The organism is Eudoraea adriatica DSM 19308 (assembly GCF_000382125.1).
Taxonomy (GTDB): Bacteria; Bacteroidota; Bacteroidia; order Flavobacteriales; family Flavobacteriaceae; genus Eudoraea; species Eudoraea adriatica.
Map to the genome: position 1 here is coordinate 576,715 of NZ_KB907547.1, position 115,343 is coordinate 692,057.

General features: G+C 39.8%; 112 protein-coding genes (1 of these 112 running past the window's edge). 75 read left to right on the forward strand and 37 right to left on the reverse strand.

The window, feature by feature from the left end; all coding sequences use genetic code 11:
* On the reverse strand, positions 1 to 134 hold the start of the coding sequence (locus tag G504_RS0106240) for a glucoamylase family protein (RefSeq protein ID WP_051089565.1). The gene continues 1,243 nt to the left of window position 1, outside the view; the window shows 134 of its 1,377 coding nt (coding positions 1-134); the start codon lies at positions 132 to 134; its stop codon lies beyond the left edge, outside the window.
* Positions 135 to 297: 163 nt separating this feature from the next.
* Between G504_RS0106240 and G504_RS0106245 the strand changes: the two genes are divergently transcribed.
* Positions 298 to 633, forward strand: coding sequence for a tellurite resistance TerB family protein (locus G504_RS0106245; protein ID WP_019669294.1), 336 nt, complete (start codon positions 298 to 300; stop codon positions 631 to 633).
* Positions 634 to 761: 128 nt separating this feature from the next.
* Here G504_RS0106245 and G504_RS0106255 read toward each other — a convergent pair whose 3' ends face one another.
* Entirely contained in the window at positions 762 to 1,265 is a 504-nt protein-coding gene (locus G504_RS0106255; protein WP_019669296.1) for a nuclear transport factor 2 family protein, read from the reverse strand.
* A gap of 390 nt (positions 1,266 to 1,655) precedes the next feature.
* Between G504_RS0106255 and G504_RS0106260 the strand changes: the two genes are divergently transcribed.
* A complete protein-coding gene (locus tag G504_RS0106260) occupies positions 1,656 to 1,880 on the forward strand; it encodes a hypothetical protein (RefSeq protein ID WP_019669298.1) in 225 nt (74 codons plus the stop codon).
* A 77-nt stretch (positions 1,881 to 1,957) separates the two neighbouring features.
* Here G504_RS0106260 and G504_RS0106265 read toward each other — a convergent pair whose 3' ends face one another.
* Entirely contained in the window at positions 1,958 to 3,271 is a 1,314-nt protein-coding gene (locus tag G504_RS0106265; protein ID WP_019669299.1) for a DUF418 domain-containing protein, read from the reverse strand.
* Positions 3,272 to 3,390: 119 nt separating this feature from the next.
* On the reverse strand, positions 3,391 to 4,452 hold the full coding sequence (locus G504_RS0106270) for a hypothetical protein (protein WP_040443814.1): 1,062 nt from the start codon (positions 4,450 to 4,452) through the stop codon (positions 3,391 to 3,393).
* 191 nt (positions 4,453 to 4,643) lie between these two features.
* Between G504_RS0106270 and G504_RS0106275 the strand changes: the two genes are divergently transcribed.
* Together G504_RS0106275 and G504_RS0106285 are read left to right on the forward strand one after the other, a co-directional pair.
* Positions 4,644 to 5,978, forward strand: coding sequence for a YfcC family protein (locus G504_RS0106275; protein WP_026348428.1), 1,335 nt, complete (start codon positions 4,644 to 4,646; stop codon positions 5,976 to 5,978).
* Between the two features lie 207 nt (positions 5,979 to 6,185).
* The gene (locus G504_RS0106285; protein WP_019669302.1) at positions 6,186 to 9,446 is read left to right on the forward strand and encodes a S41 family peptidase; all 3,261 of its coding nucleotides are present in this window, start codon (positions 6,186 to 6,188) and stop codon (positions 9,444 to 9,446) included.
* A 30-nt stretch (positions 9,447 to 9,476) separates the two neighbouring features.
* On the opposite strand, the gene G504_RS0106290 is transcribed toward G504_RS0106285, so the two are convergent.
* The 6 genes from G504_RS0106290 to G504_RS0106320 all read right to left on the reverse strand — a co-directional run bounded on the left by G504_RS0106290 (position 9,477) and on the right by G504_RS0106320 (position 14,756).
* Positions 9,477 to 11,645 (reverse strand): peptidase domain-containing ABC transporter, encoded by a 2,169-nt coding sequence (locus G504_RS0106290; RefSeq protein WP_019669303.1) that lies wholly within the window; start codon positions 11,643 to 11,645, stop codon positions 9,477 to 9,479.
* A gap of 377 nt (positions 11,646 to 12,022) precedes the next feature.
* Positions 12,023 to 12,700: a CPBP family glutamic-type intramembrane protease gene (locus G504_RS0106300; RefSeq protein WP_205619657.1), complete on the reverse strand. Its 678-nt coding sequence runs from the start codon at positions 12,698 to 12,700 to the stop codon at positions 12,023 to 12,025.
* A 242-nt stretch (positions 12,701 to 12,942) separates the two neighbouring features.
* Complete coding sequence (locus G504_RS19615; RefSeq protein WP_019669306.1) at positions 12,943 to 13,101, reverse strand: hypothetical protein; 159 nt, start codon at positions 13,099 to 13,101, stop codon at positions 12,943 to 12,945.
* A gap of 37 nt (positions 13,102 to 13,138) precedes the next feature.
* Positions 13,139 to 13,297 carry a hypothetical protein gene (locus G504_RS19620; RefSeq protein ID WP_019669307.1) on the reverse strand — a complete coding sequence of 53 codons (159 nt, stop codon included), beginning with the start codon at positions 13,295 to 13,297 and terminating at the stop codon, positions 13,139 to 13,141.
* A gap of 21 nt (positions 13,298 to 13,318) precedes the next feature.
* Entirely contained in the window at positions 13,319 to 13,477 is a 159-nt protein-coding gene (locus G504_RS19625) for a hypothetical protein (protein WP_019669308.1), read from the reverse strand.
* 109 nt (positions 13,478 to 13,586) lie between these two features.
* Entirely contained in the window at positions 13,587 to 14,756 is a 1,170-nt protein-coding gene (locus tag G504_RS0106320) for an HlyD family secretion protein (RefSeq protein WP_019669309.1), read from the reverse strand.
* Positions 14,757 to 15,368: 612 nt separating this feature from the next.
* Between G504_RS0106320 and G504_RS19125 the strand changes: the two genes are divergently transcribed.
* The 9 genes from G504_RS19125 to G504_RS0106365 all read left to right on the forward strand — a co-directional run bounded on the left by G504_RS19125 (position 15,369) and on the right by G504_RS0106365 (position 24,029).
* Complete coding sequence (locus G504_RS19125) at positions 15,369 to 16,127, forward strand: hypothetical protein (RefSeq protein WP_019669310.1); 759 nt, start codon at positions 15,369 to 15,371, stop codon at positions 16,125 to 16,127.
* A gap of 115 nt (positions 16,128 to 16,242) precedes the next feature.
* On the forward strand, positions 16,243 to 17,412 hold the full coding sequence (locus tag G504_RS0106330) for an MFS transporter (RefSeq protein ID WP_026348429.1): 1,170 nt from the start codon (positions 16,243 to 16,245) through the stop codon (positions 17,410 to 17,412).
* A gap of 65 nt (positions 17,413 to 17,477) precedes the next feature.
* Positions 17,478 to 18,605, forward strand: a complete 1,128-nt coding sequence (locus G504_RS0106335; RefSeq protein ID WP_019669312.1) for a flavin-containing monooxygenase — start codon at positions 17,478 to 17,480, stop codon at positions 18,603 to 18,605.
* 93 nt (positions 18,606 to 18,698) lie between these two features.
* Entirely contained in the window at positions 18,699 to 19,748 is a 1,050-nt protein-coding gene (locus G504_RS0106340) for a proline iminopeptidase-family hydrolase (protein WP_019669313.1), read from the forward strand.
* A gap of 152 nt (positions 19,749 to 19,900) precedes the next feature.
* Positions 19,901 to 20,425 carry a GNAT family N-acetyltransferase gene (locus tag G504_RS0106345; RefSeq protein ID WP_019669314.1) on the forward strand — a complete coding sequence of 175 codons (525 nt, stop codon included), beginning with the start codon at positions 19,901 to 19,903 and terminating at the stop codon, positions 20,423 to 20,425.
* 50 nt (positions 20,426 to 20,475) lie between these two features.
* Complete coding sequence (locus tag G504_RS0106350) at positions 20,476 to 20,814, forward strand: hypothetical protein (protein ID WP_019669315.1); 339 nt, start codon at positions 20,476 to 20,478, stop codon at positions 20,812 to 20,814.
* A gap of 100 nt (positions 20,815 to 20,914) precedes the next feature.
* A complete protein-coding gene (locus tag G504_RS0106355; protein ID WP_019669316.1) occupies positions 20,915 to 21,337 on the forward strand; it encodes a VOC family protein in 423 nt (140 codons plus the stop codon).
* 1 nt (position 21,338) lies between these two features.
* Positions 21,339 to 23,573 (forward strand): CehA/McbA family metallohydrolase, encoded by a 2,235-nt coding sequence (locus G504_RS0106360; RefSeq protein WP_019669317.1) that lies wholly within the window; start codon positions 21,339 to 21,341, stop codon positions 23,571 to 23,573.
* A gap of 63 nt (positions 23,574 to 23,636) precedes the next feature.
* A complete protein-coding gene (locus G504_RS0106365; RefSeq protein ID WP_019669318.1) occupies positions 23,637 to 24,029 on the forward strand; it encodes a group III truncated hemoglobin in 393 nt (130 codons plus the stop codon).
* Positions 24,030 to 24,059: 30 nt separating this feature from the next.
* On the opposite strand, the gene G504_RS18330 is transcribed toward G504_RS0106365, so the two are convergent.
* Positions 24,060 to 24,920, reverse strand: coding sequence for a sugar phosphate isomerase/epimerase family protein (locus G504_RS18330; RefSeq protein ID WP_019669319.1), 861 nt, complete (start codon positions 24,918 to 24,920; stop codon positions 24,060 to 24,062).
* 163 nt (positions 24,921 to 25,083) lie between these two features.
* Here G504_RS18330 and G504_RS0106375 point away from each other — a divergent pair, with 163 nt between their 5' ends.
* The 8 genes from G504_RS0106375 (at position 25,084) to G504_RS0106410 (ending at position 33,365) form a co-directional block, all read left to right on the forward strand.
* The gene (locus tag G504_RS0106375; RefSeq protein WP_019669320.1) at positions 25,084 to 26,079 is read left to right on the forward strand and encodes a sterol desaturase family protein; all 996 of its coding nucleotides are present in this window, start codon (positions 25,084 to 25,086) and stop codon (positions 26,077 to 26,079) included.
* A gap of 288 nt (positions 26,080 to 26,367) precedes the next feature.
* Positions 26,368 to 27,228, forward strand: a complete 861-nt coding sequence (locus G504_RS0106380) for a UDP-2,3-diacylglucosamine diphosphatase (protein ID WP_019669321.1) — start codon at positions 26,368 to 26,370, stop codon at positions 27,226 to 27,228.
* Between the two features lie 33 nt (positions 27,229 to 27,261).
* Positions 27,262 to 28,251, forward strand: a complete 990-nt coding sequence (locus tag G504_RS0106385; RefSeq protein ID WP_019669322.1) for a glycosyltransferase family protein — start codon at positions 27,262 to 27,264, stop codon at positions 28,249 to 28,251.
* Positions 28,252 to 28,259: 8 nt separating this feature from the next.
* On the forward strand, positions 28,260 to 29,648 hold the full coding sequence (locus G504_RS0106390) for a GH1 family beta-glucosidase (protein ID WP_019669323.1): 1,389 nt from the start codon (positions 28,260 to 28,262) through the stop codon (positions 29,646 to 29,648).
* A gap of 324 nt (positions 29,649 to 29,972) precedes the next feature.
* Positions 29,973 to 30,137 carry a Lacal_2735 family protein gene (locus tag G504_RS19630; protein WP_019669324.1) on the forward strand — a complete coding sequence of 55 codons (165 nt, stop codon included), beginning with the start codon at positions 29,973 to 29,975 and terminating at the stop codon, positions 30,135 to 30,137.
* Between the two features lie 98 nt (positions 30,138 to 30,235).
* Complete coding sequence (locus G504_RS0106400; RefSeq protein WP_019669325.1) at positions 30,236 to 31,549, forward strand: DASH family cryptochrome; 1,314 nt, start codon at positions 30,236 to 30,238, stop codon at positions 31,547 to 31,549.
* The gene (locus G504_RS0106405) at positions 31,546 to 33,078 is read left to right on the forward strand and encodes a cryptochrome/photolyase family protein (protein WP_019669326.1); all 1,533 of its coding nucleotides are present in this window, start codon (positions 31,546 to 31,548) and stop codon (positions 33,076 to 33,078) included. Before G504_RS0106400 ends, G504_RS0106405 begins: the two co-directional genes overlap by 4 nt.
* A gap of 11 nt (positions 33,079 to 33,089) precedes the next feature.
* On the forward strand, positions 33,090 to 33,365 hold the full coding sequence (locus G504_RS0106410; RefSeq protein ID WP_019669327.1) for a TIGR03643 family protein: 276 nt from the start codon (positions 33,090 to 33,092) through the stop codon (positions 33,363 to 33,365).
* Positions 33,366 to 33,407: 42 nt separating this feature from the next.
* Here the strand turns inward: G504_RS0106410 and G504_RS0106415 are convergent, their stop codons facing one another.
* Entirely contained in the window at positions 33,408 to 33,785 is a 378-nt protein-coding gene (locus G504_RS0106415; RefSeq protein ID WP_019669328.1) for a DoxX family protein, read from the reverse strand.
* 89 nt (positions 33,786 to 33,874) lie between these two features.
* Between G504_RS0106415 and G504_RS0106420 the strand changes: the two genes are divergently transcribed.
* Positions 33,875 to 34,219, forward strand: coding sequence for a DoxX family protein (locus tag G504_RS0106420; RefSeq protein WP_026348432.1), 345 nt, complete (start codon positions 33,875 to 33,877; stop codon positions 34,217 to 34,219).
* 241 nt (positions 34,220 to 34,460) lie between these two features.
* Here G504_RS0106420 and G504_RS0106425 read toward each other — a convergent pair whose 3' ends face one another.
* Entirely contained in the window at positions 34,461 to 35,429 is a 969-nt protein-coding gene (locus tag G504_RS0106425) for an aldo/keto reductase (protein WP_019669330.1), read from the reverse strand.
* Positions 35,430 to 35,596: 167 nt separating this feature from the next.
* On the opposite strand from G504_RS0106425, the gene G504_RS0106430 reads away from it, so the two are divergent.
* The 6 genes from G504_RS0106430 to G504_RS0106455 all read left to right on the forward strand — a co-directional run bounded on the left by G504_RS0106430 (position 35,597) and on the right by G504_RS0106455 (position 39,128).
* Positions 35,597 to 36,361, forward strand: a complete 765-nt coding sequence (locus G504_RS0106430; RefSeq protein ID WP_083930701.1) for a DUF481 domain-containing protein — start codon at positions 35,597 to 35,599, stop codon at positions 36,359 to 36,361.
* Positions 36,362 to 36,535: 174 nt separating this feature from the next.
* Positions 36,536 to 36,865, forward strand: coding sequence for a YtxH domain-containing protein (locus G504_RS0106435; RefSeq protein ID WP_019669332.1), 330 nt, complete (start codon positions 36,536 to 36,538; stop codon positions 36,863 to 36,865).
* Positions 36,866 to 36,867: 2 nt separating this feature from the next.
* On the forward strand, positions 36,868 to 37,215 hold the full coding sequence (locus G504_RS0106440) for a hypothetical protein (RefSeq protein ID WP_019669333.1): 348 nt from the start codon (positions 36,868 to 36,870) through the stop codon (positions 37,213 to 37,215).
* The gene (locus G504_RS0106445) at positions 37,216 to 37,425 is read left to right on the forward strand and encodes a hypothetical protein (RefSeq protein ID WP_019669334.1); all 210 of its coding nucleotides are present in this window, start codon (positions 37,216 to 37,218) and stop codon (positions 37,423 to 37,425) included.
* Positions 37,426 to 37,564: 139 nt separating this feature from the next.
* Complete coding sequence (locus G504_RS0106450) at positions 37,565 to 38,362, forward strand: 3-keto-disaccharide hydrolase (protein WP_019669335.1); 798 nt, start codon at positions 37,565 to 37,567, stop codon at positions 38,360 to 38,362.
* A gap of 13 nt (positions 38,363 to 38,375) precedes the next feature.
* Positions 38,376 to 39,128, forward strand: coding sequence for an SDR family oxidoreductase (locus tag G504_RS0106455; protein ID WP_019669336.1), 753 nt, complete (start codon positions 38,376 to 38,378; stop codon positions 39,126 to 39,128).
* 17 nt (positions 39,129 to 39,145) lie between these two features.
* Here G504_RS0106455 and G504_RS18340 read toward each other — a convergent pair whose 3' ends face one another.
* From G504_RS18340 to G504_RS0106470, 3 genes are all read right to left on the reverse strand, one after another.
* A complete protein-coding gene (locus G504_RS18340) occupies positions 39,146 to 39,646 on the reverse strand; it encodes a c-type cytochrome (protein ID WP_083930704.1) in 501 nt (166 codons plus the stop codon).
* A 6-nt stretch (positions 39,647 to 39,652) separates the two neighbouring features.
* Complete coding sequence (locus tag G504_RS0106465; protein WP_019669338.1) at positions 39,653 to 40,969, reverse strand: PQQ-dependent sugar dehydrogenase; 1,317 nt, start codon at positions 40,967 to 40,969, stop codon at positions 39,653 to 39,655.
* A gap of 106 nt (positions 40,970 to 41,075) precedes the next feature.
* On the reverse strand, positions 41,076 to 42,191 hold the full coding sequence (locus G504_RS0106470) for a Gfo/Idh/MocA family protein (RefSeq protein ID WP_019669339.1): 1,116 nt from the start codon (positions 42,189 to 42,191) through the stop codon (positions 41,076 to 41,078).
* A 180-nt stretch (positions 42,192 to 42,371) separates the two neighbouring features.
* Between G504_RS0106470 and G504_RS0106475 the strand changes: the two genes are divergently transcribed.
* Positions 42,372 to 42,554: a hypothetical protein gene (locus G504_RS0106475; protein WP_157473054.1), complete on the forward strand. Its 183-nt coding sequence runs from the start codon at positions 42,372 to 42,374 to the stop codon at positions 42,552 to 42,554.
* 540 nt (positions 42,555 to 43,094) lie between these two features.
* Here the strand turns inward: G504_RS0106475 and G504_RS0106480 are convergent.
* The gene (locus tag G504_RS0106480) at positions 43,095 to 43,856 is read right to left on the reverse strand and encodes a hypothetical protein (RefSeq protein WP_019669341.1); all 762 of its coding nucleotides are present in this window, start codon (positions 43,854 to 43,856) and stop codon (positions 43,095 to 43,097) included.
* A 45-nt stretch (positions 43,857 to 43,901) separates the two neighbouring features.
* Here G504_RS0106480 and G504_RS0106485 point away from each other — a divergent pair, with 45 nt between their 5' ends.
* From G504_RS0106485 to G504_RS0106495, 3 genes are all read left to right on the forward strand, one after another.
* Positions 43,902 to 44,120 (forward strand): hypothetical protein, encoded by a 219-nt coding sequence (locus tag G504_RS0106485; protein WP_019669342.1) that lies wholly within the window; start codon positions 43,902 to 43,904, stop codon positions 44,118 to 44,120.
* A 271-nt stretch (positions 44,121 to 44,391) separates the two neighbouring features.
* A complete protein-coding gene (locus G504_RS0106490) occupies positions 44,392 to 45,102 on the forward strand; it encodes a hypothetical protein (protein WP_157473056.1) in 711 nt (236 codons plus the stop codon).
* Positions 45,103 to 45,233: 131 nt separating this feature from the next.
* Positions 45,234 to 46,508, forward strand: coding sequence for an APC family permease (locus tag G504_RS0106495; RefSeq protein WP_262493636.1), 1,275 nt, complete (start codon positions 45,234 to 45,236; stop codon positions 46,506 to 46,508).
* A gap of 7 nt (positions 46,509 to 46,515) precedes the next feature.
* Here the strand turns inward: G504_RS0106495 and G504_RS0106500 are convergent, their stop codons facing one another.
* Positions 46,516 to 47,196 (reverse strand): class I SAM-dependent methyltransferase, encoded by a 681-nt coding sequence (locus G504_RS0106500; RefSeq protein ID WP_019669345.1) that lies wholly within the window; start codon positions 47,194 to 47,196, stop codon positions 46,516 to 46,518.
* Positions 47,197 to 47,333: 137 nt separating this feature from the next.
* On the opposite strand from G504_RS0106500, the gene G504_RS0106505 reads away from it, so the two are divergent.
* The 9 genes from G504_RS0106505 to G504_RS0106545 all read left to right on the forward strand — a co-directional run bounded on the left by G504_RS0106505 (position 47,334) and on the right by G504_RS0106545 (position 56,539).
* The gene (locus G504_RS0106505; RefSeq protein WP_019669346.1) at positions 47,334 to 48,311 is read left to right on the forward strand and encodes a sugar phosphate isomerase/epimerase family protein; all 978 of its coding nucleotides are present in this window, start codon (positions 47,334 to 47,336) and stop codon (positions 48,309 to 48,311) included.
* 35 nt (positions 48,312 to 48,346) lie between these two features.
* Positions 48,347 to 49,006, forward strand: a complete 660-nt coding sequence (locus G504_RS0106510) for a 3-keto-disaccharide hydrolase (RefSeq protein ID WP_019669347.1) — start codon at positions 48,347 to 48,349, stop codon at positions 49,004 to 49,006.
* Positions 49,007 to 49,082: 76 nt separating this feature from the next.
* A complete protein-coding gene (locus G504_RS0106515) occupies positions 49,083 to 50,648 on the forward strand; it encodes an aryl-sulfate sulfotransferase (RefSeq protein WP_019669348.1) in 1,566 nt (521 codons plus the stop codon).
* Between the two features lie 61 nt (positions 50,649 to 50,709).
* Positions 50,710 to 50,838, forward strand: a complete 129-nt coding sequence (locus tag G504_RS20065; protein WP_019669349.1) for a hypothetical protein — start codon at positions 50,710 to 50,712, stop codon at positions 50,836 to 50,838.
* A gap of 28 nt (positions 50,839 to 50,866) precedes the next feature.
* Positions 50,867 to 51,058 (forward strand): hypothetical protein, encoded by a 192-nt coding sequence (locus G504_RS0106525; RefSeq protein ID WP_019669350.1) that lies wholly within the window; start codon positions 50,867 to 50,869, stop codon positions 51,056 to 51,058.
* A 77-nt stretch (positions 51,059 to 51,135) separates the two neighbouring features.
* A complete protein-coding gene (locus tag G504_RS18345) occupies positions 51,136 to 52,713 on the forward strand; it encodes an aryl-sulfate sulfotransferase (RefSeq protein WP_019669351.1) in 1,578 nt (525 codons plus the stop codon).
* Positions 52,714 to 52,788: 75 nt separating this feature from the next.
* Complete coding sequence (locus tag G504_RS0106535) at positions 52,789 to 53,205, forward strand: sensor histidine kinase (RefSeq protein ID WP_157473058.1); 417 nt, start codon at positions 52,789 to 52,791, stop codon at positions 53,203 to 53,205.
* 163 nt (positions 53,206 to 53,368) lie between these two features.
* Positions 53,369 to 54,784 (forward strand): MltF family protein, encoded by a 1,416-nt coding sequence (locus tag G504_RS0106540; protein WP_019669353.1) that lies wholly within the window; start codon positions 53,369 to 53,371, stop codon positions 54,782 to 54,784.
* A gap of 75 nt (positions 54,785 to 54,859) precedes the next feature.
* Positions 54,860 to 56,539: an alkaline phosphatase family protein gene (locus G504_RS0106545; protein WP_019669354.1), complete on the forward strand. Its 1,680-nt coding sequence runs from the start codon at positions 54,860 to 54,862 to the stop codon at positions 56,537 to 56,539.
* 43 nt (positions 56,540 to 56,582) lie between these two features.
* On the opposite strand, the gene G504_RS0106550 is transcribed toward G504_RS0106545, so the two are convergent.
* The 5 genes from G504_RS0106550 to G504_RS0106575 form a co-directional block, all read right to left on the reverse strand.
* Positions 56,583 to 57,227, reverse strand: coding sequence for a hypothetical protein (locus G504_RS0106550; protein ID WP_019669355.1), 645 nt, complete (start codon positions 57,225 to 57,227; stop codon positions 56,583 to 56,585).
* Positions 57,228 to 57,366: 139 nt separating this feature from the next.
* Positions 57,367 to 59,232 carry an adenylate/guanylate cyclase domain-containing protein gene (locus tag G504_RS0106555; protein WP_019669356.1) on the reverse strand — a complete coding sequence of 622 codons (1,866 nt, stop codon included), beginning with the start codon at positions 59,230 to 59,232 and terminating at the stop codon, positions 57,367 to 57,369.
* A 30-nt stretch (positions 59,233 to 59,262) separates the two neighbouring features.
* On the reverse strand, positions 59,263 to 59,739 hold the full coding sequence (locus G504_RS0106560; protein WP_019669357.1) for a hypothetical protein: 477 nt from the start codon (positions 59,737 to 59,739) through the stop codon (positions 59,263 to 59,265).
* 261 nt (positions 59,740 to 60,000) lie between these two features.
* A complete protein-coding gene (locus G504_RS0106570) occupies positions 60,001 to 60,834 on the reverse strand; it encodes an MBL fold metallo-hydrolase (protein ID WP_019669359.1) in 834 nt (277 codons plus the stop codon).
* Complete coding sequence (locus tag G504_RS0106575; RefSeq protein WP_019669360.1) at positions 60,831 to 61,229, reverse strand: PAS domain-containing protein; 399 nt, start codon at positions 61,227 to 61,229, stop codon at positions 60,831 to 60,833. The genes G504_RS0106570 and G504_RS0106575 overlap by 4 nt, the downstream gene beginning before the upstream one ends.
* Positions 61,230 to 61,916: 687 nt before the next feature.
* On the opposite strand from G504_RS0106575, the gene G504_RS0106580 reads away from it, so the two are divergent.
* Positions 61,917 to 64,142 carry a M1 family metallopeptidase gene (locus G504_RS0106580; RefSeq protein ID WP_019669361.1) on the forward strand — a complete coding sequence of 742 codons (2,226 nt, stop codon included), beginning with the start codon at positions 61,917 to 61,919 and terminating at the stop codon, positions 64,140 to 64,142.
* A gap of 93 nt (positions 64,143 to 64,235) precedes the next feature.
* Here G504_RS0106580 and G504_RS0106585 read toward each other — a convergent pair whose 3' ends face one another.
* The 4 genes from G504_RS0106585 to G504_RS0106600 all read right to left on the reverse strand — a co-directional run bounded on the left by G504_RS0106585 (position 64,236) and on the right by G504_RS0106600 (position 67,735).
* Positions 64,236 to 64,565, reverse strand: a complete 330-nt coding sequence (locus tag G504_RS0106585) for a YegP family protein (protein ID WP_019669362.1) — start codon at positions 64,563 to 64,565, stop codon at positions 64,236 to 64,238.
* A 160-nt stretch (positions 64,566 to 64,725) separates the two neighbouring features.
* On the reverse strand, positions 64,726 to 66,561 hold the full coding sequence (locus G504_RS0106590; protein WP_157473060.1) for an adenylate/guanylate cyclase domain-containing protein: 1,836 nt from the start codon (positions 66,559 to 66,561) through the stop codon (positions 64,726 to 64,728).
* 32 nt (positions 66,562 to 66,593) lie between these two features.
* Positions 66,594 to 67,043: a hypothetical protein gene (locus G504_RS0106595; protein ID WP_019669364.1), complete on the reverse strand. Its 450-nt coding sequence runs from the start codon at positions 67,041 to 67,043 to the stop codon at positions 66,594 to 66,596.
* Positions 67,044 to 67,249: 206 nt separating this feature from the next.
* Complete coding sequence (locus G504_RS0106600; RefSeq protein WP_019669365.1) at positions 67,250 to 67,735, reverse strand: hypothetical protein; 486 nt, start codon at positions 67,733 to 67,735, stop codon at positions 67,250 to 67,252.
* 265 nt (positions 67,736 to 68,000) lie between these two features.
* Here G504_RS0106600 and G504_RS20070 point away from each other — a divergent pair, with 265 nt between their 5' ends.
* The 13 genes from G504_RS20070 (at position 68,001) to G504_RS0106665 (ending at position 81,729) form a co-directional block, all read left to right on the forward strand.
* Positions 68,001 to 68,129, forward strand: coding sequence for a hypothetical protein (locus G504_RS20070; protein WP_019669366.1), 129 nt, complete (start codon positions 68,001 to 68,003; stop codon positions 68,127 to 68,129).
* A gap of 158 nt (positions 68,130 to 68,287) precedes the next feature.
* Complete coding sequence (locus G504_RS0106610) at positions 68,288 to 68,902, forward strand: hypothetical protein (protein ID WP_157473062.1); 615 nt, start codon at positions 68,288 to 68,290, stop codon at positions 68,900 to 68,902.
* Positions 68,903 to 69,037: 135 nt separating this feature from the next.
* Positions 69,038 to 69,517: a YybH family protein gene (locus G504_RS0106615; protein WP_019669368.1), complete on the forward strand. Its 480-nt coding sequence runs from the start codon at positions 69,038 to 69,040 to the stop codon at positions 69,515 to 69,517.
* Between the two features lie 92 nt (positions 69,518 to 69,609).
* A complete protein-coding gene (locus tag G504_RS18350; RefSeq protein WP_169336901.1) occupies positions 69,610 to 71,289 on the forward strand; it encodes a tetratricopeptide repeat protein in 1,680 nt (559 codons plus the stop codon).
* A 46-nt stretch (positions 71,290 to 71,335) separates the two neighbouring features.
* Positions 71,336 to 71,911 (forward strand): gluconate 2-dehydrogenase subunit 3 family protein, encoded by a 576-nt coding sequence (locus G504_RS0106625; RefSeq protein ID WP_019669370.1) that lies wholly within the window; start codon positions 71,336 to 71,338, stop codon positions 71,909 to 71,911.
* A gap of 5 nt (positions 71,912 to 71,916) precedes the next feature.
* Positions 71,917 to 73,509, forward strand: coding sequence for a GMC family oxidoreductase (locus G504_RS0106630; RefSeq protein WP_019669371.1), 1,593 nt, complete (start codon positions 71,917 to 71,919; stop codon positions 73,507 to 73,509).
* Positions 73,510 to 73,539: 30 nt separating this feature from the next.
* Positions 73,540 to 75,798 carry a GH92 family glycosyl hydrolase gene (locus G504_RS0106635; RefSeq protein ID WP_019669372.1) on the forward strand — a complete coding sequence of 753 codons (2,259 nt, stop codon included), beginning with the start codon at positions 73,540 to 73,542 and terminating at the stop codon, positions 75,796 to 75,798.
* Positions 75,799 to 75,981: 183 nt separating this feature from the next.
* Entirely contained in the window at positions 75,982 to 77,421 is a 1,440-nt protein-coding gene (locus G504_RS0106640) for a DASS family sodium-coupled anion symporter (protein ID WP_019669373.1), read from the forward strand.
* 19 nt (positions 77,422 to 77,440) lie between these two features.
* Complete coding sequence (locus G504_RS0106645; RefSeq protein ID WP_019669374.1) at positions 77,441 to 77,788, forward strand: VOC family protein; 348 nt, start codon at positions 77,441 to 77,443, stop codon at positions 77,786 to 77,788.
* 241 nt (positions 77,789 to 78,029) lie between these two features.
* Complete coding sequence (locus G504_RS0106650) at positions 78,030 to 78,800, forward strand: SDR family NAD(P)-dependent oxidoreductase (protein ID WP_026348437.1); 771 nt, start codon at positions 78,030 to 78,032, stop codon at positions 78,798 to 78,800.
* A gap of 254 nt (positions 78,801 to 79,054) precedes the next feature.
* The gene (locus tag G504_RS19130) at positions 79,055 to 79,801 is read left to right on the forward strand and encodes a DUF6090 family protein (RefSeq protein ID WP_019669376.1); all 747 of its coding nucleotides are present in this window, start codon (positions 79,055 to 79,057) and stop codon (positions 79,799 to 79,801) included.
* A 42-nt stretch (positions 79,802 to 79,843) separates the two neighbouring features.
* Positions 79,844 to 80,209, forward strand: coding sequence for a hypothetical protein (locus tag G504_RS0106660; RefSeq protein WP_019669377.1), 366 nt, complete (start codon positions 79,844 to 79,846; stop codon positions 80,207 to 80,209).
* Between the two features lie 98 nt (positions 80,210 to 80,307).
* The gene (locus G504_RS0106665) at positions 80,308 to 81,729 is read left to right on the forward strand and encodes a hypothetical protein (protein ID WP_019669378.1); all 1,422 of its coding nucleotides are present in this window, start codon (positions 80,308 to 80,310) and stop codon (positions 81,727 to 81,729) included.
* A 90-nt stretch (positions 81,730 to 81,819) separates the two neighbouring features.
* Here the strand turns inward: G504_RS0106665 and G504_RS0106670 are convergent, their stop codons facing one another.
* The 3 genes from G504_RS0106670 to G504_RS19135 form a co-directional block, all read right to left on the reverse strand.
* Complete coding sequence (locus G504_RS0106670; RefSeq protein ID WP_169336902.1) at positions 81,820 to 83,448, reverse strand: nitrilase-related carbon-nitrogen hydrolase; 1,629 nt, start codon at positions 83,446 to 83,448, stop codon at positions 81,820 to 81,822.
* Between the two features lie 119 nt (positions 83,449 to 83,567).
* Positions 83,568 to 84,677 (reverse strand): helix-turn-helix domain-containing protein, encoded by a 1,110-nt coding sequence (locus G504_RS0106675; RefSeq protein WP_019669380.1) that lies wholly within the window; start codon positions 84,675 to 84,677, stop codon positions 83,568 to 83,570.
* A gap of 110 nt (positions 84,678 to 84,787) precedes the next feature.
* Positions 84,788 to 85,672 (reverse strand): TlpA family protein disulfide reductase, encoded by an 885-nt coding sequence (locus G504_RS19135; protein ID WP_083930702.1) that lies wholly within the window; start codon positions 85,670 to 85,672, stop codon positions 84,788 to 84,790.
* Positions 85,673 to 86,103: 431 nt separating this feature from the next.
* On the opposite strand from G504_RS19135, the gene G504_RS0106685 reads away from it, so the two are divergent.
* On the forward strand, positions 86,104 to 87,192 hold the full coding sequence (locus G504_RS0106685) for a hypothetical protein (protein ID WP_157473064.1): 1,089 nt from the start codon (positions 86,104 to 86,106) through the stop codon (positions 87,190 to 87,192).
* Positions 87,193 to 87,322: 130 nt separating this feature from the next.
* Positions 87,323 to 89,527, forward strand: a complete 2,205-nt coding sequence (locus tag G504_RS0106690) for a PQQ-dependent dehydrogenase, methanol/ethanol family (protein ID WP_019669383.1) — start codon at positions 87,323 to 87,325, stop codon at positions 89,525 to 89,527.
* Positions 89,528 to 89,723: 196 nt separating this feature from the next.
* Here G504_RS0106690 and G504_RS0106695 read toward each other — a convergent pair whose 3' ends face one another.
* Positions 89,724 to 90,422 (reverse strand): hypothetical protein, encoded by a 699-nt coding sequence (locus G504_RS0106695; protein ID WP_019669384.1) that lies wholly within the window; start codon positions 90,420 to 90,422, stop codon positions 89,724 to 89,726.
* A 311-nt stretch (positions 90,423 to 90,733) separates the two neighbouring features.
* Between G504_RS0106695 and G504_RS0106700 the strand changes: the two genes are divergently transcribed.
* Together G504_RS0106700 and G504_RS0106705 are read left to right on the forward strand one after the other, a co-directional pair.
* Positions 90,734 to 91,513, forward strand: a complete 780-nt coding sequence (locus G504_RS0106700) for a DUF6090 family protein (protein WP_157473066.1) — start codon at positions 90,734 to 90,736, stop codon at positions 91,511 to 91,513.
* Between the two features lie 39 nt (positions 91,514 to 91,552).
* Entirely contained in the window at positions 91,553 to 92,383 is an 831-nt protein-coding gene (locus G504_RS0106705; RefSeq protein WP_019669386.1) for a DUF6090 family protein, read from the forward strand.
* Positions 92,384 to 92,429: 46 nt separating this feature from the next.
* Here G504_RS0106705 and G504_RS18365 read toward each other — a convergent pair whose 3' ends face one another.
* Together G504_RS18365 and G504_RS0106715 are read right to left on the reverse strand one after the other, a co-directional pair.
* Positions 92,430 to 93,449 carry a HupE/UreJ family protein gene (locus tag G504_RS18365; protein WP_019669387.1) on the reverse strand — a complete coding sequence of 340 codons (1,020 nt, stop codon included), beginning with the start codon at positions 93,447 to 93,449 and terminating at the stop codon, positions 92,430 to 92,432.
* A 5-nt stretch (positions 93,450 to 93,454) separates the two neighbouring features.
* A complete protein-coding gene (locus tag G504_RS0106715) occupies positions 93,455 to 94,342 on the reverse strand; it encodes a peptidyl-prolyl cis-trans isomerase (protein WP_019669388.1) in 888 nt (295 codons plus the stop codon).
* A 265-nt stretch (positions 94,343 to 94,607) separates the two neighbouring features.
* On the opposite strand from G504_RS0106715, the gene G504_RS0106725 reads away from it, so the two are divergent.
* The 6 genes from G504_RS0106725 (at position 94,608) to G504_RS0106750 (ending at position 100,173) form a co-directional block, all read left to right on the forward strand.
* Positions 94,608 to 96,068, forward strand: coding sequence for a YiiX/YebB-like N1pC/P60 family cysteine hydrolase (locus tag G504_RS0106725; RefSeq protein ID WP_019669389.1), 1,461 nt, complete (start codon positions 94,608 to 94,610; stop codon positions 96,066 to 96,068).
* A gap of 194 nt (positions 96,069 to 96,262) precedes the next feature.
* Positions 96,263 to 97,027: a DUF6090 family protein gene (locus G504_RS0106730; protein WP_019669390.1), complete on the forward strand. Its 765-nt coding sequence runs from the start codon at positions 96,263 to 96,265 to the stop codon at positions 97,025 to 97,027.
* A gap of 120 nt (positions 97,028 to 97,147) precedes the next feature.
* A complete protein-coding gene (locus G504_RS0106735) occupies positions 97,148 to 97,333 on the forward strand; it encodes a hypothetical protein (protein WP_019669391.1) in 186 nt (61 codons plus the stop codon).
* A gap of 400 nt (positions 97,334 to 97,733) precedes the next feature.
* Positions 97,734 to 98,102 (forward strand): hypothetical protein, encoded by a 369-nt coding sequence (locus G504_RS0106740; protein WP_026348438.1) that lies wholly within the window; start codon positions 97,734 to 97,736, stop codon positions 98,100 to 98,102.
* A gap of 151 nt (positions 98,103 to 98,253) precedes the next feature.
* Complete coding sequence (locus G504_RS0106745; RefSeq protein ID WP_019669393.1) at positions 98,254 to 99,099, forward strand: LytR/AlgR family response regulator transcription factor; 846 nt, start codon at positions 98,254 to 98,256, stop codon at positions 99,097 to 99,099.
* A gap of 114 nt (positions 99,100 to 99,213) precedes the next feature.
* Complete coding sequence (locus tag G504_RS0106750; RefSeq protein WP_019669394.1) at positions 99,214 to 100,173, forward strand: cupin domain-containing protein; 960 nt, start codon at positions 99,214 to 99,216, stop codon at positions 100,171 to 100,173.
* A gap of 214 nt (positions 100,174 to 100,387) precedes the next feature.
* Here G504_RS0106750 and G504_RS0106760 read toward each other — a convergent pair whose 3' ends face one another.
* The gene (locus G504_RS0106760; RefSeq protein ID WP_157473068.1) at positions 100,388 to 101,005 is read right to left on the reverse strand and encodes a hypothetical protein; all 618 of its coding nucleotides are present in this window, start codon (positions 101,003 to 101,005) and stop codon (positions 100,388 to 100,390) included.
* A 974-nt stretch (positions 101,006 to 101,979) separates the two neighbouring features.
* Between G504_RS0106760 and G504_RS0106765 the strand changes: the two genes are divergently transcribed.
* Positions 101,980 to 102,459: a hypothetical protein gene (locus tag G504_RS0106765; protein ID WP_026348439.1), complete on the forward strand. Its 480-nt coding sequence runs from the start codon at positions 101,980 to 101,982 to the stop codon at positions 102,457 to 102,459.
* Between the two features lie 457 nt (positions 102,460 to 102,916).
* Here G504_RS0106765 and G504_RS0106770 read toward each other — a convergent pair whose 3' ends face one another.
* Positions 102,917 to 103,207 carry a DUF2188 domain-containing protein gene (locus tag G504_RS0106770; RefSeq protein WP_019669397.1) on the reverse strand — a complete coding sequence of 97 codons (291 nt, stop codon included), beginning with the start codon at positions 103,205 to 103,207 and terminating at the stop codon, positions 102,917 to 102,919.
* Between the two features lie 216 nt (positions 103,208 to 103,423).
* On the opposite strand from G504_RS0106770, the gene G504_RS0106775 reads away from it, so the two are divergent.
* The 4 genes from G504_RS0106775 (at position 103,424) to G504_RS19635 (ending at position 107,780) form a co-directional block, all read left to right on the forward strand.
* On the forward strand, positions 103,424 to 104,503 hold the full coding sequence (locus G504_RS0106775; protein ID WP_019669398.1) for a cadherin repeat domain-containing protein: 1,080 nt from the start codon (positions 103,424 to 103,426) through the stop codon (positions 104,501 to 104,503).
* Between the two features lie 4 nt (positions 104,504 to 104,507).
* Positions 104,508 to 105,278: a DUF6090 family protein gene (locus tag G504_RS0106780; protein ID WP_157473070.1), complete on the forward strand. Its 771-nt coding sequence runs from the start codon at positions 104,508 to 104,510 to the stop codon at positions 105,276 to 105,278.
* A complete protein-coding gene (locus tag G504_RS0106785; protein WP_019669400.1) occupies positions 105,275 to 106,060 on the forward strand; it encodes a DUF6090 family protein in 786 nt (261 codons plus the stop codon). The genes G504_RS0106780 and G504_RS0106785 overlap by 4 nt, the downstream gene beginning before the upstream one ends.
* A 118-nt stretch (positions 106,061 to 106,178) precedes the next feature.
* The gene (locus tag G504_RS19635; protein ID WP_019669401.1) at positions 106,179 to 107,780 is read left to right on the forward strand and encodes a BspA family leucine-rich repeat surface protein; all 1,602 of its coding nucleotides are present in this window, start codon (positions 106,179 to 106,181) and stop codon (positions 107,778 to 107,780) included.
* Positions 107,781 to 108,103: 323 nt separating this feature from the next.
* Here the strand turns inward: G504_RS19635 and G504_RS0106795 are convergent, their stop codons facing one another.
* A complete protein-coding gene (locus G504_RS0106795; protein ID WP_019669402.1) occupies positions 108,104 to 108,568 on the reverse strand; it encodes a CBS domain-containing protein in 465 nt (154 codons plus the stop codon).
* Between the two features lie 242 nt (positions 108,569 to 108,810).
* Between G504_RS0106795 and G504_RS0106800 the strand changes: the two genes are divergently transcribed.
* The 4 genes from G504_RS0106800 (at position 108,811) to G504_RS0106825 (ending at position 113,078) form a co-directional block, all read left to right on the forward strand.
* Positions 108,811 to 109,092 carry a hypothetical protein gene (locus G504_RS0106800; protein WP_019669403.1) on the forward strand — a complete coding sequence of 94 codons (282 nt, stop codon included), beginning with the start codon at positions 108,811 to 108,813 and terminating at the stop codon, positions 109,090 to 109,092.
* An 84-nt stretch (positions 109,093 to 109,176) separates the two neighbouring features.
* Complete coding sequence (locus G504_RS0106805) at positions 109,177 to 110,604, forward strand: DUF1593 domain-containing protein (RefSeq protein WP_040443823.1); 1,428 nt, start codon at positions 109,177 to 109,179, stop codon at positions 110,602 to 110,604.
* Between the two features lie 253 nt (positions 110,605 to 110,857).
* Positions 110,858 to 112,024, forward strand: a complete 1,167-nt coding sequence (locus tag G504_RS0106815; protein ID WP_019669406.1) for a saccharopine dehydrogenase family protein — start codon at positions 110,858 to 110,860, stop codon at positions 112,022 to 112,024.
* 184 nt (positions 112,025 to 112,208) lie between these two features.
* Positions 112,209 to 113,078: a DUF808 domain-containing protein gene (locus tag G504_RS0106825; RefSeq protein ID WP_019669408.1), complete on the forward strand. Its 870-nt coding sequence runs from the start codon at positions 112,209 to 112,211 to the stop codon at positions 113,076 to 113,078.
* 31 nt (positions 113,079 to 113,109) lie between these two features.
* Here the strand turns inward: G504_RS0106825 and G504_RS0106830 are convergent, their stop codons facing one another.
* A complete protein-coding gene (locus tag G504_RS0106830; protein WP_019669409.1) occupies positions 113,110 to 114,213 on the reverse strand; it encodes an acyltransferase family protein in 1,104 nt (367 codons plus the stop codon).
* Between the two features lie 125 nt (positions 114,214 to 114,338).
* Between G504_RS0106830 and G504_RS0106835 the strand changes: the two genes are divergently transcribed.
* On the forward strand, positions 114,339 to 115,118 hold the full coding sequence (locus tag G504_RS0106835) for an SDR family NAD(P)-dependent oxidoreductase (protein WP_019669410.1): 780 nt from the start codon (positions 114,339 to 114,341) through the stop codon (positions 115,116 to 115,118).
* The last annotated feature ends 225 nt before the right edge of the window (positions 115,119 to 115,343 follow it).

Below are 115,343 nucleotides of genomic sequence, written 5' to 3' on the forward strand. Positions count from 1 at the left end.
TCTGTAAATGATGTTTCACCCTCAATAGCAGCCCTATTTCTTTCGTCCTCATTAGGTTTTTGATTGTTGCAGCCTAAAGGAAAGAATATACAAAGCAAGATTGCCGCCCACGGGGTAAAGAATTTATTTGTCATGCCTTGCTCTTGTATATTTTCATTACAAAAGGTACGAAACATTTTTTAGTATTCTGCCTTATAGAAAGCCTTTAAAAAGGATGTACAAATGACTTTTTTTGATTACCTTGTATTACCCAATTTTTAGCAAAAAATAATCATATCAACTGTAGAAAGAGAAATAATGAAATTTAATTTAGCTGAGAAACTAGCCATAGTAAAAGCCATTGATGAGGTTATTCTGGTAGATGGAAAAGTCAGTAAAAGTGAAATCGACTTCCTGACACAATTAATGGATATTCTTAAATTTGACCGAATTCTGATAGAAGAAGCCAGGAAAATTACCGCCAAAGAGTGCATGGAAGTGTTGAAAGCCATGCCAGAGAATAAAAAACATGCATTAGGCGTAATGTTAAGTGAGATGGCCAATGCCGACGGGGAATTCAGCGAAGACGAATACCGTCTTGTTTTTAATATCCTCCTGGAAGCGGGGATAGATATTGAATCTGCCCTTGATTAGGCAAGCATGGTGTTTTTTTTTATTGCAAACACCAAAATTGAAAAATCCGACTTATTTCTAAATAAATCGGATTTTTCATTGTAAAAAACTTCCAGGGTCATTATACCCATGGAAAATACGAAGCATTGCTAAAATTCTTTTGTCAGATCAGCTGTGTCATACCATTCTGCCTGGTGTGTAATTTTGCCTTCTTCATTAAAAAAGAGGACAGAGTACCATTTTAATCTGGAATCTTTTCCCGTTTCGGCATTTACCGATTTCCAAAGTCCGTAAACACGAACATCTCCATTGGGTTTTTGATCCTCCCCCAAGCCCGCAAAATACTGCGCGTCTGTTAGTTCTTTGTTGTTATACGCTTTCATAAAACCTTTCATAGCCTCTTCCCAGGTTGCTCTGGGCAAAGAGTCGCTCCCCACACTGGGCGGTGACCAGATAAAATCATCGGTAACATATTGCCCAAAGTTGAGGGAATCATTATTAGAAAATGCTTCCAAAAATGCCTTGGTGGTTTCTACATTCTTAAGGAATATTACCATATTTGGATCGGGCATAGGCGCTGGTGGTTCCTGTACCTTTTCCTGGCAACTCGCCAAAAGTACAATAGCGGTAAATAAAAAAATAGCTTTTTTCATGTGTTTCATTAATTGGTTAATAGTAATAATTAAAAGTTCCTACAATGGAATGTACTTCAAGGATATAATCTTTAAAGGCGCAATCAAAACCAGGTGGGATGAATCCATGCTTTTATTGTCCGAACGCAGTCTTTTCTTTACCCGGTAAAATTATCCGCCCTAAAATTTCATTATTCTTGATTTTGCCATGCAGAACAATAAAAAGAAACCATCCAACAAAATTTTGGTTCTCAAAAATACTTTAGTAATTTCCTAAAGATTGGCATTCATTAGATGAACTTAAATATAAAATACACCATAAAATTATTCAGAGGGTTCAGGCAGCAATTGATTCATTAAAAGAACCTAAAAAAATACCTGCTCTACGCCATTGGTGAAATTTTACTGGTAATGATCGGGATTTTACTTGCTTTTCAGGTAGATAACTGGAATGAAGACCGGGTGAAAAAAATCCCTGAAGTAACTGATCCTGAACAAATTTACTCTGTGGAATTTCAAAACCTGACCCACTTATTGCTTCAGGCCATGACAGAAAAAGATCAAACCTATAAATCCGGCATCGCAGAAATCGATGAAATTTTGGCGTTGATAGATGCCGAGCTAAAGGATAACTAGATATCCAAAAACGTCAAAATATACTTATAGATTTGAAAAATTAAGGGAAGTCTGATAAACTCCCCTTCTACTGAAAATTATTTTGGAATCTGCCTTTTAAATGGTTGTATTTGTTTGTAGGTGAGTGACCTCCAAAGCCATTCCAACGGTCCAAACCTATAATATTTTAGCCATATTGGACTAATTATCAACTGAAAAATCCAAATTGAAACCACCACATAATACAGCTCATAGCGCTGTAATTCTCCAAACATAGAAAATCCTATTCCTGTAAAAATTATTGCACAAATAACCGAGTGCATAATGTAGTTGGTTAGTGCCATGCGGCCAACCGCGGCTAGTGACTTTTTTAAAAACCCAATGATGTTTAATTTGCAAAAAATCATAACCAGTCCTATATGACCAAAAGAAACTGCTATTCTCCCTATAGCATATGTGAGTTTTGCCTTATGGAATGAGAGAACAGAGAAATTATCATTCAGAATTAGCATGGTCTCATAGTAATTTACAGAAAGACCAACCCCATAACCAATAAGTGACATTATAAGGTAGGATTTATAACTTAGCTCTGCCGTAATTACTCTTAGTTTATACAAGGCTATTCCCAATAACATCATGGCCAGTATGTCCCAGGGATTATAATCGTAATTAAAAGTGCTTTGTATTAACCTGTTTACAGGGGCGAGAAACAAGACAATATCAATATAGCCCTTATGCATGCTAGCCGTATCTTCCTGCACTTTTGCTTCAGGAGTTTTCATGTCAGACACTATTGCTTCCCAGGCTTCTTTCCCGTTTTTTATATCCTCAGGAATATCCGATTCATCATCGTAAGACTGCGCCATGGTATATTGTTCCTCATATTTCATGTCTTTAGAATAGCTATAGCTTGCCAAAGCAACTCCAATTAGTGTAAGGGCGGCGGCGGCTATAATCAACTTTTTGGGGGAAGTGTTTCTAAATGGAAATAGAAACAGACCATAGAGGCCATATGCAAATAAGATATCACCAACCCATAAAATCAGATACCCGTGGATGATTCCAAAAATAAGCAACCATATGGTTCTTCGATAGTAAATATCGGCTACCTCAAGACCTCCACCTTTATTGATCATTCTTGAGGTCATGAGCACCATCCCTACACCAAAGAGCATGGAGAACATAGCTCTCATGGTGCCCTCGAAAAACATATTGTTCATAATCCAGACATAAAGGTTGTAACCTTCATACCCTCCCTGTATAGTAGGGTCTTCATAGGCCCAAAATACCAGGCCAAAACCCGTAATGTTCATTAACAAAATTCCCAGAAGGGCAACGCCTCTTAGGACATCAAGAGATTTTATTCGTTCAGCGCCCGTAACAGGGCCAAGTTGGTTGGTTATTTCATTCATATCAGTTGGTTTGGTTGTTTAGTAAAAAAGACTTCCCTTAAATCAGAAAGCCTTACTTAAAATTAATGTCGGGAAGATACACCTAATTGCTCAATCCCTTTTTATTTACATGAAAGTAATTATTTAACCCTGATGCGGTCTATTATATTTCTTTCGAATTTTTTATCATCCTCCAGAATTTTAAAAAAAGATGCTATATACTCTTCGGCCATGGATAGCTGAGCCGGATCCCGGAAGTAGGTTTTCAAACTGTCAATTGTGGCAAAAATTCGTTCCTTTTTATCGAGGTAGATCTGACGTACCATTTGAAATACTTCTTCATCCCTCATATACCCTTTATACGCCCGCTGTGTAACATGATCTATTTGTACAGGTATGTTCTGAATATTAGACACTGTTGCGTAATGCGTATTCACCAACCCTGACATATCAAAATCGTAAGGAACCGAAATAATCTTATCATCAATAAACAAAAGTCGCTGATTGTGTTGAACTCTTGTAGAATAGTCTGTGTTTCCTATCATGTATTCAAAAAATGCATTTTCTACAGCAAAAACAGCATCATGCTGTAAGGGGTGGATAACCCTTTTAATCTGCTTTCCATTTACACGCTCTGCTACATTATCAATATCCTCAATTAAAAAGCCCTGGACCTGGTGTTCCTTTATTCGTTGTCCTCTCTCTTCAAGAAATTCAACGTCCACCAATCTGGTTTTGAAATGATAAGGTGAAATTACTTCAAATAGCTTATAGGCCAAATACTCTTTCAGAACATAGTCATTTCCATTTCTTCCCTCCAGGCATGGCAGCACAACCTTCAGTTTTTTGTTTCCCGCAAAGGGTGTCCCTTTTGCTTCAGATTTTTTTAGTTTGATGCGCAAGGGAACATAATAACAGTTATTACGCCTGAAATTACCACGGGCTCTAAGCTTCATATTAATGGAGTCCCATAGTTTTTGTTTACCCTTGTACCAAAGCACAGAAGTCATATAGGTGCTGTCATTGGTTTGTGCTCTAAGGTTTTTGGCAGAGAATTTTAGTTTTAAAGCCAATTGTTCCTGATCCTTAAATAATGTTGTGGTTTCCTTAAAATCAGTGCCAATAGCTTCCTGAGGTAGCAAAAAATGACCGAACGTCAAATTAACGATAAGAAGAAAGATAAGTTTTGTTTGGCTTTTCATACTGCCATTTTCAGCTTTCTTAAATATAATCAATTAAATTTCAACATACTATGGCTTTGAACTTCCTCTGATCCATTTGCAACTACAATTTTAGATTAGCCGGAATCCCCGGATGTTTCGTGCCAACTTTAAAAAACAAAAATTTTAATCGCTAACTTTCCGTGGTAAATCAACCTAAAACCTCCCTTGTAATGAAAAAGTTTCCGAATGCCCTTGTCATTATGATCGGGTTTATTCTATTTGCCGCAATCTTGACCTACATCATTCCTCAGGGCGAATACCAAAGGGTTCTTAATCCGGCAACCAATCAGCTTGTTGTTGTAAACGACTCCTATCAGGAGATAGATGCGCCATCTGTTTCCCTTTGGGATACTTTTATGTCTATCCCGGAAGGGTTTATCAATAGAGCGGATTTAATTGCACTTATATTATTAATTGGAGGAAGTTTTTATGTCATAGAAAGAACCGGAGCTTTAAAGGATGGCATTGAATTTCTAACGATGCTCTTACAGGGAAAGGAAGAAATAGCTCTGATTGTGGTTTCCCTGGCTTTTCTTGCAGGGGGTGCATTAAGTGGGTTGCAGGAGGAAATTATTGCCATGACCCCAGTGCTTTTATATTTATCATCCAGACTGGGTTATAATTCGTTTGTGGCAGTGGCAATAAGTTATGGTTCCGCAATATTGGGAGCCTCATTTAGTCCTATTAACCCTTTTGCAGTAGTTATCGCCCAAAAAGAGACAGGTCTGGAGTTTTTATCGGGTAGTGGTTTCCGTCTAGTGGTTATGGCGATAGCATTTTGCATATGGATGTTTATGGTAATCAGATATGCCAATAAAAATAAGGTTGTTAGTGAAGAAGAGCACATTTTTGAAAAAAAGAACCTGAATACACGAAGTGCAATAATCCTGGGGTTGGTAGCAATAGCATTTGTTATTTTAATTATAGGTATCCTGCAATACAATTGGGGTTTTAATGAAATGTCTGCAGAGTTTTTTATTCTGGCTCTTGTGGTAGGCTTAATAGGGAAACTAGGGGTAAATGGCACTAGCCTGGCCTATATTGACGGTTTTAAAGCCATGATTTTTGCCTCAATGATCGTTGGCTTATCGAGCAGTATTTCTATAATCCTTGAGCAGGGCATGATTATAGACAGCATTATTTATGGACTCTTTACCCCTATGCAATATCTTCCCAAAAGCATGTCGGCCATTTCCATGATGATATCACAATCGCTTCTGCATTTTGTAGTGCCCAGCTATTCCGGTCAGGCCGTTTTAACTATGCCCATACTGGCTCCTTTGTCTGATCTCATAGGAATTTCAAGGCAGGTATGTGTTTTGGCCTATCAATATGGTGCAGTAATGACGGATCTGATTATCCCTACCAACGGAGGTTTGATGGCTGTACTTGCCATTGCAGGGATCTCATTTGACAAATGGTTTAAATTTGCCCTTAAACTTGTCCTTGTTATTTTGGGCATAAGTGCAATAGCGCTGGTGACCGGTATCTCTTTGGGTCTGTAACTTCCCATAAACCAATTCACTTTTAGCAGATAATCCTAAGAATCTGTTTTATATTTTGGAACTGAATTATGGCCAATAGCAATAGGTCCGGGTTCAGGCACAAAGTTTTTCCGCAAAGGTTTTGAATATTTAACACCTTGTAAATCATGTCAGTTTCCAGGTAATCCATATTTTTACTTATTCATCAAAACGAAATCCAACAAAGTCATGAAAAAAGCATATTTAGTTTTAGTATTTGCATTACTCATTTATGGATTTGCAAGCGCTCAAATTAGCGGGAGTTTAATGCAGCATCCCGATGTTTCTGACACTCATGTTACATTTGTTTATGGGGATGATGTATGGGTTTCCCCAAAATCCGGGGGTTTGGCCAGTAGGTTAAGTTCTCCCGAAGGATCTGAAAGTTATCCTAGATTTTCTCCGGATGGTACTATGATAGCCTACACGGCCAACTATCATGGAAATAGCGATATTTATCTTATCAACACATATGGTGGCATTCCCAGGCGTCTAACCTATCATGGCATGTCTGACAGGGTTCTTGGATGGACTCCAGACGGTAAGCATGTGCTGTTTGCATCCTCAAGAGAAAGTGGCCGGCAAAGCTTTAGTCAATTTTATACTATTTCAATAGCCGGAGGATCGCCTGAAAAATTACCAATCCCCTATGGGCAATTTGCTTCATTTTCGCCGGATGGACAAAAAATAGCCTATACGGACAAATCGCGCGTAAACAGAAATTGGAAAAGGTATCGCGGTGGTCGCGCAGCAGATATTATGGTCTTTGATCTCACTACGTTTGCGACAGAAAATATAACCAATAACAATGCAAATGATGAATTGCCAATGTGGAATGGAGATGCAATTTATTACATGTCCGATAACGGTCCCAATAAACGAAATAACCTGTGGAAATATGATCTAACCGGAAGGGCTAATTCACAGTTAACAAATTTTAAAGATTTTGATATTACTTTTCCGGAAAGCAGTTCCTCTGATATTATTTTTGAAGCTGGTGGAAAATTGTATTTATACAATTTAACTTCGGCCACTACAACGGAATTAAACATTGAGATAATATCAGATCAAAGGGGACTCCTCCCGGAACAAAAGAATGTTGCTTCCTTTATACAAAATTCAACCTTATCGCCGGATGGCAACAGGCTTATAGTTCAGGCAAGGGGTGAATTATTCAATTTACCTGCTACAGAAGGTTTTGTTGCTAATATTTCTTCTACCTCGGGTAGTGCCGAGCGCAAACCGGCATGGTCCCCTGATGGAAATTCTGTGGCTTGCTGGAGCGATGCATCCGGTGAATATCAATTGATGATATACGACATGACCGGCAACAAACAACCTAAAACCATAACAAACTTTGCCAGTGGCTTCAATTATTCCATTTATTGGTCTCCCGACAGTAAAAAAATTGTCTATGTAGATCAATCTATGACCATAAATTATATTGATATCAATACCGCTGAGGTAATTAAGGTGGATCAAGGTAAAAGAATGTTCGAAGGTGTCTTACGCAATTTTAGCGTAACATGGTCCCCGGATAGCAAATGGATTGCTTATTCCAGGAGAAATGATAATATGGCCACCACTGCCATATTTCTATATAACACGGAAAACAAAAAAGTATCTCAGCTTACCTCGGGTTATTATTCAGATTTTTCTCCGGCCTTTAGCGCAGATGGCAAACATCTTTTCTTTGGAACCAATAGGACCTTCCGGCCGGTATATTCAGATCTGGATAATACTTTTATCTATCCAAACACCAGCAAAATAGCCGTTGGAACCTTAAGCAAATCTGAAAAATCTTTGCTGGCAGTAAAAAATGACGAGGTAGAAGCGCCAGAAAAGGATGAAGAGAAAGAAGATGATAAGAAGAGTAGTAAAAAAGATAAAGAAACCAAAAAAGGGATTGAACCTACCCTCATTGATATCGATGGATTTGAGAGTCGGGTGGAAATGTTAGACGCAGCCCCTGGGAATTTAGGCGATCTAAAGGCCGTGGAAGATAAGCTTTTATTTATGCGGCGCCCAAATTCAGGTTCTCCCGAAGGTATTGAGCAGTCGCTTGATTATTATGATTTTAAAGAAAGAGAAGTTAAAACCATAATCCGTGATGTTACCAATTTTAAGGTTTCTGCAGATGGCAAAAAAGTATTGGTTACCCAGGATCAAAAACTGGCAGTAATTGATATTAAAGCTGATCAGAAAATTGAGAAAACGGTCCCTACGGAAAATATGATAATGAATGTGGTTCCTAAAGAAGAGTGGAAACAGCTATTTAATGATGTATGGCGCTTTGAGCGCGACTATTTCTACGATCCAAATATGCATGGGGTAGACTGGAACAAAATGAAAACCCAATATGGGCAATTGGTAGATCAGTCTAGTTCGCGAAGTGATGTAAATATTATTATCGGCGATCTTATCGCAGAGTTGAATGCGTCTCATACCTACAATGGAGGTGGCGATATAAGCCGGGGAAAAAGAATGAATGTTGGTTATTTGGGTGCTGATTTTAGCTTGGAAAATGGACACTACAGAATAAAAAAAATAATCTCCGGCGCCCCCTGGGATGTAGAAGTACGTTCACCTTTAGAAAAACCCGGTGTAGAGGTAAAAGAAGGGGATTACATTCTGGCGGTAAATGGCCAGCCCATAGATCCAACAAAACCAATTTTTGCTTCATTTCAGGGATTGGCCGATATGGCTGTACAAATCACTGTAAACAGTAGTCCGTCACTAATAGATTCTAAAAATATTATTGTAAAACCAATGCACTCCGAAACCAGGTTGCGACATTTATCCTGGATAGAAAGTAATCGCCGGCGCGTAGACAGGGAAACCAATGGCAAGATTGGGTACGTCTATGTACGCAGTACCGGGCGAGATGGTCAAAATGAACTGGTTAGGCAATTTTATGCCCAGATGAATAAAGAAGGTATGATCATAGATGAACGTTTCAATAGCGGCGGACAAATACCTGACAGATTTATTGAATTATTGGATCGCAAACCTTTGGCCTTTTGGGCCGTTAGAGATGGCAGCGACTGGTCATGGCCCCCTGCCGGTAATTTTGGGCCAAAAGTAATGCTTATCAATGGCTTTAGCGGTTCCGGAGGAGATGCCTTTCCGGATTATTTTAAAAAGAGAGGCCTTGGACCACTTATCGGCACTCGCACATGGGGCGGTTTGATTGGAATTTCCGGAACTCCTAATCTAATAGACAATGGAATCATTACCGTGCCTACTTTTAGAATGTATGACCCGGATGGCACCTGGTTCAAAGAAGGACACGGTGTAGATGCGGATATAGAGGTCGTAGAAGATTTTCAAAAATTGGCAAACGGCACGGATGCACAGCTTGAAGCCGGTATAAAAGAAGTTATGAAATTACTTAACAGTAATAACAGCTTTAAAAAGCCTGCCAGACCGGCTTATGAAAACCGCAATTAGGCAATTGTTTTAATCATGCGAACTATCATTCTAAAAGGACTGCGGCAATTGTTGTTGCCAGAGTTTGTGGTAGATGCCTTTTCTTTTGTAAAGCTCACTATGTGAGCCTTGCTCCATTACTTTGCCCTTGCTTAGTACTACTATTTTATGGGCCCTGAAAACCGTACTCAATCTGTGGGCTATAATCACGGCAGTTTTGTTTGTCTTATTGAAGCTTTCAACCGCCTTTTGGACATAGTTTTCCGAACTGCTGTCCAGAGAGGAGGTTGCCTCATCCAATACTAAAACTTCCGGTTCTTTGTACATGGCCCTTGCAATGGCAATGCGTTGTTTTTCACCACCAGAAAGGGTAGTGCCATTCTCCCCCAGATAGGTATTAAAGCCATTTGGGAGATTTTCGATAAAATCTAAAATGCCAATCCTTTTACAGATATGAATAACCCTTTCCATTTCAGGGGCAAATTCACCAACTGCAATATTTTCTATAACGTTGCCTGCGAATAAATCTATTTTCTGTGGAACTACAGAAATTATGTCCCTTAGACTGCCGTTGTCGACGTGTTTTAAATCAATTTTCCCTATGGAAATAGTTCCTTTTTGAATGGGATACAGATTATGTAATAAAGATATAAGCGTAGATTTTCCGGAGCCACTTTCCCCTACTATGGCAGTAATTTTACCCCTGGGGATAACTAAATTTAATTTTTTAAAAACCTCAACCCTGCTGCCATATCTGAAGGTGACATTTTTGAAATGGATATCGCCATGATTTGGTTTTTTAATTTGAATTCTGTTTTCATCTGCCTCCCTTTCCAGATCCATTATCTCAAATAAGCGCTCTGCTGCAATCAGGGCATTCTGTATTTCCCTGTTGGATCGGATAAGACCGGCTACCGGTCCTGTAAAATAGCCCACAATGGCATAAAAAGACATTAATTCACCCGGCGTAATATTTCTATTTATGACAAAGTAAGAACCGCTCCACAAAAGAATGATGGTAAACAGTTTGGAAATAGAATCACTTCCGGTAGCGGAGAATACCGAGTTTAATGCTGAGCTATACGCTGTTTTTAACAAGCTTATAAATTTGGTTTCCGTCTTAATATTGGCAAAGCTTTCCAGCCCAAATCTTTTAATGGTAGCTACAGCATTAAGGGATTCTACTAACTGACTTTCCAATTCTGCTGATTGTTCCATAATCCTTCGTTCCGTTTTTCTGTTTAGTGAGTTAACAATAAAATAAACGGCCGCATAAACCGGAATAACGGTTAACATAATTAATGCCAGTTTCCAGTAGAACGAAAACATAATGCCAAAAGAAAAAATAATTATAAGCACGTTTACAGTAAGATTTAAAGAAACCCCATTGATAAATGTTCTGATTTTAACTGCATCATTAATTCTTGAAATGATTTCACCAACGCGCATTGTGTCAAAGAATTGCTGGGGTAGTTTTAATAGATGTTTGTAATAACCCAGAATAAGGCGAACATCAATCTGCTGCCCTGATTTTATCAAAAAAACATCCTTAAATACCCCAATGAGCAGCTGTAAAACCAGCAAAAGGAGCATTATGACACTCAATAGATTTAATAACCTGGTATTGCCACCAATAAAAACGAAGTCGGTTAATTTTTGAATGTAAATTGAGGTTGAAAAACCCAAAAGCGTGTATACAACAGCTCCGGCAAAGGCCTGCAGAAGCACCCACTTATGCGGTTTTAAAAGAACCCAGAAGCGCTTGTAAACCGAGGTTTTTTCATTGCCCCTGGAAAAATTCTCTTCAGGTTGCAGGAGCACCAAAACCCCTGTCCATTCTTTTTGAAACTCTCTATGCGTCTTTTTTTGGAGCCTGCCTAAAGCAGGATCCATAATAGTAATATGCCGCTTATTTACTTCATAGATTACAATATAATGATGCAATACATCTTTCACCACTACATGAGCTATTGTGGGCTTGGGTATTTTAAAAAGGCTGTCGAAATCTCCCCTCACTCCTTTGGCACCAAAACCCAATTTTTGTGCGGCTTCAAGAAGACCCAAAACATTGGTTCCTTTCTTATCAGTCCCAGCATATTGCCGTATCCTGGCTATAGGCATTTGAAGTCTATAGTGCGAAGCAACAGATGCTAAACAGGCCGCTCCGCAATCTGTGATATCGTGCTGTTTAATGGTAATTCCTGCCATAAGTTTGCGCATAAGTGAACAAGATAATGGATGAGGCTGCAGCCAGGCTGCAAATTGACCTGAATTAATACGACGAAACCACCTCTGCTATGAAGTGGTTTTCTTTCTTATTATTTATACCAATCGGATAAAACTACACTGCTAACAATATAAATAGGGGATATTTTTGTAAAATTTCCCTGATTTCCGCGCCTATATTACGCCCATTATTATAATCCGTTTTTGTGCCTCCATTAATAGTTTGAAGATCAATTGGTCTTAGCTCTTTTATCGTCATAATTTTTATTTATTAATTAAACATATACTCCAGACCCCATTGCGCAACTGGATGTCCATACCAGCTAAGATCATCACATTCACTGCATAAACTCCACATAGTACATGATAATTTACAGGCCTGATAGTGCAGGCAAGATATTGTTAAGGCCATGAAATAGACAGGCATAGATAAAACCGTATTTAATCCTTATATAGCCGTTTATAGATGCAGATACTAATTGAGGAAACAGGAGTAATGGAAAAAGCAGGAATTTACCAAGTGTTAATTCTGCAAAATCTAAATGGAGTAATGCAAAAACTATTATAGAAAAATAATAGATCCATCTGAAATTTGCATCCCAAAAATTTGAAAGATTTGAGGAATACCTGTTGGATATAAAATAAGTGAGCAGGGCAATTAGAATTGAAATGATAACTCTAACCCATAAGTGTTCTTCAATATCTAAATGCCTTACACGGTAACCCAATCTGGAGATAAGGATATAGGATAGTAGTAAAATTGAAATTGATAAATATTTTGGTTTAAAAACAAGTGACAATCTAAATATTGTTTCCTCAAGAATTGGCCCGATAATTACCGCATATAACATAAAATTCACAGGTGACATCATTTCCCTGATTTTAGCTGCGGGAGGGTTGTCTAAATCAATCCATGTGGTCACTGTTATAACCCATAGTATCAGGAAAAATAAATGGATTAAATAAAATGTTAGAATGGATCTTAGATTCTTTTTTACATCGTAGGATCTGATTAAATTGTTATCCGGTTTCTTTACAAAATTGAACACTATTTTTATTTTCCGGACTACAATTTCTTTAAAGGAGATTTTGTTTTGATTATTCATAGAGAGCAGGTACTAATAAGGTATTGCTTAAACAGCGTTATATGATTTAAAAAGGTTGGTATTGGTAACCCCCGTAAATTTCAGAATTTGGTTATATCGGGCAACTATGGCATAAGGTGAATTGGTTAAATTGTAAAAAAGCCACTCCGGATAACAGGAGTGACTTTTAGAGTCTATAAATCTTGTTAACCTCGAACAAGACCAAAACACCAATCCACGATATCAGCAAAGGTCTGGACACCATGCCTGATATGATTGCCAACTGCATAGCCAAAACCATAGTCGCTTTTGGCGCCGCCATTGATTTCTGTTACTTCGCTTGTTTTTAGATGTCTTAGTTCCATATTTATTAAGTTTAAATTGTTATAAAATTCAAATTATTTAATGTTTCTCCACGCCATTGATTCCATCCCAAAATCCATGGGCAAAATCGAGACCTCTCCCGGCCATATCGCCTGCCATAAAAGCCAGGAGTTCATACCAGGCAGGTTTATAACCGCCTGTTATATCTTTTAATTCATTCTTATCTAAATTTTTCATGCTATTTGTGCTTTCATTAAATTAGAATAATTCCGTTCCATTCTTAAAACCCTTCCACCAGGCAGATACCGTTCTGCCGACAACTACGGCCGTATCTGTAATAAACCTTGGTGGTGCCCCGGCAAAGCCACCCTGAACATACTGTAATTCGTAAAAACTCAGTTCTTTTAAATTTTCCATCTTATATAATTTTCGTTACACATTAAGTTAATAACCCTCCATTGCGCACCTGGACGATCTGTTACCAGCTAATATCAAGGCTTTCACCGCATACCACCTGCATACAGATTTAAAATAATTGGTGCGCAAGAGAATTATTAGCCGGATTTAACCAATCATTCATTTTATCATAAAGCAAGTCGAAAAGCGTACGCCTGCTCAACATAAAATTTGCGTTAAGGGTCATCCCTTTTTTTAGATTCCCCCTAAAACCGTTTTCTAACAAAAGGTATTTCTGGTCCAAACAGCAACGTACTTTAAACACAGATTGACCTTCAAGAAATTCAATGTCTTTTCCTATCTCAATTACTTTCCCGCTTGCAAGGCCCCATTGGCTATAATTATAAGCATCTACCTGAAATTTAGCAGCGAGCTTTTCGGTAATAAGGCCAATATCTGCAGGACTTACATGGCATTCCACCAGCAGGTCTGTATCCGGGGAAATCTGAGCCAGTAAAGTACCTGCCGTAATAAAACTTCCCGTTTCCTGTTGCTTTATATTAAGCAATGTACCGCTTACCGGAGCAGTTATCACAAACCTGCTTTTACTATCCAAAAGATGATCATACTTTACCTGCAACTCTTTAAGGGTGCTGTTGTACTGTGATAGTTCTGCCTGCCATGCATTTTGTTGCTGATTCCTGTGTTGGAATATTTCAGATTTCGCCAGGTCGTATTCAAATTTGTGATTGTCGTATTCTGCCCTGGCAATTACCCCTCTTTCATATAGCGGCCTATACCGTTCATAGTCACGCTTTATCTTTTGCAATCGAATCTGAAGTTCTCCCATCTTTTGATGATAATGCAGGTAACTTTTCCGATACCTGGGCGAAATGATCTCGGAAAGGCCTGCTTTTTTATCCGTTAAAAGCAGGCTTAGATCATTAATATAGGAACGTGTTTCCCGGGTTTGAAAGACAGTAAGGTTAACTTTCTGGTCAATTCCCTGATCGTTAATCATTAATAGTGTGTCTCCTTTAGCCACCTCCTTATTGTTGAAAAGTCCGTTGTAAATTACCTGCCCGGAATTTATAAGGCTAATATCCACCCGCTCCATATTAGGTTTAATAATCCCCCTGGCCCGGGAAATGACATCTATTTTTACAAAAGGCAGTGCTATAAATACCCCAAAAAGGATAAACAGAAGGATAGAATATATGCCTTTGCTTCTGGTGCTGTGTTTAAACTGATGTACTTCAGCGGTGTTATCAAGGATCTCCCTGGGAAAAACCTGTTTCATAGTTCATTAATGCTAGAAAGTAACCTTTTTACGGGTATAGTATCTTTAAGACAATATATCCCCATCAACTGCAAAGAAGGTGCAAAATGCCCGGGAGTTTCAATCAAAATTGTGGTGCCTTAGAAAATCATAAACGCCGCTGGATTTAATGAAGTCCTTTTTTGGAATAGTCCACACATGTAGGTGACTATTAAATGGGGATAAAATGCGCCTGAAAGTCCGTTTGCCTTACTATTCTGCGGGCATATTAGGTATATTTATCCATATCTTGATTTTATAAAGAACAATACCATATGCATACAGCATCCTAAAAACAGGTTCAAAAGACCTAGAGAACTGAACGTATTGTATTGATAAAAAGAGAAGGGATTTTCATTATTGTCGGAATCAGAAGATCCTACTGTTATAGTAACCTTACTCTGCTCTTTTGTTCTTTGGTTATTAACTATATAATTAATCAATGACAAACTTAGGATGGCTATAAGTAGCCCCCCAGAGGTAGACAGGTTCTTAGTGCTTTAGCTTAACCACATCTTAGCCTGAGCACTTATCCTTCAATATTTATAGCATCCCAGTTGTATAAAAATTATACCTTTAAAGAAACATCTGCCGATGCTCAAATTCTTTCGCCGAATCCGACAGCAACTTCTAACACAAAATAAATTGAGTAAATACCTGCTTTATGCCATTGGCGAGATCATTTTGGTTGTCATTGGAATATTAATAGCCTTGCAAATCAACAATTGGAATCAAGATAGAATTAGAAAACAGGAAGAGTTTAATATTTTAAAAGCTATCAAAATTGGTCTCGAGAAAGATAAAAGAGATATTCTTTATAACACTAAACGAATTAATTCAAGTATATCTTCAGCTAATAAAGTGATATATGCCCTTGAAAATGAACTGCCATATAATGATTCAATAGCAATCTGTTTAGGCGATTTAATGTTCCCTGTAATGTTTGTACATTCAACTAGTGCCTTCGAAACACTTAAATCTAAAGGCATAGACCTAATTAAAAATACTGAATTAAGAGAAAAAATAATTGATGTTTATGATGCTGGCTATACTTTTTTCTTAAAAAATGAGGTTTTGGTTTTAGATGAGGCCGAACGAGGACTAAAAGATGTTTTCTCAACAAGGTTTCATGAAGCCTATGTTTATGGCCTTGACAAGCCAGGCTATGAACCTAAACTTACACCCTTAAATTATAATGCCCTTAAATACGATCAGGAGTTTATTTATTTTCTGAAAACGTATAAAAACAGACTCAATATTTTATTGAATTTTCATTATAGGGGTAGATTGCAACGAGACGTTGAAATACTTACAGAATCTGTAAATAATGAAATTGTGGATTTAAAAGAATAACAAACTTAAGATAGCTATAAGTAAAGCCCCAAAGGTTGTTAAGCTTATAAGGTTAAATACTAACCTGCGCAACTACTGCTAACCCATGCGTTGCGTTGAATTAAATAAACCAAGTGTGAAACAGTCCAAGTTTATACTTTCGATAATTGTAATTGCGCAGTTCTGCTGCATATCGCTTTGGTTTGCAGGGAATGGTGTAATGAGTGATCTTATGGTGGTTTTCAGCCTTAAAAGCACTGCATTGGGGCACTTGACATCGGCTGTGCAATTCGGGTTTATTCTGGGCACCCTTATCTTCGCCATTTTAACTATTGCTGACCGTTTTTCCCCGTCCAAAGTGTTTTTCAGCTGTGCATTACTCGGCTCCCTGTTCAATGCGCTGGTAATATGGGAAGGAAACAGTTTAGCTAGTATCCTTTTGCTTCGATTTCTAACAGGTTTCTTTCTGGCGGGCATCTACCCGGTAGGGATGAAAATAGCTGCGGACTACTATGATAAAGGATTGGGCAAGTCGCTTGGCTTCATAGTTGGAGCACTGGTAGTTGGTACTGCATTTCCACATTTGGCAAAGGGAATGACCGGTGGGTTTCATTGGAAATATGTGCTGCTCCTAAGTTCATCTCTTTCGGTATTCGGCGGTTTATTGATGTTGGCCATGATTCCCGACGGTCCCTACCGAAAACCCGGAAATAAATTAGATCTATCTGCTTTTTTCAGCGTATTTAACTATAAGGGGGTTCGCTCTGCAGCCTTCGGCTATTTTGCACATATGTGGGAAGTGTATGCTTTTTGGGCATTTGTGCCTGTCATCTTAAAGACATATGCCATGGAACATTCTGGAGCTGTATTTAATATTCCCTTATGGTCATTCCTGGTTATAGGAATAGGAGGATTGGGCAGTGTGCTAAGCGGGTATCTCGCACAAACAGCAGGAACTAAACAAGTGGCATACATAGCACTACTCCTGTCATGCTTATGTTGTCTCGTTTCTCCGTTAATGTTTGAGGTAACATCTGAAAGCTTGTTTATAGCATTTCTTCTTTTATGGGGAATGGCTGTTATTGCAGACTCCCCCCTTTTCTCCACGCTGGTGGCTCAGAATGCATCTGCGGAAATTAGGGGAACGGCTCTAACAATCGTAAACAGTATTGGTTTCGCAATTACAATAATTAGTATTCAGCTACTAAATGTTTTGCAGGATTCGATGAACCCAACGCATATATATACATTATTGGCATTAGGACCAATTTTAGGTTTGCTAGTATTATACGAAAAGAAAAAATAAGTGCGCCCGGCAAAACCTGAAATGCATTAAAAAACAGTAAATTCAAAGCTTCAAACTCAGACGTAATGAATGTCCAAAATCTTATTATCGGGGCCGGCCCTGCCGGTTTGGCAGTCGCGGGGCGTTTTAGAAAAGCAGGGCTGGATTTTGAGATACTTGAGCAAACCAATAAAATTGCGTCTAAGTGGCATACCCATTACGACAGGCTTTTGCTGCATACGGTTAAGTCATTATCGAGCCTGCCACATCTGGATTTCCCGCCAGATTATCCACAGTATATCCCCAGGCAGCAATTGGTCACCTACTATGAAAATTATGCCAAACATTTTGACATTAATCCGCATTTTAATTGCGAGGTAACTGCTGTTTTAAAGAAAAATGGTTTATGGCAAATAGAATGCACCAACCAAAAAACATTTGAAGCTCAAAATGTAATTATTGCCACCGGTTTAAATAGAATTCCGAATATTCCAAATTGGAAAGGAAAGGACATTTTCGAAGGTGAAATACTACATGCAGCATCCTACAAAAACCCCTTAAAATTTAAGGGCAAAAAGGTTTTAGTAATAGGGATGGGGAATACAGGTGCGGAAATTGCCCTGGATTTAGCCGAAGCAAAAATAGATGTAGGTATTTCTGTAAGAAGTGAAATTGTGGTTGTTCCCAGGGATTTTTTAGGAAGGCCCATTCAACTCACGGCTAAAAAGTTAGCCAAATTACCTTTTCGCTTAGGCGATGTAATTGGAGCACTGGTGCGAAGAATAACCTTTGGCAATATTGGAAAATACGGGCTTCCGGTTTCTAAAATGCATCCAAGGATACTCATTCAGGAGCAGGGAAGAACGCCAATAATAGATTTGGGGACTATTGCCAAAATTAAAAAAGGGGAGATCAGCGTTTTTAAAGATGTCCTTGAATTTCATGAAAATACCATCCGTTTTGCCGACAATAAAATTGAAGATATTGATTCGGTTATTTTAGCCACAGGTTATTACCCCGCGATCACTAAATTTCTGGAAAATACGGATTCTGTTCTAAATTATGCAGGGGAACCTGCAAACAAGGTTGCCAAAGGAGAGCAAAAAGGTTTGTATTTTATTGGCTATGATAAATTTACCTTAGGGGGTATTTTGGGTACTTTAAAAAACGATTCAGCTTTAATCCTGAAAAGTATAAAAAACGACTCTGTATAATAGATTAGTCCTATATTTATTTATCTTATATTATCGATAGCTGCCCTTATCCGGGGGCGCTAAATCTGAAAACTGATTAAAACCGTAATCATTATGAAAAATTTTGGCTTAATTCTTTTTGTATTTCTAATCCTTCAAAGCTGCGAAAATAAACAGGAAGGGCTAAAGGCAAATGTCAAAAAAAGCAGTTATCTGGATTATTCAAATCGGGATGATAAATTAAGCGGGGGCGTGAAGATGGTTCCTGTACAAACCACAGCAGGGGAATTTAACGTCTGGACGAAAAGGATTGGAAACAACCCTGACATGAAGGTATTATTACTGCATGGCGGGCCGGGTTTTACCCATGAATATCTGGAAGTCTTTGATTCGTACTTTCCAAATGCTGAAATTGAATATTACTACTATGATCAGCTCGAATCTTTTTATAGCGACATGCCTAATGACAGTACCCTTTGGAGTGTAGACAGATATGTAGATGAGGTAGAACAGGTTAGAAAAGCACTAGGTTTAAACTCAGATAATTTTTACCTCTACGGAAGTTCCTGGGGTGGAATCTTATGCATGGAATACGCGCTAAAATACCAGCAAAACCTAAAAGGTCTTATTATATCTAACATGATGGCATCTATCCAGGATTATGTTGCGTATGCCAATGATGTCCTTGGCCCACAATTACCCCCGGATGTATTGGAAGAAATCAGGGATCTGGAAGCAAAAGGTGATTATGCTAATCCAAGATATTCTGAGTTAATTTATAACAACTATTATCCGAAACATGTATTGCGAATGCCCCTGGAAGAATGGCCAAATCCTGTTAACAGGGCTTTTGCCCATGTAAATATGGATTTCTATGTAAGCATGCAAGGTCCCAGTGAATTTGGAGTGGTGGGCGATGCAAAGCTGAAGAATTGGGATGTAAAAGAAGAACTTTCAAAAATTACCGTTCCGACCTTGGCTATTGGCGGGGCTTATGATACCATGGATCCAAAGCACATGGAATGGATAGCTTCAGAAGTTCAGAACGGACAGTATTTGCATTGCCCCAACGGGAGTCATTTGGCCATGTACGATGACGCAGAAATCTATTTTGAAGGTTTAATAGGTTTTATTAAAAATGTAGACCTGGAAAAGTCCAAATAATGGTTAAGCAAGAGAGAACAGAGTTACTTAGGGCTTACCTAATGGTAGTGACAATTTTGCATTTCATACAAGGCCTTAATTTCTATTGCATTAAAAATATAAAATCCCAAAAGCGTCTCCGGACAAATGAATGAATTCAACAGAATTAAGAAATGCAAAAAATTGAAATAAGATTCGCCAATAGTACGGATGCCGAATATATTGCCTTATTAGGCAGAGTAACTTTTCAGGAGACATTTGGGCATTACTTTAGAGATAAAAACGATCTGTTGGAATACTATAACCGGACTTTCTCTGTAGAGAAAATCAGAACTAGTTTAGAAAAATCCGATAGTGTTTATTGGCTCTCTTTAGTAGATGACCTTCCGGTTGGTTATGCAAAACTAAAGTTGAATTCCCCAACAGATTTCAGCACCTCCGCAAACATCTGTCAATTGCAAAAAATATATGTTTTAAAGGATTTTCTTTCTATGAAAATTGGTTTGGAGTTACAAAATAACTTACTGGCAACTGCAAGTGAAAAGGGGTTTCAAAAAATTTGGCTATCTGTTCTTGGAAGTAATGAGCGGGCAATTAATTTTTATGGTAGGAGTGGCTTTGAAAAAATTGGAGATCATGATTTTCAAATAGGAAAAGAGCACTTTAAATTCATAGCAATGCTCAAAAGTTTGAAATGAAAACACCATGGCCATTGCAAACCTCGCTTACCATTTAATTTGGATAAAACATGAATCATTCCAATAAACTTCTTGCCATTAAACTGGCACATACGCTGATCTGGATATTCTTTGTAGTTGTGATTTTCTATGTGGTATATTCAGGAATCACGGGCAATATTAATACCTATACCTGGCTTGGGATAGGATTCGTTATTGGGGAAGGAATAGTTCTTTTACTATTCAAAATGTTTTGTCCATTGACTGTTTTAGCAAGGAAATATTCGGATTCGCAAAAAGACAACTTCGATATTTTCCTTCCAAATTGGTTAGCGAAACACAACAAATTAATTTTTACAACAATCTTTCTATTAGGACTGGTACTGGTTGTGATACAAACTTTTTTTTAGTTTTAATCTGAAGGGTGAGCAGTGTCAATTGCAGCCGAATAATCTGCAAAGTGTTATGAAGAGAAGTCACAAAGTAATCCTTTTTGTGTAACTTGATAAAATGAACGGAGCTGAAGAATTTGAGATAAGTTTTCTGGATCATGTGGCTATCCGTGTTGCAGATATAGAGGTTTCTGCCAAATGGTACGAAGATGTCCTTGGGCTTAAAAAATATCAATTAAAAGAATGGGGGCCATTCCCTGTTTTTATGCTGGCCAACAAAACCGGGCTTGCCTTATTCCCGGCAAATAAAACAGATGAGCCCATAGATCAGAAGTCCAAAAACGTTGGAATAGATCATTTTGCGTTTAATGTTACCAACGAAAATTTTGAGAAGGCAAAAAGGAAGTACACTGCGATGAATTTGGAATTTACGATCCAGGACCATCACTATTTTATTTCTTTATATACGAAAGACCCGGACGGACATACCGTTGAACTGACTACAATGGTAGTTGATGAAAAATCATTTTATAAGCCTTAAGATGAAAACAGCCGCAATTATTGTTTCGTTAGTATTTTCATTAATTTTTGTGACACCCTCATATGGGCATGATGGTCATGCAGATCCTGTTCTTCAGGAAATAAATGACTATCTCATGGCCATACAACTGATGCGGATTAAGGACGCAGCCGCTGCTAACATTTTTAAAACCTGGCACGAACTTAGAACTGAATCCTGGGAGATACGCAATCTTACGGATGAGCAAAATCTGTTGATCAGCGCAGAGACTGTAATGAAGCAAATAAGCAAGACCAGGGCCAAACAAAAACAGCTGTTGCAGGAATGCCGTGCCTACTTTGCCAAATTAGTTGAACAAGGCCCTGCCATTCGTTTTATTGTAAACCAATCGATAACTGCCAGTTGGGACTCACCTGCTTTGGAAGTTCAGGAAGGGCATTTTAAAGTTGTGTTGGTTGAAGTACAAAACAACAGTACTTCCAAAGTACAACTCAGCATGAAAAGCGACTACAGTGATGAGATCTTATTTTGGAACAAACAATTTTCATTAGAAGCCAATGCCTCCAGATTCACCTTTGTGGTATTGTCTCCACTAAGCGCAGGCAAAGTAAGGAGCACCCTGCGGATCAATGATGACGTTGGCCGGAAAGCCGAGGCCATTCTCAGTTTTAATGCAATTCCCATGACCGAAAAACCATTTGTGCTTACTCCCGACAGCATTCCTACCCATGTTGTTGTTCGGGGCTATAGTGGTCATCCGATTGACAAGGAACCTGATTTTGCTGAATCTATCAATTTTAGCATTACCGACAAAGTAAGCGGGGAGCCTCTAGCGGCAAGGGTAGAAGTGAGTGACAAGCAGGGAAACCATTATTGGACTCCCATTAACGGGCCTTCATTTGCTGTGAACAGATATTCCGAATGGGGTTGGCATACGGCACTTTGGGAATATCAGCCTGGTCCCTATTTCTATTTACGGGGTAAAGCTGAACTGGGGGTTAGTCCAACTGGGAAAAAGGCCAAAATCTATCATGGTTTTGAATATATTCCGGCTAAAGTGGAAGTGCCTGAACAAGGGAATGTAAATATTGCTCTGGAACGATGGATTAATATGCCGGAACTAGGATGGTACTCTGGTCAAACGCACATACATACCACAGATATCGGTATTCCTGTTCAGTTCAGTAACTACTGGCCTTTGATTTCGCAGGCAGAAGACCTCCATGTCTCCTCTATATTAACTTTAAAAGGGGAATGGGAAACACATGCCATTTATGCCGATGAGTACCCGATTGGTAAAAGGAAGGCATTTAGCACCTCTGATCATATAATTACCTATGGGGAAGAGTTTCGCAACAATCCATATGGACATCTCGCTTTTATAGGGCTTAAGTCCTTAATACAACCTATTAGTACGGGTGCTTTAGGCGAATTAGGAGGTCCAGACTACCCTCCTAATGCCTGTATTCTGGAGGATGCAGTTGCTCAGGGTGCCACAACTATTGCCGCCCATTTTGGTAATTTCACAGAAGGTGTTGATCAGATCAGAACGGGCTGGCCTTCCACAGGGTTTGAGATGCCTGTTGATATTGCTTTGGAAAACATACATATGGCTGAGATTGCCGGTAATGGCGGGCAAATGAAAGTCTGGTATGACATCCTGAATTGTGGGTTTAAAATTCCCGCAACGGCAGGTCCTGACTGGGCTATTAAGGATACACCGCGCGTTTATGTTAATCTGGAGAATGAGGAATTTACGCTGGATAACTGGAGGAGGAACTTACAAAGGGGTAAAAGTTTTATAACCACCGGCCCCATGATATTCTTTAAAGTGAATGGCGAGCAGCCCGGAAGCACCCTAAATGTTGAAAAGGGCCCTGTTTCGTTAGAAATAGATGCCAGGGCGCTTACCCCTGATGGGAGAATACCCGTTGAAATAGTATATAATGGAGTTGTGGTTTTAAGTGGTACAGAAGTTCCCGGTAAAATTACCCTGGAAGATTCTGGCTGGATTGCCGCACGTTGTGAAGGGGCACATTCCAATCCTGTTTATATCCATTTTAAAGACAGGCCTGCCGGTTATGCTGAACCGGCTGAAAAATTTATCACGACAATAGATCGTCTGTCTGAATGGGTGAATACCAAAGCCTTATTTTATGATGAAAATCAAAAAAGAGAAGTACTTGAGGTCATTGGTAAGGGAAGAGCGGTTTACGAAAATATAATTCAAAGGGCCGCGGAATTAAAGAGAAAGTAACTAATTTTCATTGCACCGTAATTTATGATAGAAATTTAATAGCTTATTTAGTTTATAAGATAAATGAAAGACATAGAAAACAGGAAGGATGTTGAAAATTTGGTAAACGAATTTTATACCAAAGTTCTTAAAGATGATAAAATAGGTTTCTTTTTTAATAAAATTACCGCAATAGACTGGGAGAAGCATTTTCCCATTATGTATGACTTTTGGGAAACCATATTATTTGATAGGATAAAGTACAAAGGCAACCCAATGACCAAGCACATAGTACTTAGTAAAAAGGAACCGATGACTTCAGAACATTTTGAAAGGTGGCTGTTGCTTTGGAATGAAACGGTGAATGAAAATTTTATGGGGAACAGGGCTGCAGAGGCAATCAGGAGAGCTCAAATGATAGCAGATCTTATGAAATTCAAAATAGGCATTAGCGGTGATGTAACCCCAATAAAATAAATCACTGCATAAAACAGAATTAAATTTGCCCTATTGGTAAGCTAATTCAACTTGCCTTCGGATGGTTTGAAAGGCCATTTTTCCCTGGGTGGATAGGTCTTTCCATCGACATTCAATTACTATTTTTCCTTGATACCCTTCTTTTTTGAGGGCGGTTAAGTAAGGTATAAAATCATCCCCCTTTACTCCCGGAGGAGTACGTCCTTCCTTTTCGGCCAGCTCGCAGTATACCGCATAACCTTTTGTTCCCGCAATTGCATCAGGAGATTCCTCCTCTTTTAGCATATGATAAATGTCTACGCACAACCGAAAGTTTTTATGGTCTACAGATTTCACTACAGCCAACGCCTCCTTTAAAGTGTTGATAAAATTACATTCCGTGCTGTTCAGGTTTTCAAGGGCGAGAATAATATTATATCTCTCCGCTATTTCTGCTACTTTCCTCGCCAGTTCAATGAACTGTTGTTTCGCTTTTATCCGGGAGAACCCTTCAGGAACTCTGCGTGATCCACCACTCCCCCAGGTAATCAAGGTCAGACCGGCTGCCTGTGCGCGCCGGAGAACGATTTCAACAAAGTCTAAAACGGCTTTTTCATCGACATTTGGCCCTACTGCTTTAAGGTCTCCCGGAATAAAAAGATTACAGGCATATAAGGGGGTTTGCAAGTTTTTAATAGTTTGCAGTTGGTCCTGGAAATCCTGATCCGATACATTCCTTGGGGAAAGTATTTTGGGTGTAGACTCTACTAAATAACGAAAACCGCATTCCACAAGCAGGCTGTCATTCTCAAGCTCCTGTACGACTCCAATTTCCGGTATCGCTATTTTCATTTGCGCCTGTGACGTAAGTCCGGTAAGAACCATCAGGCTAAGAATATAAATCTTTAGCATCAATTAAAAATACAATAATTCAGGAAATGATTGTATTCGCTGTCTGAACATCGGGCATACGATATTTCTCTGCACTCGCGGATAAAAGAAAGTTACATCAAAAAAAATAGTATCTTGAAAATCCGACCATAAAAACAAAGGGGTATTAAATAAAATCAATTTTATGGAACTTCTGGAAACACTGTTTGATGAGCTAATTAATTTTCTTGGAATTTCACAGGTGCTGGAACTTTTAGAAGCAGGAGATTATGCGGCCTTCAGAACCTATGATGGCATAGTTTCTCTGATCTATCCCATAATTCCACTGCTGGTAATCCTAGAGTTAATTTTAGGGTTTATCTATAAAAACCCTCAGGCCAAGGTATACAAAGTCAATTTCCTTATTTATATCTTCAACAGGTTTGCAGGCAGATTTATTGCCATTGCCATGGTAGCTTTTTGCATTGGGCTCTTTCAGCCATTGGCACCTTTTCAAACCAGTTTAACATGGTATTGGTTTATCTATGGCTATATTGTCTGGGAATTCGGGCATTTTCTTTACCATTACTGGGGGCATAAAGTACGGCTGTTCTGGTGTCTGCACTCTACGCATCATGCTCCGGAAAACATGAACCTTACCGTTACTTATGCACACTTCTTTCTGGAAGCTCCCTATGCCGATACGATACGAACTACCGTTTGTATTTTGCTGGGAGTGCAACCCGAGCTTTTGTTTTTAATCATGTTTATAGATGGCACCTATGGGGCGTTTATTCATGTTGGTGAAAATCTTTTAAAAGATGGCAGGCTTGGCTTTTTAAACAAGTTTATCCTGACACCTTCCCACCATAGGGTCCACCATGCGCGCAACCCGCTTTATATGGATACCAATTTTTGTAATCTGCTGAATATATGGGACAGGGTTTTTGGAACATACCAGGATGAAGAAAAGGCTGTTAAAGTTGAATACGGAATTACGAGGGAGATGGACTCCGGGAATTTCCTGGATGTCTATTTCGGAGAAATTGTGGCCCTATTCAAAGACGTATACAAGGCCCCCGGCCTGAAGAACAAATTCTTATATATGGTTATGCCCCCGGGATGGGATCATGAAGGTGATCACAAAACTGCCAGATTGATTCGCAACAGGTATCTGATGTCAGGAGAAATAAAGGATTAGATACCAGATTAAAACCAAAAAATCTTTTTAATAATTAATAAATATTAGCTATCTAACTGCAAATATTCGGAAGATTTCATAACACTTACTTAACCAAATCGTAAAACTCAGATTACGGAAAAGGCCAAATTTAATCTTAACCTTTGTGCATACTGATTTTCATGACATGAAAATTATCTTGGCTTATGTATCCACTTTGGTAGTCAACTTCCTAATTACCCTGTTTAGGACCTACTACTCCCCGCTAAAATTCAAGAAATTTACTAAAAACCCCAGAACAATCTTTACATGAAAAAAAGACCTGTTGACATTGTGGTCATTTCCGATGTGCATTTAGGCACCTACGGATGCCACGCCGATGAACTCTTTAAATACCTTAAGTCGGTTAGGCCCAAGCAGCTTATACTTAACGGGGATATAATAGATATCTGGCAATTCAAGAAAAGGTACTGGCCCAAATCCCATATGAAAATTATTAAATTAATTATGGAATGGGTAACTAAAGGAGTTAAAGTACACTATATAACAGGAAATCATGACGAGATGCTACGCAAATTTGTAGGCCTCAAACTGGGAAAATTCAGTATCTCAAATAAAATTGTGCTTAATGTTAGTGGTAAGAAAATATGGATTTTTCATGGTGATGTATTTGATGTTAGCATGCAACATGCAAAGTGGATAGCAAAGCTGGGGGCAATAGGATATGACTTCCTTATTCTGCTAAACAGGGCCGTCAATTATATTAGCAGAAAAATGGGAAGAGGTCGGGTTTCTATGTCAAAACGCATAAAAAATGGCGTTAAATCTGCCATTAAATTTATCAACGATTTTGAACAGATCGCCGCTGATATTGCCATTGAAAATGAATTTGACTATGTTATCTGCGGACACATCCACCAGCCTGAAATAAAGAAAATAAGCAACTCCAAGGGATCAGTTACCTATCTTAATTCTGGTGATTGGATAGAAAATCTTACAGCTCTGGAATATTATCAGGGAAAATGGAGTTTATACCACTATGAAAAGGATCTTTTAGTCAGGGATCAGCAAGTGGAAGAAAAGGAGCAAATAGAAGTCCTTGAAAAAGGAGAGTTATTTAAAAGTCTTGTGGAAGAGTTTCGGTTTTTAATTCCAAAAATAGACCCATAACCACTGCATCTTTCAAATTAAGTCAAATTATCCGTGAAAACACTCTACGCAATCCAAGGTACCGGAAACGGACATCTTAGCAGAGCAAGGGATATTATCCCAATCCTTAAGAAAAAACAACTTGACCTCGATATACTAGTGAGTGGTACCCAGGCGGATATTCAAATACCTCATCCAATTAAATTCCAGCTTAAAGGATGGAGTTTTATTTTTGGCAAAAAAGGAGGAGTAGACGTATGGCGTACTTTTCAAAAAACCAATTCCGCGAGGTTGCAAAAAGAAATAAAAAGTATTCCGGTGTCAGATTATGACCTGATTATAAATGATTTTGAGCCGGTATCAGCATGGGCCAGCAAACTAAAACAAAAGCAGTGTGTTGCCTTAAGTCATCAGTCTGCCGTTCTATCGCCCAATGCCCCAATGCCAAAAAAACCAGATCCTTTCGGAAAAATGATTCTTCAAAATTACGCTCCCAGCACCAAACGGTTCGGGTTACATTTTAAGAGTTATGAAGAAAATATCTTTACCCCAATAATTCGGGAAGAGATAAGAAATGTTTTAACGAAAGAGGGGGGGCATTACACCGTTTACTTACCTTCCTACAGTGATAAAAAGATAATCAACATACTTTCAAAAGTAAAGGGTATAAATTGGGAAATCTTTTCCAAACACAATCACAGCGAATATGTTTCTAAGAATATCAGGATACAACCAATCAACAATGAAGGATTTGTGCAAAGTATGGCTACTAGTTGCGGAATATTGTGCGGTGCCGGTTTTGAAACACCGGCAGAAGCGCTTTACATGAAAAAAAAGCTGCTGGTTATACCCATGAAAGGACAATTTGAACAGCAGTGCAACGGTGCGGCGCTTCAGGAGATGGGAGTTCCCCTGATTAAATCGTTAAAAATTAAACATATAGACCAACTCAAAAGCTGGGTAGAGGATAATTCCAGGGTTGAAGTTGACTACCCAAATATTACAGAATCAATTATAGACCAAATCCTACAGGAATCCATTTAGAACATTTAATGGCTGGCATTTCAATTCAAAAATCTTCCAATACAAAAAACTCCGATCTATTAGCCGAACATTTTGGTGATGACTTTGAGTGGGGCGTTTCTACAGCGGCATACCAGATTGAAGGTGCTCACGATGTCCATGATAAAGGGGCATCTATCTGGGATCACTTCACCAGTACAAAAGGGGCTATTTATAAAGGGCATAATGGCAAAATAGCATGTGATTTTTATAGGAGGTATAATGAAGATATCCTGCTTATGAAAGCCATGAATATACCAAACTTCAGATTTTCACTTTCCTGGACCAGAATATTGCCCTCCGGTACAGGTAAGATAAGTTCCGAAGGTATAGCATTCTATAACCGCGTTATAGATTTTTGCCTGGAATGCGGCATCACTCCATGGGTAACCCTATACCATTGGGATCTTCCTCAGGCTTTGCAGGAACAAGGGGGTTGGGTAAACCGGGATATTCTAGGTTGGTTTGAAGAATATGTAACAGTATGTTCAACCTATTTCGGCGATAGGGTAAAGAACTGGCTCGTTTTAAACGAACCCATGGTTTTTACGGGTGCTGGTTATTTTTTAGGCGTGCACGCTCCGGGTAATAAAGGGTTAAAAAACTTCCTTCCTGCTGCCCACCACGCCGTTCTTTGCCAGGCTCTTGGTGGTAGAATCCTTCGATCTATAGTTCCTGAAAGCAATATAGGCACAAGCTTTTCTTGTTCAGATATTAAGCCATACTCCAAAAGAATGGCAGATATTAAAGCCGCTGAAAAAGCAGATGCTCTTCTGAACAGATTCTTTATTGAGCCATCATTGGGGATGGGTTATCCGCTCGAAAGCCTTTTAAAACTAAAGCAAATTGAAAAGTACCAAAGACCGGAGGACTCACAAAACTGCGTATTTAATTTCGACTTTATAGGCATTCAAAATTATACGCGTGAGGTTGTCAGACACAGTTATTTGGTGCCTTATCTCCAGGCCAAAATAGTCAAAGCGACCAAAAGAAAGGTGAAAACAACACTAATGGATTGGGAAATATATCCAAAAAGCATCTACAATATGATTGTAAAATTCAACGGATATAGTAAAATCAATAAAATTATCATCACAGAAAATGGGGCAGCATTTTCAGACAAACTAATGGATGGGGAGGTCCATGATCCGGATCGGCTCGCATATTTTCATAGGTATTTAAAACAAGTTAAAAAGGCAAAGGATGAAGGTTACGAAGTTTCAGGATATTTTGCCTGGACTTTAATTGATAATTTTGAATGGGCAGAAGGATACTATCCGAGGTTTGGGTTGGTATATGTGGATTTTGATAGCCAAAAGAGAATAATTAAGTCCTCTGGGAAATGGTTTATGGAGTTTTTGAGCGAGGATAAAAAATAATTCACAAGACAATTGGAAACCAAAAAAGCAGGTGGGGACACCTGCTTTTTTAAACTAGTTCTAACTACATACGTAAGAACGTTTCCTTTTTACAGGCTGTGGAAAAATAAGAGGCTTTTGCCATCCTGACGTTACGTTAATTGAAAGAATAGGTTAACATTTGTGCTGCTACATAAGTAATTAAAAAAGAGCCCTCGATTAAACGAAATTAATACTTTTTTAAATTTTGTTTAATTATTAACAGTTTATGTTAAACATAATGAATAATTTTACAGAGAGAAATCAGTTTTTCTATTCCGTTTATTATTTTTCAAAATTTTATCTATGTTCAATTTATTCAAAAGAAAGTCCGAAAAAGAAATCCTTCAAAATAAATACAAAAAACTAATGGCCGAGGCCCATCAATTATCTCAAACCAACCGAAAACTGGGAGACGCAAAGGTATATGAGGCAGAAATGGTGATGAAACAAATTGAAATATTGGATTGAATTTATTCGCCAACGGCTCATCTGACGAATGGTTTCCCTACATAAATTAGTCCATTCGGTTAAAAGCTCTTTGTCCGGAGGGAAAATTGTAAAGAAAAATGCCCGGTATACATAAAACAGGCTTAATTTGGTTTACTAAAAACCTTAGGGTCCTTGATAATTACACCTTGCATAGGGCTGCAGAAGATAACGACAGACTTATTGGGGTCTTTTTCTTTGATCCACGCGATTTTGAGCCTACCCCTTATGGCTTTAAAAAAACAGAGCGGTTCAGAGCTAAATTTCTATTGGAATCCGTAGCGCAACTCAGGGATTCTCTTCAAGAAATTAATATTTCTTTATGGGTGGTTCATGGCAAAGCCGAAGAAACTATGCCTGAATTAATAAAAGATCTTAATATTCAATCTATTTATCTCCAGAAAGAATGGACCCGGGAAGAAGCGGATGTTTTACACAGTGTTCAAAAGAGCCTTCCTGAACACATTAAAATAAAAGAAATTTTTGATCAGTTCTTATTTCATCCACAAGATATTCCCTTCTCTGAAATGAGCATCCCAAAGGTCTTTACAGACTTTAGAAAAGCCTGTGAAAAAGAAGCTTTGGTCAGACCTGAAGCATCAGAGATAAATGCTTTACCCAAAAATAATCTGCTCCACAATACACCTGAATTGCCAACCCTTGAGGATTTGGGCTTCAAATCTTTTGAAAAAGATACCCGTTCTGCATTTCCTTTTGCCGGCGGGGAAAAGGAGGTCCAAAAGCGTTTGAATTATTACTTTTTTCAAACCAAAAAGCTGGGCTATTATAAAAAAACACGCAATGGCCTGTTAGGCACAGACTACAGCTCAAAATTTTCACCCTGGCTGGCCAATGGCAGTATATCCGCCCGACAGGTGTATTGGCAAGTTTTGGATTTTGAAAAGCAATACTTAAAAAACCAAAGTACTTATTGGCTGATATTTGAACTCATCTGGCGCGATTACTTTAAATACATCTCCATAAAATACCGGGATAAGATATTTCTGCAAGGGGGGATTCTACAAAAAAAATACCAGTGGAGTAACAATCTAAATAAATTTAATTCCTGGATTAGCGGCGCCACAAAAGAACCCTTTGTAAACGCCAACATGCTTGAACTTAAGAACAGCGGATGGATGAGCAACCGGGGAAGACAAAATGTGGCATCTTATCTGGCCAAAGAGCTTCAAATAGACTGGCGTATGGGAGCGGCTTATTTTGAAGCCATGCTGCTAGACTATGATGTGCATAGCAATTATGGGAACTGGATGTATGTTGCCGGGGTTGGCAACGACCCCAGGGACCGTAAATTCAACGCGCGACTGCAGTCTGAACGCTATGACCCCAGTGGCAACTATCAAAATACCTGGTTGCAGAAAACACTTTTTGAATGAAAACTCTGCGCCTCATACTTGGAGATCAGTTGAACCGTCAGCATAGCTGGTTTAACCATGTTAATGACGAACATATTTACGTAATGTTTGAGATGCGGCAGGAAACCGACTATGTGAGGCAGCACATTCAGAAAGTAATTGGCTTTTTTTCGTCCATGCGGCATTTTGAAAATAGCCTGAGGGACAACGGCCACAAGGTTATCTATTATCGCATAAATGATACGAAAAACACCCAGCAGCTTATTGGCAATCTAAAAAAACTCATAGAGGAATACCAGATTGAGGTATTTGAATATTTACTTCCCGATGAATACCGGTTGGACAAACAGCTCAGGGAATTCTGCAGTGGCTTAGACATTAAAACTAACCCATGCGATACCGAGCATTTCTACTCTTCACGCAATGAACTTCAACTTTTTTTTAAAGACAGCAAGCAATTGCTGATGGAGCGCTTTTATCGCTATATGCGGAAAAAACACAATGTACTGATGGATGGGGCACAACCTCTGGGAGGTAGCTGGAATTATGATAAAAGCAATAGAAAAAAATGGAAAGGCCAACCTTCTGTTCCCCATCCGATTTTTTTTGAAAATGAGGTAAGTGAGGTTTTAGAAGATATTAAATCGGCCGGCATAGAAACTATCGGGCATTTCGAAGGGACTATTTTCAATTACCCTTTTAATGAGAAACAAGCCATTGAGCAGTTGAGATATTTTTGTGAGTACCTCTTAAAATATTTTGGTGACTACCAGGATGCACTTCATACCTCAGAAATATTTCTTTTTCATTCCAGGCTTTCATTCGCCCTGAACACCAAAATACTTTCACCAAAAACCGTGGTTAATGAGGCTATAACCTATTATCAAAACCACAGTACTGAAATAGATATTTCACAGATTGAAGGTTTTGCAAGGCAGATCATAGGATGGAGGGAGTACATGCGCGGAGTCTATTGGAAGGAAATGCCGGATTATGCTCAGTATAACAGGCTCGAAAATTACAACCAACTACCTGATTTTTATTGGACGGGAAATACCAAAATGAATTGTCTGGCAGTATCCATTAAAAATTCCCTGAACAATGCATACGCTCATCATATACAGAGACTGATGATAACCGGGAATTTTGCCTTGCTTACGCAGGTTCATCCCAACGAGGTTGATCAGTGGTATCTGGGAATATATATAGATGCCATAGAATGGGTAGAAATTACAAATACAAGGGGAATGAGCCAGTTCGCAGATGGGGGTATTATCGCCACCAAACCCTATGTTTCCTCAGCTTCCTATATACACAAAATGGGTGATTATTGTGAAAAATGCTCCTACAATAGAAACAAAAGAACCGGTGAGGATGCCTGCCCTTTCAATAGTCTTTATTGGAACTTTCTTGACAACAAAAAAGAATATCTCAAAAATAATCACAGGATGGGAATGATGTACAATCTGCTTTCCAGGATTCCTGAAGAAGAACTAAAACAATTAAAAGAGAGAGCAAACAGGGTTATTAAAAATCCTGATCTATTTTAAATACAAAAGACATGGCACACCTCAAACCGCATGAAATTGACAGGGTCATAGAAATGGCCTGGGAAGACCGTACGCCTTTTGAAGCAATAAGTCATCAATTCAGTGTTTCGGAAGCCGAAGTAATTCTATTGATGAGAAATGAACTTAAACCATCTAGTTTCAGAATGTGGCGAAAACGGGTTCAGGGCAGAAAAACCAAACACGCCAAACTCAGAGGTTTTGACAAAGGGAGATTTAAATGCAGCCAACAGAAAAACATAAGTAATAACAAGATATCAAAACGTTGAATTGTAACAATTCTAAAAGTCCTATCGCTCTTTATCTATTGATTATAAATAATCCATCGCGATAATAATGACAGATAAGACTAAAAAACTAAAAGCAGGGAATGATTTTTTCAGAGGATCTTTGACCTTTAAATGCATGGCAATGGCTCCCAGCATTAAAACTGACATGCCCGCAGCCCCGGGAACGCCAAGTTGCGGCAGCCATATAGACGAAAATATAAGAATCGCAAAAAGTATTTTTAAGCCTCCTACAACGTACACCATGGTTTCTGAGAGGCCATAGGTTTCAAATTCCTCCTTCATGGATTGGGCAGAGCCTCCCCGCCATGACGTAGGTTTATTAAATCTTAGCAGCCAAACGTTGAGTATGCTTATTAAGATAAATACTTTAATCGCAATTAACAGATAATTAATCTCCATATTTTAAGATTTTAATAGTTAAACCGTCTTACCTTCACAATTCTGGACTAAGCAGACAGAAATTATTCATATTTCGGGACCCGCCATATATGCTACTAAAGATATTAATTTTATTTTCATCTCTTTCCTTTATCATTTTTGGGGTGAATTGCCTGTATTCTCAAAAGATGGTTTTCGAATTCCAGCGCTACGGCCTGAAACACTATCGTATCCTGACCGGCATATTACAACTTTTGGGTTCCTTTTCTTTAATCATTGGTTTTTGGATTCCATCTTTTACCTTGGTCGGATCAGGCGGACTTGCCATGCTAATGCTCCTTGGGGTCCTAGTAAGAATAAGAATAAAAGACAAACCCTATTTACTTATTCCCGCTATCTTCTTTATGTGTCTTAACATTGTCATTTTAGGTGCTTCGCTGATTCACATGATGTGAATCAGTATCTTTTAGACTAATGTACGTTTCCTATTTCGTCTAATTTAAGAATTAACAAAACTAAAAAAGCAGATGTCCCCACCTGCTTTTATAAACTAACTCAAACTACATAAATAAGAACGTTTCCTTTTTATAGGCTGCCCAAAAATAAGAGGCTTATTCAATCCTGAGGTTAAGTTAATTAAAAGAATAGGTTACCATTTGTTCTTTTAAATAAGTAATCAAAAAAAAGAGCCCTCAATTACAGGTTCTTTATCCTCCAATCCAAAATCTTTTCTATTGCTTCAATATTGGTCCCGGTCAATTTAAGTTCACTGGCTTTGGCGGTTTCTTCAATTTGTTCCGGGTTTCGGGCACCTACAATTGCCGAAGTCATTTCTTTATTTCGCAGTACCCAGGCCAGGGAAAGCTGTGAAAGGGAAATGTTTTCTTCAATTGCAATCTGATTTAGCCGTTTTATTGTTTCAAGATTCACGCTGAGTTGGGGTTCCCTGAAAAATGGATGTTTGCTTCGCCAATCAGATTCGGGCAGGGCCATTGCTCTCTCTTTGGTAAATTTGCCGGTAAGTAATCCCGCCTGCATGGGGCTGTAAGCAATAATTCCAATCTCGTTTGTGTTACAATAAGGCATGATTTCTTCCTCAATTTCGCGGCGGAACATGCTGTAAGGAGGTTGTAAAGAAGTTATTGGGTGTATGGCCTGAGCCCTTTTAAGCTGTTCCAGGTTAAAATTAGAAACGCCTACATAACGTACTTTTCCCTCTTTAACAAGTTGCGCCATGGCTGCCCATCCTTCCTCAATCTCTTCATCCGGTTCCGGCCAGTGAATCTGATACAGATCAATTGTTTCTATATCCAAACGTTTCAGGCTAGCCTCAACCTCCTGTTTTATACTTTCCGTTTTAAGTGATTTGCCAATCTCGCGGCTGTCTCCTTCCCAGACTCTTCCGCACTTGGTAGCTATGATAACTTCATCCCTTATTCCTTTGATTGCCCTGCCCACAACTTCTTCCGCATGGCCATGCCCATAAATGGCGGCTGTATCTATCCAGTTAATCCCCAAATCCAATGCGGTATGAATGGCCTTGACTGAAGCCATATCATCCTGAGGTCCCCAGCCAAATTTCCAGTCGCCTCCACCCATTGCCCAGGTGCCTAATCCTATTGTTGTTAGATAGAGTTCACTGTATCCTAATTTACGTGTTTGCATAACTGTGATTTTGAAAGGTAATAAAGATACTTATAGCTTCGCAGAATTCCATACGATATTCAACACCATCTTCTTCCATGGCTTTGGCACATCCTTCTAATCCTGGTTGTATTGCTCTTGAGTTGAATAAAAACGCCTATTTTTAGCCTGCCAACCATTGTGCCTCTATGCGATTACTTTGCCTTTTTTTTATATTGTTGTGTTTGGGGTCTGCTTCTCTTTATGCACAAGTGGTGAATATAGAGTCTGCCAGAATGCAAACCGATTCTGTGAGATTTGTTTTGAGTAATGATTTTTCATTTAGGTATAATGATAATGACGGAAACTATATCTTCGAAGTAAGCGATGCTATATATACACAGTTAAAATCAAAGGATTTTCGAAAGTTGTATTTTTTTCTGGCCAATTTCGGCCTTATCCGATCCAAAGGGGAGGATTTTTCAAATAACTGGTTGGTGCATCTAAGATTTAATTACAGGCTTACCCGTGTCATTAGACTGGAGACCTTTGTTCAAAGTCAGGGCAATCAATTATTAGATGTAAGTGGCAGGCATTTGCTGGGCGCAGGCCTACGTTTTAGGGCAATAGCAACTGAACGCGTCAGGTTGTATTTAGCAAACTCCTATATGTATGAACTGGAAATAAGTGATGCTTTAAATCAAAATTTTTACAACCACCGCAATAATACCTATATGTCTTTTTCCGTAGAACTGCCAAAAAGTAAAATTACTATTACCAACATACTCTATTATCAGCCCCTATATAGAGATATTAGTAATTATAATATCTCGGAACAGTTCAAAATTGAGGTTCCCCTTAATGAAAAAATAAGCGTGAATAGTTCCTTCTATTATTATTTTGACAGCCAGACTCCGGGTAACAGGTCGCAGTACACCTCAACTTTTTATATCGGAATTGGCATCAATATTTGAGAGAGAATGAGACTGATTTTTTTCCTTCTTTTCCATAAACAGGGTTTAATTCCTTATGGATCATCTTTGCTGCGGGTATGCTGGGCTGGATTATTTGAATTATACTCTGGCATGTTTAAAGGTCAAAGTTGTATCTTTATTTGTTCATCATCTAAATAATTTAAAATTTAAACTATGGATAATTCAGGGAACACCTTAGTTGGATTAATTGCCGGTGCAGCCATAGGCGTTGCACTTGGAGTATTATTTGCTCCGGACAAAGGAGAGGTCACACGAAAAAAATTGGCTGAAGAAGCTGAAGCTGCCAGGGCAAATCTTTCTGAAACCGCGAGCGATTTAAAAGAAAGAGTTGAGGATGCGCTCTCTTCGGAATCGGAAACATTAGAGAACCGTATGGAAAGACTGCTTTCAGATGTAAGCTATAAGGCAGACGATGTTATCTCTGCTTTGGAAAAAAAATTAGCTGAATTAAAAGCAAGAAATAAAAAATTACAGAAATCTTAATAATGAGTATACTAGAATCACTTAATCAGACTTCAGATAAAGCCATGAATCTTGGCGAGGAGTATATCAGTAAAACCCAGGAATATTACGAACTTAAAGTATTTCAGCAACTTACTGCTACCACAAGTATGTTTTGCAAAGCCGCAATATTAGGGAGCCTTGGTTTTTTAGTAATTATTTTATTGATTGTCGCAGGCACTTTGGCCTTAAACAGCCTTATAGGCAATATAATCTATGCCTGCTTGATTAGTGCCGGCATTTTATGTTTGTTAGGAGCCATTATTTATGCTTTTAGATTTCGAATCGAAAGCCTGATTGTTAGAAGCATGTCTAAACAATTTTTTAATTAAATGAAGCAGTACAATAATCTTAAAGAAATAAACCACGATCTGAAACGGCTTAGTCTGGAAAGACAGATTGCCTGGGAAGAAATGAAAGGTCTTAAAGAAGATTTTAAGGAAAGCGTACAGCCCCATAATTGGTTTGGGCCAATACTGTCTTCAGCTAAAAAATACGGTATTCTTTATTTAATCGGGTTGTTATTCAAAAAGAAAAAATAAGAACATCTCCCTTATTTAGTTTCGAGAAGTTGGTTAACCTTTGTATAAGTCCCGAGTAATTATATGGCCTTTCAAATTCCTTTGGTATATACGGGCTATTTTTTAATTACATTTAGAAAATTCGTTACATTCCACCATTATGAAAAATATAATCTGTCTGTTAATCATTGGTTTGCTCTTCGTAACCTCTTGTAAAGAGAAAAAAGCCGAAACTGTTGCGCAAAAAACTGAACTTAACAATTGGCAACCTATATTCAACGGCACTAACCTGGATGGATGGACCCCGAGAATTACAGGACACCCATTGGGAGAAAATTTCGGTGACACCTTTCGGGTTTCAGGTGGTATCTTGAGTATTCGCTATGACGCCTATGGAGATGACTTTGATAACAGGTTCGGAGCTATATATTTTAATGAGAAATTAGCTGATTACAGAATAAAAGTAGAATATAGATTTGTGGGGGAAACTGCTCCCGGGGCACCTGAATGGGGGTTTAGAGATAGTGGTATTCAATTTCATTCGCAGTCCCCGGCATCACTAAAACCAGACCAGCCATTTCCGGTTTCCCTGGAATACAACCTGCATGGCGGTAATGGAACCGATGAAAGGCCGGTAGGCGCTATTTGCGCCAACGGTATGTTTGTAGAACTCAACGGACAAAAAAACACGAGTTATTGTACCCCACCTGTTATAAAAAGGACTTTTCACGGGGATCAATGGGTTACTCTGGAAATTGATGTAAAAGATAGTCTTATAAGGCATTACGTCAATGGGGAGGAGATATTGAGTTACGCCAACCCAACTTATAATCCTGAGCACGAAATAGCGAAAACACTAATTTTTAATGGTGATGCGCGGGTAAAAGATGGATATATTTCTTTGCAATCTAATAGTCACCCCATAGATTTCAGGAAAATAGAGCTTTTAAAATATTAAACTCAAATTTAAGATGCTTAGGAAATCAAAAGTTGCCATAGTAACCGGTGCCGGGTCAGGTATTGGGAGAGCTGTAGCAAAGGCACTAAATGAAGATGGATGGAACGTAATCCTTGCTGGCAGGCGTCAAAAAAGCCTCGATGAAACAGCGGCTTTATGTACCGGTAACGAAGTGCTGGTAATACCAACTGATGTGAAAGACCCTCTAAGTGTTAAAAATCTGTTTGCCCAAACACTGAAAGCCTATGGTCGCCTGGATTTACTTTTCAATAATGCCGGAGTAAGTGCTCCGGAAAAACCAATGGAAGAACTTACGATAGAAGAATGGAGGAATGTGATAGACACAAATTTAAATGGTGTTTTTTTCTGTACCCGGGAAGCATTCAGAATAATGAAGGCCCAGGATCCCATGGGGGGAAGAATAATTAACAACGGTTCACTTTCGGCCCATGTGCCACGCCCTTTTTCTGCGCCCTATACCGCAAGCAAACATGCGGTAACAGGCCTGACAAAATCTACTTCCCTGGATGGCAGGGCCTATAGCATTGCCTGTGGGCAAATTGATATTGGAAATTCGAAAAGTGAAATGACAAAAAAGATGGAAAAAGGAACACTGCAGGCCGATGGTTCCTACAAAACAGAACCTACAATGAGCCCTGAAGATGTAGGACGGAGCATAGTTTATATGGCCGGGTTGCCGCTGAATACCAATGTTCCTTTTCTTACGATTATGGCCAACGAAATGCCCTATATTGGCAGGGGCTAATAGGTAAACAAGGCCTTTTATTTTTTAGTTGCTGATCTATAAGCGGCCACTTCCCTTGGTGTAATTGGATCTGCTTTATTACCAAAACTATTCCGAATATAAGATGCTACATTAGCTATTTCTTCATCACCAAGCATGCCATAACCCTGCATAACATTGGCATATTCAGATTTATCGCGTGCCAGTTCCGCTTCAGATCCCATTATAATAATCTCCAACAAGTTGCTCTTGTCACCCAGCACATAGTCCGTTTTTATAAGGGGTGGGTTTAATCCGGGTACACCTCCCCCATTGGCCTGATGACAGGTTAAGCACACCTGCCTGTATACTTTTTTACCTTCTGCAATATATGGCGGCGGTTTAGCCTTAGGGGTTGTTTTTGAAACATTTGGTATTTCAGTTTTTGCAGATGCTTCCTTCTTCTTATCTGAAGAATTACAACTATAGAACAAAACAATTGCGGCAAGCACAAAAAGAAACCCCGGAATAGTATCCTTCAGCAATCTGTTTATAACCATTTTCAATTACTCTTTCGTATAAACAATCCTGAACAAAGTGCCTCCGGAATCATCCGATACATAGAGAGAGCCATCCGGACCCTGAGCCAAACCTGTAGGCCTGTGTTTTGCCTCGCTCGGGGAAGAAACTTTTTCTACGCCGGCAAAGCCATCGGCAAAAACCTGCCAATCCCCGCTGGGTTTTCCATCCTTAAATGGCACAAAGGCAACCAAATACCCTTCTTGTTTTTCAGGTGCCCGGTTCCAGGAACCATGAAATGCAATAAAAGCACCATTCCTGTATTCCTCCGGAAACATCTCTCCGGTATAGAAAAGCAGTGCGTTAGGGGCAATATGTGCAGGAAAAGTAACAACAGGATCTATGGCATTTTCGCCTGCTGTTTTTGTGCCATCACCACCATATTCGGGTGACAAAATTTTCTTGTTCTGATAATGATCATAATAAATATAAGGCCATCCGGCATCGTCACCTTCATTAATTATATACATGGTTTCTGCAGGTAAGTTGGCCGAGGTCTTTTGATCAAAAAGATCCGGATAAAGTGTGTTCAACTGATCTCTTCCGTGTTGTGTAACTACCAGCTTATTTAGTTGAAAATTCCAGTCGAGCCCGACCACGTTTCGCAGGCCCGTAGCATATCTCTTCCCTTCAGCATAGGACTGTTTAAATTTATCAGCCCTGAATTGCCAAATACCGCCGGCAGAATCGAGTATCGCGCATGGCATTACCCCGGGAGAACCCAAAGTCCTGTCTTCCTCCTGGCATGCGTTGGAATACGCCCCTATATTAACATAAATATTCCCGTCTCCATCAAGTGTAAAGGATTTTGTAGCATGCGTTCTGTAAGACACCAGGTTTGTTACCAAAGTGTCCGGGTTAGAGGATTCGGTTACTTCGCCATTGGCATCCAGTTTATATCTGAAAATTTCTTCATCAGATGAGGCGTATAAATAACTTTCATCAATATAAATTCCCGTTCCGCCATAATCCCCAAACCCCTTTTTTGTGTCGGCTATACCATCACCATCCTGGTCTTCGAGGTAAAGTATACCTTCACCATCGATTGGTTTTCTCAACTTCAGGTAGATGGCTCCGTTAGAATTAACTGTTATATGACGTGGAGCCCCCAGGGAATCAGCCACCTTAATTACCCCGAAGCCATCAGGCACCTTAATCCCTTCGTTATCCGGGCTTACGGCCAAAGCGGCCTTACCTTCGGTATTTTCCTGTTTCTGCCGGCAGGCAGAAAATGCCAGCAGTACAATGCTAAAAAAAAGGAATTTTGCAAGCAGATTATGTAATTTCTGTGAAGTTCCGAACATACTATTTTAATTTAAGGTCCCTAAATGTATACAATTTTATCGCTTTCTATATTTAAGATAAAGATATTTCGAAAATCATTTATAGGTAGCTTTATTTTCCAGGAAATCAGGATGAGGTCAAATCTATCTTTTTTCCTGTTTTTACTGCCTTATATATAGCATCTATAATTTTCATATCCTTTACGCCCTCTTCGCCATCTACAGGTATCACGGGCTGTTTGTTTTCCAATATTATACCTGCCATCTCATCCATCTGCACAGTCTGATGGGTAATATGAGGATCTGTGAGTTCTCCCTTATGAGTGCGTGCTTTTATTGGTCCGTAACCAGTGGACGGCTGCATTTCGGCCCACCCTTCTATGCCCGCAAGGTAAAATCTATCCAGATGATTTACGGCATAGGTAGAAAGGCAGGAGGCCACAGCGCCACCTGGAAAGCCTAATTGAAACTGAATGGTTTCATCTATTCCTTCCTTGAATTTAACGGGATCATTTTTGGTTTCCTGGGCAGTAACCCATATGGGTTCTTCCCCTATCATATAACGTGCCCCGTTAATAGAATAAATGCCTATATCCATCATTGCCCCGCCTCCTGAAAGTTTTTTATTCAATCTCCATTGATTGGGATCTCCAATTATAAAGCCCGATTGCCCCTGGAAAAAGATAATTTTTCCAAATTCACCTTTCTTTCTCATCCCGACAATTTTAAGGGTTTTAGCTTCGAAATGCATGCGATACCCTATGAGTAATTTAACATTGACAGCCCTGCAGGCATCTACCATCTCCTGTCCTTCTCTGGCGTTTATTCCCATTGGCTTTTCACAGATCACATGCTTCCCGGCCGCGGCAACGCGTTTGGTAAATTCGCAATGCAGTCCGTTTGGTGTAATAACATAGACCGCATCTATATCCGGGTTGTCCTTTATTTCATCAAAATTATCATAGTTGTAACAATTTTTACCCTCGATCCCATACTTTGACTGCCATATGGCAACTTTGGAAGGTGTTCCACTGATCACTCCTACCAGTTTGGCTTTCCTGCAGCTTTGCATAGCTTCCGCCACCCTTGTCCCATAGCTGCCTAAGCCCATTATTGCAACCCGTAACAACGGGCCGTCATAGTGGTTGTTTGTATACGCGAAAAGACTGCTTGAATTTAATAAAACCGGCAATCCCAGGGCCGAAGTGGCTATTTTTTGTACAAATTCTCTGCGTGAGCTCATATTATTATTTTTTTAATGTATATAAACATAAGAATTAATTTAATTGATCGCTAAATCAGGTTAAAAACTTGTCTTTGTACTTATCCCATTTAAAAATGGGATTAATTAAATTTTGTTAAGTATTTGTTAATTATTTTTAAAATTACTATCTTACCTTACCAACCATTAATAAATCTTATTATGCAAGCATCGGAAAAATTACTTTCGTCCCGGATTCTAACCATAGTCCTGTCTATGATCCTTGTCCTTGCAGCGATTCTTCTTTATACGGAATATATCCCGGAATTGCTTGTAAAAGCAGAGCATGCTATAGCTACTCACATGGTAGATATTGATGCTACTATTGTGGCAAATAACTATTGAATTCTATACTGAATTCCATTTAATTTATTTAATGCAACTATTTGTATTGGACATGTTATGTTCTATAAAACACAGTTCCAACTTACCCCTTGTTCCGTAATTCATTCCTTAAGCCTATTATTAGAAACCACTAAGTTACCAGGCTCACCAGCACCTGCCTGATTAGCAATTCTTAAGATCTTGAGGCATTATATTTTCTTCATTTATAAGTGCTTACATGGGGGAATTTGATAATATCATTGCCTCCAAATAATTTTAGACTTCTAAATAAATATGATTTATCAATGGCCTTTAGTCTTTTGTTACATTATTTGTTTGGGTAGCAGGTTCCCGTTGCGTTAAACATTTCCTTGTCCATTTAAGGTTCTTTTGACCCGTCCTCAAGGCCTCCAGGTAGATGGTTCTAAATCATGAGCATAAAAATACATTTTACGGTTCGATTTTTACCAAATAAAAAAACCGGATTATTTAAAATCCGGTTTTGTTTACTCCTGGTTCCAAGCCCTTTTGAAAAGCATATATTTCAGTGGGTATACGTCCTTAGTTTCCCATAAATGACATTTCCGGGACAAGCTTGTGCGTTTCTACAAGGTTGCCGTAAATTTCAAAAGATTTTGTGTAAAGATCCACATCTGTCATATAGGAATTAAACCCATATTTCTCATTGTAGGCATCTTCAAAATCGAAATCCTCTGACTTCCATTCACCCATGGCTTTCATGGGGTCGTCAAAAAAGGTGATAATCCTAAATTCACCTAACTGACTACCCGAGCTTATCTTAAAAACAGCTGTCTTTCTGCTAGAATTCTCTTTTAATATTACCATACGACGGTGCATAAAACGCCTAAAATCACTTGAATTAGCAGCTTTAATATTTATTATTTGAACATTCATAAACTTACTGGGGGTGCCACCTTCTTCCCAATTTACGCTCCAGTTTTTAATTCGCCACCAAATTTTGCTGCCTTCAGGGTTCTCGGCAAATTGCGTAACGTTTTTGGCCCAATAATCTAACTCTTTAGTATTATCGGCATTGTAGAGGTTATCTAATGTCCTCGCAACCTGAACCCTTTCGAACATGCCCTGATCTGGCCCTGTCATTATTTGATAGGTGACAATAGCATTTTCCGGGCTATTGTTGAACATTTGGGTTTTTTTAGCCGCTGCTTTTTTAAAATCGTCTGCCTGTCCGGATTTTGCCTTCCAGCGCATTGTCCTGTAATACTCCCAATTTGGATTTGTTTGAGCATAGCCTGGTAAGGCCAGCAATAAAATAAATAATAATGTTAAAACACGTTTCATAATTAATTGGTTATTAGTTAGTAAATAAGAATACTTACTGAAGATATGGATAAGAAAGCATCTATCAAATCAAGTTATGACCAAACTACCATAATTGTGTCCGAATGGTATCAATTCCTTATCCAAGGTTTTAACAATGATAAAATTATTGGGTTAATTAAGATAAAGTTATTCCCGGAAACAGAAAACATATTGATTACAGATGGAAGGCGCATAGAAGGTCCGGACAGAAAATCCATGGTTACCTTTGGTGGCCATCAATAGGGTCGTATCATGGAGGTTACCCATGATAAAAATTCAGAGGTTCGTTATTCAGTTTACAAGGCCCAACGATTTCGCGGCCTGTATCTCAAATTAGATCACCCTACGGGCAAACACAGAGATCTTTAATTACGTGCAGGGATAATCTCTTGAAAATGACAAACCATTTATAATAGAACTACACTATGGTTCCAGATTATTGTTTTGGACTTTTATAGGCTTCAAATCCATTTTTTTTACTACCTTTTTGGCAGTAACTATAAACCAAAACAAAATGAAAAAATTAATTCTTACGTCACTGTTATTTGTGACCTTTTCTATTAGTGCTCAGGATTTCTATTGGACCTATTACAATTTCAGTGTAGAACCTAAAAATGAGGCTGCTGTATTACAACTGGTACAAGATTATTTTAAAGAACATAAGCAGGATGGCGTTACCGTACGTTTTTTTGAAAACCACTTTAACGACAGTGGTAATAACTATACCCATTCCATTGGATTTTCGGGTACTTTGGATGCCATGGGAAATCAGTATTCCGGCGCACAGAGCGATTCCTGGGACCTGTTTCTGACAAGAGTAAACCAGCTCATCAAAGGATCATTCAGTTCTTTTATGGGGCGTGGTATTTCTACCCATGGTCCGGCTACCGAAGGTAATGATTGGCCCGTTCAAAATTATGTATACCTTCATGTGAAAGACCCCAGTGCCTTTTTAGCAGCCAGGGAAAAATATTTTTCTTCGTTTAAATCAGATGTAAGGCTAACTGTATTGGGAAGTATCACCTCTGGTCGTTCTCCACATGGGGAGACTCATATGGTAATTCAGGGCTATAAGGATTTCAAATCTGCTATGGCAGGTATGGATGCCCTTCTTACATCGGATCAGGTTGAAGCCCGCAGGAAAGCCTGGAAAGAATTTAACGAAAATGATGGCGGTGTTTCTGTAATACGCTCAGGTACCAGGATCCTGTTAGGTAAATGGTAAAAGCATCTGTTTAAAATAAAAGCCCCTTTCGGAATAAGGGGCTTTTTTTGTATTCTTAATAATAGAAACCAATAATTGAGATTCGGAATTATCATTTAAAGTTTTAAAACCTGGAGAATATAAAGAACAAAATAGGCTGGAAAGTAGCCGCCGCCCTGGTGGTTGCAAATATGATTGGAACGGGTGTTTTTACAAGCCTGGGGTTTCAGCTTCAGGATGTGACCAATACTTGGTCTATACTATTCCTTTGGACATTGGGAGGTGTCATGGCAATTATTGGTGCATTTTGCTACGCCGAGATTGGAAGTGCTATCAATAAATCTGGCGGGGAGTATATATTTCTTTCCAAATTGTTTAATCCCCTGGTGGGGTATCTTTCTGGTTGGATTTCACTGACTGTGGGATTCGCAGCCCCGGTAGCACTGGCAGCTATGGCCTTGGGGGCCTATTTGGGAAACGTCCTGCAGGTTAACAACACCCTTCTGGCCATATCGGTTATAGTGATAATATCTGTTATACACTCATTCAGCCTTAATGTGAGCAGCAAATTTCAATCTTATGCGAGCTGGTTTAAGGTCTTGTTGATCCTTATTCTTATACTTATCGGACTTTACTATCCCCAGGGTGATTCTGCACTTAACTTTTCAGATTCCTGGACGATGGAAATAGTAACCCCTTCATTTGCCATAGCTTTTGTATATGTGACTTATTCCTATACCGGCTGGAATGCCGCAGCATACATTATTGAAGAGATAGATAAGCCACGTATAAACCTGCCCAAGGCACTTCTCCGTGGGACGCTTCTTGTTACTTTATTATATGTTTTCATGCAGTTTGTATTCCTAAAGCACGGAACACTGGCTGATTTAAAAGGACAACTGGATATTGGACATGTCTATGCTACTAATCTATTTGGTAGCCAGGGCTCCAAAACCATTAATATTTTAATTTCTTTCTTTTTGATTTCGAGCATCAGTGCCATGATATGGGTGGGGCCAAGGGTGTCTATGGCTATGAGCAAAGATTTTAAGCTTTGGCGATTTTTAAAAAGGGAAAATAAAAACAAACTTCCGGTAGCAGCGGTTTGGCTTCAGGCACTATTAAGCATCACCTATGTCCTTACAGGTACTTTTGAAAGTGTATTACTCTATTGTGGTTTTATTTTACAACTGAGTGCAGCCCTTACCGTTTCAGGAGTATTTATATTGCGTAAAAAAGAACATGTATCAACTGGCTTTAAAGCCCCATTTTACCCTTTGCTCCCTGTCGCCTTCATTTTATTTAGTCTTTGGATCCTTGCTTATCTGATAATAGACAAACCAATGGAAAGTATGGTAGGGCTTTTAATCCTGGCCATAGGTGTTCTAACCTACTTTTTCAATAAAAAGATTAGCGGTTCTTCCTGACAAGTAATTATAACTTGGTGACCACCATGTAAATTAATTTATTCTTTTCCATCCCATAATCGGCAACATCTTCTTTTTCTTCATATAATAAAACTTCAAACCCTCCTTCCGTGGTGAACATTTCTCTTATGACATTTTTTTCACAACCAAAGTCAGGGCGCCCCATTTCAATGCCAGCTTCGCGATGAAAGAACTCAAAAACAAACAACCCTCCGGGCTTTAGGGCCGTTTTTATCTTTTTGGCTATGCCATCAATTTCCAGACACCCACCGTATAACCAGGTAATCAGATCCCACTTTTCCGTTCCATAATCAAATGTTTCAAAACTGGCTATTTCCGTCGTCAACTCAACATTTTCAACTTTGGCCTGATTATCAGCATAGGCAACAGCCTTGTCTGCAAGATCAAAACCAGTAACATCCCAACCATTCCTGGCCAGATATAAAGCATTTCTACCCTGCCCCATAGCTACACAAAGTGCTTTTCCGGGTTTTACAGATTCGGCAGTCTGTTGCAAAAGATTATTTGCTTCTTTATTAAATGTATAAGAAGGATTGTCAACGAGGCTGCGGTTCCATCGCGCGCGTATAAGTTCATTTCTTTCTTCAATGCTAGTGGCTGATTGGGCTAAAGTTACTGTGCAACAAAAAATAGCTGATAATAACAATATAATTTTAAATACTTTCATAATTCCTGTTTAAGTATAAATTGGTTATCTTAATATCCTTGTAATATACTATTGCCCAATGTACTAATAATCGATGACAAGAAACGGCTTTACAGGTTTAATAAATTAGCAAGGCCAAGCAAATAAATAACCTAATAATGAACAATAAAATTTCAAGAAGAAATGCCATAGCAACAAGCCTGAAGGTTTCTCTGGCAGCAATAGGAGGATATGCATTTAAAACAAGTGCTCAGGAACAACTTAACTTTGAAAGCACTTCAGTAAAGAAGAAACTCCCGCTAAGAATTAGCCTGAATACCTCCACCCTTTTACATTATAAATTAGATGTCGATGTGCAAATTGATATGGTCGCTGATGCCGGATTTGACGGAGTTGAACTATGGATGCGCGATATTCAGGCATACCTGGAAAAAGGAGGTAAGGCTGAACAATTAAAAAGAAAACTTGAAGACAGGGGGCTGGTACTGGAAAACATTATAGGCTTTTCAAAATGGTGCAGTGATGTGCCTGATGAAAGGAAAAAAGCCCTGGAACAATTGCGTGGGGAGATGATGATCATTGCGGCGATGGGAGGTAAATATATCGCAGCCCCGGTTCAGGGAATTGAATCTTTGGATAGAAATAAGTATGATGACTACGCCGAGCGTTATAATGCAATCCTGAACCTCGGCGATGAAACCGGGGTCACACCAATACTAGAACTTTGGGGGATGGGGGCACTTAACAAAGTAGCCGATTGTGCGCGCATTGTTATTGCTACCGGGCACCCAAAGGCAACTATGTTGCTCGATTTCTATCATGTATATCGCGGAGGGAATGACTGGGACACCATTGATATTCTGAATGGACATAAATTACCGGTAATGCACATTAATGATTACCCCGCAAACCCATCATTTGAATTGTTAAAAGACTCCGACAGGGTTTTACCCGGGGAAGGTATCTGTCCTTTCGACATTCTTATTCCAAAATTATATAGGGCCGGCTTCAGAGGCGGGTTTTCAGTAGAGCTTTTTAACAGGGAATACTGGGAGACTATGGATGCCCAAACCATGCTTAAAAACAGTTATGAGAAAACTAATGACGTAGTTGAGAAAGCCCTGGCAAAAATTTAATATTAATCCTGATAATCACACGATAAATTTAAAACATGATGAAACTAAGTTTAAACTATACCATTATTCTCCTTCTTGTTCTGGGGAATTTGAACGAGGCTCCGGCACAGGAAATGAAAAGTGCCGATGGGAATGACTGGATTTCGCTGTTTAACGGAAAAGACCTTGACGGTTGGAAAGCAGGTGTAAATGCTTCTACTTTTTCCGTGGAAGATGGCACCATTAAAGTAGCCGGGGAAAGAGCGCACTTGTTCTACGTTGGCGATGTGCAGAACCATAATTTTAAGAATTTTGAATTTAAGGCGAGGGTAATGACCAAACCCGGATCAAATTCTGGTATTTATATTCACACCCAATACCAGGAAGATGGTTGGCCTTTGCATGGCTATGAAGTGCAGGTTAATAATTCACAAGGCGACTGGAAACGCACCGGGAGTTTGTACAATATTGTTGATGTTAAGGAAAATTATGCTGTAGATAATGAGTGGTATACAGAATATGTAAAAGTGGAAGGGAAACGAATTATCATAAAAATAAACGATATCGTGGTTGTGGACTATACAGAGCCTGAAAAGCCCTTTAGGGAAGGAGACGGCGTTCACAGGGTACTTGGCACTGGTACTTTTGCGCTACAGGGTCATGACCCCGGAAGTATTGTTTTTTATAAAGATATTATGGTCCGCCCTTTACCATAATCCGTCTTGAACTCTACATCTTATATTAATAGCTTATTTTTAATGTCGGGAAACTTTACCAACCAAACCAAAACCAATGAAAAAAATTCTTAGTTATTTAAGTGCAATTCTATTTGTAGTACTTCTTTTTAACTGTGGTGACAAACAAACAGCTGAAGGAGAAACTGACAATAAGGACCGTAATATGTTTGGCCACTATATTCCCCGCGGACTTACCAAAACAACTGAAGGACTTAGTCCCGGTTATATTATGTTTGCTGTTCCCAATTCTGCCTCTACCTATTTGATCAACAGAAATGGGGAAGTAGTGCACGAATGGAAAGGAAATTATGCTTTTCATAGTCCATATCTCATGGATGATGGTTCTCTTGTAACGGGCGCAAAGGATCCTGATTATCCTGTCTTTGGTTTTGGAGGTCCCTACGGGCGGATACAAAAAATTAGCTGGGATGGAAAAATGTTATGGGATTACGAATATGCAGATACCACACAAATAGTACATCATGATATAGCGGTATTACCCAACGGGAATATTCTTGCAATTGCTTATGAAACTTCATCATATGACTATGCACTTGCATTGGGCAGAAAACCAGAATTCATTCCAAGATCCGGACCGTGGATGGAAAAAATAATTGAAATAGCACCACAAGCCAACAACAGGGGCAAAATTGTCTGGGAGTGGCGCATTGAAGATCATCTGATTCAGGATTATGACGAAACCAAAGCCAATTACGGCAATGTGTCAGAACATCCTGAATTGATAGATTTTAACCTGGGAGATTCCATCCCGCCTGCCATAACGCAGGACAGCCTGGATATTTTAAAAGCCATGGGCAGGGAAGGCAGAAACCTCACCATTGACAATCCCCGTTCAGATATTTACCACATTAATGCCATAAACTATAATCCTGATCTGGATCAGATAGTATTCAGCTCTCCAAGGTTGAGTGAAATTTTTATTATCGACCACAGTGTTACTACTGAAGAAGCTGCAAGTCATCAGGGTGGGAAAAGCGGCAAAGGAGGCGATTTTTTATACCGTTGGGGAAATCCGGAAAATTATGGCCGGGGAGATTCTACCAATCGTAAACTTTTTGGCCAGCATGATGTTCGCTGGGTTGAAAAAGGGAAGCCAGGGGCAGGGCACCTTACTGTATATAATAATGATGTCCCCATGGGCCCTGATAGCCTTGATTATTCAGCCATATATGAAATTAAGCCTCCTTTAATGGAAGATGGCAATTATGAAATAATGGCTGCCAATGGTTTTGGCCCGGAGAAACAATTATGGAACTATGTAGCCAGGGATACCATTTCATTTTACGGAAGTTTTATTTCCGGGGCACATCGTATGGAAAATGGAAATACCTTCATTAATGAGGGACCCAAAGGTCGTTTGTTTGAAGTAACCCCGGACGGGGAAATTATCTGGGAATATTTAGTTCCATATCGCAGGAATATTCACAAACCTAATGGCGAGCCAAACAATCCAATGAACGGGACCCATAACACATTCAGGGCCACTTTTGTGCCGGCGGATCATCCTGCTTTACAGGGAAAAGAGCTAAAACCACTGGATCCGCAACCCGAAGTATTTGTGTTGCCACCTCCACCGCCTGAAGAGGATAAGAAGGCCTGATTTTTACATTAAATAGAACTAAGGGAATTTAGGAGGAATTAATTTTGACAAAATAAAGGATATGGATGGTATTGATGTAGTTATGGTCATTGCCATTATCCTTTTCGCAAGGCTTGGAATACGTTTGCTAGGGGGTTATCGCAAAATGAAAAAAAACAACAAAAAGGATCCCGATAAAGAGGAGTCCTAAAAATCAGTTACATATAAAAACAATTAGCATGGGAATATTTTGGGATTTACTGCAACAAGAAGAACTGGATAAACAACAGGCACAGGCAGACAGCGTTGAAGACCGCGTAGCAGTCCTGGAAACTGAACTGGAGAAAACAAGGCTACTCCTCAGAAAAACTCTGGAGGCACTGGAGACTCACTTGAACCGCGATATTGACGGAGATGGAATTACGGGATAAATTTTTGGCATTCATAAAATAATCCTTTAAAACACAATAAATATGCATTACATTTAAACCATATATCAACCTAACATATGAAAAAAATTCTTCTATACTTCAGCACCATCATGATGATGGTACTCCTTTTTAATTGTGGCGACAATCAACCCTCTTCTGATGAAAAAGCGGTAAAAAAAGTCCGGGATATGTTTGGGCATTATATACCAAGGGGGTTAACCAAAACTACCGATGGCCTTAGTCCCGGCTATGTGATGTTTTCCGCTCCTAATTCGCCTTACACATACCTGGTGAACAGAAAAGGAGAGGTGGTTCACCAATGGAAGGGAAATTATGGGGCATTCAACGCATATCTAATGGATGATGGTTCTATTTTACTGGCTGCCGAGGATCCGGATTTTCCTGTCTTTGGCTTTGGTGGCCCTTATGGCCGGATTCAAAAAATTAGCTGGGATGGAAAAATGTTGTGGGATTTTGAATACGCCGATGAAAAACAAATTCTGCACCATGATTTTGCTATTTTACCCAATGGAAACATCCTTGCGATTGCCTATGTAGCCACCTCATTTGAAGAAGCAATAGCTGACGGCAGGAAGCCTGAAATGATGCCAAAATCAGGGCCCTGGCTCGAGAAAATTATAGAAATTGAACCTCAGGGACCACGGGGGGGTAACATTGTCTGGGAGTGGCATGTATCAGATCATTTAATCCAGGACTATGATAAAAGCAAGCCAAATTATGGTAATCCGGCCGAACATCCGGAATTGTTGGATTTTAATTTAGGAATGCCCATACCTCCGCCAATAAGCCAGGACAGCCTGGATGTCATGAAAGCCATGGGTATGGCCGAAAGAAATCAGACTACAGATAATATGGGGTCGGACATTTTTCACTTCAACGCCATAAATTACAATCCGGAACTGGATCAGATCGTATTTAGCTCACCTTTTTTAAGCGAGATTTTTATTATTGACCACAGTACAACTACCGAGGAGGCGGCCGCTCATAAAGGAGGGAAATACGGGAAAGGTGGTGATTTCCTTTACCGCTGGGGAAACCCCGGCAACTATCAAAGAGGGGATTCTACAAACCGGCGGTTATTCGGGCAACATGATGTTAGATGGATAGAACCCGGAAAGCCGGGTGCCGGTAATCTGACGCTATTCAACAATCATCCTCCGGGAGATTTTGACTTTAATGAGAGGAATGCTGATTCTCTCAATTATTCTACAGTTCTCGAGATTACCACGCCAATTGAAGAAAATGGTAATTATACCATGATTGATGGTCAGTCCTTTGGCCCTGAACAACCCACCTGGTCTTATATAGCCCCGGATACACTGTCTTTTTACAGCAGCTATATTTCCGGTGCTCACAGAATGGAGAATGGCAATACATTTATAAATGAGGGGGCTAAGGGCCGCTTTTTTGAGGTAACACCGGAAAAAGAAATTGTATGGGAATACCTTAATCCCTATAGGGGGGAGATTCGCCAAAACAACGGTGAGCCAAAAAATCCAATGCCCGATCCTTATTTTGAATTTCGTGCCACGTTTATTCCTGCAGATCATCCCGCTTTGCAGGGTAAGGAACTATTACCAATAGATCCTCAACCTGAACCATTTGTGTTGCCCCGGCCAAAAAAGGAAAAATAAGCCTGGCTCCAGAACTTTTACCGTAGTTTTCTCAATTTACCTCCTCCCGACAAAGCATTGATCCCTGCCAAAAAAATGATAGACAAAGTAAAGGTACTATTGGAGCAGGAGAATCATAATGGAAGAATTACCATAGAGACCATTATAGACCCTGAGGAAATGGAACTTTATATTGATGAAAAACAAATTTCACAGGTCTTGATAAATTTAGGTAAAAACGCAGCTCAGTCTCGGGGCAAACAGGAAAACGGACGTATTAAAATCACCACGGCAACAGGCACAAAAGGAAAGAAATACATAGAAGTATGGGACAATGGCCCCGGCATTCCACCAGAATTAATAGACGAAATTTTTGTCCCTTTTTTTACTACCAAAAATTCAGGTACCGGCATAGGGCTGAGCTTGTCAAGGCAAATTATGCATTTGCACGGGGGGAACTTAAAAGTGCACTCTGTTCAGTCTGAATATACCTCTTTTGAATTGTCTTTTTGAGAAAATGGCATGTGCATTTTAATCGAATGTGCTGTTTGTTTTATTATTAAAGATAAAGGTGTTTTTAGCTATTTGCCATAATTCTTTCCCTTGCGTTAAACAAGCCCTGCTTCCGCATATTCAAATTCTTTTATATATTTAGAGAATTCAGTGATTCAGGACTATGACCAACCGTTTAGGAATTATTGTGATTTGTACCCTCTTGCTGATTGGCTGCCAGACAAAAAAGCCGGACTTAAAAGAGGTAATAGAAATCAGAGACTTCAATGAAATAGTAAAGGATGGTAAACTCCGGGTCCTTATTGCTTATAGTGCTACGAGTTATTTTCTGTATCGTGGTCAAACCATGGGTTATGAATACGAATTACTAAAACGGCTTGCTAAAAACTTAAACCTTGAACTGGATTTAATAGTATCCAGAAATCTGGATGAGATGTTGGATGAGCTTAAAAATGGAAATGTAGACCTTGTAGCTCATGGTCTGGCAGTTACCCAGGAAAGAAAAGAAGAAGTTTCTTTCGTAGATTATTTATACCTCACCAAACAGGTATTGGTACAAAGAAAACCGGATAACTGGCGCGATTTAACTCTTGATAATATTAAGGAAGCTATAGTACAGGACCCTATAGAACTTATAGGAGATACTGTTAGTGTGAGAAAAAATTCCTCTTATTTTAAGCGACTCCTGAATTTATCAAAGGAAATAGGAGGGGATATCGTCATAGATTCCCTTGAGGGAGCCCTATCCACTGATGAAATTATAAAACAGGTAGTGGACAAAAAAATTAAATACACTGTGGCGGACGGAAACCTGGCCGGAATACACGCCTCACAGTACCCTATATTGGATATTAGTGTACCCCTGAGTTTTTCACAGCGAATAGCCTGGGCAGTTAGAAAGGAATCCCCGGTATTGTTGGAAGCTATTAATAACTGGATAAAAGAAGAAAAAAAGACCCCTGATTATTATGTGATATACAGCAAATATTTTGAGTATAAAAGAAGCTTTAAGAGGAGGGTAAAAAGTGAATTTTACAGTTTAAATAATAATCAGATTAGTGCGTATGACAGGCTAATCAAAGAATATGCGCAGGAATTAGGATGGGATTGGCGTCTGTTGGCTTCATTAGTATACCAGGAATCGCAATTTGAACCAAGCGACAGTTCGTGGGCAGGAGCTAAGGGCTTAATGCAGATGATGCCGGCCACCGCAGAGGAGCTTGGGATTAAAGACCTGGGGGACCCCGTGGAGAGTTTACGAGGAGGCACTGCCTATCTGCGAAATCTTTACGGCAATTTTGCGATGATAGAAGATTCTGTACAAAGGATAAAATTTACGATGGCTTCCTACAATTGTGGTTATCAGCATGTTAAAGATGCTCAAAGTCTTGCAGAAATTCGTGGCCTTGACAAATACACCTGGGATGATAACGTAGATAAAATGATTTTGGCGCTTAGTGATCCCCAACATTACAACCATAAGGCTGTTCAGTATGGATATGTTCGCGGTGCAGAACCTTATGATTACGTAATGCAGATATTTAACAGGTACAAACTTTATGCTTCTTTAGTAGACTAATACTAAATATCCTCAAGCTCTATCCTAAAAAATGTTTTTCTTTGTTACTCAATAATCTTTATGCTGTTTTGAACTATGAAACAAATTTGCCTCTTATTCGGTTTTCTTATATTATTAAGCACTTCCTCCTTATTTGCACAGCAAAAACCCAAACTAATTTTACAAATCACGATAGATCAACTCCGTGCAGACCTTCCCATGAAGGTTTATGACAGACTTCCTGCCGGCGGTTTTAAAACCCTTTACGAACAAGGTATCGTGTATGAAAATGCATATCATCGGCATGCCAACACCGAAACTGTTGTGGGGCATGCTACCCTGGCCACTGGTGCAGATCCTTCTGCACATGGCATGATTGGCAACATCTGGTTCGATACGGAAACAAAGCAAACCGTATATAATGTTCAGGATGTGAACTATCCCCTTTTAGGAGCCGGTGGAGGCGTTGACAAAAAAACTGAAATAGATCCAACGCAGGCCGCGGCTACTACAGACGGAAGATCTCCAATGGCAATTCTGGGCACCACCTTCAGTGATGAACTGGCCCTGTTTACTAATGGAGAGGCCAAAATATTTGCAGTCTCGGTAAAGGATCGCGGTGCAATAACACTGGCCGGCCACGCCGGAAAAGCATTCTGGTTTAGCAAAGCAAAGGGCGAATTTGTGACCAGCACTTATTATTTTGAAGACTATCCTGATTGGGTAAAAAACTGGAACAGCCAGAAGAAAATCCAAGCCTATCTTAATACAAGCTGGGAACTGATGCATGATAAAGACAATTACACCTATGGCGAAGCAGATGATATGCCCTGGGAGACAAAATTTCCGGGTTACGGCATAGTTTTTCCCCACCCCTTTGGAGAGATGAGCAAGTATTTCACAACCTTTCTAACCTTGAGCCCGGTAGGTGATGAACTGACATTAGATTTTGCCAAAACCCTTATTGAGGCAGAAAATATCGGTGCTGATACTATTACGGATTATCTCTCCATAAGTTTTTCATCTACGGATTATGTGGGTCATGTCTTCGGTCCTTCAAGTCTTGAGAGTGAAGATAATCTCTTTAGATTGGACCGGACTCTTGCTAATCTGCTAGCCTATATTGATGAGAAAGTTGGGCTGGAGAATACACTTATCGTGCTATCTGCAGACCATGGAGGAGTAGATGCCCCCGGGCATATGCAAAAATTTGGGATCGATGCGGGGTATTTTGACATAGATGCTATAGATACCCTGGCCATAAAAAAAGTGCTGCAGGAAGAATTTAAAATTACCGACAAATTGGTGTCAGGCTATTTTCACCCTTATGTGTATTTAGACAAACAGGCAATTGGCAGGAATAATCTGGATATTGACGCCGTTTCACGTGTTCTGGCTGCTGAACTGAGAAAAGAAAAGGGCATTTCCAATGCCATTGCTTCTGCTGATCTCCTGGAGGGAAATATAGCCAATACGGCGTTGAATACTTCTGTATTGCGAAATTATAATCCGAGGAGATCCGGGGAAATCTATCTTGTATTTGAACCTTATTGGTTTATCAACGATTTTGATGGGTTAACCGTGGCTACAACACATGGTTCTCCCTGGAAATATGATCAGCACGTACCCGTAATCTTTATTGGTAATGGTTTGGAAGCCGCTAAAATCTATAGACGTATAGAGACCGTGGATGTTGCTTCAACCTTGTCGCATTATCTTAATATAAAGATTCCTTCTGGAGCTTCGGGCGCTGCATTGAAGGAAGTGTTGGAGTGATTAAATTTCCACCATTTTAAGTTTTTACCAGTTCCTTAATTGGTTATTCTTCATACTGGTACAAATCGGCCAGTTTATAGATTAGAAAATCAATAATGTTCTCTTCACTTTCGCCATCTAAAAACATTTTATAAGCCGCATCGGCTTGTTCCTCTTTAAAAAAATCTAAATCATCTGAGCCATATTCATTAAATGCATTCCAGGACTTAAGACCATCGAGTATTTCCCTGTGGGCAATATATCTTTTCCTTGCAAGTTCCAGGTTTTTCTTGTAGTCCTTGTTATTGCGATTTTCCAATTCTGCTTTTTGAGAACTTAATCTTAAATAGTCTTGCTCAATTCTCGCATCGGCTTCTTCTGCCTCTGCTATAATCTTAAAATAAGCCCTGGAAATTAACGAAGCATACTTTTCGTCAAAAGAAGCGCCCATGCCGGTTTCCAAATAATTATCTCCTTTGAGTACCCCCGGGTCTTCTGTGCTTGAATAAAACTCTCTGGCATCATTCGAAGCAAATAGCCCCTCTTTCTGTAAAGATCTCTTCCAGGCTTCAGATTGTACGGTCTCTTTCCAAACCCTCCGGTATTCCCGCTTAAAATTGGTCTGTGATGAGGTACATCCCCCCATAATAAAAACCAAAAGAAGAAAACCAATACCCGGAGTAACTTTATAAACTCCTGTTTTAATCATAATAAGAAAAAACGTATTTATGCAGAGTAGATTAGTGAGAATACATGATATGGAAATGGGAAGGTTTAAAACCTTTGACAAGATAAGAAAGAATTATCTTCTCTCGTATAAAAATTCCATGAAGAACATCTTATTTCTGTTAAGCCATTTGAAGCTTTGGCTTTTTTACATAATACATCTTCATCATTCCCTTGTTTTTGACTTTCATTTTACCTCTGTATTCGCATTCAAATTCATCTTTTATCAATTCATAAGTGTTTTCAGAAACATTAATCTTTCCTGTTTCCGAATTCGTTTCCATACGGGCTGCAACATTTACGGTATCTCCCCAGATGTCATAAGCAAATTTTTGGGTGCCCACTACTCCTGCAACCACGGGGCCAGTGTTAATCCCAATACGGATTTCATACGGCATTATATTAGTTTGATCCATGTTTTTAACTGCTTCGGTGATTTCAATTATTTCAAAAGCTGCACGCACCATACTCAAAGCGTGATCTTCTTTATTCAAATGCAATCCACCGGTACACATATAGGCATCGCCCATGGTTTTAATCTTCTCCAGACCGTGCTTTTCCATAACTTCATCAAACCTCGAAAAATAATAATCCACACTTCTAACTAAGTTTTCCGGACTTAAATCAGCGGAGGAGCGGGTAAAATCTTTAAAGTCTGTAAATAAAACCGTGATAGATTCAAATTTTTTAGCTTCCACCTGGCCGGTTTCTTTTAATTCCTGGGCGGTTTCTTTAGGAAGGATATTCAGCAACAGGGCGTCAGACCTGTTCTTTTCCTCCTCAATGATTGTATTGGTTTCTTTTACAAAACTATAGCGCTTGTAAAGAAAAAAGGCAAACACAAAGATTACAACCAATGCCAGGGCAGTGGCGTAAATTATTATCTTTTGTCGTTTATCCTTTAACAATTGTATTTCGGACTCTTTCTGTAGAAGATCTACTTCAATCTGCTTCTGTGAAACTTCAAAATCTGCGCGTAAATTGGCCATTTCCTGTACCTTATCTATATTATTCAAGCTGTCTCTGTAAATGACATGGTTTTTGAAATACCTGAGGGATTCGGCAGTATTTCCCCTCTTCTCATAAAGTTCTGACAGCTTTAAATAGGCATCCCCTATTTGTTCTTTGAGTCCGTGTTGTTTTGCCAGGTCCAAACTTCTAAAGGCATAGGCGAAAGCTGTTTCCCATTGTTCCTGTTCCGCATAAATGTCAGACATATAAGTTAAATATACACTGATAGGGTAATAATGCCCGAGTTCTTCAAGCATTTCTGTAGCTTGTCCGATGTTTTTTTCAGCGATGTCATAATCTCCTTTTAAGGCATATGCAAGGCCTACATTACCCATATTGTAAGCAATTCCCGGCTTATAATCTATAGCTCTGTATATATCTCCGGATTCCCTAAAAAACAACAGGGCAGAATCTGGTTTCGACAAACCAAGATTGTACAAATCGCCAATATTTTCCATGGCACTGGCATATCCCACCGAATCATTTTCAGCTTTATGGATGGCGCTGGCCTCATTATAGTTGCGGATTGCATTGTGATGATCATCCATGGCTGCGTAAACCGTCCCAATATTTATGTATAATATACCTAATTCGCGTTGTAGCTCTTCCTCCTCTGCCAGTTTTACGCCATTAAAAAAACTTTCCAATGCCTGATTTAAGTCCCCTTTGAGGCGTAATGCAGTTCCTCTTTCCTGATATGCTCCAATAATATGGTGTGTGGAATCGGCTTCAATTGCCCTGCGCAGTAGTTCGCTGCTAAATTGCAGCGACTTATCCGGATCCGGGCTAAAGACAGCAAGGTCATAAAGTAATTTCAAACGGTCTTTTTCCTCAAATTGCCGGGAGTTGTATATCAATTCAAGACTGTCTGCGATATGCCTGTCCTGAGCATAGATGTAAGTGCCAAAAAAAAATAATCCGAATATTATATAGGCTTTGCTATGGAATACTTTCCTAAAAATATTAAAATAAGCCATAGTTGAGGATAAGGAATAATTAATAGGGGTTTATCTATATGCCTTAATAACCGGATCAATTAAAAATGTGCCTTCCTTACCTGCTACTTTAAACTCTAAACCATATTTTTCCATTAAATATGCTTTTTGTGTGCCAGGTCTGGTTTTAATTTTCGTGGCAACCAGTAATTGAGTAATTCCATTCCAGGAAAACGATTCGGGTTGTATTATACCCGTCTTTCTTTCAAAAATTCTATCTCCCGATATATGATTAATCGAGGTGATTTCTACTACATCCGATGGGTCGCTAATAGAAACCGCATCCCAGATAATCCGATCTCTCTTTCTTACATGAGTTGTGTAATCTTCATTTGAAATGCCTGTGGGCTGTCCAAAATTGGCATTTGCCGCAATAGTGGCCTGTTCAATATTTGCAGTGTCTACATAAAGGGTTACAACGTGTAATTGGCCACAAGACACAAGGCTCATAACGGCCACTAAAATCAAAAGCAGATTGGTTGTTTTCATAATGACTTTCTTTAAGTTAGTATATGGGGGAAATTTATTTGTCCTACATTCCGATACTGTTTAATTTCAATTCGGGATCTGTCGTAAATACCTTTGCCTCTTCTATTGGCTTAGCAAAGATGGCTCAAAAAGCTCCCCTTAATATAGTGAAATTAAGCGTATTAGTAAAATGACTTTGTACGAATGGCATAGAATCATGTCCGAAAGTAGTATTTTTCTTATCCCAGAGAAAAATAGAGATCCCTGGCGGGCCCGTATGCTTTAAATCTCTATCTCATGCCCCTGAACTGCAAGTTCAATAGGAAAATCATTGGTATGGGAATTCATAAAGCTAGTGAATATATCAGATCTGTATTTGTCGGTATGCGCAGGATCGTGATGAAACATCACCAAACGTTTAGCCTTGGCCCTCTTAGCTAATTCGGCAGCAATTTCCAATGTACAATGCCCCCACCCTACTTTCTTTTTATATTCCTCGCAGCCAAATTGGGAATCGTGAATAAGCAAATCTGTCTTATTGCAGAGATCAAAACCAGAGATCCATTTATCCTCTTTAAATAAGTGGGGTTTATTTAAAACGGGTTCATGATCCGGGATATAGGCAACGGATCTGGATCCCATCTGGATTCTATAGCCAACTGTTGGGCCGGGATGACAAACAAATTTGGCAGTTATTAAAAACTTCCCAAGCTTAAATGGTTCGTTTGGCAATTCGTGTATCACCAATTTGCTGGGGATATCCCTAAGCATTACAGGGAAAAGTGGTGGAGACAAAAATCTCTTCAATCTGTCTTTTAAAGGGTAGGAACTACCCCCGGGACCCCAAATATGTATTTCTTTGTTCGGATCAAAAATAGGCTTAAAAAAACCCAGACCCTGAATATGATCCATATGTAGATGAGTCAACAAAATATCTATCCGGTCTGCACTACTATAGCTGTCAAAATCTATTTCCAATATGCCCGTGCCTGCATCCAGAATTAATCTTTCATTAGCATCTATGATTTCAATACACGAGGTATTGCCTCCCAACTTCTGTGTCTCCTTTGAAGAGGTAGGGTATGCGCCTCTGGTTCCATGTAGTTTGATTCTCATAGCTTTAGATCATTGTCCCAAAAAATAGCCAAAGCCCCGGCAAATTCCTTGGACCTTCCAATGATAGGAATAGAAGTAACAGAGATTTTGAAAGATTTGCCTTCCAGGCTTTTAATCCAGAAGGTCTTATGGGCGGGCACATGTGTTTTTATTGTGCTTACAAGCGGAAGTTCATCTGGTGGAATTGCCTTACCTTTTTTATCATGCGGTTGAAATGCATTACCCCATTCTCCAACCCGCATTTCTCCGGTGTCCTGGAACCGCTGGCCAAGGATTCGTTCTGCCGGTTCATTATAAAAAATCAGCGTTCCTTCCGGATCTACTATAAAAACAGGTACGCTGAGACAATCTGCCAATTGCCGGCTTAAAATAATTTCAATTTCATGTGCTGACATAGGCAGACAGGTTTTGCAGGAGAGTTCTTCTAAATGTATAAAAAATAATTCGTTTTTATTCTATAATGCCCGCCAGAATATATTGCCATTAATAGGAACGTTACCCGGGAGAAAGATAAAAGTACAAGATAATAATTTCATTAAAATTCCCCTATATAAAAACCCTAGAAGGTCTATGGCTTTTATTTATTGCACCGTATTGTCGATAATAGCTCTGTAATAGTGCCTGAATAAAAGGGGTATGATCTTAATTAACATTGAAGTCTAATCCGCAAACCTAAATCAAAAAATAAGGTGCCAATAGATAAAATGCTGACAAAACTTATCGGGTTAAAATATAAAAAAGCCCTGAACAACATCAAAGGCTCTTTTAAGTATTATTGATTCAACTTTAGTTTGATCCGGCTACACTTAGTTCAGGGATGAGCGAGTGAAATTCCATCCCTTTAAACTTGTACCTTCACTTTACCAAAGAACCCTTCTGCAATAGGCTAATACCAAACTTGTGGCGGAGTGCCTCAAAAAACTTATGGGCTAATAGTATAGGAATAGCTTTCTAAAACTCTACTTCAGGCATAAAAACTCCTCATTATTATTTTAAATCTTATATGTATCTTCGGCAAACTAAATTCAAAAAGGTATTTTCACCAGGCTGTGAATTATGTCCTATTCTAAAAATATATAAGCATGTTAAAAAAACTATTATTCTTTTTTTCTCTGATCCTTTTTAATGCTGTCACTCTCGCTCAAACCCAACCGTGGCAAGGAAAATTTGAGCCCATTGATAATATGATTAATCCACCCAACAGCTACCGAGCGGCGAGTGGAGCGCCTGGAAAAGCTTATTGGCAGCAACGGGCTGATTATAAAATTAAAGCAACATTGGATGAAGAAAATAATACAATTACGGGGGAGGAAACCATTACCTACCACAACAATTCTCCCGATGATCTAAGCTATATCTGGATTCAGCTGGAACAGAATGTAAACAAAAAAGGAAGTGAAGATTTCGGTTCTTTTTTTAATAGCATAAAAGATTCCATAAATACGCGGCAAATGCAATTGCTTACAAGAGCCATTGATTTTCCTGCCGGCTACACCATTAAATACATAAAAGATGCCAATGGCAACCCCATGAAATCATTCGTGAATAATACAATGATGAAGGTAGTGCTTAAAGAGCCCCTTAAATCTGGTGTATCTATAAGTTTTTCTATGGCATGGTCTTATCCCATCACCGACAGAAGCATGTTTTTCTTATCAAGGGAAGGTTATGAGTATTTCCCCGGCGATGACAATACAGTTTACCTAATAGCCCACTGGTTTCCGAGAATGGCGGTTTACAATGACACCGAAGGCTGGCAAAATCAGCAATTTCAAAGACTTGGGGAGTTTGCTTTGGAATTTGGCGATTATTATGTTGAATTAACCGTACCCGAAGATCACATTATCGCTTCTACAGGTTCCCTGCAAAATGGTGATGCCGTGCTTTCCAAAACACAACAGGAAAGATTGAAAGAAGCCGCCGGTTCCTTTGACAAGCCAGTGATGATCGTTACCAAAGATGAAGCCGAGAACAATGAGAAAGCGAAATCCAATAAACAGAAAACATGGATTTTTAGCGCTTCCAACGTGCGTGACTTTGCTTTTGCGTCATCCCGTAAGTTCCTATGGGATGCCCAGGCTGTAAAACTGCCTACAAATACTGTTATGGCAATGTCTTTTTACCCTAAAGAGGGTTTGCCGGTATGGAAAGAAGAATCTACAAAAGCAATCAAAAATGCATTGGAAGTTTATTCAGAAGCTACTTTTGATTATCCTTATCCTGTGGCTATTTCAGTTAATACTTCTAATATAGGAATGGAATTCCCCATGATTAGTTTTAATGGGGGCAGGCCCAAGAATGGCAAAATAAGTGATCGTGCCAGGGCGGGAATGATTGGTACTATTATCCATGAAGTTGGTCATAATTGGTTTCCCATGATCGTTAGTTCGGATGAGCGCAAATGGATGTGGATGGATGAAGGCTTAAACACATTCATTCATCAGAGAACTGTAGCCGAAAGATACCCAGAATTTAGCAGTGCTACTCCTAAAACCATTGTGCCTTTTATGAGTGGTGACAAAAATATAATGCGTCCTATAATGACCACCTCTGACAATGAAATCCTGACCCAGTTTGGTAATAACTTTTACATGAAGCCTACTGTTGGTTTGCAGATGTTACGAAACTCCATTGTTGGCCGTGAATTATTTGACCAGGCATTTAAAGAATATGCCAATCGCTGGAAATACAAACACCCGAATCCGGCAGATTTATTCAGGACCCTGGAAGACGCAACTGCCGTAGACCTGGATTGGTTTTTCCGGGGATGGTTCTTTACGACCGACAATGTTGATATGGAACTCACGGATGTAAAATGGTTTAGAGTCAATGAAGAAGAACTCAATTCCAAGGACCAGAAAAAAACCGTTAAATTGAAAATTGAAGGTGAAAATTTCAGCGAACAGGCAAAGGATTTTTCGAGTGGCCCGGAAGCAATAACCATGACCTCTACCCCCGATGCGAGCTATGGCGGATTTTTATCAAGAATGGATGAGCCTGAGCTCCGGAAACAACTTTCCGATAAAAATATTTATGTGGTAACTATTAAAAATATTGGGGGTCTGGTGATGCCTGTAACCATAGAATGGCTATATACAGATGGCTCCAGGGAGATTGACACGCTGCCTGCAGAAGTCTGGCGCGGCAACGAATATGAAATTAAAAGGACCTTTGTAAAAGAAAAAGAAGTTTCAAAAGTGAATTTAGATCCTAATTTTGAATTTGCCGATACGGATATGAGAAACAATAGCTTTCCCAAAGTAGAAGCGCCATCAGAATTTGATGCTTTTAAGTCAAAACAGGAATAGCATAATCTATTGCCCAATTACAGGATACAAAGAGGCAGCCAGGATGGCTGCCTCTTTGTTTTCATAAAACTAATACTTAGGAGAACAAACCTTTTAAGAATTGTCCTGGACCGCAGCTTTTGGTGCGTTTTTTTTAACTGATGCTATGCCTTTCGCCATAGAGGAAGCAGATGCGTACATTTGGCTGTCTCCAATCACTTGTCCATTAGAAGCTTTTAAGCTGAAATAAGGGCTACCATCTTTGGCTATTTTTTTCTCAAACATTTTATCATTTTGTGAGTTCTTTCGAACGGATTCTATCCCGTTATCACAAGCAGCTTTTGAGTTATATGCTTCACTACTTAGAATTACCTGGCCGTTTGAGGCTTTAAGGTTAAATCTTAACTTCCCGGCCTTGTCTTTTTTAATTTCAAATTTTCCCATTTCTTTGATTTTTAATACTGCCTATAAAAGTAACAAATTATTGTCTTTTTTTTCAGTTTTTTAAAGCACTTAATGATTTTATTCCCTTTGTTTTTGAATAACCTGATATTAAAAATCTCGTTGTTTATATTCCTGATAATTGTCCGAAAAAGACTGTCTATTAGATAAGGTTTTTGCTGCAGGGGCCTTGTACAAAATACATTTTCATTTTACCCCGGTTTTTTACGGCTATTTCTCCCCTGTACTCGCAAATAAATTCATTCTTAATCAATTCATAGGTGTTTTGGCTGATATTTATCTTTCCTGCTTCAGACATGGTTTCCATTCGGGAGGCCACATTTACAGTATCGCCCCAGATGTCATAAGAGAACTTTTTACTTCCAACCACCCCGGCCACAACGGGCCCTGTATTTATCCCAATCCGAACATCAAATGAAAGTCCCTGGTCTGTTTCGCTTAACTTGACATCTTCTACAAATTGTAAGATCTCAAAGCCAGCCTGTACCATTTTTATGGCATGATCCTTTATTGGAAAAGGTAATCCCCCTGCACACATATAGGAATCTCCGATAGTCTTTATTTTTTCGAGTCCATATTTTTCAATAATGTCATCAAATGCCGTAAAGTAATACCCCAGTCTTTTAACCAGTTCTTCAGGGTTTATTTGCTCCGAATATGCCGTGAAAGCCTTAAAATCTGTAAACAAAACGGTAACGGATTCAAATTTATTGGCCTTCACAGTGCCCGATTCCTTTAATTCACGGGCAGTTTCTTCCGGCAAAATATTGAGCAGCAAACTTTCGGAACGGTCCTTCTCCTTTTCAATAATAGCGTTGGTTTTTCTAACATATAAATTTCGTCTGTACAATCCTATAGCCATAAGGAAAATTAGAAACAGGGCCGTGGCAGATGCAATAGTAATTATCTTTTGCGTTCTTTTTTGCTGATTGGCAAGATCCAGCTCTATTTGCTTTTGTGCTATTTGCATTTCGCCCATTTGTTGAACGGTTGTTATATTTTTTACACTATCCCTGAAGGCAATATAATTCCGATAATATTTCAGCGCTGCAGAGGCATATCCCGTTCTTTCATATAATTCTGATAGCTTTAGATAGGCACTGCCCATTTCTGCTTTCAAACCATATTGTTTTGCCAGATTCAAAGAACGTAAAGAGTACGTAAAAGCGGCATCCCAATCGTTTCTGTAAGCATAAATATCAGACATGTAGGTGAGATATACAGTAATGGGCCGGTAGTCTCCTAATTCTTCAAGGATGGCAATGGCCTCGCTGATATTTTCTTCCGCTTTAATTTCTTGTCCTTTTTGAGCAAAAGCCAGGCCTTTATTTCCAAGATTATAGGCCAAAAAAGGTTTTCTGTTTTGAGCTTTAAAGATGGGCCCCGACTTGTTAAACAATACCAGGGCTGAATCTGGTTCGCCAAATCCCAGATAGGAGTCTCCAAGGTTTTCCACCGCGATAGCATAAGCAATTCTATCTTCTAATCCTTCCAGAATTTTGATGGCATTGCTGTAATATTGAATAACATTGGGTTTATTCCCCATTCCTGAATAAACAGCGGCTATAGCAGTATATAAATTTCCTAATCTTCCTTTTTCGGTGCTTTCATCAATGAATTCTCTGGCTTTAAAATAACTTTCCAGAGCCATGCTTAAATCACCTTTTTGTTCATGGGCGTTCCCTCGGTGTCGATATCCTCTATAAACATACCTGTTTGAATCGACTGCTATAGCCTCTTTTAAAAGCAGATCAGTATATTTCAGTGATTCATCTGGATCGGGGTTATTTTGGGCTATTTTGTCTAATATATCCAATTGTTGCGTGGGGTCATAGTTTCCAGACTCATACAGTTTTACCAGACTATCGGATACAATTTTATTTTGACTAAAACTTGGTAAAAATGTAAACAGGAGAATTCCAAATACAAAAATTCCTTTGACAAGCTTCGCAGTGTTCTTTGTGCGATACATTTTCATAAAACAGGAATTGGATTCTTCATTGGTCTTTACTACTCTTCAATCTGGATTTTTGGCTCAATGGTATATGTATTGGTATTCGAACCAACATTAAATTGAAGTTGATATTTGTAAGGGGTCTTTCCTCCGCGAATAACCGTAGCCCTCGTCATCTCATTTCCCTTTATGACATCTGAACTAAAAATTCTTGGCCCACTAATGTACTTAATTGCCCTTATCCTGACCGGAGTATTTGGTTCCGTAGAGGATAACCCTTTCCATATAATGTTATCGCCTACCTGGGCAAAAATAGTAAAGTTAGCAGGGGTGTTATTTAATACAGTAGTAGTCTTCTCCACGGTAAAGTAGCATGTCTTAGCAGGGTCAGCATTCTTTGTATCTACATTAAGTGTGATTTCATGTACTGACTGTGCATGTAACCCATGTGAAGCCACTGCTATCATCAAAATAAATACGAAAAAACTAATTCTATTCAGTTTCATTTACTCCAATTCTAATTATCAAACAAAAAAAGAGGTTATACAATACTTATTCTATCTATTTAAACAGATTAATATTTGAAATATACTATATCTTCATATAATTACACGAATTCTTCCAAAAAGATAACCCGGGTTAGCCCGGGTTTTTCTTTATCTGAAATGTATTCAATTCTAGGCCGCAAAGGCTTACTTGTATACAAATAATACTATTGAACCTTAATTTTTGGGTCAAACTGGTACATTTCACCATCTACTGTAAATTGTATGGCATAGGAATACTCCTTATTTGCAGCATTCCTTAAAACTTTTTCCTTTACCTTTTTTTTACTTCCGTTATTTCTTTTACCCTTTTTTCTGGCGTTGGAAAATATATTTTGACTATTGCCCACAGCTCTGAATTCTATCATCTCAATATCAATAGTTTCACCAGTCGTCGTAACCCCTTCCCATTCTACAAAATCTTCGGGATCAACAAGAATGGTAAAATCCTTGGCCGGCTCACTGACCTCCACAATTGTAACCTCTTCATCAGCAACATCAAAAGTACTGGCTGCCGCAGGATCATCCTGACTTAATTCTTCGGTATCAACTGTTAATATTATTACATGAGTAGCGCCCTGGCTGTATAAATTAGTCCCAAAGCAAATTAATAAGAGGGCTATTCCTAATAAATGTCGAGTAAATAGTTTCATGTTTGGTGTTTTTGTTAGTTAGTTTATCTAATTGTAGTCATGTAATTTAGAAATTTCAAGATAGAGAATAAAATCGAATTAAAATGTAGGGTTTCCCTTACGTAGGAAAACGTCTTTGAAAAACTTTTGCAAAATGTCAAATCTCCGATGAAATGCATAAAAATAACGACTAAACCACAGATTTTGCCGCTTTCACAACAATTAGGCTGCAGATCACCACACAAATTCGTATCTTATTAATACTAAATTTTTAAATCCTACTGCTATGAAAACAAATTCAGAAAAACACCCTGTATTAAATGCAATTCTTTCGGTTTTAAATCTAAGTTTAGAGGTAGTACTTGCCTTGATCGCCCTGGGCCTCTTAATCGGTCTTTATGGTGTATTGAGTTAACACCTTAGCTTAGGAATAAAGAAATAATAAAAGCCTTCGATAGCACGAAGGCTTTTTATTTGGTCCTACTTAGTCTCAAGTTGTTCATTCTACCAGGGTAGCTCAGGGGGTAAATGACTTTGGCAAAATCTTTGATACCTTATGGCAAAACCGCACTCATGGGTAACCATCTTTGTTCAGTATTTCTTTTGCTCCTCTTTTGGAGCCTGTTACCCCTCAATGCCCAGAAAAAAGGATTTGAACCGGGCTATATTATCATACTGGAAGGAGACACCCTTTTGGGGCAGGTAAAGGATCGCTCCCAGGAACCCTTTGTTGAATTATATCGTAAAATTCGCTTTAAGCCTGATGGGAGATCTTCAAGGAGGAAGTATAGGCCAAAAGATATACTGGGATATGGCGCGGGGGGACGGGATTATGAATCGGCACCCCTTTGGGAGGAATCGTCTTTTTTTAAATTCCGGTATTATTTGGATCCCGGTGCGGAAAAGGTTTTCCTTATGGTCCTAAGAAGGCAGGGGGGTCTTACCCATTATCGCCGCGAATTTGTCCAGGACGATAATTCATATCTGGATTCCTATCCCCTGTTCCACCGGGAAGGGTATAGTGAAATGGTTCGGGTAACCCAGGGGGTACTGGGACTCAAAAGAAAAAGGCTAATGGAGTACTTCAATGACTGTGATGAACTGGTGAATGCACTATACAACAAAGAGCTGAAAGAAGCACACGAAGTCTACAACTACTACCTGGAATTTTGCCAAGAAACCCCATAGATTTGAAAAATCAACCTGGCTGGGGTTTTGTCAGGAAAAACCTTCCCAAAATGACGCATATATCCAGTATATTTTAGATATATTTAACCACATATAACTTGTTATAGGTAAATTAACTCCGCTTAATAAACCATCATGACCAAATTAAAAATACTTTTCCCTGTATTTATTCTATCAATATTTTCTTGTCAAAACATTCCTAAAAATTCAGAAAGCGGTGCTTTTCAAAATGATACTACGCCCGGATTTGATGTAGCAGCTGCTACAAAAATTATCAAAGAAAGATGCAAGGAATTTGAAGATGCTGTAAAAGTCGGAGATTCCATAGCCGTAGGTGACCTTTACACCGAAGACACAAAAATAATTCCGAGTCTTACGGGCAGAAATAGCATAATAACAGAAGTCCATGAAATGTTTCGAGACAGCATCACAGGAATGAACTTTAAGATTATCAACCTCTGGGGCAATGGAAATATTATTGTAGAGGATGCATTTGTTGAATTTTATCATGCCAATGGAACGCTTGTAAGCAAAGGGAACGCCCTTTTGGTATGGAAAAAAGAAGCAGATGCCTGGCGTATTTTCCGAGATGTATATAAACCGGATAAAAAATAGGAAAAGTTTAGCTCAAAAAAATACGTTGACCGTAATAATGTTCTAAATATAATCCTGAATTAAATCACATAAAATAAACATAAATGACTTTTATGAAAAAACTCTCCATTATTATTTTACTCAATATAATTGCAAATACCGCCTATGCACAGCACCATCATGGTCCTGGTGAAGACTCCAAAGCAATTAACCATGTTATGGCCTGCAGAAGTGGTGTAAATTATATTGACAACCTTCCAATACCCTTACTTATGGATGGAGTTGGTTCTTCACCTCTAAAGATAATAACCTCATCAGCAGAAGCGCAAAAGTATTTTAGCCAGGGAGTAAGTCAGTTACACTGTTTCTGGGACTTTGAAGCTTACAGGTCTTTTAAGGAAGCTATTAGATTAGACTCTACTGCAATTATGCCATATTGGGGAATGCTGCACACCATTTTGTTTATAGATAATGAAGAGTTTGACAATGAAAAGACTGTAGCAGTAGAAAAACTCAAAGATCTAAGCAAAGAGGCAAAAGGCTATGAAGCACTCTATAGTAAAGGAATTCTCGATTTTGTTGAAACTGAAAATCCAGAAGGCTATTTGAAACAGTTAGAAAATATAGTGCATCAATACCCGGAAGATGTAGATGCAAAACTGTTTCTGGCCCTGTTCAATATGTCGGGATATGATGAAAATATGGATCCCAGAAAAGGAACCATCTATAGTGAATATTTATTGCGGGACCTCCTTATTTCCAATCCGGAAAATCATGGGGTGCATCATTATTGGATTCACCAGATGGAAAACTGTTGCCCGGAAGAGGCCATGGAGAGCGCTGAAAAGCTGGCTGCTTTAGCTCCGGAATCCGGTCATATCGTACATATGCCGGGGCACATTTATTATAAGATAGGGGATTATAAAAAAGCACACGATCAATTCATTGACGCAATGAAAGTTGACTCCACCTATATGGCCGAACAAAATATAAAAGAGATAGACAACTGGAATTACATACATAACCTTAATTATCTTTTGGCCAATTGTGCTCAGGATGGCCGCTATAAAGAAGGATTGCAATATGCAGACAGACTTGAAAAGATGGTAGCCGTCGCAGACAGGATTGATATGCATCGCGGAGCCTATTTTTATCAAGGGATAATCACTCCTGCAATTATGGAAATGCGATTTGGATTTTGGGATAAAGCCGTTGAAAAATTTGAAAAAATAACGGATACTGATACTTTGTATGGAAAAGCCGCAATGGATTATAAAACAGCATTCTCTATTTTTTCTAAGGGTATGCTAGCCTTGGAAAAGAACGACATTAATGCTGCTAAATCAAAATTAGACCAATTAGATGCTTTGTTCTGGAGAAATTCAAAACTGGAAAATGAAAAAGATCAAATCAATCCATTCCGGTTGAAAACACTTCTTGTGACATCAGTTGAACTCGAAGGAAATATATTGGTTGCCGAAAAGGACTTTACCAAAGGTATTCAAACTCTTAAAAAGGCTGTTAAAATGGAGAAAGATTTAGGTTACTCCGAACCGCCATATTATCCCAGGCCAACTTTACTAAGTCTGGCATCTGCTTATCTTAATAAAGGGGATTATAAGAATGCTGAATCCAGTTATGAGAAAATTCTTGAGAAGCATCCCAATAGTTCTATGGCATACTGGGGGTTGATGAATCTTTACAAAGAAAATGAGCAGAAGGACAAATATAAAATGATCAGGAAAAAATTTGAAAATGTAACCAAATATGGGGATAGAGAAGTTTTTAAATAGATACTAAATAAGTCCATCAAATATTTTAAGAAAAATAAGTTTACCTATGAATACTAATAACTGGTCAAGAAGAAAATTTACCAAAGCTGTGATTTCTGCACAAGCACTGCTGGCATCAGGGGTGTTAGCGCTTCCATTGGCATGTGCCGAGTCCAATAAGACTGAAAGTGATACCCCTTTGGATAAATTACAACAAGAGACTCTAAAATTTGCCATGGATGAAATAATTCCTGCGAATGACAAAATGCCTTCAGCTTCCGAAACAGGAAGTGTAAACTATGTCTTAAATATACTGGAAGAATTGCCCGATTTATCGCCCTTGTTTATAAGCCTGACAGATAAAATTGAAGATCAAAGTTTACAACTGTCCGGTTCTGCTTTTTCAAAATTAAATAGCGAGAGGCGTATTGCTGTTTTAACAACTATTGAACAAACAGAACCCGGGTTATTTAAAGTGCTGAAAGACTTCACTTATGAAAGTTATTATACGAATGATTCCGTCCATAAATTGATTAGCTATGAACCTCATCCAACCGGAACCACAGGGCCGGAAATGGAGCCTTTTGATGAGCAACTTCTGGACAGAGTAAAAAATATACCAGCCATGTACACTAAAATATAGAGCCCATGAATAATGACGATATTGATGTTTTGGTAATAGGTGCGGGCGCAGCAGGTGCTGTTGTTTCATGGAGCTTAACCGAAAAAGGCGCAAAAGTTGTTTGTCTGGAACAAGGCGGCTGGGTTGATCCTTTGTCCTTTCCATCGTTAAAGCCAGATTATGAAACGCACTTAACAAGAGAAGGCGATTTTAATTTAAGTCCTAACTTAAGGAATCGCAAAGAGGATTATCCGGTAACGACGGATGGTGAAAATCCGCCTTTTATTATGATGTTCAATGCTGTTGGTGGCTCAACTATTCATTGGCAGGGTATTTTCCCTCGCTTTCACCCTTCCGATTTTAAGGTAAAAACACTCGATGGTGTTGCTGATGATTGGCCAATTTCTTATTGGGATTTAGAACCATATTATGAATTTAATGATAAAATGATCGGGGTTTCTGGTCTAAACGGCGATCCGGCAAATCCACCGCGAACAAAAAGACCAACGCCCCCTTTGCCTTTGGGCAAGATGGGAAATACGCTGGTAAAAGGGTTCGAAAAATTAGGCTGGCATTGGTGGGTAAACGATCATGGTATTATTTCAAAGCAATACAAAGACAGAGCGGCTTGTATGTTGCATGGCAAGTGTATGTTTGGATGCCCTATGGGGGCAAAAGCCACTACGGATAGGACGTATTGGCCGCTTGCAATTGAAAAAGGCGCAGAGATCAGAACCTGGTCCAGGGTTAAAGAAATTACGGTTGACAATACCGGAAAAGCCAAAGGCGCCATTTATTTTGATAAAGAAGGAAATATCCAGGAAATAAAAGCCAAAGTGGTGGTGGTATGTTGCAATGGTATAGGGACACCAAGATTGCTGCTTAATTCCAAATCCAATCTATTCCCGGATGGTTTGGGTAATGGCAATGGCCTTGTTGGCAAAAACTTTATGGTTCATCCCACGCATTTTATTAACGGTATTTTTGAAGAAGCAATGGATGGCCATATAGGCCCTATGGGAAGCCCCCTTTTTAGTCAGGAATTTTATGAAACGGATGAGAGTCGTGGTTTTAAAAGAGGTTATATGCTTTTGGGAGAGCGTACATTTGGCCCTCTATTTCAGGCACAGGATATTCCCTGGGGGAAAAACCACCATGCTGAATTCGGCAAAATCTTTCCCCATCAGATAGGTTTAACAGTGGTTGCAGATGATTTGCCGGAAGAAACCAATATGGTTACTCTGGATGATAAAGAAGTAGACTCCAATGGTATTTCGGCCGCGAAGGCAACCTATTCCCTGTCCGAAAATTCAAAACAAATGTTGAATCACGCAGTTGAGAAGTCAACAGAAGTTTTAATGGCTGCCGGTGCCAAAGAAGTTATTGTACCCCCGGCAACCAACCTGGCACATTTAATGGGAACGGCCCGAATGGGGACCAGTGAGAAAAATTCTGTGGTGGATAAAAATAACAAGGTACACGGCATTCCAAATTTATATGTGGTGGATGGAAGTTCTTTTACCACAGGGGCAGGCGTTAACCCTACATCAACCATCATGGCTCTGGCATTGCGGGCTGCTGATAAAATCTGGGAAAATGCAGTACATGGCAAATCTTAGAAATGGAAAGCTTCAAAAATAACCCTCAAAATGAATAGAATTGTAATTTTTTTACTGATACTATTTGCTGCCGGCCTTGCATACAGCCAGGAAGTCCAATCATTAACAAGCTATGTGGATCCTTTTATTGGCACTAAAGGGGAAGGACATACTTTCCCCGGTACTTCCGTTCCGTTTGGGATGGTTAAACTCGGCCCTGATTGTGGTGATAAACGTTCCAATTCAGGATATATCCCAGACGCCGAAATTCATGGGTTTAGCCACACTCATGTAAGTGGTACCGGCGGAGGAGCTAAATATGGAAATATTCTGGTTATGCCCTTTACCGGAAAAGTTACCCCGGGAACTATTTCATCAAAACCAAACAATTACAAAGCTTCCCCGGCATACTTTGCTGTTGATTTGGACAGGTATAAAATAAAAGCCGAATTGACTTCCAGTCATAGTGTGGGGTTTCATAAATATACGTTTAACGAAAACAGTGATAAAGGTATTCTTATTGACTCAGGCAGTTTTCTGGGTGCAGGTCATTGCTGTGGAGAAGCTCAGGAATTAATTGGTTCTGAAACAAGGGTTGTCTCAGATACCAGAATTGAAGGGTATTCCAGGGTAAGAGGTGGATGGAATAAAGGTGGAGAATACACCGTGTTTTTTGTTGCCCTGTTTGATACTCCTGCGGACACTTATGGCACCTGGAAGAACGATGAAATTGAGACCGGCAGCAAAATGGCGCATGATAGTGGCGATAAAACCGGAGCTTATTTCTTTTTTAACAATAAAACCGATAAGATTATAAATGTAAAAGTGGGCATATCATTTATTAGCACAGGAAAGGCTTATGAAAATATTACCAAAGAAACCAAAGGTTGGGATTTTGAAGAGGTTCATCAGACTGCTGTCAATAAATGGAACGACGCATTAAATACTATAAAAATAGAAAGTGCTAATGACGATTTAAAAAAGGTTTTTTATACCGCCATGTACCATACCATGCTGATGCCAGCAAATCGTACCGGTGAAAACCCCAAATGGAATTCAGGAGAACCACATTACGATGATTTCTACGCCATTTGGGATACGTACAGGGCCACCAACCCCTTATTGGCATTAATCCAGCCAAAGCGCGAAGCAGATATTGTCCGTTCCCTGATTGACATCTATAACTATGAAGGATATATGCCCGATTCGCGAAGTGGAAACCATACGGGAAGGACACAGGGAGGAAGTAACTGCGATATGGTAATTGCAGAGGCTTATTTAAAGGGGCTCAAAGGAATTGATTTTGAAAAGGGATACGAAGCAATGATTAAAAATGCGGAAATACCGCCCGGGGATAATCAACAAAAGGAAGGAAGAGGTGGTATCAATGAATATATTGAATTGGGTTATGTGCCTGCCGAATACGAGCCCGATAGCGGCGCCCCAGATCTCCATATTCCTAAACTTTATGCCAGAGCAGGAACCAGAACCCTTGAGTATGCTGCCAATGATTGGGCTATAGCATTGGTTGCCCAAGGAATGGGAAAATCCGAAGATTATTTAAAATATAAAAAAAGGGCCTCCAACTGGTCTAACCTATGGAATACCAACATTGAAACCGAAGGTGTTAGCGGGTTTATTTGGCCAAAGACAAAAAAAGGCCAGTGGGTGGAAGATTATTCCGTTAATAAAGGAGGTAGCTGGTCAAATTTCTTTTATGAAGCAAACTCTTGGGAGTATTCATTTTACGTTCCTCAGGATGTGCAATCACTTATAGATCGTTGTGGGGGAAATGACAGCTTCATTAGCCGACTTGATACATTTTTTAAGAACCAACATTTTAATGTTAACAATGAACCCAGCTTTTTTACGCCTTGCCTTTATACCTATGCCGGAAGACAGGATAAAACCAATGTAACTATTCGAAATATCATAAAAGGAGGTTACACCGCTGAGCAAAATGGAATTCCCGGAAATGATGATGCAGGCTCCATGTCTGCCTGGGTAGTATTCAATTTATTGGGTTTTTTCCCAAATGCAGGACAGGATATTTATATAATTACCTCCCCTCATTTTAAGCAGGTATCCATTGATTTGGATAAAGGAAAAAGATGGGAAATAATTGCCCACGACCTTTCTGGGGAAAACATTTACATAAATAATGTTATGTTGAATGGAAAACCCTTAAACAGGGCCTGGTTCAGGCATAATGAAATTAAAGAGGGCGGTAAATTGGAATTTTTTATGAGTGGCAAACCATCTAATTCCTGGGAAATAAAACCCCCTCCATCCATTGTGGATTATGAATGAATTTTGAGCAATTGATAACCCATTAAATGCCGAACTGTCAGATGCTTAAAGAAAGTCTCCATATAATAGGAAGCAACCTGCTTCAATTAGATTGAAAAAAGAAAAACATTTAATTCTGTGCATGGAAAAGCCGGAATTAATTAAAAAGTGGGTAAATTAAGGCAAGGAATTTAATCGAACCAAATGAGCTCAACAGAAGCAGGGAATCCACCAGGTAACTACCAGAAATTGCGTTGGATAAAGAGAATTATCACTCTGGTATTTGGCATAATAATCTGGAATCTCCCCATACCCTGGGACCTGTCACCTGATGCCTGGCATTTGTTTGCTATTTTTATTACCGCCATCATAGGAGTCTTAATTGATGCCCTGTCTATTTTTACTGCATCTGTTCTGGCATTGGTAGCAGTGGTGCTTTTAAGGGTTCTCACTCCTGAAAAAGCTTTTTCAGGATTTTCAGAGAGTTTTATACTGCTTATTCTAGCCGCATTTTTAGTCGCAAAAGGAGTTATTAAGTCGGGCCTGGGAAGGCGAATCGCCTTTTTACTAATTCGCCGATTTGGGAAGTCTACCTTAAACCTGGGCTATTGTATAGTTGCTACAGATACCCTCCTGGGGCCGGCCATTCCGAGTAATACAGCAAGATCGGGAATCTTATATCCCATTACCCATGCATTAGCTTTAGACACCGGATCTCTGCCAACGCCGGAAAGCAGAAAGAAAACCGGAAGCTATCTTATGATGACGGCTATTTCCGGACATACTATAAGTTCAGCACTGTGGTTTACCGGAATGGCCGCCAATCCTGTGGGGGCAGGAATAGCCGCGCAGTTTGGGGTGAACATGAATTTTGGGAATTGGGTCCTTGTGGCTTCGGTACCCTGTATAATTGCGCTGGTCCTAATACCCTTTGTATTGTATAAGCTCTTCCCCCCGGAAAATAAATATACCCCTGAGGCTCCTAAAATGGCAAGGAATGCACTTCAGGAAATGGGTCCCATGAGCAAACAGGAATGGATTATGGGCATTACCTTTTTTGGAATGATCCTGCTTTGGGCTTTTTCCCCTATTTTAAAAATAGACCTGGCTATTGTTGCTTTCCTCGGACTATCCATCCTAATATTGGCCAATGTGTACACACTTGAAGATATTCGGCAAGGTGCCGGGGATGCGCTTGAAACCTATGTATGGTTTGCAATTTTATATATGATGAGTACAGCACTCAATGACATGGGTTTTATGAAAACCCTGGGCGCTCAAATAGCTACCCAAATCAGTGGATATAGCTGGGTCACGGTATATATCCTCCTTACTGTGTTGTATGTTTTAATTCATTATCTTTTTGTCAGTCAAACCGCACAATTGCTGGCTTTGTATGCAGTTTTTTTACAAGTGGCTGTAAATGCCGGGGTGCCTGCTGCATTGATGGCTTTTATGCTCTCCTTCGCCACCAATTATTTTGCGGTTATTACTCCCCAGGCTTCCAGTTCTAATATTTTGTTTGCAGGAAGTGGCTTTTTACCCTCTGAAGACATCTATAAACAAGGCGCGATCATTACGGTGTTGAATACGATAATCTTCCTGCTTGCAACACCCTGGATTATGTGGTCGTCATCTTTATAAGAAAATAATAAGAAGTAAAATGAGTTCAACTAATAACCACATTAATTATATAGAATTTAAGGCCAAAGACCTTGAAGCGGTTAAAGCTTTTTACAAGGAAGTGTTTAACTGGACCTTTACGGACTATGGGCCAACCTATACTTCCTTTTCAAATAGTGGCCTGGATGGGGGCTTTGAACATACTGCGGATCCTATTGCCAATGGTGCCCTGGTGGTTTTATATCATGAGGACCTGGAGCGGGCAAAGCAAAAAGTAATCCGATCAAAAGGACGTATCTCGAAGGATATATTCTCGTTTCCGGGTGGGCGCAGATTTCATTTTCTGGATCCTGCGGGTAATGAGTTGGCTATTTGGTCTGATAAATAAGCCAGGGTGTTGAATAAAATTCCTCCATTTTGTTCCATTCGGTTTCAAGGCTTATTTAGTACCTTAGGGCTTGGTTGGGTTTGTGCGCATCAGGTTATACAACAACTATTGGCCTTCATTCCTGCATCGCCAATGTTGCTTTGCTACGAGGGTTGAAAAACTGCAGAGCAGCCGCTATGGTAACCAGCCAACCAAAGACAAAAATAGTTTATAACATACTAACCGTTAAAAAAGGATTCAAATGAGTAATATGCAAGGAAAAGTAGCGTTGATCACCGGTGCAAGCAGTGGGATTGGAAGGGCAACTGCAGAAGCTTTTGCGGAGAAAGGTGCCAATGTTGTTGTCGCTGCCCGTCGAAAAGCAGAACTTGAAAGCTTAGTGGCTTCTATCCAGGAAAAGGGTGGAAAGGCAACTGCTATCAGGACGGATGTTTCTGTTGCCAAAAGTGTTGAGGAAATGGTTGCCCATACGATAAAAGTATTTGGCCGATTGGATTATGCGATTAATAATGCAGGTATAGAAGGAAAATTCAATGGAATAACGGACCTTACTGAAAGGGATTGGGATCAGGTTATCGACATCAACCTGAAGGGAGCATTTCTTTGTATGAAATATGAGGCCAAAGCCATGCTCAAGCTAAATAATGGTGGAGCAATTGTAAACATTGGCTCCGTCAATTCATTTCTGGGTTTTCCAACAGGGTCGGCCTATGTAACCTCTAAACACGGTCTCATTGGATTAACCAGTAGTGTCTCTGCGGAGTTGGCACCAAAGGGAATCAGGGTAAACCTTTTATGTCCGGGTGTTACAGATACGCCTATGCACCAACGACTTAGAGGCATTGTTGGTGACGATTTGTACGATAAAGGGTTGCTCCCAACGGTGCATCTGCAAAGAGCTGGACGCCCGGAGGAGATTGCTAAAGCAATTATCTTTCTTTGCTCAGATGAATCCAGTTATATTTCTGGTTCAACACTTACCGTAGATGGCGGACTCACCTTAACAATGTAGTTCCATTTATAAACTGTAGCGTGAGCAATGCTAACTGAACCTCAACAAAATAATCAAAGGCTAACAAGGTATATTAGTCATTCCCTACACCCATACGGGCGGAAAACAGGTCATTTACAAAACAGTTGCCTCAATAATCTCTCGATTTCTGCCAAAATGAAATTGACTTTATTGTATTATACCCTCCGAAAAGTTGCGCCAGCTATATTCAATAATTCCTTAACTTGGGAACAAGTATCGACCATTAAATATCCATGATTAATTTTTTCAGGCATATACGCAAGCAGCTCCTAACCCAAAACAAGCTGTCTAAATACCTCTTATATGCTATTGGGGAGATTGTGCTTGTGGTTATTGGTATCCTGATTGCCTTGCAAATAAATAACTGGAATGAAAATCAAAAAACCAAAGCCAATATTAAAAACGCACTAACTGCGTTAAAGAGCGATTTAGCCCAGGACACAATGTTAATAAAAGAGAGGCTGCCTTTTATAATTGAGCAATATCAATTAAACGAGTCTTTAAGATCCCGAGTAGCCAAAAAAAATGCAACATTAGACACCTTAATCCACATTATGCGTCATGAGTTTAATCCAAACTGGAGTGTTCAGATTATATACAATACAAATGCTTTTAACAGCTTAAATCGAACCGGCTTAATAGAAATAATTCCGGATACTCTAAAGGCAAATATCAGGAATTTTTACAATAGAAAATTCTCTCTTAAAGACAGGATAGAAAAAACTACAAAGGACTACCAGGAAAAGATTACATCCTATGTGAACACCTATACTTTTGGCTCGACATCAATTCATGATCAGGGACCATTGATAGATTCCCTGGTGTGGGAAAAAATTGATGCCTCACATCTTGCAGCCACCTTTCAGGGGATAAGTAATTTTAAAAGAATCCTATTTAAGGAAACCAAAGAAGAGCTGGAATTTTCATTTGCCGGTTCCCGAAGTTTACTGGCGGACCTGGAAGCTTATTTAAATGATTGAACATGACCATAACCAGATTTTTTCTGAAAATAACAATGTGAAATGAACATAGAAACATGCAAAAAATATCTTGAATTTGTATATAGCGAATGTGAACAATTCCTGGAAGACAGACGTGTCACAGATGATGAATTAAATCAACTAATAATAGAGTTTCACAGATTTCGCGATCAGGCAGCCGAAAGCGGCTTACCGGAGGAAATTAAAGATCGGCTTTCGAAATTGCATATAGATTACCCCAGGATTTACATTAAACGTGGCTATGGGTACATGTTCTCCGTAGTTTTAACCCTGGGATTATGGGCTTTAATATCCGGTTATAGAAAACAAAGAAAGCGAAAGCGGGTTTTAGAAACTTTAAAAAGTGATTCTGCAAATACCTTAATTTTTATTAAAATGAATTACTAGAAATTGGTCCTTGATTTTTTAAATCAATTTTTCATCGGGAGTTGTCCATTTTTACGAAATCCAGTAACTTAAGAAAAATATAACGAAGCTTTCAATTTATGAGGCGGACCGGCCATAATCTTATAACCCTGGCATTCTTTTGTCTGATCGTTGCAGGAAGAGGTCAGGAGGGCAATTATAAGTTTGATAATTACGGTAACCAATCCATGTTACTTAATGGCAATGTAACCGGAAGTGCTACAGATCTGGGTCTTGCTTTTTACAATCCTGCCAGGCTGGTAACTGTTGATAAACCCTCTTTTGTTATCGCCGGTAAAGCTTATGAATGGAGTAAATTTACTTTTGAGGATATTTTCGAAACCGAAATTGACCTGAATACTTCTAATTTTAGTGGTGTCCCCAGTATTGTTGCCGGAACATTCAATCTTAAATTCCTGCCTAAGCACAGATTCGCATATTCCATCTTATCCCGCTACCGTTCCAATATCCCTTTGAACTATAGCTCCGGAATTCAGGAGAACCCCGAATTTGATCCCTTGCAAAATGAAGTAAGCCGTGTTACCAACATAAACTTTCAAAACAATTTGCGGGAGGATTGGTATGGTATCACCTGGGCATATCCGGTAAATGATAAATTGGGGGTAGGTGCATCGCTTTTTGGCAGTATTTATACAAGCAAAGGTGGCAGCAATATTGATATCACAGCCGAACGTGAGGATAGCAGTACGGCAGGCTATAGCTCTGTGTTAAATTATAATCAGAAAACATACGGGTTATTCCTGAAAATGGGCCTGGCATGGCAGCTTTCTAATATTGATTTGGGAGTAAATCTCAGTCTTCCTTTTATCACCGTCGATAAAAAAGCCTCCTTGCTCTATCAGGAAAATTTGACTGGGTTGGGGCCCGGAGAAGATTTCTTAGCTTATGCCGAGTTAGACGATTTAGAAAATAAACGAAGAACAGCTACTAGTATTTCTGTGGGTGCAGGCATACCCGTTGGGAAGAGTACAATTCATCTTGACAGCAGCTGGCACTCCAAAGTTAAACCCTATCAGAGAATTGAACTGCCTGCCTTGGATACAATTGTGCAGAATCTGGATCCGGAACCTTTTGAAGAGGAGTTCAGATCTGTTATAAACTTTGGTGCTGGCGCAGATATTTATATTTCTTCTTCTGTAAAATTAATCATGAGTTTTAGTTCGGACTTCTCGGCTACGGTCTCGAGCATTAATTTATTCGATGTCGTAAACCCAAGCGAGGGCAAGGTTAATCTACTAAGTGATTTCTGGCATTATGGCCTCGGAACAGATCTATCACTAAAATGGGGACATATAGTCTTGGGAGCCACTTATTCCAGAACAAGAAGTCCGTTTGAGGAAGGTGTTGAAATACCCGACGATATAATTGATGATGGTGCACTGGATTTTGTGACCGGTATTACTTTCGAAAGATGGCGATTTATTGTGGGGCTGGAAATCCCGCTATTACAGAATAAATTAACAGGGCAACCTGAAGAATGACTATGATCAATAAGCTGACCTTATGGAGCCTGTTCAGGGGTAAACAGCAAGCCTCATAAGGTCAAAAACAGGAAACCTTTCTAAGTTGTATTACACGCCCACTACTTTTGTCTTTTGCTTATTTGGTACTGTTTTTCCTTTTTTAAAGATTTTTATTAACATCTCAAATAGGATATATGCGATAAATACCATGGCTGAAAAAGGCAGGAGATCTCCAATACGATTATATATGGTATTTATTCCGTGTACCGGAGCACTGACCATTAGAGTTTTCTCTTGCGAGCTATAGAAGTCTGTACTCCCGAGTAAATTACCGTAGGGATCCGTTGCAATCGAGGTAGCTCTCGATACCGGCCTTATTACAGACACTCCATTTTCAATACCCCTGATGCCGGACATATAGGCATGGTAGGGATCTATGGCCTTCCAGTCTCCTGATGGCACCAATAAAATATCTGTTCCTTTTTTGCCCGATTGTTTTAAAAAGTGCGGAAAATCAGCATCGTAGCAAATAACCGGGGAAAGCTTGCCGTAAGGGGTGTCTATGACCGGGATGATATCATCCGATCCGTATTCCTGTTCAGCAAAGGGCACCGGATTGCTTTTCAGATAAACATTGGCTACCTCTCCCTCCGGAGTTAAGGTAATGGTTTTATTGACCAGCAACAAGCGTTCGGGATTATATGGCCCCGGATTGACAACACCAAGCGACATGAAAAGGTATATTTGTTTTTCTTTGGCCATGGCTTTTGCCCTTTCAATAACCTCATCCTCCTGCGTATTAATGATGAACCCGATGGCTTCGGACCAAACAACTATTTTTGCTCCCTGATCGGCCATCCGTCTTGTTTTATTAAAAAGCAGGTCCAGATTGGCATTCAATGCGTTTCGTGTATTAGTGAACTTCTCCATGAATGGATCCTCAATAAAGGGTACCATGGCCCGGTTGGCTTCCTGAAGCTCTGGCGCTGTCTGCGAGGCATCAGGTTTAATGGTGATGGTTTTACCAAACTCATCATGATAAATGGTTTCTGAAACATTAGTGTTATCTATTGTAATCCCTGCAACCTTCACGGTTTCTTCTTCAGCATAATCCACTAATGATATCCTTATTATTCCAAAGGCTAAAACGATAAGATAAATAGATCCTGCTATGATGCCTCCCGTTCTTATTCGCGTCCATTTCCATTGTTGTGCCGCCATCCAGTTTGCCAGCGATGCAAACCAGGCAATTAAAAAGGAGATCCCCCAGATACCAAATACCGAAGCAATCTGCTGTATTGCCGTAAATTGGTATTGAGTATTGGCAATTGAACTCCAGACATCTCCTGTTTCCAGGGTATTCAGGTACTCAAGCACAACAAATGCCGAAGGAAAAATAAGGGTTCCAAGAAAACCCCTTTCCCGGGCTTTGCTGAGCCTATCGACAAGGTAAGGCAGTAATGCTTTGGCTGAAATTATAAGGAGCAGAACCATTAGAAAGGGAAGCGGGGCCGGAAACACCTCATAGACTCCCACCAAGCCAGACACATAGAGGCCAAGAAAACCAAATACAATGGCCTTCCACACTTTGACCATACGTGTAAAATAAAGAAAAAAGGCAAGGCCAAGCCAGGGTCCGATAAATACGGTCCATTTAGCAGAACCGAGGGTCATAAAAAACATACCCAGGAATAATGCCAGGTACGGATTTGATAAATAACGTTTTAAAGTTTTCATGATGTGATGATTTTTGAACAAAGTAATGGCATACATTGTTCAAAGTCGACTGAGTACATGAAGTCGTACCCTTTAAATGCGTTCGATATTCGGTACGTAAAATCGAACCTCTTAAATATTTATGAAAACCTGGATTTATAGGCTGTTGGGGTGCTGCCAGCATATTTCTTAAAAGCGGTATTGAAACTGGATTTGGAATTGAACCCCACTTCATACATAACCTCAAGGACAGTAAGCTTATTGTCCGTGGATTCCCTGAATATCCTTTTCGCTTCTTCAATGCGATAACCATTGATCAAATCAAAGAATGATTTGCCTAATTCTACATTAATAAGGGTAGACAATTGGCGGGAAGAGATTTGCACCTCTGAAGCCAGGTCATTTAAGGTAAGGTCAGCATCAAGGTAGGGTTTGTTTTTTGTAATGTGAGCATTCAGCTTTTCCAGCAACGATTTATTTTCTCCCTGTGAACCGGCTCCATCGACAGAACTGCGTTGGGCACCGAGAAAGATCTCGTTTTGGTGTAATCCCTTTAGCAAAACACTACTGATAAAGAATAGCAGCCCAACCAATCCAACAACTATAGCCCCCTGATCAAAAGAGATAAGCTGGCTATGCCTTAATAGATTGGAGAAGGTGCTTGCCAGGACAGAAATGATAAATACATTCACCAGGAAATTCAGCCAATTCAAATTAATCTTATCCAGGTTGGAAAAATGTTCCACAATGGTCTCACGGTAATTCCTTATCCGGATCTTAATGGCTAGCAAATAGGAAAGCTCATAAATAAACCCAAAAACAGAGATCATAATAGTACTTAGGTCCTTTCCTTTTTTAACATCTTCCAATACCCACTTCTGCATTTCCGGGCTCTGGCTGTAATAGAAAATGAATAACAATACCAACGCGATTGCAAAGGGGAGGGCATGCAGCAAATGAATAGTTTTAAGCTTGAATTTTTCGTCAGTCAATGACTGCGTATATAATAAAAGGAGCGGGGCATGAAAGATGACAAGGCTGTTGAGGATGAGTGCATATTGGGTATTGACCTCAAAATATCCTGAAATGAGCAAATAATAGTCGAGTAATCCGAAAGCCAGGCTCAAAAAGAAAAAAGCCAGAAGGTAATTGCTTAGTTTTCTCCCCTTTTTTGAAAAGAAAAGGAAAAAACTAATAAAAAACAGCTGAAAGAGGACCAGCAGGCTAAGTATTTTAAACAGTTCAGGCATGAAAAAACAACTATTTAAATATTGACTCCGGCCTAAAGGTAAGAAATACTATTTCTACGCTTTTTTTTGAACACAGGAGATCCCTACTTTATTAACCTCTTTCACAAAGATTATGGGTCTGCATTCAATAGGTATTCCAGTTTCTTTTCTGCATCATCCAGGTTTCCCAAAAAGATCTTCTTCCCTTCTTTATCAAGAATCATTACAGTAGGATATTTATAAATACCTAAAGCATCCATAAGGTCCTGATTTCCGCGCAGTACGGGAAAAGTGTATCCCTTATCTTCAATTTTAGAAAACAATTCTTCGGGGTCGTCATTCCTGTTTACGGCATATAGGGCAAATGAATCATTATCCCTGTAATTTTCATAAATTCTTTGTAGCTCCGGAAATTTAACCCAGCAAGGCGGGCATCTTACAAACCAGAAATCCAATAGCACAACCCTGCCTTTAAGGGTATTGTTGCTTACCACAGATTCTTCTTTGTCCAGAAATTCAAATGGTGGCACCTCTTCTGCTTCAACATTGCCTGTCCAGTTCCCATATTCAATTTTGTGAATCCAGAGATCATTAACCCCCGCAGCCATTACTACTGGAAACAAGGCCAGCGCGATCATCACCAAAATTCTTTGCCATTTACCGATATAGTAATAATAGCCAGCCAACAAACCTAATAACCATGTGATATAAAATGGGAGTGTCTTGATGGTAAATTTAATGGTGGTATTATACCCATTTAAGATCATCAGGCCAAGAATTACCACTCCTAAGGTCACCATAACCCCGGAAAACCCTATCTTCTTCTTAAAACCCAGTAAAGCAAGCCAGCTAAGGCCAAAGGCAACCAAAAAACTAATGATAAATCCGGTTCCTTTTGCAATCCCCAAATTATCTGCAAAGGCCCCCATTATAGCTGCGAAGGACAAAAGCAATAAACATGACCCAATAACGAAAAGAAGAATAACAATTAGTGTATTAATGATGATTTTTTTCATAATCTAAGGGATTAACTAGCCGTTGGTTTGTGCTATAATATTTGCCTTTAACTATTTATCTTCCGGGCTGTTGCCCACTTGTAAACCCAATAAGGTTCCATTTTGAATGTCTTTTTTTATTATCGAGTGAATACAAGTTACAAAAGTATTCTGTAATGCTTAAAAATGGAACGCAATGGAATAACCAAAAACTTCACGGAAATTGTATACAAAGATGGCAGGTTCTATGGCACAAAGAAATAAACAGTTGAGTAAATAAGCCCTATTGTCTTTTTATAATCCCATCTCTGATTTTACGGATGGAAATTGGCATTAATAGGTCTTGGGATAAGGAAATTATCTACCCACTTTTTATTTAAATCTCTGTTACCGCCATGTTTATATGGTTTCTTTCGATTATATTTAACAAGACCATAAACTTTATTCCAGCAATGACATTCCTTTTGTTGTCCTCCTTTCAAAAAAATAATCCTTCATTAAGCCTGGCAGCGAGCTGTATCATTCTCTGCCTTGCACTGGCCTTATCGTCCTGCAAATCTATGGGCCCCAAGACTATTCCACAGGATAGTTTCAATTATAACCAGCGTATCGCCAACCATGAGAACGAACAGATGCTGCTGAATATAGTGCGGCTAAGGTATTTGGAAATGGCCCGTTTTATGAATGTGTCCTCCGTCATTAATTCATACACCCGTGGAGGGGCTGCCGGCGTTAGCGGGGGTGCTAACCCTGTTGGAAATTCAATTGGAGGGAGTATTTCCTCAAACTGGTCTGACCGCCCTACGATTACCTATACACCCATGACCGGACAGGCTTTTTCACAAAGCCTGCTTACTCCCCTACCGCCATCGGTAATCTTTTTTTTGATCCAGTCCGGATGGTCCGCAGAACGACTGATGCGATTAACCAATTCGATGATAAATGGAATCCACAATGAGATTGGTACGCCAGGGGAACAAAGGCAGAGTGATCAGAAATTTAACGAATTGCTCGATGTTCTCCACCAGCTCCAACGCGCCGGTGCTCTAGGTATGCATTTCAGAGGTGATTGGCCAAAGGTGGATGTAGATATTATCCTTCCCGAGAATCCCCGAACAGATTCTGTTCGGAGGGCCATTACAAAATTCAAAGATCTTTTGGAGTTGGATCAGGACATCAACATTTTTGATATTGAATACGGGGTAGTAGTTGAAAGGAAAAATCAAATTGTAGTTCAGACGCACTCCATCCTGGAAATGATTTCTAACATTTCCTGGTATATTGAAGTTCCTGAGGAACACGTCAGTGAAGGGCGGACCCTGGCAACCTTCCGGCCCGATGATCCGGACCTGATCCATATCCTGGCTACAAAAAATAAGCCCGAAAATGCTTTCCTGAGCATTAATTACAGGGACCATTGGTACTACATCGATGACCGGGATGTGAAATCAAAAAACACCTTTGCCGTCATGCAAATGCTGATGAGTATGGCAAAAGACGGCTCCAGCGCCGTGGCGCCCCTGATCTCCATAGGTAATTAACCCTTTGTGCACTATATATAACTTCCGCTAAAATGAAGTCAACCATTAATGTTTTAGCATAGGTTAAAGCATGCCTCGCTATAAATAATAATTTGTTATCTTAGGAAGAACAACCAACCACTTCCTTTCGATGATCAATTTCTATAGTAAATTCCGCAAAAACCCAACAGACGGCTACAGGCCTTTAAAATACATAAGACACCTAATTACATACAGGATTCAAATAAACCTATTGTTTGGCTTCCTCGCTGTATTACTTACCGGCTGCAATCAAAGTCCTGAAAAAGGATCCGTTGAACACATAAAAGCGGTTACCCATGCAGTGAACTATGACCGATTGATAAATGCAGACAAAACCCCGGAGGATTGGCTCTCTTATGGCAGAAACTACAGTGAGGACCGCTTTAGTCCGTTAACCCAGATTACGAAATTAAACATAGACAGTTTGGGCTTGGCCTGGACATTAAATCTTGGTACTACCAAAGGGTTTGAAGCAACGCCTTTGGTGGTAGATGGTATTATGTATGTAAGTGGGCCGTGGAGTATTGTATATGCTGTTGATGTCAGAAAAGGAGAACTTATCTGGACTTATGATCCCAAAGTGCCCGGCAAATATGGGGAAATAGCCTGTTGTGATGTAGTTAATCGCGGGGTGGCACTGTATAAAGGCCTTGTTTATGTAGGAACATTAGATGGCCGGTTAGTTGCCATTAATGCCGTAACCGGTGAAAAGACCTGGGAGGTTTTAACTGTAGATCAAAGTGAAAGTTATACCATTACCGGTGCACCAAGGGTGTTTGATGGAAAAGTAATCATTGGCAATAGTGGTGCTGAATATGGTGTCAGGGGTTATGTCACAGCCTATGATGCTTTAACAGGCAAACAAAGCTGGAGGTTTTACACCGTTCCCGGAAATCCTGCAGATGGCTTTGAAAATGAAGCAATGCGCAAAGCCGCAGAAACATGGACCGGAAAATGGTGGGAATCCGGTGGTGGTGGAACTGCCTGGGATGCCTATGCCTATGATCCGGAACTGAAATTAATCTATGTGGGGGTTGGGAATGGCACCTTATGGAACCAGGCATTGAGAAGTCCTCAGGGGGGTGATAACCTTTATCTTTCTTCCATAGTTGCCCTTAATTCTGACAATGGAAATCTGGAGTGGTATTATCAGACTACTCCGGGAGACAACTGGGATTATACAGCCACGCAACACATTATCCTTGCGGAAATTGAGATCAACAATCAACCCAGGAAGGTTTTGATGCAAGCGCCCAAAAATGGTTTCTTCTATGTACTGGATCGCACCGATGGAACCTTAATTTCTGCAGACCCCTATGTTTATACCAATTGGGCAACCAGAGTTGATTTGGAGACCGGACGCCCTGTAGAAACCGATTACGGCAGATACAAAGAAGTTAATGCCCAGATATTTCCCGGCCCGGCCGGCGGGCATAACTGGCAGCCTATGGCTTTCAATCCGGTTACGAATTTGGTTTATATTCCGGCGAGGGATCTGTCCATGATTTATGGTCAACCATTAAATTGGGAATACAAGAAAGATATCCGAACCTTCAATATTGCCCTTGGCGGAAATAAAAACGCCATTACCCGTATGGATTCCCTGGCTCCGGATGAAAAAGGAATGTTGATTGCGTGGGATCCGATTAAGAAAAAAGAAGTATGGAAGGCACCACATAAATCTACCTGGAATGCCGGAGTCCTGAGCCTGGAAGATCTTGTATTTCAGGGAAATGCAGAAGGTTTCCTGGTTGCCTATGACGCGGAAGACGGGACAGAGGAATGGCGTTTCAATGTGGGTTCAGGGGTTGTCGCTTCACCCATCTCTTATATGGTAGACGGCATACAATACATTACCTTAATATCTGGCTGGGGTGGTGTTCTTGGCAGGTATGTGCGATTTACAGATCAGTTATATCCCGGGACTATATATACGTTTGCATTAGGCAAAAATGAAGCTGCTCCTGTATACCCGACCATTAAAAAGGAATTCATTGATCTGGAGGTTACTGCTTCCATGGACAAAATAGAAAACGGGAAGCTGGTTTTTAACCAATATTGCAGCAGATGCCATGGCACGCCGGGAAATGGCGGGGGTGCTTATCCGGACATTGCGTATTCGGAAAAAGCAGTATTTGGAATGTTTTCCCAAATAGTAGGGGAAGGAGCATTTCTTGCCAAAGGCATGCCCAATTTTGGAGATCGGTTAGATGAAAGTCAGATAACTAATGTTAAGAACTATATCATCCATGCGGCCAGGGTATTAAAAAATGGTAAAAAGGGGGATGATGAAACGTTGCGCAACAATCATTAAATGCACGAACAGTTGGGGTTTTGCACACTATGATGATCTAATGACCAATTATGGTAAGCCTATTTAAGGCGCTTAAATAATTTCGGTTTTATCTGGCATTACGATAAAAACAAAGACAGGCATTTAAAGCATACCTGTCTTAGTTATTTAAAACTTAGAATCCTGTAAATTATGCCACTTTAAATGGCTTTATCCCTTACCAGGCTCCCAGGAGTAACCGCAGGCCTGAGCCTTTCATTTCTACCCCTCCGTTATTTTCAACAAAATCTTCCCAGGCTTTCTCCCGTGCTTTGAGGGCGTCACCGGCAAGCAATTTATTTGCTCCCCCAATGGCCGTCTTCATGTCTTTAAACCCAACCATTACCCAGCGGTTGTAGTTGCCCGTTCCCATTCCTACGGTGGGAGCACCCATGTTTACGAGAACGCCTGCCGGGTTATGTGCAGAATGGAATTTTTTATGTGCTGCATCAAAGGTTTCTGTATCTTTGACATCAAGGAAATACATCCTTTGGGCACGATAACGCACATTGGTTTCCCCAACTAAGGAAATATTCCTGCCCATAGCAGAGCCGGACCCGTCCTTAATATGCTGGTTCAGGCGCGTTAAAAAAAGAGAGAAAGAGTCGTTAGGCCCCCCTCCGTACATATTTCCCAGGGCCTCCTGGGAGCCAGAAAAAACAATGGAATGGGTGGCATCGCCACCTGCAAAGTGGATTTCAAAGAGGCGCACAAAAACGTCCTCAGGCTTGTTCTTGGAATAATAGTCTTCCACCAAATTGTAAACGGTGGCCTGGTTCTGTGGTTCTACAACAAATGTATAAACCGTGTAATAGCTGTCCTGGGCGCTTACCGAAAAAGCGATAAACATTGCAAATGCAAAAATAATTTTTTTCATAATTGGTTGATTTTTAAGATTATGTCAATAAGGTAGTGAAAAATTGAACATCCTGAGGAAATTATCCAACCTATTAGCCTTAACCCGGTGTCCGATTAAAGAATCTTATACCCGACCTGACTCTCAATTAAATGCACTGTAATATCAGAAAAGGCCTGTCTCCCTTTATTCAATAATTCCTTACCTTGGGAAAAACAACCAGCCACTCTTTTCCATGATCAATTTCTTTAGAGGACAGAGCGTTAAGAAAACATTCAGTGAATGTTTTTAGCGAATGGGCCAGATGGCGTGTTGGCGTTAATATCAAAACTATGCTAAATTTTTTTAGACGATTTCGCAAAAAACTCGCAGACGATGGCAAACCTTTAAAATACCTGAAGTATGCCATAGGGGAGGTGCTTTTGGTAGTGATTGGTATATTGATTGCCTTGCAGATTAACAATTGGAACTACAAACGCCTGGAACGGAAGGAAGAAATCCAAATTTTAAATAGTGTTAAGAATGATATAGAAAATACAATCGCGGAATTTGATCATTTAAATCAAATAAGAGCGCAGATGCTTTCTTCCACTAAAAGCATTTTTAAATTGACCAACTCCATGGATTTTGAAAATAGAGAGTTAGACAGCCTGATAGGGCTTACTTTTTACCGGCCTACTTTCAATAACATACTAGGCACAATTGATCAACTATTTAGTTCAGGCAAGATTAGCCTAATCCGTAATGATTCTATAAGGAACTTCCTGATCTCCTGGCCGGGATCTATAAATGACATGATTGAAGAAGAAACCTATGCCATGACTTTATTTCAAAATCATTATTATCCTGTGATGGCTAAATACATTCTCATACAGGACGTCATTGACCAGAACTTTTCCACATCATTCTTCGGCACACAAATAAGGCAGGAAGAATATTCAGATATTCCGCTGAAAAGTGACCGGGAGGGCTTACTAAGAGACCGGGAGTTTTTGAACCATTTACGAATGAGGGCCTCACATTTACAAACTACAAATACGGAAACCAAAGAACTCACTCTTCATGCCCGAAAACTTATTGAAATGATAGATAATGAAATAAAATTGCAGTAATAAGATAAATAGAGTTATGAAAGCCCATACCCCGGACCAATGCTAAAATTCTTTCGCCAAATACGACAAAGACTGCTTACTGAAAACCCGCCTGCCGGGTCACGGAGGGCAGATAGATTCGGGAAATATCTGTTATATGCCATTGGGGAGATTATCCTTGTAGTTATTGGAATTCTCATAGCGCTACAAATCAATAACTGGAATGAACAGCAAAAGCAAAATAAATTAGAAAAAGAATATTACTGCCGGTTGCTGGAAGATGTTATTCAGGACAGGGAGCAAGTGACCAATTTAATAGCCCAGTCTGAGGCCAGATTAAAAGCATCCAACCAGGCGGTGCGGCTTCTCCAAAAAGAAAAGACCAGGAAGGAAGAAATAGGAACACAAATCAGCCTTTCGATACGAGCTATATATTCCGACTTTAAACCCAATAATTCCGCCTTTGAAGACCTGAAATCCGGAGCGAACCTGAATATTATCCGGGACAAAAATGTTATCCGGGCTTTAAATAATTATTTTAATAAAGTAGACGGTTTTATCAGCATTATAAAAGTGAACGGAGAGAATGCAGTAGCCATCAACTTTTCACATCGGGATAATTTTGCCAATGGCTGGGTTGAAGCTTATATGGGCAGAGACCGTTTTTTAAAAGGCATGGAGCAAGATGTTTACGCGGCCATGCCATTAGATAAGGAAGGCATCATAGCTGAAGACATGAAAAAAAGACTTTATAATGATGCGCTTTATTATATTTCCTCCAATGCACGGCAAATTGAACTCTATAATTTCATAAAAAATGAAATTGATGTTTTGACCCGGCTTTTACAGACAAAATGCCCTGTAATGAATAATAAAACTGGTGACGATTGATATCAATAAAGAAACCATTTTCGTAATATGGCTGCCCATATAGTATTCATACTATAAATCCGTACAGCCTTTCAATCATCCAGAAACTGGCAATTGACCCGCAGAAGTAAGCAGCCAGCCTTTCAAGTTTAATCCGATTGAACTGCAGTCTGGCAACCACGTTTTTATCTATAAACAGTTTGCGGATAAGGATCCAGAGAAGAAGTATCCCCACTACAAATATGATTTGCCCCAATTCAACACCAACATTAAAGAACAGCAAGCTGGTTAAAATCTCCAGCTGTGGTAATCCAATCTCGGCCAATACCGCCGCAAACCCGAAGCCATGCAATAGCCCGAAAGAAGATGAAACGGTAATGGGATATCTGTAGGTGAGGGAGTCTTTTTTCTGCAGTGCAATTTCCACGGCAAGGTAAACCACACTTAAGGCAATAACTGCTTCCACAGGAGGAATAGGTAAACGCACCACGTTAAGCGCTGATAATGCCAGGGTAATAGAATGTGCAATAGTAAACCCGGTTATGGTAATCCACAGTTTTTTACCTATCCCTGCAACCAGCATCAAACAAATTAGAAAGAGCAGGTGGTCCCAGCCTTCAAGGATATGCTGGATGCCAAGTTGGGTATATTGCCTGGCTACCCCGGCCCAGCTTTCTTCTTCAGGAACTGTCCACAGCAGTTCATCCGGACCCAGCAGTTTACTGAATTTTTGGCCATTCAGCAAGGTTATCTTCATAATACAGGATACGGAAGGATTCATCACAGGGTATTGAATTTGGATATCTCCGCCATTGAGGGCTGATGCCGATTTAAAATTCTGCCTTTTAATAAATCCTCCTGAACTCTGATAAAGGGTGATTTTGTCAATCGCCTCAAAGGACTCCGGAAGAAAAATTTCCGGCAGGTTGAATTCCGGAATGGTCGGGGGGATTTTGTACTGCAATTCAAATACCCCGGCCTTTTTTTCGGTGATTTCAACAAATAAGGGGCGACCTTCATGTGCGCTAATGCCACTTAGTCCGCATAAGAAAATTAAACCCACTAAGAAATTCCTTTTCCAATCCATGGTGCCTAATTTATTTCGGGGCGCTTATAGGTCACTTCAACAGTATAGCCGTCAATCACAGCCTGAATACTCTGTTGCTTTATTTCCTCTTTCTGTTCATATCGGGCGTCTTGCAGCACTTGTTCTTTTATCTCCTCTAATTCGGGATAAAGACCTTCTTGCTTTCCTACTATTAGAACCAGATGGTATCCGTATTCCGACCGAAGTGGTCCTATCCACTGAGAAGGATTGGGGTCTGCTTCTAAAATAGCATTGGCCATCTCCTCACCAAAATGACTTACTACATAATCCCTTCCTTTTTCAACATAGTTGGTGTTGTAATAAAAACGTTCACCATAGGCAGGGGCTTTTTCAAAGGGTACTTTTTTCAGGTTTAACTCCTTCAGGGTACTTTTAGCGAGCTGGGAAGCTTCCAAATCACCCCGATTGTCCGTCTTGAAAAAGACATGGGTAAAAGTAACCCGGGCAGGCTCGTAATATTTGTCTTTATTTTCCTCATAAAAATTTTCCAGGTCTTCATCCGTGATATTGACAGCCAGTTCACCAATGCCCTCACTTAAAAATTCGACTTTCTGAATCATCCTGTTTTTGATGATATAATCTTCCCGGTCCAGTCCCATGGCCATAGCCTCACGGTAAAGTACTTCTTCCCGAACATAATCCTGTATCATCTTATCCAGTTCCTCCTGTGGCAGGCTGGCCAGCTTTTCTTCAAATACCTCCGCATTAAAGGCCTTGGAGCGGTATTGAAAATAGGTCATGAGGGCTTCTTTATCCACAACAACTGTTTTGGAATCTATTTCATTCTCATCCCCAAAGACCCGGAAAAGCAGAAAAAACCCGAATCCGATCAAAAGAAAATGGACCAGGGGTTGTTTTAAAAATGATTTCATCACTTGAATACTAATTTCTGTCAATTTATAAATTTCTGTAGTAAAAAACTATTGAGATTCCTAAACCTCAGCGGTTATTGTATGACCAAATAAGAATGGGCTGCCGGCATCTTCAGAAAGCCAGGTTAACCTATAAGGAACGGACATATACAAGTCCGGTTTGATATATGCCGAATTAAAATGGTTTACGGTAAACTGTTGGTATTGGAAAGTGCTATATTTACAAGGTGGATAAAGGCCTACTCCCCCTGACCCACCTTATTTTATGAAGAAAATATTTAAGGTTTTACTAATCGTTGCAGGGCTCTATTTCCTGCTCCTTATCCCTCTTCCTGAAAATACAGGTGAACTCCAAAAAGCATCGCAGTCTCCTTTTATCTGGGATCAGGATGCCCTTTGGGAAAATCTGGAAAAAACTTTTCTCAAAGCCAGGGCAATGCCCACTAATGAATTGGATTCATTATTACTGCTTATGATTGGGGAAACTGATAGCATACTGCACGCACACCAAGATATAACCACAGGCCCTAAAGAGGATTTTTACCCACTGATGGAAAAGCATTTCTTCCGGATTGCCCCTCTGATTGCAGCCCAGGAAAACAAATCTGACTGGTATATTAGTTTTTATAACCGGCTAAGAAAAAAATTAAAATCAGATGCCCGCAGCTGGGATATGAATAGTGTGGAGGCCCGTAACCTCTCTTATCGCATTCTTTATGGCATCAGGGCTGCAGTGGAAGAGATTTTATTGCAATCTTCAGACGATGAATTTGTTTCAACCATGTATGTTATGGACGAACCTTCGGCCACACCTTCGGTAGATATCTTGGGAATAAAAGTGCATAGCGGGGATTTGCTCGTTAGCCGCGGTGGCGCTGAGGTATCGGCCTTTATTTCGAGGGGGAATGATTATCCAGGTAATTTTTCGCACGTTGCAATTATCCATATAGACCAGGAAACCAACGATCCTTTTTTAGTGGAGGCTCATATTGAAAAAGGGGTAGCCCTGGCATCCCTGCAGGCATATTTAAATGATAAAAAGCTGAGGTTTATGGTGATGCGCCCAAGAGCGGATCTGGAACTAATGCAGGCAGATCCCATGCTCCCTCACAAAGCTTCCCTTTATATTTTTAACGAATCCCAGGAAAGACATATTCCGTATGACTTTAAAATGGACTATTACGATGCATCGGCCATGTTCTGCTCAGAAGTTGGATCCTATGCGTACAAACAATTCGGGCTTAATTTATGGGAGTTTGAGTCTACGATCTCATCGAACGGTATTATGGAGTGGCTGAGTAATTTTGGGGTGGAGAATTTTGTAACCCAAATGCCTTCCGACCTGGAATATGACCCTATGTTGAGTGTGGTAGCGGAATGGCGGGATAAAGAAACGCTGTTTCAGGATCATTTAGACAATGCCGTTATGGATGCTTTGATAGCGCGGGCAAATAATGGTGAAAAACTCGATTACAATATATGGCTGCTACCTATGGCAAGAGCACTTAAGGCCTATTCATTTTTTCTCACTGCCATAGGAAAAGAAGGGGTTATCCCTGAAGGAATGGGGGCGGTAACTGCTTTGAAAAACAATGATTTTGTGGATCGTTTTAATAAATGTAAAGTCGTGACAGCTTCTAAAATTGCGATTTTTAGAGAAGAAAACAACTACCTACCTCCATACTGGCAAATGGTACGGTTCGCAGAAGAGAGTGTCGTACAATGAGTTATGCATAAAAAATAGCCCTTGTAAAGATCCCCTAAATCATAATAAGGGTTACTTTATCCGGAATCCGGGAGCAGATGAAACATCGATTATTCATAGCAATAGTGAGATAGTTTTTTCTATAGGAATGAGGACAGCGCCATGTATGTTGAATTATTCTTTATCTTAGGAAGAAGAACCAACTTTTTATTTTCATGTTTAAATTCTTTCGCGAAATCCGCAAAAAACTAGCAGATGAAAACAAGCCTTTAAAGTATTTGAGGTATGCTATCGGGGAGATTTTATTGGTAGTTGTTGGTATATTGATAGCGTTGCAGATTAATAATTGGAATGAAACCCAAAAGGCAAGATCAGAAGAAAAGGCTCTGTTAGAAAACCTGTTGGAGGATCTGAAATCGGCCAGTCTGCAATCGGAGGGATTTATTGGTAAAGAACAGGAGCTTATTGATAATTTAATCTTAGCCATGGGAATACAGCCCGATGGTGCTCCTTTATCTACGGCATATTTTTCTGATTCAATTATGATTGATATGATCTGGGATTTTGAATCCAATGTCCCTGTAATAAACTCCTATGCTGAAATAAAAAATACCGGCAAGGCTTCTTTAATTCGTAACCGCGAGATACGTCAAAAGTTTACCAATCTGGAATTAAAGATTAACAACCTTAATAACCTTGTTAAGGACCGTCTTACCGTACAGCAGATTAGAATTGATAACATTGCGCAGGATCACCTGAATTTGGTACGTTTTACCATGGATACCAGCAATAATCTGGATGTCAACATACAAGGAGAGCCCGTGAACAATTATCCGGAAATTTTAAAACGTCCAACTGTACGAAACCTGTTAGCCATGAAACTTTTACTTACTGATGATGTACTAAAATTCAGAATGGAGTTGCAAAACGAAATTGACCTGATTATTGAATTAATCGATAAAGAGCTCGGGGCCTTCTGAATAGGAAGTATAAATTTAAGCTGTTTAACTCTTATAATAATTTCCTACCTTAGGAAGAATAGCCAGCCATTTGCTATGATTAATTTTTATACTATTATTAACCAACTAAATCATTGAATTATGGATTACAAAAAATCAATTCTCCATCTGGTAATTAGCCTGTTTTTATCCCCTATTATTGTTTACATTATATTACTGGCAGCCAAAACGGCCGGTTCTAGCTATGAAATGTCTCATGGGGAAACATTTATTATCTGGCTGCTTATGGCAATTGTTATAAATCTGTCTTTGAAAGAGAAGGTATAATAAATAACCGACCGTTCATTGCCGGGGTAGCGGGAAACTTTTAAGTAAGATTTTTGAAGCCTGACTATAGGGCCATAGGTAACAGGCTTTAACTGCGCGGAAACTCTTGACCTCTATCTGAATATAAGGTTAGGAGTTATAGACGCTTCATCCCTCAGCCGGGAAGGAATAAAGGCAACCAAAAAGGCCGGCTAAAACAATGTGCAATACGGGAATGGATCTCCAAAAAGTTGCGGGTAAAAATTGAATATGGGTTAAATTATATTAAAAACTCCCTTCTCTCCTAAGGAGCTTCTTTGCTGTTATCCATATAAAAATTGTCATGGCGGTGACATGATAAAAATCATTTAGCAGCCCGTTTGCATCTATTATATTCGTCCCAAATCTTAAATCTAAAGTTATGAAACAGCTCATTTTAGCACTATTATTCGCAATTGGAACAATGGGCCTAAATGCAAAGGACGCCAATTACATAGCGCCCCAGGAGGTACAGGTTGGTGATACTTTTAAAATAGGCGACCCCGACGCACCAAGGTATAAGCACATAAATTTTCCAAGGCCCAATTTTATTTATAAAAGAGGCGGGATTGCCAATTACAAAGGCTTACCGGGAAGCAAAGTTGTTGTAACATCTGTGAAGGAAAAGACGGACGGCACCCTGGTAATTAAGATCAAAAAGGTAGATGGGGGACGGTTCTTCGGAAGCCACTGGGAAGTATCTGCAGATTTGAAGGGGGCACTGGATACAGGTGAATTACTTGAAAATTAAAAAAGGTTTATTCGGAGATGTGGTAAATCATTAACCCTAACCAATACCCTGTTAATAAACCACCCTTTTTTCTGCAAATATTGCGTAACCAAAAGGGACGGGTGCTGGTGCGTTTTTAAATCCCATTGGTAATATCCTATATTTGCATGTGATGGATACTACTCATGCTTTTTTCCTTACACGCCGCTACAAGTGGATATTGAGTTTGGCAAATGGGATATTCCTCTATCTCTTTCTAATAGCGTTCCTTCCTTTTGGGGTAAATAATTACGATCCATATCATGAGTACACCGCCAGTTTTCTCCTGGAGATTGGAATATTTATACCCGTGACTATAGTTTTGACGCTTATCAATGAATTTGGTGTCAAAGCTTTCTTTAAGGGCCGAACAAGTTTGAACTTTGTTATTGGGTGGACCGCATGGTCCCTGATCTTCCTGGGATTGGGGGTTTTCCTTACGTACAACATCCTTGGCAACTGGCATGATTGGAAACTAACCAGTGTGCCTGGTTTTATCAGGGATATCTCTGCCGTTTTACTGTTTCCAATGGGCGGTACATATTTCTATTTCAGGTACAAAAAGCTTCAGGAAAAATATGATTCGGTGCTTACCAATATAGGTGCCACAATAGACAATACGCAGATGATCCATTTTTCGGGAGAAGGAGCAAAGGATAAAATCTCCATTTCTGTATCCGACTTTATATATGCGCAGGCCCAGGACAATTATATAGAGTTATTCTACCTGAAAAATCAAACCCCGTCCAAATTCCTTATCCGCTCATCCCTGGGCCGGATGTATGGTAGTCTGGAATATGATTTCCTGGTGCGTTGCCATCGTTCCTATTTGGTAAACTTGTTTAATGTACACTCCATAAAAGGAGGGCTGAATGATTTGCGGATCACTATGAGCTACATCGATACGGAGATCCCGGTGTCCAAAACCTTTGCCGACGACACCCTGGAAAGCCTTCGTAAATACAAGCGGTTCCAATAAACCAAAATTCACCCCAAATAGTCCAATTTCACCCCAAACAGGGCAAAATTCGAGGGCAGGTCTTGTAGTGTCTCTATATTCGTCTCAATAGCAATCTTTTAAATTTTATAAATCATGAAAACAAATTCGAAAACAAAAAACTATTGCCTTAATTTATTCCTGGGGGTCGCATTCCTGTGCTTCTCATCTTCAGGCCTTTTAGCACAGCAAGGTGAAGAAAATACCGAAGCTATTCTCCAATCTTTTGTGGAAAGTTATAAAACAGACCCTATGGCCATGTCGGCAACATTTGGTATTGCAGTTGGAGACGACTGGTGGTATGTTGTATCAAAAAGAAAGGAAGAGGGATATAAAGTGGGGAAGAGAAAACAGTACACCTTTCACAATTTTGGCCCAAATGAAGTTTTGCTGTATAAAGGAAAACCCGAAAAACCTACATGGTATTTCCAATTCGACGATGCCGGTGTCCTGAAAAAGATTGACTCGAAAGTATGGACGGCCAGCACCGCATCAGCCCGCTCTACTGCTGCCGATAAGGTAGCCCTGGACATATTGGCAATGGAAGGCTATTCCTTTACACATAAGGACGATGGCATCTCCTACCAGATCCTGGAGCATTTTTGGAAAAAAGATGCTGTAGAGATTACAAGATTTAACAGGGATAGTTCCCTGCCAAGCCATGGGGCAGCTTTGGTATCGCTCTATACCATGAAAGACAAACGTGTTGGGTGGTTCAGTTTAGGAACAGATGAAGCCGCCAATGCCGACCGGAATATGGATAAAGGGCAAGTCCCCAATCTTATGATCTTCACCAAAGGCCGGGGTAAAGGTCAGTTTGGAGATGGAGAATATGACATTGAGCCCGGCATGAGCGTGTTTATAGGTCCGTATGTAAAGCATGTCATCTACAACCCCTACGAAGAGCCTTTGGAAGGGATTGTTGTATTATTTGGTGATAATATCGATTTTGCAAAGGGCCAATCTTATTTGGCGTTTCTGGAAGAAGAATATCAGTTTCTTGAAAATAACCAAATTAGGGTACAGCAAAGCGATACTGCTTTAAAAGAACAGTAGTCCTCCTTCATACTATTACGAAGGGCCAGGCCCTCCTTCATTGCATTTCGGTGATCTAGGCCCACTTCATTGCATTTCGAAGGGCCAGGCCGGGTGAATCCCGGATGCTCAATAATCAAAAGGCAGTAAAAAATTAAAATATCAAAATCCAAATTTCAAGGTCAGTTTATAAGGCTTTGGGATTTGGTTTTTGTCATTTGGAAATACAAAAGAATTATTCCTGAACATAGTACACATCAGCCAATCTATACGCCAAAAAGTCAATGATCTCTGAATCTGAAGAGCCTTTGCGAAACATTAAATAGGCATTTTCCAAATGTTCTTTTTTAAAGAAATCAAGATCGTCAGAACCATAGGGGCTAAAGGCGTTCCATGATTTTAGTCCCTCCAGCATGTTCCAATGTGCTTCATACATCAATTTTGCAAGTGCCAATTCTTTGTCATACGCCGCCCTGTCTGGTCTGTCTTTAGAGGCTAAGAGGAGGTTATTATATTGCTCCAGCAATTGCTGATCTGCCTTTTGTGCCTCGTCTAGCAGGCTGTAACAGGCCCTGGAGACATAGGCGTTATATAATTGAACAAACAAGCTAGCCCTTTCCCGGGCTATAGGCGTCATTGTTGCCAGAATTTCCTGTTCGCTGTAAGCATAAAGCTCCTCTTTAACGGTATCACCGGAAGTACTGCCATTAAATGGATTGACCCCAACTGCCGATTGGGTGGTTTCCTGCCCGGTTATATATTCTTTTTGAATGTGCTGCTGAGCGTTAGTGCCAGCAGTAAACAGCAGCCATAATAGCGCTGAAAAAATACGCAGTACGTTTTTTCTTTCCATTTCCACCAAGAGGTTTTAATCCCTTTTTGCGTCCCTGTTCTAAAGGGCGCTGATTGTTCCTCAAGAAACAAAAAGAAGGAAGTTAAAAAAAGAAATGCCTTTAAAGCGTCGATATAATCGATAAGCATGCTATAAAAAAGATGGCCGATGTAAAACCCTACAGGCAGGTGCCATAAGTTTTGGGATGGCCTTCATGTCATTTCGATAGGAGGCACGAAGTGCTGACTGAGAAATCTGAAAGAAGTACGAGGTAAGGAAGGAAAAGAAGTGCGAAGTAAGAACTGAAAAATCCAAAAGTAGTCCAAATAAATCGCTAAATATGTTTCAAAATAACCTTCATGTCATTTCGATAGGAAGTACGAAGTACTGACTGAGAAATCTGAAAGAAGTACAAGGTAAGGAAGGAAAAGAAGTACGAGGGAAGAAAAGAAGTGCGAAGTAAGAACTGAAAAATCCAAAAGTAGTCCAAATAAATCGCTAATTACGTTTCAAAAAAACCTTCATGTCATTTCGATAGGAAGTACGAAGTACTGACTGAGAAATCTGAAAGAAGTACGAGGGAAGGAAGGAAAAGAAGTACGAGGGAAGAAAAGAAGTGCGAAGTAAGAGCAAATAAATTCCAGTATTCAGTTTGGAAAACACCTCTATGTCATTTCGATAGGAAGTACGAAGTACTGACTGAGAAATCTGAAAGAAGTACGAGGTAAGGAAGGAATTGAAGTGCGAAGTAAAAACAGGGAAAGCTAATGGATAGTTCAATTAATCGCTGAGTTTAGTTCAAAAAAACCTTCATGTCATTTCGAAATGAGTTACGCAGTAACGATTGAGAAATCTAAAGAATTGAAGGGTCCCATGAAGTGCAGTACGTTTCTACCAGCAAACTGATCAGTATCATTGCGGACAGCAGCAAATCTCAATAAATTTATAATTGTAACCGGAAGGAGGATATGCCCCTTCTCCTAAAATTTAGCGCTATGAAAACGTTCACATATCTATTTTTGATCTCATTGATCTCGCTGACTTTCTCCTGTAGTGATGATGATGACGAAACTGTACTCACCAAAGACGGAACGTTCCCGATCAGCGAACTCGCCGGAACCTGGGACGCCACCAAAGCTCAGTTCAGTGTAAACACCGTCTCCGTAGATGTAGTGGAGGATGGGGGAACTGCCCTCATGTCTGTACAATCTAATGGCCGCTTTACCCTCACAATAAATCCCACAGATCGGGATTCTTATACGGTAAGTGGAGAAATGTTCTGGGAAGCGTGGAAGCAAACATTCTATTTCGCTATTGTCTGGGATGATGACCCTGGTGATTGGGATACCTACGGCCACACCTATGACGGAACAACCCTATCCTTTAATGGGGGTGCAGATACCGGGGAATACGACTTTGACAATGACGGGGATATGGAATCCTGTTCGGTCCATTTTATCTTTGATCGTTCCTGAGGCCTTGGGCGCTAATACCGGCGAAAGGTGCACAGCAATCTAAAGAAAAAGAAGTACGAGGGAAGGAAGGAAAAGAAGTACGAAGTAAGAACAAGGATAGCCATAGGCAGCAAAATAATTCCCTGTATTCAGTTCTGAAAACAACTTAATGTCATTTCGATATGAGGTACGAAGTAACGATTGAGAAATCTAAAGAAAAAGAAGTACGAGGGAAGAAAAGAAGTGCGAAGTAAGAGCAAATAAATTCCAGTATTCAGTTTGGAAAACACCTCTATGTCATTTCGATATGAGGCACAAAGTGCTGACTGAGAAATCTAAAGAAAAAGAAGTGCGAGGGAAGGAAGGAAAGAAGTACGAGGTAAGAGCAAAGAAATCTCTGAATACCCTTCTACAACACCTTTATGTCATTTCGATATGAGGTACGAAGTGCCGATTGAGAAATCTAAAAAATCCACTTTTAATCATAGTTAATACGATCGCGGATGGTGCCATCCTCTCTATGGATAATCACATCAGCCTTATATTTCCTGGCCAGTTGTTTTGCTTTGCGAATAGCTGTATCCTGGCGCCGGTGTTTAGAGGTAATACGTTTATTCCCCTCACGCCTTACGGCCCAACCATATTCATGCGGCACAACATGCTGGTGCCAGGTCTTTCCCCTTTTGCTTTGACGCGAACTTTTAAAAAAGACCTCTACAAGCTCAATTAAAATATCTATCCAGGAACCGGATTTATTGCTTTTCGCCATTTGGCATTTTTTACTGCTGCCGAAGATACTATTTTCAACTAAGACTCCAGGGTACCCTGTTTCCCTATACTACCATTGCTATCCACCTCATCTGCTCACCAACTCCTTTTTAACGATTCTTCCATAATACACCTGAGTAAAATTTATGTTGGAATAATTCAATAATTCGTTGCAAGCCAATTAATTTCTTATCTTGATAAAAGTAACCACTAAGCCATGTTACGCTTCTTCCGTCAAATACGACAACGCCTCCTAACGGATAACCCGCCTGCCGGGTCACGGAGGGCAAATAGGTTCAGCAAATATCTGCTGTATGCCGTTGGGGAGATTTTTCTCGTGGTTGTGGGGATATTAATTGCGTTGCAGGTGAATAATTGGAATGAGCAGCGTATTCAATTAAATCGCTATGAATTCGGAATTGAAAAAATTCATAAACGCCTTTTCGCCAGCTCTCTTTATTGGGAAACATACCAGGACAGAGCTCAGTATCAAATTGCTGTAATAGACAGCCTGCTAGATATACCCGATTCTATTCCCCCCAATCGAATGGTGGGGAATTTATTGGTTCTGGACGAATTAATTAGAGATTGGTATGTTGATGCTCATTTGTATCTTGATTATCTGAATTTCTTTCCAACAGATTCAGTTCAATTTGACATCTACGAAAGTCTGAACAGGTATTTCAATGGAGCCTATCAAGATCTTGAAGCATATTACAAATTAAAGGAGGAGGAAAGTTTTATGCACTTATTGAAAAATCAAAACATGCCGATCTGCGACCTTATTCCTGGCCAATCATTTAAAAATTTCATTCGTGAATGCAGTAATACAAAAGTCAGTACAGAACAAATTAGTGATCTTAAAGAACTTATTTCCACCAAAGAATTTCGTGCCAGACTTCAATTGCAAAAGACGCGATGTAGAAATCTTATGGTTACGGAATCGACACCTGAAAGCCCCGTTCTAGAGACTATTGAAGACTCTTTTGATTTTCTGAACAGACATTTTTATTCTATGGAAATAGTTGGATCGGGGACCTTGCCAGGTAGTTGGGATAATGGGATTAAAATAACTCCGTCAAATAAAGAATACTCTATCTGGCAGGATACCGTTACATTAAAGGATGGGGAAATAAAATTTCGTGTAGATAAAAACTGGAATTTTAATTGGGGTATAGGTGAAATGGATCAGGATAAATTAGTATTTGGCGGACCTAACATACCTGTTAAAGCAGGTACTTTTCTGGTAACTATCAATTTGGATAAAAAGAACTATGAGTTAAAACTAATCCCGTAAACCCATGCTACGCTTCTTCCGCCAAATACGACAACGTCTCCTAACGGATAACCCGCCTGCCGGGTCACGGAGGGCAGATAGGTTCAGTAAATACCTGCTTTATGCCCTTGGGGAAATTTTACTGGTCGTGATTGGAATTTTAATTGCTTTGAGTATCAATAATTGGAATGAGGGCAGAATTGCTAAAATCCAGGAAAAATCTGTTCTCTCTAATTTAAATCGAGAATTTTTACAAAATAAAAAAGCGTTGATTCAAACGATTCATGCGAATGAGGAAGCCTTTAAATCGGGATTGGAGCTTATGAAACTTATGGGTAAAGACAAATCCCAAATAGTAATAGTAAACACCGACAGTTTAATTTTTCAAACAGTAGAGTTTTTTGAATTTACCCCCTCAGAAAATTCACTTTCAGATCTATTACAATCAGGGAGACTACAACTTTTGGAAAACGAAACTGTGAAAGACTTACTTTACGAATGGTCCAGAGGCATGGCACTTGCAAAAGGAGATTACGAAACATTTGACAGTTCAATTGAAGACGACCTTCTGCCATATTTGACAAAACATTATTCCATGAAAGACGTTGACATGTACGGTAATTTAAATTGGAAATCTAAGTCTGATTTAAAAAATGATAAACTTAAAATATTTGAAGATATAGAGTTTGAAAACTTAATGGATGATATGCTCTACAGGCTTTTAAAATATAACAACTCATTAAAAAAAGCTCTGTTAGTAATAGATAATATATTAAAAGAATCCGGTTCCGAATGATTAATTTCTTCCGCCAAATACGACAACGACTATTTACTGAAAACAAGTTCCGTAAGTATCTGTTATATGCGGTTGGGGAGATTATACTAGTTGTTATTGGGATTTTAATTGCGTTGCAGATCAATAATTGGAATGAAGAGCGGAAATTGGTGGAAAGTGAAATTACGCTTCTCTCTAATATTCGAGAGGATATCCTCCTCGATACTCTGGATATTAGCTTTAACCTGGAGTATCATCGCAAATTTCAAAGAGAGGAGCAAAAATTGTTGGAATATCTTCTGGGAAATCGCACCTCTGCAACCGATATAAATATGACCGATGCCCTGGGGATAACGCTCTGGACAGCACTTCACCGGTCAACTTTTGAAAACCTGCAGAACAATGAAGTAGGTTTGGTACAAAACAATTCACTTCGAAAGAATATAGCGCGCTTCTACGATTTCTATTATAGCGCATTGAGCAAAATGCACAATGAGTTTAAGTCTTTTGATTTATACGAGAAAAAATTACCCTTTTTTAGTAGGTATTTTACCGTTATCCCAGACTCCACGGATTACGTGCTTAAATTCCCGGGTGGGGAAGATTACTATGATCACGATTTGTACAAAAAGGCCATCCAATTGCAAGACCCGGAAGGAGCCCGGACGGACAATGAATTTATTTTTATTCTCAATGAGAGTTCTTTATTTCGCAAGGCTATGATTGATTTTAATCAGAGTGTATTAAATGAAGTTCGCGGCCTGATCATTGAGATTGATAACGAATTGAATAACCTTAAGTAATGCTCCGATTTTTCCGCCAAACCCCTTGACCCTAAAACTTCTTCCTCAATGACCGGGATCATTGCCTAAGTAAGTAATTTCCTATATGTTTATTTGATAATTTTTTAATTATACAGATATGAGATTACTACATAAGATTTTTCTGCTAATTCCCGTATTATTTCTGGTTCTTGGATGCACAAAAGATGATGATGATCCTGAAAATTTCATTCTATCAATTACTATAACCCCTGAAGAAGGAGGAAGTGTATCCCCTGATGGGGGTGCATTCCTGGATGGTACGGTTGTTACCCTCACAGCTACTCCTTCCGAAGGATATATTTTCAAAGAGTGGATGGGAGGTCTAACAAGTACAGAGAACCCGGTCTCCGTTTCTATGGAATCTGATATGAATGTTACCCTGGTTTTTCTAAAAGCCGATGGGGATGAAGATGGGGTTTTTGATGATGTTGATATCTGTCCGAATACCCCTCCCGGAGAGGACGTAGATGAAAACGGATGTTCTTCTTCACAGTCCGATACCGATGGGGATGGTGTTACCGATGATATAGATGTTTGTGCAAACACTCCTGAAGGAGAGGGAGTAGATGAACAGGGATGTCCGCTCACCTCGCCTATTTACCTGGATGTAAACGGTGTTACCATTATATCTTATGATTGGGCAGAGGTTGGGCAGCAAGGAATTCTTGATGGTGTGGTCTATACCATTGTAGATGAAACCATGCTAAGGGAAATGGTTCAAAATGATGAGGATGTTACCACGGTTTGTACAACCAAGGTTACCGATATGAGTGGTTTATTTGTTGGGAATATCTTCTCTTCTGAAATTAACCCTTTCAATAAGGACATTGGTTCATGGGACGTAAGTAATGTCACTGATATGAATGCAATGTTTATGCTGTCTTCTTTTAACAAGGATATTAGTTCATGGGATGTGAGTGGTGTTACAAGTATGGTTAGTATGTTTTCAAACACCTCATTTGATCAGCCCATTGGAAGCTGGGATGTGAGTGGTGTTAATGATATGACCTCCATGTTCTTTTCTTCTTCTTTTAACCAGGATATAAGTTCGTGGGATGTAAGTAACGTCACCAATATGCGTGAAATGTTTGGTGGTTCAAGCTTTAATCAAAATATCAGTTCATGGGATGTCAGCAACGTTACCAGTATGGAATCAATGTTTGCAGGATCACCATCCTTTCAGCAACCTACCGGATCATTTAATCAGCCTATTGAAACCTGGGATGTGAGCAATGTAACCAATATGGCAGGTATGTTTTGGGGGAGCTCTTTTAACCAACCTATCGGAAATTGGGATGTCAGCAATGTTACTAATATGAGTGGTATGTTCATGAGTTCAAATTTTAATCAACCTATTGATAACTGGGATGTCAGCAATGTTACAGATATGAGTGCAATGTTCATAAATGGCTCCTTTAACCAGCCTATTGGAAATTGGGATGTAAGTAATGTTACCAATACAAGTAATATGTTTAGTGGATCGAGTCTCCTATTCACAATTAACCCTTTTAATCAGGATATTAGTTCCTGGGATGTGAGTAGTGTTACCGATATGAGCTCCATGTTTTTTATTTCTTCAATAAATCAGGACTTAAGCGGGTGGAATGTAGTCAATGTCGTTGAATGTTCCCGTTTTAGTACTGACTCCCCACAATGGACCCTCCCTAAACCAACATTTACAAATTGTAATCCTGATTAACCAGAAAGAAGTAGGATGATTTATTTAAAACAACCCTTTGAACTTCAAGGGGTTGTGTTTTTTCGTCCTTCCTTGTATTTCGGAAGACAAAGGCCCTCCTTCATTTCATTACAGACGACGAGGTTCGGATTATACAGTGTTTAACACGAGCAAGATGCTCGCGCTAGCGGGGGCAGGCAGGCATAACATTAGCGAAATGCAATTGTTAAATCCCAAAATCCAAATTCCAATGTTGCTGTAGGGTAATTTGTAATTTGGTGCTTGTTGTTTGGAATTTAAACGGCTTTCTTTTTTCAAAGAAGGCTGTTATAAAAACCCCTGATTTATTTCCAATTTGAAGATTTAAGGTTCCTGGTGGCTATTAGAATATCCTTTTGAGAAATTTGTCCAACCAATTTACCATCTTCCACAATTGGAAAACGCCTTCGTTTGGCTTTCAGGAATTTATCGGCGGCATCAAAGATATTCATGTCTCCGTCAATAGTTTCAACATTTTTAATCATGTTATGCTCCACCTTTTCATCTTCATGAGGCATATTATAATACCTGCTCTTGCTTATATGACTTATACAGTCTCCCTCCGAAATAATACCTACCAACTCGTTATTTTCATTCACTACCGGCCCTCCGGAAATTCTTTTGGATATCAGTGTTTCAATAACTTCCTGAATAGATTGTTCCGGCTTAAAGGTAATTAAGTTCTTTGTCATAAAATCACTTACCTTAAAAGGTATTTCATCCCCTGATGGCTTTGACATTCTGGGACCTTGAAAACTCTTAATTCCCATTACATATGTTTTTTGGTATTCCTTTAAATTACTGTATCCGGGGAAAATAACCTAAAAAACAGTCATATTTTAAGGAAAAATTCACATTATGTCGCCTGTGAGCGCCTGATTATCAGCAGTATATAATTGGCAATTTAATCCCTGGAAGTAAAAAACCAAAATCTCAGATTCCAATGGCACTGTATGATACCTAGCGATTTTTAAACTATCTTAACCTGGCAAAATGATTTAAATGGCGAGCCATGAAAACACAGACCTTACTAGATGCGATTCGTTTTATAGATACGCATGAACCTATAAAAGCCTATATTCAGGAACATGAAGCTGCCCCCAAATATTTTGAGATTTACCAGATTTCTGCAACGGCAGGGAACCAGGAAGAAAGTATTGTCCGGGTATTAATAAATTTTGCCAAAAGGGCCAATGCAAAAGGCCAGAATGAGGATGTTTTTATAGACATCCAGGGCAATGATCTGTCCGATTTCAAAATACTAAAGATCACCCCGGTGGAGTTTCGGCCATGACGCTCTCGTTGGGGCACAATGGGGTTGCGAAAACCACACAAGTTAAAATGGTATGTTTGCGCATTAACACTTAGAAATTGCATAATGAGGACAACTATACTTTTATTTCTTCTTTCACTGACTTTTAATATGCTAAGTAGTCAGGAGATTCAAAAAAACAGGGTGATCATACTAACTGATATTGAAGCAGACCCGGATGATACACAATCTTTGGTGCGCTTGCTATTGTATTCTAATGAAATAGATATTGAAGGAATAGTTGCTACAACTTCATGTTGGATGACTGATAAAATTAATCCGCAATCAATTACCAAAATTATTAAAGCCTACGAAAAGGTTCAGCCAAATCTGTTAAAGCATCGTGCGGATTATCCAAAAGCAGAAAAATTATATGCTTTAGTAAAACAAGGGTTGCCAAAGTATGGAATGAAAGGCGTTGGAGAAGGAATGGATTCCGAAGGTTCAGACTGGATAATTAAAACTTTGGAAAAAGACGATGAACGCCCTTTATGGATTTCAACCTGGGGAGGGGTTAATACTCTTGCACAATCTTTGTATAAAATTGAAAAAACAAAAAGCAAAAAAGAAGCCAAACGATTAATCTCCAAACTTCGTGTTTATACTATTTCCGACCAGGATGATAGTGGAATATGGATAAGAAATAATTTTCCTGATTTGTTTTATATCGTAACTCCTGGTGACGATTATGGAAGTGCTACATGGACGGGGATTAATAGTTATATTAAAGGAATTGATAATACAACGATAAGCAATGCCTGGTTAGCCAAACACATACAACAAGGTCATGGTCCGCTTGGAGCAGCTTATCCGGATGTTTCCTGGGGTGTTGAAGGCGATACACCAGCATTCCTGTCATTAATTCCGAATGGATTGAACAATGCCGAACATCCTGAGTGGGGCGGTTGGGGCGGTCGTTACAAACTGTACAAACCAGATTTTTCCAGTACCAGGAAAGGAGGTTCGATTGTAAAAATAGAACCCGAAACAAGACCCATTTGGACAAATGCTATTGACAATTATATTCGGTTTATTCCAAAGGAATATGGTCGGAGTGTAAAAAAAGATACCGCTGTATTCAAAGGATACAAAGAAACTTTATGGCGTTGGAGAGATGATTTTCAACATGATTTTGCTGCCCGAATGGATTGGTGTGAAATGTCGTTTGAGGAGGCAAATCATGCACCTATCCCAATTCTGTCTCATCCTGAACAAATCACAGTTAAAGCAGAGGAAACATTTACATTAGATGCTTTCGAATCGACAGACCCGGATGGCGATAGTTTAAGTTTTCTTTGGTTTAATTATCCGGAGGCAGGAACTTATAAAAAACCCATAAACGTAAATGGAGTTGAAAATGCACACATGGCTCATATTACTGCGCCAAAGGTTGATAAAGAAGAAACAGCTCATTTTATATTGAAAATTACGGATAAAGGAATGCCTCAGCTATCCGCTTATAAAAGAGTGATCGTAACAATTAAACCTAATTAACCACTGCCGCTGACAAGCGGTGTATGGGCCTGATAGCTTGGAGCTTCGAAATCCGAATTCCAATGTTGCTCCAGGTTAATTTGTAATTTGGTACCTGGAAGTGAAAAATCCAAATCTCAAAACTCAAATTCCAAATTCTATCCGCACTACAGGATCCTTTGTTACTTGGTGCTTGTCATTTGGTATTTGTAATTTGGTACTTGTCATTTGATACATAGAAATAAAAACCGATAAAAAATGATGCCTTTCCGGAATGAAAAAGCACTATAACATCATTATTGCCGGGGCCGGTGGTATTGCCCAGGCAGCCGGTCTGCTCCTTATGGAATGGAGTGAAGTACCCCCTACTGTTTTTATAGGAAACCGAACGCTTTCAAAAGCGCTAAAGGTAGCCAGATGGATAGAGGATGGTACAACTAAACCCTGCACCGTTAAGGCATTTCATCTTCCCGTTGAAGGCCTTACAGAAGAAATGAAAGAAATTTTGGGCCAGGGCGATATGCTCCTCGATTGCCTCCCCGGTAGCCTGGCCCCGAAAATAGCCGGGCTGGCCAAAGACTTTCACCTGCACTATGCCAACCTGACGGAGTATGTTGCAGAAACCATAGAAATAACGGCATTGGCCAAGGATGCTCCCACAGGTTTCATTCTTCAAACCGGTCTCGCTCCCGGATACATCAACATCCTCGCCAACCTGCTTTTCCAACAGTTTTGCAGCGATTTTGAAGTAGACAACGCAGACAAGCTGGAGTTTAAAGTAGGTGCCCTCACAAGCCACGCTATTGCCCCACATTATTATGGATTCACCTGGAGTCCGGTAGGGGTAGCTACCGAATACCTGAAAGATACCCTGGTGCTTCGCGATTTTAAAAAGACACGACTTCCTTCATTGTCAGAAAGAGCCGCCATAATTATCGATGGCATTACCTATGAAGAGGACCTTACTTCCGGGGGTGCAGCAGACCTGCCGGATGCATTGGCTAAAAAGGTGGGGATTCTCGATTACAAGACTTTGCGGTATCCCGGGCATTATGCATGGGTAGAGGAACAACGCAGCGGTTTGGGAAATACTCCTGAAGCTATAACTGCCTTGCAGCACAAAATGGAAGCGGTGATTCCACACATCGAAGACGACAAGATTGTTTTGTATGCAGCTGTTGAGGGCAGGGATAATGAAGGGACTTTGTACAGGCGGGAGATTGCCAAACAGATACAACCACAAAGAGTAGGAAGACATCAATTACGGGCTATCCAAATAGCCACGGCAGCACCCTTGCTTCAGTCTGCTCAACTAATGCTCGAATCCCTTTCTAGTGGGGTTGTCCTGCAAAGCCAAATAGATCCGCAGCCATTTTTAAACGGGAATTTTATTGTTCCGGTTTATGGGAAAGTTTTAGCCCCCCAAAAAAGCCTGGAATGAGGATGTTTTTGAATGTAAAACAGGAGTATGATGCCTGTCTGCCGACAAGGCAGGCTCTCGGGGGGCAAATCTCAAAACTCAAAACTCAAATTCCAAATTCTACCCGCACTACAGGATCCTTTGTTATTTGGTGCTTGTCATTTGGTGCTTGGAAGCCTTATATTTGAACCTTAAAAGAAGAAGCATGGCCTCAGGATTTTTTGCTGTTTTAGATGATGTAGCAACCCTCTTAGACGATGTGGCCACCATGGGTAAGGTTGCAACCAAAAAGACCTCGGGCATTCTGGGAGATGATTTGGCTGTAAATGCAGAAAAAGCATCTGGTTTTGTTTCCCAACGAGAACTCCCCGTGCTCTGGGCCATTACAAAAGGGTCGCTGCTTAATAAGCTTATTATTCTTCCCATTGCCTTTCTGTTGAGCGCCTTTGCACCTTGGGCGGTGATCGCAATCCTCGTTCTCGGGGGCCTTTATCTCGCCTATGAAGGCGCTGAAAAAATATACGAATTCTTTGTTCCCCATCCCAGCCCGCATATTCCATCAGATCTGGAGATCCCGCAAAAAAGCGACATCCTCGAAATGGAAAAAAGAAAGATAAAGTCGGCCATCCTAACCGATTTTATTTTGTCCATTGAAATTGTAATCATAGCCCTGGGCACTGTCTTGAACAAACCCCTGATTACTCAGATCCTTGTGGTATCGTTTGTGGCACTTTTGGCCACCATAGGTGTGTATGGGCTTGTGGCGCTTATAGTTCGTATGGATGAGTTCGGCGCCCATTTAATTCAACTTAATGGGGAAGACAATAGTATAACGGATAGAATAGGGCGGTTTTTTGTGAACGCCCTGCCCTGGGTAATCAAATCACTTTCCGTTATAGGAACCATTGCCTTATTGCTGGTCTCGGGTGGTATTTTTGTGCATAATCTGCCATTCCTGCACCACCTCTTTCCTTCCGTTCCGGGTTTGCTTGTGGAATTTGCAGTAGGCCTACTGGCCGGATCTGTGGTGTTGTTGTTGGTTAAGACAGGGAAAAAACTTTTTGTAAGCCAGTAACTAAGGTTGTGTTATTGTATTAGTATTCTAATCAAATTTTTATCAATATTTTCTTTTTATACAACCAATAGCAGAGGTACCATAAAAAGAAAAGGACAACAGCACTCAATATAAGCATGGCAGTTAATTCTCCCGTCCATCCAAAAATGGCATTTGAAAATGGCAGTACAATAGTCCTTATAAGATCTGCTCCGCCAACATGGGCAAAGAGATAGATAAATAAAGGGTTCATCCCCACTATGGCGAAAAAAAGAACCCCTTTTTGGTATTTTTTAATATCTATCAACCAATAACACAACGCCAGTGCCAATACAGACCAACCGCCACTGGCAAATACAAAAGTACTGGTAGAAATACGCTTAATGATTGGCGTAAACGGGCTAAGTCCGTACCCAATGACCAACCCCAGAATACCTGCAATAATGAGGGTTTGCATCTTTTTTTTGTTGGACTGGTCACTGATTAACAACCTGCCGGCCAATACCCCCCAAATGGTATGCGCAGTTGTAGGAATGGCATTGAACATTGCCCAATGACCCCCATCTTCCTGTCCTGCAATAAGAATATTGAACCAGGCCCCAAAGTTCTCTCCGGGAACAAAGGCATGGTTAAATCCTTCCAGGGGGAAAAACCTGTAAAGTCCTTCGGTACTAAGAATCAGGAATACCGACAAGCCCAGCTGAACCGCAGTTGGTTTTTTCATTATCAGAAAGGCTATAATATACGTTACGGACAGCTGTGCAAGCACATTTTGAAATCTAAATACAATTTTTCCGTCATCAATGCAATACAGTGCCCAGCCCAGGACCAATAGCATAAATGCCCTTTTCAGGGCGTGCTTAAATACCTGGTTATAGGAATCACCCCTTGCAATTCGCTTGTTAAAGGATAAGGGCATGGCTACGCCCACAATGAACATAAAAAACGGTTGAATCAAATCCCAAAAACGCAATCCTTCCCATTTTACATGGTGAAACTGTTCGCCAATGGCATATAAAATGCTTCCTTCAAGCTCAGGGGCTACCATAGTTGCAAACAGATGTGAGAACTCCGCAATGAGCAAAAACATGGTTAAGCCTCTGTAAAAATCAAGTGAAAGCAGTCTTTTGCTGATTTGTCCCGGTTGTTTGGTCATATTGGTTAAATATACAAAACATATGCAGGGAAGTTTGTATCAAAATCAACGAACAAAACAGGCTGCATAGGTTCCAAAAAAAGGATTAATTTTAAAGGATCGGTACTTAAGGTAAGAATTTAACTATGAAAAAATCTGAACAGGAATACCCGAATTTCAAGCTTAACGGCAAGGTGGCTATTATTACGGGGGCGGCCCGGGGTCTTGGAAGGGCATGCGCACTTGCCCTGGCACATGAAGGAGCCGACATTGCTTTAGGCCTGAGAGATGTAACTACTGCCGCTGACCTGGAGCAGGAAATTAAGGCCATGGGCAGAAAGGTGATCCGTTTGCAAATGGATGTTTCCGAGCTACAGCAAATCAATGATGCGGTTAGCCGTGTGGTTAAAACGTTTGGCAAGATTGATATCCTTGTAAACAATGTTGGTATTGCCCCCGACAATCCTGCTGAAAAGGTAACCGAGGCGGATTTTGATAATACCATCAATCTGAATTTAAAAGGAACTTTTTTTACGGCGCAGGCTGTTGGCAAACAAATGATCAAGCAGGGAAGTGGCCGCATTATCAATATGAGTTCACAAGCCGGTTTTATTGCTCTGGACAATGAGTCTGTTTACTGTATGACTAAAGCAGGGGTCAACCACCTGACTAAAAACCTTGCTTCGGAATGGGCCAAATATAATATTAACGTTAATGCTGTGGCGCCGACCTTTATAGAAACGCCGGGTACCGAACCCTGGTTAAAGGATAAGGATTTCAGGCAAAGTGTATTGGACAGGATACCTCTGGGCCGCATTGGCAAACCTATGGAGGTCGCCGGCGCTGTGGTGTTTTTAGCCTCGGATGCCGCCTCTCTGATAACAGGGGAAATAATGCTTATTGACGGGGGTTGGACCACCAGGTAGCTGGTTAAAAATATTCTTGTTATTTAGGTATCTTCTGAAGCTGGTTAATCCATGCTGAAAGTCACGCTGCCTTCATTACATTTTGGACGAGCACCTCCGGTTTATCTAATGTTCAACACGAGCAAGATGCTTGTCTGCCGACAAGGCAGGCTCGCACTAGCAGGGGAACCTCATTATAAAGCAGTACTGTGGATGCAAATGTCTTTCTTGCCATATGATGTGTTC

What these genes read in the sequence shown, in the direction of transcription:
- G504_RS0106245 (WP_019669294.1), top strand. Translation starts at nt 298, where the DNA reads ATGAAATTTAATTTAGCTGAGAAACTAGCCATAGTAAAAGCCATTGAT.
- G504_RS0106255 (WP_019669296.1), bottom strand. Translation starts at nt 1,265, where the DNA reads ATGAAAAAAGCTATTTTTTTATTTACCGCTATTGTACTTTTGGCGAGT.
- G504_RS0106260 (WP_019669298.1), top strand. Translation starts at nt 1,656, where the DNA reads ATGATCGGGATTTTACTTGCTTTTCAGGTAGATAACTGGAATGAAGAC.
- G504_RS0106265 (WP_019669299.1), bottom strand. Translation starts at nt 3,271, where the DNA reads ATGAATGAAATAACCAACCAACTTGGCCCTGTTACGGGCGCTGAACGA.
- G504_RS0106270 (WP_040443814.1), bottom strand. Translation starts at nt 4,452, where the DNA reads ATGAAAAGCCAAACAAAACTTATCTTTCTTCTTATCGTTAATTTGACG.
- G504_RS0106275 (WP_026348428.1), top strand. Translation starts at nt 4,644, where the DNA reads ATGAAAAAGTTTCCGAATGCCCTTGTCATTATGATCGGGTTTATTCTA.
- G504_RS0106285 (WP_019669302.1), top strand. Translation starts at nt 6,186, where the DNA reads ATGAAAAAAGCATATTTAGTTTTAGTATTTGCATTACTCATTTATGGA.
- G504_RS0106290 (WP_019669303.1), bottom strand. Translation starts at nt 11,645, where the DNA reads ATGCGCAAACTTATGGCAGGAATTACCATTAAACAGCACGATATCACA.
- G504_RS19615 (WP_019669306.1), bottom strand. Translation starts at nt 13,101, where the DNA reads ATGGAACTAAGACATCTAAAAACAAGCGAAGTAACAGAAATCAATGGC.
- G504_RS19620 (WP_019669307.1), bottom strand. Translation starts at nt 13,297, where the DNA reads ATGAAAAATTTAGATAAGAATGAATTAAAAGATATAACAGGCGGTTAT.
- G504_RS19625 (WP_019669308.1), bottom strand. Translation starts at nt 13,477, where the DNA reads ATGGAAAATTTAAAAGAACTGAGTTTTTACGAATTACAGTATGTTCAG.
- G504_RS0106320 (WP_019669309.1), bottom strand. Translation starts at nt 14,756, where the DNA reads ATGAAACAGGTTTTTCCCAGGGAGATCCTTGATAACACCGCTGAAGTA.
- G504_RS19125 (WP_019669310.1), top strand. Translation starts at nt 15,369, where the DNA reads ATGCTCAAATTCTTTCGCCGAATCCGACAGCAACTTCTAACACAAAAT.
- G504_RS0106335 (WP_019669312.1), top strand. Translation starts at nt 17,478, where the DNA reads ATGAATGTCCAAAATCTTATTATCGGGGCCGGCCCTGCCGGTTTGGCA.
- G504_RS0106340 (WP_019669313.1), top strand. Translation starts at nt 18,699, where the DNA reads ATGAAAAATTTTGGCTTAATTCTTTTTGTATTTCTAATCCTTCAAAGC.
- G504_RS0106345 (WP_019669314.1), top strand. Translation starts at nt 19,901, where the DNA reads ATGCAAAAAATTGAAATAAGATTCGCCAATAGTACGGATGCCGAATAT.
- G504_RS0106350 (WP_019669315.1), top strand. Translation starts at nt 20,476, where the DNA reads ATGAATCATTCCAATAAACTTCTTGCCATTAAACTGGCACATACGCTG.
- G504_RS0106355 (WP_019669316.1), top strand. Translation starts at nt 20,915, where the DNA reads ATGAACGGAGCTGAAGAATTTGAGATAAGTTTTCTGGATCATGTGGCT.
- G504_RS0106360 (WP_019669317.1), top strand. Translation starts at nt 21,339, where the DNA reads ATGAAAACAGCCGCAATTATTGTTTCGTTAGTATTTTCATTAATTTTT.
- G504_RS0106365 (WP_019669318.1), top strand. Translation starts at nt 23,637, where the DNA reads ATGAAAGACATAGAAAACAGGAAGGATGTTGAAAATTTGGTAAACGAA.
- G504_RS18330 (WP_019669319.1), bottom strand. Translation starts at nt 24,920, where the DNA reads ATGCTAAAGATTTATATTCTTAGCCTGATGGTTCTTACCGGACTTACG.
- G504_RS0106375 (WP_019669320.1), top strand. Translation starts at nt 25,084, where the DNA reads ATGGAACTTCTGGAAACACTGTTTGATGAGCTAATTAATTTTCTTGGA.
- G504_RS0106380 (WP_019669321.1), top strand. Translation starts at nt 26,368, where the DNA reads ATGAAAAAAAGACCTGTTGACATTGTGGTCATTTCCGATGTGCATTTA.
- G504_RS0106390 (WP_019669323.1), top strand. Translation starts at nt 28,260, where the DNA reads ATGGCTGGCATTTCAATTCAAAAATCTTCCAATACAAAAAACTCCGAT.
- G504_RS19630 (WP_019669324.1), top strand. Translation starts at nt 29,973, where the DNA reads ATGTTCAATTTATTCAAAAGAAAGTCCGAAAAAGAAATCCTTCAAAAT.
- G504_RS0106400 (WP_019669325.1), top strand. Translation starts at nt 30,236, where the DNA reads ATGCCCGGTATACATAAAACAGGCTTAATTTGGTTTACTAAAAACCTT.
- G504_RS0106405 (WP_019669326.1), top strand. Translation starts at nt 31,546, where the DNA reads ATGAAAACTCTGCGCCTCATACTTGGAGATCAGTTGAACCGTCAGCAT.
- G504_RS0106410 (WP_019669327.1), top strand. Translation starts at nt 33,090, where the DNA reads ATGGCACACCTCAAACCGCATGAAATTGACAGGGTCATAGAAATGGCC.
- G504_RS0106415 (WP_019669328.1), bottom strand. Translation starts at nt 33,785, where the DNA reads ATGGAGATTAATTATCTGTTAATTGCGATTAAAGTATTTATCTTAATA.
- G504_RS0106420 (WP_026348432.1), top strand. Translation starts at nt 33,875, where the DNA reads ATGCTACTAAAGATATTAATTTTATTTTCATCTCTTTCCTTTATCATT.
- G504_RS0106425 (WP_019669330.1), bottom strand. Translation starts at nt 35,429, where the DNA reads ATGCAAACACGTAAATTAGGATACAGTGAACTCTATCTAACAACAATA.
- G504_RS0106430 (WP_083930701.1), top strand. Translation starts at nt 35,597, where the DNA reads ATGCGATTACTTTGCCTTTTTTTTATATTGTTGTGTTTGGGGTCTGCT.
- G504_RS0106435 (WP_019669332.1), top strand. Translation starts at nt 36,536, where the DNA reads ATGGATAATTCAGGGAACACCTTAGTTGGATTAATTGCCGGTGCAGCC.
- G504_RS0106440 (WP_019669333.1), top strand. Translation starts at nt 36,868, where the DNA reads ATGAGTATACTAGAATCACTTAATCAGACTTCAGATAAAGCCATGAAT.
- G504_RS0106445 (WP_019669334.1), top strand. Translation starts at nt 37,216, where the DNA reads ATGAAGCAGTACAATAATCTTAAAGAAATAAACCACGATCTGAAACGG.
- G504_RS0106450 (WP_019669335.1), top strand. Translation starts at nt 37,565, where the DNA reads ATGAAAAATATAATCTGTCTGTTAATCATTGGTTTGCTCTTCGTAACC.
- G504_RS0106455 (WP_019669336.1), top strand. Translation starts at nt 38,376, where the DNA reads ATGCTTAGGAAATCAAAAGTTGCCATAGTAACCGGTGCCGGGTCAGGT.
- G504_RS18340 (WP_083930704.1), bottom strand. Translation starts at nt 39,646, where the DNA reads ATGGTTATAAACAGATTGCTGAAGGATACTATTCCGGGGTTTCTTTTT.
- G504_RS0106465 (WP_019669338.1), bottom strand. Translation starts at nt 40,969, where the DNA reads ATGTTCGGAACTTCACAGAAATTACATAATCTGCTTGCAAAATTCCTT.
- G504_RS0106470 (WP_019669339.1), bottom strand. Translation starts at nt 42,191, where the DNA reads ATGAGCTCACGCAGAGAATTTGTACAAAAAATAGCCACTTCGGCCCTG.
- G504_RS0106475 (WP_157473054.1), top strand. Translation starts at nt 42,372, where the DNA reads ATGCAAGCATCGGAAAAATTACTTTCGTCCCGGATTCTAACCATAGTC.
- G504_RS0106480 (WP_019669341.1), bottom strand. Translation starts at nt 43,856, where the DNA reads ATGAAACGTGTTTTAACATTATTATTTATTTTATTGCTGGCCTTACCA.
- G504_RS0106485 (WP_019669342.1), top strand. Translation starts at nt 43,902, where the DNA reads ATGGATAAGAAAGCATCTATCAAATCAAGTTATGACCAAACTACCATA.
- G504_RS0106490 (WP_157473056.1), top strand. Translation starts at nt 44,392, where the DNA reads ATGAAAAAATTAATTCTTACGTCACTGTTATTTGTGACCTTTTCTATT.
- G504_RS0106500 (WP_019669345.1), bottom strand. Translation starts at nt 47,196, where the DNA reads ATGAAAGTATTTAAAATTATATTGTTATTATCAGCTATTTTTTGTTGC.
- G504_RS0106505 (WP_019669346.1), top strand. Translation starts at nt 47,334, where the DNA reads ATGAACAATAAAATTTCAAGAAGAAATGCCATAGCAACAAGCCTGAAG.
- G504_RS0106510 (WP_019669347.1), top strand. Translation starts at nt 48,347, where the DNA reads ATGATGAAACTAAGTTTAAACTATACCATTATTCTCCTTCTTGTTCTG.
- G504_RS0106515 (WP_019669348.1), top strand. Translation starts at nt 49,083, where the DNA reads ATGAAAAAAATTCTTAGTTATTTAAGTGCAATTCTATTTGTAGTACTT.
- G504_RS20065 (WP_019669349.1), top strand. Translation starts at nt 50,710, where the DNA reads ATGGATGGTATTGATGTAGTTATGGTCATTGCCATTATCCTTTTCGCA.
- G504_RS0106525 (WP_019669350.1), top strand. Translation starts at nt 50,867, where the DNA reads ATGGGAATATTTTGGGATTTACTGCAACAAGAAGAACTGGATAAACAA.
- G504_RS18345 (WP_019669351.1), top strand. Translation starts at nt 51,136, where the DNA reads ATGAAAAAAATTCTTCTATACTTCAGCACCATCATGATGATGGTACTC.
- G504_RS0106535 (WP_157473058.1), top strand. Translation starts at nt 52,789, where the DNA reads ATGATAGACAAAGTAAAGGTACTATTGGAGCAGGAGAATCATAATGGA.
- G504_RS0106540 (WP_019669353.1), top strand. Translation starts at nt 53,369, where the DNA reads ATGACCAACCGTTTAGGAATTATTGTGATTTGTACCCTCTTGCTGATT.
- G504_RS0106545 (WP_019669354.1), top strand. Translation starts at nt 54,860, where the DNA reads ATGAAACAAATTTGCCTCTTATTCGGTTTTCTTATATTATTAAGCACT.
- G504_RS0106550 (WP_019669355.1), bottom strand. Translation starts at nt 57,227, where the DNA reads ATGATTAAAACAGGAGTTTATAAAGTTACTCCGGGTATTGGTTTTCTT.
- G504_RS0106555 (WP_019669356.1), bottom strand. Translation starts at nt 59,232, where the DNA reads ATGGCTTATTTTAATATTTTTAGGAAAGTATTCCATAGCAAAGCCTAT.
- G504_RS0106560 (WP_019669357.1), bottom strand. Translation starts at nt 59,739, where the DNA reads ATGAAAACAACCAATCTGCTTTTGATTTTAGTGGCCGTTATGAGCCTT.
- G504_RS0106570 (WP_019669359.1), bottom strand. Translation starts at nt 60,834, where the DNA reads ATGAGAATCAAACTACATGGAACCAGAGGCGCATACCCTACCTCTTCA.
- G504_RS0106575 (WP_019669360.1), bottom strand. Translation starts at nt 61,229, where the DNA reads ATGTCAGCACATGAAATTGAAATTATTTTAAGCCGGCAATTGGCAGAT.
- G504_RS0106580 (WP_019669361.1), top strand. Translation starts at nt 61,917, where the DNA reads ATGTTAAAAAAACTATTATTCTTTTTTTCTCTGATCCTTTTTAATGCT.
- G504_RS0106585 (WP_019669362.1), bottom strand. Translation starts at nt 64,565, where the DNA reads ATGGGAAAATTTGAAATTAAAAAAGACAAGGCCGGGAAGTTAAGATTT.
- G504_RS0106590 (WP_157473060.1), bottom strand. Translation starts at nt 66,561, where the DNA reads ATGAAAATGTATCGCACAAAGAACACTGCGAAGCTTGTCAAAGGAATT.
- G504_RS0106595 (WP_019669364.1), bottom strand. Translation starts at nt 67,043, where the DNA reads ATGAAACTGAATAGAATTAGTTTTTTCGTATTTATTTTGATGATAGCA.
- G504_RS0106600 (WP_019669365.1), bottom strand. Translation starts at nt 67,735, where the DNA reads ATGAAACTATTTACTCGACATTTATTAGGAATAGCCCTCTTATTAATT.
- G504_RS20070 (WP_019669366.1), top strand. Translation starts at nt 68,001, where the DNA reads ATGAAAACAAATTCAGAAAAACACCCTGTATTAAATGCAATTCTTTCG.
- G504_RS0106610 (WP_157473062.1), top strand. Translation starts at nt 68,288, where the DNA reads ATGGGTAACCATCTTTGTTCAGTATTTCTTTTGCTCCTCTTTTGGAGC.
- G504_RS0106615 (WP_019669368.1), top strand. Translation starts at nt 69,038, where the DNA reads ATGACCAAATTAAAAATACTTTTCCCTGTATTTATTCTATCAATATTT.
- G504_RS18350 (WP_169336901.1), top strand. Translation starts at nt 69,610, where the DNA reads ATGAAAAAACTCTCCATTATTATTTTACTCAATATAATTGCAAATACC.
- G504_RS0106625 (WP_019669370.1), top strand. Translation starts at nt 71,336, where the DNA reads ATGAATACTAATAACTGGTCAAGAAGAAAATTTACCAAAGCTGTGATT.
- G504_RS0106630 (WP_019669371.1), top strand. Translation starts at nt 71,917, where the DNA reads ATGAATAATGACGATATTGATGTTTTGGTAATAGGTGCGGGCGCAGCA.
- G504_RS0106635 (WP_019669372.1), top strand. Translation starts at nt 73,540, where the DNA reads ATGAATAGAATTGTAATTTTTTTACTGATACTATTTGCTGCCGGCCTT.
- G504_RS0106640 (WP_019669373.1), top strand. Translation starts at nt 75,982, where the DNA reads ATGAGCTCAACAGAAGCAGGGAATCCACCAGGTAACTACCAGAAATTG.
- G504_RS0106645 (WP_019669374.1), top strand. Translation starts at nt 77,441, where the DNA reads ATGAGTTCAACTAATAACCACATTAATTATATAGAATTTAAGGCCAAA.
- G504_RS0106650 (WP_026348437.1), top strand. Translation starts at nt 78,030, where the DNA reads ATGAGTAATATGCAAGGAAAAGTAGCGTTGATCACCGGTGCAAGCAGT.
- G504_RS19130 (WP_019669376.1), top strand. Translation starts at nt 79,055, where the DNA reads ATGATTAATTTTTTCAGGCATATACGCAAGCAGCTCCTAACCCAAAAC.
- G504_RS0106660 (WP_019669377.1), top strand. Translation starts at nt 79,844, where the DNA reads ATGAACATAGAAACATGCAAAAAATATCTTGAATTTGTATATAGCGAA.
- G504_RS0106665 (WP_019669378.1), top strand. Translation starts at nt 80,308, where the DNA reads ATGAGGCGGACCGGCCATAATCTTATAACCCTGGCATTCTTTTGTCTG.
- G504_RS0106670 (WP_169336902.1), bottom strand. Translation starts at nt 83,448, where the DNA reads ATGAAAACTTTAAAACGTTATTTATCAAATCCGTACCTGGCATTATTC.
- G504_RS0106675 (WP_019669380.1), bottom strand. Translation starts at nt 84,677, where the DNA reads ATGCCTGAACTGTTTAAAATACTTAGCCTGCTGGTCCTCTTTCAGCTG.
- G504_RS19135 (WP_083930702.1), bottom strand. Translation starts at nt 85,672, where the DNA reads ATGAAAAAAATCATCATTAATACACTAATTGTTATTCTTCTTTTCGTT.
- G504_RS0106685 (WP_157473064.1), top strand. Translation starts at nt 86,104, where the DNA reads ATGACATTCCTTTTGTTGTCCTCCTTTCAAAAAAATAATCCTTCATTA.
- G504_RS0106690 (WP_019669383.1), top strand. Translation starts at nt 87,323, where the DNA reads ATGATCAATTTCTATAGTAAATTCCGCAAAAACCCAACAGACGGCTAC.
- G504_RS0106695 (WP_019669384.1), bottom strand. Translation starts at nt 90,422, where the DNA reads ATGAAAAAAATTATTTTTGCATTTGCAATGTTTATCGCTTTTTCGGTA.
- G504_RS0106700 (WP_157473066.1), top strand. Translation starts at nt 90,734, where the DNA reads ATGCTAAATTTTTTTAGACGATTTCGCAAAAAACTCGCAGACGATGGC.
- G504_RS0106705 (WP_019669386.1), top strand. Translation starts at nt 91,553, where the DNA reads ATGCTAAAATTCTTTCGCCAAATACGACAAAGACTGCTTACTGAAAAC.
- G504_RS18365 (WP_019669387.1), bottom strand. Translation starts at nt 93,449, where the DNA reads ATGGATTGGAAAAGGAATTTCTTAGTGGGTTTAATTTTCTTATGCGGA.
- G504_RS0106715 (WP_019669388.1), bottom strand. Translation starts at nt 94,342, where the DNA reads ATGAAATCATTTTTAAAACAACCCCTGGTCCATTTTCTTTTGATCGGA.
- G504_RS0106725 (WP_019669389.1), top strand. Translation starts at nt 94,608, where the DNA reads ATGAAGAAAATATTTAAGGTTTTACTAATCGTTGCAGGGCTCTATTTC.
- G504_RS0106730 (WP_019669390.1), top strand. Translation starts at nt 96,263, where the DNA reads ATGTTTAAATTCTTTCGCGAAATCCGCAAAAAACTAGCAGATGAAAAC.
- G504_RS0106735 (WP_019669391.1), top strand. Translation starts at nt 97,148, where the DNA reads ATGGATTACAAAAAATCAATTCTCCATCTGGTAATTAGCCTGTTTTTA.
- G504_RS0106740 (WP_026348438.1), top strand. Translation starts at nt 97,734, where the DNA reads ATGAAACAGCTCATTTTAGCACTATTATTCGCAATTGGAACAATGGGC.
- G504_RS0106745 (WP_019669393.1), top strand. Translation starts at nt 98,254, where the DNA reads ATGGATACTACTCATGCTTTTTTCCTTACACGCCGCTACAAGTGGATA.
- G504_RS0106750 (WP_019669394.1), top strand. Translation starts at nt 99,214, where the DNA reads ATGAAAACAAATTCGAAAACAAAAAACTATTGCCTTAATTTATTCCTG.
- G504_RS0106760 (WP_157473068.1), bottom strand. Translation starts at nt 101,005, where the DNA reads ATGGAAAGAAAAAACGTACTGCGTATTTTTTCAGCGCTATTATGGCTG.
- G504_RS0106765 (WP_026348439.1), top strand. Translation starts at nt 101,980, where the DNA reads ATGAAAACGTTCACATATCTATTTTTGATCTCATTGATCTCGCTGACT.
- G504_RS0106770 (WP_019669397.1), bottom strand. Translation starts at nt 103,207, where the DNA reads ATGGCGAAAAGCAATAAATCCGGTTCCTGGATAGATATTTTAATTGAG.
- G504_RS0106775 (WP_019669398.1), top strand. Translation starts at nt 103,424, where the DNA reads ATGTTACGCTTCTTCCGTCAAATACGACAACGCCTCCTAACGGATAAC.
- G504_RS0106780 (WP_157473070.1), top strand. Translation starts at nt 104,508, where the DNA reads ATGCTACGCTTCTTCCGCCAAATACGACAACGTCTCCTAACGGATAAC.
- G504_RS0106785 (WP_019669400.1), top strand. Translation starts at nt 105,275, where the DNA reads ATGATTAATTTCTTCCGCCAAATACGACAACGACTATTTACTGAAAAC.
- G504_RS19635 (WP_019669401.1), top strand. Translation starts at nt 106,179, where the DNA reads ATGAGATTACTACATAAGATTTTTCTGCTAATTCCCGTATTATTTCTG.
- G504_RS0106795 (WP_019669402.1), bottom strand. Translation starts at nt 108,568, where the DNA reads ATGGGAATTAAGAGTTTTCAAGGTCCCAGAATGTCAAAGCCATCAGGG.
- G504_RS0106800 (WP_019669403.1), top strand. Translation starts at nt 108,811, where the DNA reads ATGAAAACACAGACCTTACTAGATGCGATTCGTTTTATAGATACGCAT.
- G504_RS0106805 (WP_040443823.1), top strand. Translation starts at nt 109,177, where the DNA reads ATGAGGACAACTATACTTTTATTTCTTCTTTCACTGACTTTTAATATG.
- G504_RS0106815 (WP_019669406.1), top strand. Translation starts at nt 110,858, where the DNA reads ATGAAAAAGCACTATAACATCATTATTGCCGGGGCCGGTGGTATTGCC.
- G504_RS0106825 (WP_019669408.1), top strand. Translation starts at nt 112,209, where the DNA reads ATGGCCTCAGGATTTTTTGCTGTTTTAGATGATGTAGCAACCCTCTTA.
- G504_RS0106830 (WP_019669409.1), bottom strand. Translation starts at nt 114,213, where the DNA reads ATGACCAAACAACCGGGACAAATCAGCAAAAGACTGCTTTCACTTGAT.
- G504_RS0106835 (WP_019669410.1), top strand. Translation starts at nt 114,339, where the DNA reads ATGAAAAAATCTGAACAGGAATACCCGAATTTCAAGCTTAACGGCAAG.